Origin of the sequence: Elizabethkingia miricola, assembly GCF_001675285.1 — a bacterium.
Lineage (GTDB): Bacteria > Bacteroidota > Bacteroidia > Flavobacteriales > Weeksellaceae > Elizabethkingia > Elizabethkingia miricola.
Genome location: NZ_LSGQ01000003.1, coordinates 576,716 through 672,264, shown reverse-complemented (window position 1 = coordinate 672,264; position 95,549 = coordinate 576,716). Strand labels below are relative to the sequence as shown.

Below are 95,549 nucleotides of genomic sequence, written 5' to 3'. Positions count from 1 at the left end.
CTTGCTAATTAACATAGAATGTCAAGGTTTGACAATATTATTTTATTGCCTTATGCGATTGGTAAAATAAAAAATGATCGGAATAAATATCCGATCATTTTTATTCATTTTAGTACAGGTATAAGTTACTGAGCAACTCTTATCCCGCTCGCCAGTAAACGGATTTCCGTTACAGGTGTTGTTATTTTGTCAATCTCGCTTTGAGGCTTTTTAGCATCTTCTGCATAGTGTCTTAATTCTTCTACAGAAGTCTGTTTCAGCTGTGCTTTCCCGTCCAGTAAAATTGTTTTTCCTTTTATAGCAGTAGGCAGAAAGAAGGCATAATCTTTCATCTTAACAAATACCTTTGTTTTATCCGGATTATCTAAAGTAACCCAGCATCCTTTTTTAGGGCAAACATCGGTAACAGTTGCTTTTACTGTAATATCCTGCACTTCTTTTCTTTCATTCAGTATTTTGTTCAGTTCTGCCATACTTACAGCTCCAGCTTCCTTGGTTTTGGAAACTCCGGCACCATATTCCTCTCCTTTATTGGCGTTTCCTACAGGAGGTTGTGCAAATAGTGCTATACTCACGAAAAGTAAGCTTAAAAAAAGTAGTTTTTTCATAATATTAATCTTGTTGTTTGTTTTATTTCGGGAGCTCTGGTGCTCTCATTTTATATTTGTAACTGTTCAGAGTTTTCAGAAAAGCAACTACATCAAATACCTCTTCATCTGTCATGTTAAGCTTTTCTACCATTCCCGACTTATGCGGAAACTTTGGGTCATTCACCTGATCACCTCTTGGTGTTTCTCTTCCCATTCCGGCATTGTACATCATCACAATATTGGCTAATTCCGGAAAAAGCCCATTGTGCATATAAGGCTTATTCTCCGACACTTCTCTTAGGGTAGGCGTTTTAAACTTGCCAACATCCTCATTTTTAAGAGTTACCAGATACCTGCCCAGATCTTCATATTTTCTGCCGTAATAGGTAAGCCCTAAATTATGAAATTTCTGGTCAGAAAAATAGGGCGTGTTATGACAGTTAATACAATTAGCCTTTGTCCGGAATAAGTGCAGTCCTTTAACCTCGGCATCTGTCAGTGCATTCCTTTTTCCGGAAACAAATTTATCGAAGCGGGAAGGCGGGCTGATCAATGATCTTTCAAAAGTGGCTATAGCTTTGGCAATTCTATCTTCCGTAATTTCTGTTGTACCGAAGGCTTTCTCAAAATAAGACTTATAACCTTTTATTTTACGGATATTTTTTGTTGCCAGGCTCATGTGCAAATTCATTTCTACAGGATTTTCAATAGGTGCTTTTACCTGTTCTTCTAATGTTGCCGAGCGACCATCCCAGAAGAAAGTCTTTGCAAAGCCTATATTCAGTAATGTAGGAGCATTTCGTGTTCCCTTTTGCCTGTCGTGTCCGAAAGATACCCGATTGCCATCTGCCCATCCCAACTCAGGATTATGACAGGAAGCACAGGCAATCTGACCACTTTTAGACAACCGTGGATCAAAGAATAAAGTTTTCCCCAACTCCATTTTGTCTTCAGAGTAGGGATTATCTGCCGGATATTGCATATCAGCCAAAGGACCTATATCCTGAAAGTCTTCTTCAGCTTCTGCAAATAAATGTGGTTTTGGCCATTTGGATTTATCCCCGCCCGAATAAAGATCACGCAACTCGTCCACCGTATAAGCCGTAGGATCATTTGGGCGGTATCCCAACATTAAACCTACTGCCACAATTGCAATTATTGCTAAGTATCTGTCTTTCATTATTTAATAATAAACATTTAAACCTATAGTCGTTACCGTATTAGGTCTGCCATTATAAGTTGTCACTGTTTCTTTATATGTTTTGTTTGTTAGCCATAACTGGTTAAAACCACCAGTAAACTCATATCTGATTTTATTACTGTCCCATCGGTAAGCAGCATTCAGATTAAGTCCAATTTTAGGTGTAGAATCATAGGCATAATCAGGCTTTACAATTCTCTGTACAAATATATTCTCCGTGGAGCTTTGATAAGGCATATAATTTAACTCTTTCTGCACTGGGATATAAAGACTTTGTCCTACCCCAACAGCCAGTTTATGCCCTGGTATTATCGCAAACTCTTTTTCTATACCTGCATGATATTCAAAGAAAGATAACCTCCTGTCCATAACTACAGAAACATCTCTCACACGGTTTTTACCATAACCTAAATCCAATAACAACTTATAAGCTTCATTCTTGTGGTTGAACCATACAAGACTATTCTTCCAGTTCAGGTTCTGTTGCTCTAACCGGTAAGAAGTATACTGTAAAACATAATTATAATTAGTATCCAATTGATCCTGATAAGCTAATCTTGAGGCCATTTTATAGCCTGAAAAACTTCCGAGATAATTGATATAAAAACTATGCAGATCGGTTTTCAATCCTGAATATTTATTAAATACTTTAATCTTTTTGTCATTAGCATCTACATATTCATATTTTTTATAAAACCTTTCAATAACATTCATATAATCATAGCCTACACTAATATGCATTCTTGAAGTATTAAAAGCATATTCCCCACCCCAGGCATACCCATTTTTTTTATATTCTGAATCTTTGTATTCTGAATCTCTATATGGATTTCCATACCCTTCATTATATCTTATATAAATACTGTCATTGGCCGGGACATTACCATTTCTACTAACAAACATAATATCATTTTTTTTAAAATGATTAATATATCTGCCTTTTGCAAATAAACTGTGCTGCTTCCAATTATAGCCTATTTTAGAAAAAACGCTATACTTAAAATTATCAACCTTTGGTCTGGGGTCAGCATTCTGGCGATAAGATTTCCCAAAATTACCTTCAGCACCCAGCTGGGCAATAACAGATGTTATGGGTCTGTAGGCTATTTGGCCGTTGATCAGATAATTTTGCTTCAACCACTTTGCAGCGCGGGGTGCCCAAAAATAGGAAGGATTATAAATAAAAGAACTATTTGTAGTTCTTTCATCATTCAGTATATAAGGGACCTCATCTTCTGTTGTCCTTTCTGCCTGAAGCCTCCCGGAAAGTACTACATTCCTGCTCAGCTGATAAACGCCCTCAGAGTTAAAAATAAAACTTTGGATTTTATCAGGAGATTGTACTCTTTTGAAATTTTGTTTAGTACCTTCATATTTAAAACTTGTTCGAGAAAAATCCAGTGGCTGAAAGAAACTAATATAAGGATTTTCCACTCTAATTTCCCTCTCTGGTGTACTTATATTAATACTATCCAATTGGGTAGATTGGGAGAACAGGAGCTGACTACCTAATGTTGTCAGCCCTGTAATTCCCGATATGAAGAAATTAAAATTTGATTTATATTTATTGCGCATATCCTCTAGGGTTTGCCTGAACTGTTACAAAATCGTTTGCTGAATTATTGGTATCCTGTAATACAACACGACCATTTATCGTTTCTTTAGTTTTTCTCATCAATGACATGCCTGTATAATCCGCAAGCCCTAATCCCCCCTGATTAATAAAATTTCTGGTGGCATCAATATCTGTTGGCAAATCTTTAGGTGCTAGTTGTTCTTTATCAGTGATATCTAATCCATCAATAATTAACCCTTTTGGAATCTGTAAAAACAGAGATCCTTTAGGCGTTTTGGGATTAGCAAATTTCTGCCATGAGTTAATTTGCTCAGGAGAAGCTCTGAAAATAGCCAATGCAGGTCTATGAGTTAAATTTAATATCCAATCCGTAACCGGGTTTGCCCAGAAAGCAATATCCATATCCGGAACCATAACATTCTGAATATCCCATTGGTAAGGATTTTTCCCTTGTCCTTTTGCATAATCTCCCAGGTATACTTCAAAATCTGCTTTACTTAGATCCACTGTTAATTCAGGATTCTGTATTGAAACGGATTTACCGTCATTTCCATCAAAAGGTGCTTTATGATTTATAGCAGTTTGTGCTATGACAATACTTTTCCCCGGTAAAATCGGATATTGAATTCCATTTCCCGGAACTCTGATAACGGATCCCGCATAAACAAAATTAGTATTGGCTGCCGCTCCGCCTCCTGCTGTCTGGCTCCAGTCATATTGTCCATTCGCTAATGTGTAACTAGCTCCTTTATTATTTACATTTCCTTCTATTAATGCTATGTATAGACCATCTGCATAAATAGTTTCATTTGAATTATTATGAATTTCTACAAACTGATCTCTGAATAAAGCTCCCAGCTTACTATCAGATCCTGCATAATAATATTGTTTAATAACAAGATCTCCGATATTTCCACTAGATATTTGCATAATGGTTGAGGAAATGTTGGCATTCACTTTTACCTTTTCCTGTGATCCTCCAAAATGTACAGTTTCATAATTAGTAGACTCTCCAAACATCTTTTCATAATCTGTCTTGGGCATTTTCAGTTCAGAAGTAATATTATAATCACCCGGCATTACAGCATCCAGCTTTAATTCTCCATTATCATCTGTTACACCTGTAATCTTTGCACCAGTAGCTGTATTTTCTAAATTCACTGTTACTTTAGCTGCGCCCTTATTAGCCATATTAGGAAATTTCGACTGATCGTACTTTACACTCACCGTAAATGAAACTGGCCTGATTCCCTGATCACTGCCAAAGTCATCGTCTTTTCTACAGCCTACTACCACTAATAATGATAGTAATAATAAAGTTATAATTCTTTTCATAGTATCGATTTATTTATATTATTATATTATTTAAAATCTGTATGAGATGTTTGCTCCAAAAGAAGTGGTGGTAAAGTTTGAATACACATACCCATCCTCGTTATATGGCTTTAGATTAAATACATTACTTACATAAACAGATAGCCGGAAACCACTTAAAAAGTCTTTAGTTACTCTTAAATGAACATTATGCAAAGTTTTATTTTTTAAACCTGAAAGCTTTTCTTCTGTTCTTTTTCTGAATAAATTCTGATACAATTGATCTTTACGATTTGCATCAGGAATCATTACCCTATTCAGATTATAGTCTATGTATCCCACTGGATAAATGTCATTTTCACTTGTAAAACTTTTATCAATTAGAAAATGATCTGTTCTTAATCCCACAATTAATCCAGACGCTGGCAAATGATAATCGAAACTAAAACTTGCTCTTGCTACCGTGTTTTTAGCTTTAGTATCATTGTACAAGCCATATTGAAAATTATTATCTATAATTTTAGGCTTTTCAATGGTTAATATGGACGCATCTTTAATACTTTCTGTTTCTGTATAAGATGCATTAAAACCTATGACAAGGTTTAGTGATTCAATTCTTTTAAAACTGGTCATTAATTCCAATCCTTTATCTGTGGACTCATAACCATTTACAATCCTGTTTTGCAGATAATTAAACTTTTCTGTTCCTGTTATTTCAAAAGTCGGAATTTCAGTACCTGTAATATTTACATTTACTTTAGCTTTGTCCATTACTCTGGGAATGGCCATTGTTGTAAATCCATCAAGTAACTTATTATAATATCCGGTTATATTGATGGTTGCAAATGAAAACCGGTAATCTAATCCTATTTCTGTTTTCCAACTTCGGGACGGACTCAGATCTGAATTATCTCCGGGAGTAACTACCGTCTGCATAATAGCGGTACTATAATACCCGGGTAACCGATAATCGCCCAATAACATATCAAAATACCTGGGTCCTGTATAGAGCTGATTGAGCGAAGGAGCTTTTGAGGTAAGTCCTACCCCTCCTCTTATGGTAAACTTACCCATCTGATAATATGTATTAACCCTTGGAGAGAATGTTGATGCCGAATTTTGTATGTCATAACGCAGTCCCACATTAGCCCTTAATACATGCTTATTTGCAAACCTCTTGGTTATGTTATCCTGCATATAAAATGCATATTGAGTTGTTGCCAAAACATTATCACGGTAGTTATAATCCCTCATTCCGCTACCGCTATCTCCTACAGAGCTCATTGTAGCAAATTGTCCCGCAGTTCCATACCTTCCTTTTCCAAAATTATCCCCATATCTGTAATTGATTCCCAGAGAGTATGAATGTGACCATTTTGATTTGGATATATAATTCCCCTCTGTACTTATATTAGCGTAAATATTAAAAGGTTTTCCATCTGCATAGGCTGTATTTTCATAACTAGGAGGTGTATAAGATGCATAATACACATCATTTTCTGTAGATGTACCATATGGACGTGCACCTTGATTAAGCCAGTATTTCCGTTCTGTAAACTGTGAAGCATAACTCACTCCAATGTCAGCGCTAATACTTCTAAACCATGATCTTTTACTGGCCCCGCCAAAGCTATATCTTATATTATTGCTTAATGAAAAACTTTTATTATTAACATTAATTACCATTCCATCCAAGTCATCCGGATCTTTCTTTCCATTACTTGTATTCTGAGAAAAACTAAATGATAACTTGTTCCGGAACCTACTCTTATTATAAGACCATAATGCATTTGTAGTAATCCTGTCATAGCCCACCAAACTAGTTCTCGGGTCTGAGATTGAATTCATATAATCAAAAGATAGACTAAGCGCATGTTCTTTACTTAAACGAAAACCTTTCGTTAAACCCAACTGATATGTCCCCTCACGAAGAGAAGCATCCAATCTTAGTGGAGATTCTTTTGCAATAGTGTTTACCTTAATTAATCCTGAAGTAAGGTCACCATATTTAGCATCAGGGATTCCCTGTATCACCTCTACGCTTTCGATATTTTCTGTAGGAATCTCACGAAGATCGACCCCATAATTGGCCTGGGCGGGAGTCAAGGTTCCGGATCTGTTTGATGTATTAAAACTCAGCCCAAAAGGGGAACTATTTGCCGAATCATAACTCTGCATATTTTCATTATTAGACAAAGCCACGTCATTTACCATTAACTGTACCCCAAAAGCCTTATTCCCATAACCATCCCCACCCGGAATCTGGCTGCTTCCTGTTATAGAAGCACCACTGGCTGTACGAAATACAATATTTTTAAACTGAGTATTATCAAATGGCTGTACATACTGTCCTGGCAATTGTTGTAGTACATCTCCCAAAGAAAAAGATTGAAGATTCTGAAGGGCCTCCTGCTTGATTTCAATTTCAGAGAATTGTTTCTTTTTAGCAGTTAACTGAACTTCTTCTATACGGATTTCTGACCTTTGTTTTTTGTTTTCATCTTTAATAAAAGTGATATTCAGACGTTCTTTCTCTTTTAATACAAATCTCTCAGTAGGTCTGCCAATGGCTTTGAACTCAACTACACATTTTCCTTCGAAAAATGTTTCTTTATCGTTCATATTCATGATACAGCCTGTAGGGGTTATAGTTGCTATGTCTATAATCTTGGCCTGACCACGATATTCAACTTTTGCTTTTTGAGCATACAAAGAACTGGCAGCCACCAAAAGCATGGAAGCGCTTAGTAAAGATTTATTCACATCATACAGATTAAGCGACAAAGTTATTTATATTTTTTCTAAATAAAAATAAAATTGTCTCATTTGCAGACTATACAAGCTATGATTTAAAAGAAAAATAATCTAATAACCCTAGGATAAAACGATGAATAGTCGGGCTTTAAAGCGATTTACAGAAATTTAGAAAAATATTTATTTAATGATAAATATCATCAGTATATTTAACTTCAAAATAACAACATGAGATACTTATATTGCTTTTTTATCCTGTTTTGCTTCAATTCAAAATCTTTTGCACAAAAACAAAATGCTGTGAAATCGGAGACAAAAGAAATTGAAAGTGGAAGAATTACGAAACAATTTACAAATGGTAAGCTTACTAGCTTTACAGTGAATATGGCGGCTGTAAATTATGGAAATACACTTTTCTTCACAAAAGAAGATAATATCATTAACATAAAAGACGGACAGAAACCCGATGCATTGATCAGAATTTATCTAAAAAACAAAAGATATACAACTGATCTCCAGTATCAAAATAAAGAACTGATGTATATTGAGTCAATTGATTTAGACCTCAATAATCTACCGCCAAACAGCATTATCTCTTCTCAATACAAAGATGGAAAAGCAGAAAGCATTATCAGCAGAGCCAATCCCGAAGATACCCGTGGGTTGGATAAAGTGTTAAAGTTATTCTGGAGAATGGATAAAAAAACAAATCTTACAGATATTGATTCTATCTTCAATGCTCTTGCAGATGACTTTTCACAAGAAGATGCATTACTGAAAATATATTATGGTCGCTATGCTGAGAAATTTGAACCTTTACCTGTTGCTTATCTAAATACAGACAATACAGGAAAAATTAAAAAGGGAATTGTGTGGACAGAGACCAGTGGTCAGAATGGCAAGTATAACATATACAGTAATGGGAAAGTTATTAAATCTGCTAATCAGAATCTGACAGACTTCCAGAAAACTATTATGGATTATATGGAGAAAATGTAATTGTTCAAAATACTAGCATTATTGTGAAAAAACTGATTCTCATTAATTTTCTCATTCTTATTTTAGTAGGTGCAGCGTTTCTCGCATCAGAATATTTCATGACCTATCCAACAAAATTTAATATTGGAAAGTTTTTTCAACAGATTAGTTTCACACCAGGTATCCTGTTTATCATTGCTTCTGCTGTTTTTTCTTTGCCTTTTAGCTTTCTTCGTATGAAAAGGCTAAACTTCAGGGAAAAATATTTAAGAATATTCCCTGTGATGAATTTACTTTTAATAGTATTAATTATAAAAGCTTCATATCCCATCTATACAGAAACAAAAACAAGAATTGAGGGGATGCAGCAACAATATATTATTAAAGCAAAAAATGACATAAGAAATAACCTGATTATTTATGAATATGCGGGCGGAATTACAGATACATATAATGAAAAACTAGCTCAGCAAACAGATAGTATTACTAAAAAATACGGAATTGTATATCAGAATACAGGCTGTATAATAGGCAATGAAAGCATCGAAGCCCGAAAGAAATATACTGAGATTACAGAAGCCTATTTAATCCAAAGAAATGGAAAAGACTGGGAAACAAAAATGGATGCTGAGATAAATTCTTTAAAAAAGAAAAACTAAGCGCTCAATTCAAAGATTCAGACTCCCTGTAATTACTGACCGCTTTCTGCAGCTTTTGCTCAATGCGCTTCTTTAATCTCAGTGGCTGGTATAGTACCAGACTTTCTCCAAAGCCTAACAACAGACGTTCTAGTTCATAATTTAGCTGAACTTTGATCCCAAAGATAGTTCCATCATCTTTCTCTTCCACAATCTGCTGACTGTGATGCAGAGGTTTTGTTTTTACATAAGGAGCATTGCTTTTATCCACAAAGAAAACAACATTTCGGGGATGCATACTCTCCGAAACAGTAACTCCTACAACATCTTTAAAATATTCATCACCATTCAAGTTTTTATCAATATAGGCAGATTGTTCATCTGTCTCAATATTTTCCATTCTGTCCAGTGCCAGATTATACATACTTCCCTTATATAGACATATCAGGAACCAGCGGTTGTTAAATTCTTTTAGCAGCTGCGGATGAACAGTATAGGTACTAAAATCTCTGGCGGTGAAGCTTTTATAGAGAATCTTCAGTACCTTTTTATTCAATACAGCCTGATATAATATATCAATATGTTCAAGACCTTTTAATTGTTCATTTTTATCAAGATGAATAATTGACTTCTGCTGAACTGCATTTACCGAATCTTCAAGCTTCTGCAATACACCATTCATTTCCCGGAACATCGAGAAGTCCTTGAACTGCTTCAGAATCTGTATTGCATTGTTCATGGCCTTCAGATCACTTTCATTAACAGAAATATGATGAATGCTGTATTCCGGATCACTATAACGGTAATACTTACGTTCGTATACTTCTATCGGAGCTTCATAACCAAACTTCTCACTGCGCATGTTCTGCAAATCCAGTTGTATCGTTCGTTTACTTACATACGACTCCTTTCCCTCATATTCAAACAGGGCTTCTGAACATTCATCTATTAAATCTTCCAGTGTATACTTCCTGTATTTATTTTTCAGACACTTATCCAGCGTTTTATAGCGGATCAATGCATTTTTATTAGAAGACATCTTTCAAAGTTGGAATTTAGAAGTTAAGGACCAATTATCATACAGATTATAACACAAAGACACGATTAGATATAGCATTTCAACCGCAATCAAGGCACAAAGAAAAATCAAAGATTTTTTCTATTGATACTTCTATATTTATCTTGAGATAAAATCCTTGTGCCCTGGAAGCAGTATATTATCACTTATCTTTTGTGCTTTTGTGATGTTTAACATTACTAAGTTATTTCTTCTTCAGCGCCTCCCCTTCAAAAGCAATACCGTCCCATCCAAACTCTATAAAGTTTCTGATGTTCTGGTGGTCTGTACCCTCCGGATTTTTCAATACATCTTCTCTATAGAATGCACCGAAAAGATTTAATGTATCTTCTTTAGACAGATTATTCACTTTCGCAAAGCTGAATACCTTACAAGAGCCATTATTCTGACCTGCTTCGTTTACTGTATTACCATTTTTGAATTCAGTTGGGGTAAAATCATAGTTGCCGTCGATATAAGCAATAACATCGTTAAATACTATAGTTTCAGGAGACTTATCTAATTGTTCTAATATCATGTTCCTATTTTTTTTTCAAAAATATAAAAATATTTTATCTACGCAAAAACATTGCGCACTTATACAATTACTTTGCATTATCAAATTAAGAAAACGATGAAAATTACAGGAAACGAATTAATCAGCTTAGGATTCAGACCAGGAAAATGGTTTGCAGAAGCATTAGAATATATCAACGAAAATAATCTGAATGAAGAACAGATGACAGCTTATCTGGAGCAGTTCAGACTACCGGAGCCAATTCCTTTATATGAAGAACCAAAAGACTTCACCATTAACATCAGAGCTGAACACGAAAGTGAACAGGATAATGTGGAAAAAGTAATCCAAACCATGAAGGTATTGATGAAAACGCCAACATTAGTTGGTGGCGCCATAATGCCCGATGCCTGCCCTACCGGACCGGAAGGTCTGATTCCTGTAGGCGGTGTAGTGGTAGCCAAAAATGCTATTCATCCGGGATTTCATAGTGCAGATATCTGCTGTTCTGTAATGTTGACAGACTTCGGAAAAGCTGATCCTAAAGAAGTACTTGATACAGCGCATTCCGTAACGCATTTCGGATACGGCGGAAGAGCAAGAGGTGAGCAAATGCCAATGTCAGCAGAATTAATAGAAGCTTTCAGAGGAAATGCATTTCTGAATGATGAAAGATTAATAAGCTTAGCTCGCGACCATATGGGAACTCAGGGTGATGGTAATCACTTCCTTTTCGTAGGTATTTCTAAAAATACCGGAAATACAATGCTGGTAACACATCATGGATCACGAGCTCCGGGTGCAGCATTGTATGATAAAGGAATGAAAGTGGCCAATCGTTTCAGACAGGATATTTCTCCCGAAACCCTGAAAGAAAATGCGTGGATACCTTTTGATACAGAAGAAGGACAGGCCTACTGGGAAGCTTTACAACTGATAAGACAATGGACAAAAGAAAATCATACTTCTCTTCACGACGCGGTATTGGCAAAAATGAATACAGAAAAGGAAAACAGATATTGGAACGAACATAATTTCGTATTCAGAGACGGAGATTTATTCTTCCACGCTAAAGGAGCAACTCCGCTGGACGACAAATTTATGCCGGATATTACAGGTCCCAGACTCATCCCTCTGAATATGGCAGAGCCTGTACTGATTGTTCAGGGAACAACCAACGACAGAAATTTAGGATTTGCTCCTCACGGCGCAGGAAGAAACTTCAGCAGAAGCCAGCATAAAAGAACGCTGGCACATAAAACCAATGAAGAAGTTTTCGCTGAGGAAACAAAAGGGCTGGATGTACGATTCTTTAGCAACGAAATCGATATCTCTGAGCTTCCGAGTGCTTATAAAAATGCACAGAATGTAAGAGCTCAGATTGAAGAATACGGCCTTTGCGAAGTACTGGATGAAGTAATGCCTTATGGTTGTATTATGGCCGGGGACGTTATGAAAAATGCCCCATGGAAAAAAAAGAAGAAATTGAAGAACTCGTAGAAAATCTCTATAACAAAGAAAGATTCAGGTCTCAGAAATATGCAAAACACCTGAGACCCTTCTTAAAAAGGATCGGGAATAAAAGATGGCTAAAAATCCGATTAAGAGAGATTAAAAATCAATTAAGAGATGAAAACTAAAATAATAGAAAAGTTAAGGGAAACCGAAGCAAAATATAATATAGAAATATTACTTGCTGTAGAATCCGGAAGCAGAGCCTGGGACTTTGCATCTCCTGACAGTGATTATGATATACGTTTTATCTACAGGCATTCCAAAGATTGGTATCTGACACCGTGGGATAAGGATGAAACAATAACTTTTATGACAGAAGATGATTTGGATGGTTCTGGTTGGGATTTACATAAAACCTTTCATCTGCTACTCAAATCTAATGCAGCATTACTCAGTTGGTTTTATTCACCAATTGTGTATATAGAAAACAAAAGCTTTACAAAGCTGTTCGAACCACTGGTTGATCAATGTTTCTCTCCAATAGCCGTTTCTTTTCATTATCTGAGTATGAGTAAAAAATACCTGGAATCCTGCAGGAATGGTGAAGTAAAACTGAAAAGTTATTTCTATTGCCTAAGGACAGCATTATCCGGAAAATGGATAACAGAGAAGAAAACTGTTCCACCGGTATTGTTCGGTGATCTGTTAGTTTTGGCAGATTCCGCAATAAGAACCAAAATAGAAAACCTGATCGCATTAAAAGCAACGAAAGGTGAAAGCTATTTTCATCCAAATGACTGGGAGCTTTTCGAATTTATGGAACGCCAGATTTCAGAAAACGAAGAGAAAGCTAAAAGCTTGTCCGGTAGTAAAGCCGACAAAGCACAAATGGAGAAAGTTTTTAGAGAAATAATATCATAATTTTTTAATGATGATGCAAAAAAAATAAATCTACGCAAAAATATTGCGCACTTCAGTTTTTACTTTGCATCATCAAATTGAGACTGTAGCTCAGAGGATAGAGCAACGTAAAACACTTTACCAGATTTTAATCTGCATTGCAGGTGTGATGATAAAGTTACTTCGCATTCGACGCCGTAGGTCGCTGGTTCGAATCCAGTCAGTCTCTCAATAACTGAAGTGGTGTGAGATATAAGGTTACTTCGTTCAGGAAAAAAACACCTTTATTAGTTTTAACCACTTCTTTAACTAAAAAAACAAAATAGTGATGTCAAAGTTAAATTCAAAAAAAACAGGATTTGCTTCCGGTATTATAGCCGGAAAGCAAACGAATACCGCAGGGAAATATTCCGATTATGAATTGTTGAGAAGAGTAACACTTGCCAATCTTCTTTTTGAATCTGACTATTACCAGCCGGCAGATGAAATTATGATGCAGATAGAAAATTTGTGTTATAAAGTAACAGGGCAACAGATTATTGACCTGGCACTGGAATGCCGTTTTGAACAGAAACTGAGACATACACCACTATGGCTGTTAATTCTTGCAAATGACATTCATAATGCAAATGTAAAAGATGCTATTGCCAAAGTAACCAACAGACCTGATATGACTATTGATCTACTTCAGATGCTTAAAGCCAGAAACGGATCTTATAAAATGTCTAAATCTGTAAAAAAAGGTCTCGCAAAAGCTTTTGACCAGTATGATGAATACCAGATTGCTAAATACCGAAAAAGCAATATGGAAGTATCTTTGGTAGATGTGGTGAACCTTGTACATCCAAAGCCAACTCCGGAAAACGAAAAGGCATTAAAAGCTTTGGTAGAAGATACATTGAAGCCTGCCAATACATGGGAAGTAGCTTTGTCTCAAGGTGCCGATAAGAAGGAAACTTTTGAGAGAATGCTGACTGAAAAAAGTTTGGGTTCACTGGCTATATTAAGAAATCTTAGAAATATGACTGAGGCAGGACTTTCCAGAAAAACAATCCGGGAGGCAATTGCTCAGGTAAAAAGTAACTGGCTGACACCTTTAAACTTTCTGGCTGCACAAAGAAATGCGCCGGAATATACAGCTTACATCAACGATGCTATGGAAAATTGTTTCTCTCAGGAGAAAATAACAGGGACTACCATTTTAGCTATCGATGTATCCGGAAGTATGGGACAGGTAACCTCATCCAATTCCAAATTTTCCAGAATGGATTTGGCTTTTGCTATGGCAGCAGTCGGTTCTTATATCTTTGAAGATCTTATTTTAGTATTTACAGCTGGTAGCGATTCTTCCCGAAAAGGAAAACATATGATATGGGATAGCGCTAAAGGCCTGGGGATATTCAAATATTATAAAAAAATATATTCTGAATTAGGTGGTGGTGGTATTTTCACTTATCAGCTATGCGAATGGCTGAAGGAAAAAGGTTATGCCAAGGATGCAGACCGACTGGTTGTGATATCAGATAGCCAGGATATCGATGCACAATACGGATCTAAAAGAAAACCAGATACTGCACCATATAAGACTTCTTATATTATTGATATCTCTACCCATACCCACGGAATAAAAACCGAAAACTGGACAGCAGAAATCAACGGATGGAGCGATCGTGTTTTCCGTTATATTAAGGCTTTGGAAAGTAACTAATCTGAATTAAAAATAATAAAATGACTATAGAAGAACTAAAAGCAAATAAACTTATCTTATTTGAAGTAGTCTCCGGAAGCCGTGCTTTCGGACTGGCTACAGAAAATTCGGATACCGATATACGGGGTGTTTACTATCTGCCAAAAGATTCCTTTCTAGGTCTCGATTATATTCCGCAGGTATCTAACGAAACCAATGACATTACCTATTATGAAATAGGCAGGTTTATGGAGCTTTTGCAAAAAAACAATCCAAATATTCTGGAAATTCTGGCCAGTCCGGATGATTGCATTTTGTATAAACATCCGTTGATGGATTTACTAGCCCCAAAAGATTTTCTATCCAAGCAATGTAAAGATACTTTTGCCGGCTATGCCATATCCCAGATTAAAAAGGCTAAAGGACTGAATAAGAAAATACTGAATCCTGTAGAAAAAGAGAGAAAATCCGTTCTCGACTTTTGCTATATTCTTCGGGATCACCTTTCTGTTCCTTTAAAAAAATGGCTAACGGAACAGAAAAAAACACAGGATAAATGCGGTTTGGTTAATATAGACAATACCCGTGGAATGTTTGCGCTTTTCTATGATGAAACCGGTACAATGGGATATAAAGGAATTATACAGAATGAAGAGGCCAATCAGGTTTCGGTATCATCTATACCTAAAGAAGCTAAATGTATCACTTATATTTTCTGTAATCTGGATGCTTATTCTGTTTATTGCAAAGATTACCGCGAATACTGGAAATGGGTTTCCGAACGCAACGAAGGCCGCTATAATGTAAACCAGAAACACGGTCAAAATTATGACAGTAAAAATATGATGCATACAATCCGATTGCTGCAATCCTGCGAACAAATATTCAGAACAGGCTCTTTACGGGTACGTGTGGATAACCGCGGTGAATTATTGGATATTAAATCCGGTAACCAGGCATACGAAACAGTAATACAAAAAGCAGAAGATTTGATACGGACTATTGAACATTATTATACTACCTCTACCCTTCCGGACTATCCGGACATACAAAGAACACAATCTTTATTGGTAGAAATACGGAAGAACCTTTACAACTAATCTATTCTCTTTTAAATTTTCACACCTCATAAGTTTTAAAAACTTATGAGGTCTTTTTTATATAGGAAAGACTATTTAACAGAACTATTTCTTTTTAGATGCTTTTGCAATGCTGTTATAATCCAGACATATATTAATCCAATAATTAAAATCGCCTGCTTTGCGAAAGCCTTCAGGTTCAACATAGCAATAACCACTAAGCTGCTTACCTCTCATTATCATCGGAAGAAAGCCTGTCTTTTCTGCAACCTCATCTTCAATATCCGGATGATAACGACACATAAGGTTATCACCACTTATATTAATGCACATTTTACCATTAACCAAAAAAGACAATCCACTAAACATTTTCTTTTCTTCAATTTCTATATCAGGAACTTTAGCTAACCGCTCCCTAACCTTATTTGCCAATTCGATGTTATAAGCCATTGATTGTTAATTTATTTTACACCTCAAAGGTTTTAAAAACCTTTGAGGTGTTTTTTATATATGATATTTTTTAATCAGAATATTATACAAATGCACTAAAGCCCGTAATCGACCTGCCGACAATGAGTGAGTTAATTTCCTTTGTCCCTTCATAAGAATAAATCGCTTCAGCATCTGCAACAAAGCGGGCAACATCATATTCCAGCAGAATACCATTTCCTCCCATTACTTCACGGGCACGCGAAACAACATCACGGGTTCTCATTGTACAGAATACTTTTGCCAGAGATGCATGTTCATCCTTCAATATTCCTTCATCCTGCATTTCAGACAGCCTGAATACCAGTGTCTGCATTGCAGTAAGGTTCGACAGCATTTCTACAAGATGTCCCTGAATCATCTGGAAAGAAGCAATAGGTTTTCCAAATTGCCTACGTTTCCTGGTATAATCCAGTGCACTTTCATAAGCTCCCCTTGCACAGCCTGTTGCCATCCAGGCTACCCCGGCCCTTGTCATTCGCAATACTTTTGCTGTATCTTTAAATGAATTGGCATTTTGCAAACGGTTTTCTTCTGTTACCAGACAGTCTTTTAATGTAATATGCCCGTTTTGCACTATTCTGAGTGCCATTTTACCTTTAATCTTTTCCACAGAAAAGCCCGGATTATCTTTTTCCACAATAAAACCTTTTACCTCACCATCGTCCAGATCCCTTGCCCAGATAATAATCAGGTCAGCAAATGTGGCATTACCAATCCATTTTTTCTCACCATTCAGCACCCAGCCTTCCGCTGTCTTTTTGCAGGTAGCTGTTAATCCGCCTGCAGCCCCGGAACCTACTTCCGGTTCCGTAAGCCCGAAAGCACCGATTTTATCAAACTTTTGCATTTGCGGAAGCCATTTCTGCTTTTGTTCCCCAGAGCCGCATATGTATATGGAACCCATTGCCAGACCCGATTGTACGCCAAAGAAAGTTGCTATAGAAGCATCTATCCTTGCCATTTCCATAGCAATAACACCTTCCATCAGGAATGGCATTCCCGGACAGCCATAGCCTTCATAGGTGACACCGCATATATTCAGTTCTTTAAATTTCGGAATCAGTTCAAAAGGAAACTCGTCGTGCAGCCAGTAATTATTTACCAGAGGCTTTACTTCTTTTTCCATAAAAGCCCGTACTTTCAACTGAACTTCTCTTTGCTCTGGTGTCAATGTATGGTAGATATCATAAAAATCCCCGTCTATAGGTGGAAGCTCTTTTTTAGATTTGTCCTGATCCATCATCTTCATCAGTCCCTTTAACTGCTTATCATCCAGCTTCGAGAAGTTATCCATAAGTTTCGGAATATCTACTCTTTGTGAGATCTTACTCAGCTTTTCAAAGTCAACAGATTTAAACAATGTTATAGCCTGCCGGATATTGGCGAAAATATTTGACATAAGAATACGTTTAGTGATTTTACTGATAAAAGTTACAAAAAAATACCGGAACACTCTTTGAAACAATACATTAAGTAAAACAAATCAGTTCTTTCCATCTCAGAATGGCGCCTACAAACCTGTAACAATAACCAGATATCGTAAAAATAAAATTTTATTTAAATTAATTATTGTTTTACGATAATTAATTATACATTTGTATTATTAAACTAAATTAACGTGACATGAACCAGAACAAAATTATTTCAAAAATACTCTACTATATATGTTGTATCCTGTCTGCTGGCCATCTGGTAACAGCTGTATATTCAATACTCTGTCTTATAAGCGGTTTCGCCATTACTCCTTATAAGCAGAATCTTTATCTGCATATAAATTATCCGTTTACAGAAACTCCTTTTCTGAATATTGAGAACAATTACCCTTACATTATATTTTCTTTTATGACCGTCCTTATCGGTTATGGCATATTTTTCTGGCTATCGGCAAAGGTTTTCAGAGTATTTATTCAATCAAAGCTTTTTACGAAAGAGAATATCTTGGAACTTAGAAGATTTTATATTTATAATATCTTCTTTCCGTTGCCTGTTGCTATATTAGCCAGCTTCTTTGTAGAGGTAGAAAGTATAGTCTGGGGATTAGTATTTATCCACTTTATGTTAGGAATATTCTGCCTGTTCCTCGCGAATATCTTTTCGCAAGGGTTACATTTGCAAAACGAACAAGACTTATTTATATAAAATGCCAATTGTAGTAAACTTAGATGTGATGCTTGCCAAGCGTAAAATGCAGAGTAAAGAATTGGCAGAAAAACTGGGAATTACTCCTGTAAACCTATCTATTCTGAAAACAGGCAAGGCCAAAGGCGTTCGTTTCGATACGCTGGAAGCTATCTGTAAGATTCTGGAGTGCCAGCCTGGTGATATTCTGGAATACAGAGAAGAATAACACATTGTAACATACCACTTTAATAAAGCAACGGAAACGTTGCCAGCTATTCTATTATCTAAACTCAACTATATGAACACACTATCTATTAACCACTTCAGCCTGACTTATAAAAATGGTTTTCAGGCAATTAAAGACATTTCATTGGAAATAGGAAACGGTATGTTTGGGCTTTTGGGACCCAACGGTGCCGGAAAATCCTCGTTGATGAAAACCATTGTAGGCTTACAAAAACCAACTTCCGGGAATATTGTTTTCAACGGGGTCAATGTATCTGAAGATCCGGATTACATCAAACAAAACCTCGGTTTCCTGCCTCAGGATTTTGGTGTTTATCCTAAAGTATCGGCTTATGATCTTTTGGAGCACATAGCCTTGTTGAAAGGCATTAACAATCGTACGGAACGCAAAGAACAAATTCTGAATCTGCTGGAAAAAGTTAATCTTTCTGATTTCAGAAAAAAAGAAGTGCATACCTTCTCCGGTGGTATGCGGCAGAGATTTGGCATAGCGCAGGCTTTGTTAGGAAATCCAAAAATTATTATTGTAGATGAACCTACAGCCGGGCTTGATCCTGAGGAACGTAATCGCTTCAACTCTTTACTGAATGACATTAGTAAAGATGTTATTGTGATTCTTTCTACACATTTGGTAGAAGATGTCCGCAATCTATGCTCCGAAATGGCAATTATGAATAAAGGACAGCTTCTGAGAAAAGGAAAACCTAACGAGCTGATTGCTGAGCTTAGAAATAAAATATGGTCCAGGTCCATTGATAAATCTGAGCTGGAAAATTACCGGAATATGTACCATATTATCAGTCAGCAACTGATTGAAAGAGAATTGTACATTACTACTTATTCCCCGGAGCAACCTCAGGATTTTCTTTCAATAAATCCTTTACTGGAACACGTTTACTTCCAAACACTTACTCAAAAACCTTAGTTATGAACACCATATTTTTATTTGAGATCCAACGCCGTAGGAAGCATTGGTTCAGTTATGCTATTGCCATTACCCTTATGGGAATTGGAATATTTTGTGGCAATAATTTTAATATGTCGGTTGGTGATGGTATTTATCTCAACTCTCCTTATACGATTGGATTTATAACCGGGATGCTAAGTCTGGCTGTTATATTTATCGCTATTATTTATGCTATTCAGCAACTATTCAAAGATCAGGATTCTAAATTTTATATTGTACTTTTCTCATTTCCATTATCCCGAAGAAAATACCTAAACGGACATTTTGCTTCTTATTTTTTGTACACTTTCCTGAGTTTTGTCTTTATTGTTTTAGGTTTCATAATTGGGCAAAATCTGAGATCCGGTAGCGAAATACAGACTAACTTCAATGCATGGTACTATATTTACCCGCTTCTGAACTTCGGTTTTCTTAACTGTTTTCTGGTATGCAGCTTTCTGTTCTTTATATCATTTACTACTCGCAAAAAGCTATTGGTAGTCGTCGGCGGTTTGCTATTGTATGTTTTTTATATGGTAGTCCTCGTGTTTTCCAATTCACCTTTTATGGCTGGCAGCCTGCCACAGTCTGCCGAAGCCCAACACTTATCAGCTATTGCAGATCCTTTTGGTCTGTCTTCCTATTTTTTAGAAGCAAAGGATTTGAATATTCAGCAAAAGAACACTCAGGTTATACCATTTTCAGGAATATTACTTCTAAACAGGAGCCTTTACTTTACAATATCTCTAGCTTTACTTATTCTTACCCACAGCTTGTTTTCTTTCTCAGGTGCTGCAACGAAAAAATTAAAAAAAGGAACTCTCATATCTTCCGAATCCTCAGCTGTTGATCTTGTAGAATATAAAACCGTAAATCTGAATTTCGGGAATATAGCAGGAATAGTTCCTGCTCTGTCTTTTGCCAGAATAGATCTTATATATTTGTTTAAAAGCATTGCAATTCCGGCGATTTCTATTTTATTACTCTTCTTTACCGGAATGGAGATGTATGCTGAGATTGAGAAAGGAATACGGCTTCCACAGAAATTTGCAAGTTCCGGATTAATGGCTGTTACAATTTCAGAGAACTTTCATTTACTGGGGTTACTTATCATTACTTATTTCATCAATGATTTGTACTGGCGAAGTCAGGTCTCCGGCTTTGCTCTGATCGAAAAAAGCACTTTTTTTTACAAAAATAAACTTACAGGTCATTTTCTTTCTTCCTGTATTTTGCTATCCTTTTTCACCGGAATACTAATTGCCGAAGGCCTTATATTCCAATGGACATATCATTATTTCCATATTGACTGGTATGCCTATTGGGGTGCAATACTCTTCAATACTTTTCCGCTAATATTATTTTCAGGACTAATATTACTGATCAATGACAATATCAGGAACAGATTTCTGGCCTTAGGTCTTTCTGTATTGGCTGTTTTTCTGTTTACAGGTCCTTTGTCTAAAAAACTTATTTCATATCCTGTACTCAGAATATTTTCAGACTACGTTGGAGTCTACAGCGATTTCAATGGATACGGACCTTATGCTTTATCTTTTGCAGAAAGATTAATATTCGGACTGGCACTTGTATTTTTATTATGGAAGTTAAATGAATTTGTTAAAGCCAAAAAATGGAATCTGAAAGGTTCTGTTCTGATGATAATCTTACTAATAGCAGGAATATTCAGTGCCAATCTTTTTATGAAAGGCTATACTCCCAAAGATGAAGAAAAAGCTTTGGCTGATGCTGCCGGTTATGAATTAAAGTTCCGGAAATATGAAAGTTTCCCTCAGCCTGCTATTAAAGATATTAAGACAGACATTCAACTTTATCCGGCTGCCAATTCCTATCAGATTCAGGGACACTATTCTTTGGTAAATCAGACAGGTAAAACGATTGATCGGGTTCTAATTAATTTTAGTCCTGATTTAAAGATTGAATCTGCTATTTTCACTACAACTACAGAGCGCAAAAATATAGACAGTGATATAACAGAAATTGTACTAAAAAAAACTTTAGAACCTAATGAAAATGCAAGTCTGGATTTCAAATTATCCTACCATTGGTATACTGTAAATGGTCATCAATCCTTTAATGCCATTATAGAAAACGGCTCTTTCATGCGGATTAGCCGTTATTATCCACTTATCGGCTATCAGAAAGACAGAGAAACAGAAGATGAGCATATCCGAAAAGAATATAAACTTGGAAAATTGGATAAATTAAAGAAAGCTGAAGCTCCGGAAGTATTCAGAGACGATTTTATTAATCTGGATATGACCGTTTCTACAGATAAAAATCAGACGGCTGTAGGTACGGGAGATCTTGTAAAGCACTGGACCAAAGACAACAGAAATTATTTCCGCTATACAGTAAAGTCTATTCCTTTCCGGTTTGCTGTCTCATCAGCAGAATACGACCAGAAAAGCCTTATTTACAAAGGAATTAAAATGAATATACTATATCTGAGAAAGCATGCCGAAAATGTAGACCACCTCATCCGCAATGCAAAACTTACGCTGGATTACTGTATTCAAAATTTTGGGCAGTATCCTTTCGGGAGCATCACTTTTGCTGAAATCTCCTCATTTACCAAAGGTTTTGCTGCTACAGCATATCCTTCTGCAGTATTCATGCCCGAAGATATGGTATTTCATGCGAACATACATGCAGACAAAAAGCAGGATGTTATTAATGAACTTGCCGGACACGAGCTTTCACATCTCTGGTGGGGCAACAGCCTTATTAATCCCGACGAACGCGAAGGCTCTGTTATGCTTACAGAAACGCTTGCTATGTATACGGAAATGATGTTGTATAAAAAAATGCACGGAGAAGCAAAAATGAAGGAAAGACTAAAGATACATCAACAAATCTATGATAATGAAAAGGGACTGTCTGAAAACCAACCCCTGTATAAGGTTACAGCAGAGAATGCACATATTTCTTATTCCAAGGGGGCTGTAGTCATGGTAAAACTAAGTGAACTTATTGGTGAGAATAAAGTCAATATGGCTTTAAAAAATTTCCTTGAAAACAACCGATATCCAAAAAAGCCAAGAAGTATAGATTTATTGAACGAATTCTACAAGGTAAGCCCCGATAAAAGGAAAGAGATTGATAAGCTTTTTAAAGAGATTTGATTATGCATACAAAAAACCGTGTCGGAGTCTTAATTCCGACACGGCTCATTAAATTGTAATGGTTTCCTACAAGAGATTTGTTTTATAAATAGGAATTTCTTTGTTCAATAACGGGAATGTTCCTTCATATCTAAATGGCGGGATTCCAAATCCATAAAACATATCTGCCTGAATTTTTCCTTTCAGCTCAAAAGGCATACTTCTGTTTGGTACTAACTCTAATTTTAAAGATGGTACAGCAGCCACTCTCCCTCTGATACCTGAATTGGCAATTGAGGCTGTTAAAAACTGTAATCCTACAGCTCCTTTTACTTCTACTCCTACTTCTGCAGCCAGCTCACCATCAACTTTTGTAATTTTTGGACCAGTAATAGTTTGTAAATTAACATTCAGATCTGGTTTCACACCTACTAAAAAGTTAGCCTTCCCGGTAAGAGAAAAGAGCTGCAATTGTACTCTTCCTGTAGCACTTGCCCCTACATAAGGTCCTGCAGCAATAGTAGGACTTATAATAAGTCCGGTAGGTCCTAATACTATTGGCACAATAGGAATATTGATATAATCCGTTACGCTTAGTGTGTAACCCAGTTTTCCCTGAATATTTGCCAATGCCTGAAGGCTGATATCGTCCATAATAAAGTCAACATAGTAACTGGACAAATGCCCCAAGGAAAAGGAAATATTATACTTTATCTTTGGCGTAAATCCTCCTTTTACATTAATATCCGCAGCTGCCGTAACAGGTCCTACCTGTTGTGCAGGTAAAGGAATAGTCTTATCAAAACTAAAATACTTGAAGTTAATCGTGTTACTAATTGCACTCTTCTCAATATTGGCACTCTTCTGAATATTAATTGCTTTAGCCTCCATATTACTGATCTTAGCACTTGCTGCCTGCGAGATCAGTCCTTCTACAGGTACATAATTGGCTTGTTGACCATTTACCTGCAACGAAGCCTGTTGCGAAGGATCATATACTCCGCTGATATTTCCGCTGTAAATAACTTCTTCAAGCTTTGCGCTGGTTGTTCTAAACACTGTTTGACTACCCATTCCGGATACAGAAACTACTTTTGCCAGAATATTTTTGATTTTATCGTTTTCTATCTTAGTCGCTACAATAACAGTTCCTTCTTTTATACTATCCGTCTGATTCGTAGTATAATTAAAACTTATCTGCTGGTCATTCTCTGTAATAGCCTGTACAGATTCGTCATTCAGGACGATTACATTTTTTTGTAAAACAAGATCACCATAAGTTTTATAACCACTGTTATTTGCAGAACTTTCCGGAAGTTTATTGCCGGTTGTATCATCTCGTGAGCATGAGCTTAGAACGAATGATAAGAACAAAGAAAAAAATACAATTGTGTATAATTTTCTTACACTTGGGGGTTGAAATCTTTTTTTCATTGGTAAAAATTTAATGTGTTTGGGATTTAGCGAATACAGTCTTTTTTGGAAGACTGCTTTAATTCTCTACAATTTATGAAAAAAAGAAAGCTTCAATGTTAACCCCAAATTAAATTCTACCTGATTAATAGACAATTACAAAATTGCTAACAGGCACATCTCCCTGATAAAAGTCAACTCCTGAAAAAGCAGGTCTTTTATTTTTTAGTATGCTTTACACAAAGGTTTTAACTTGAAGTTTAAATTCCGGGGTTCCTTAATTAGATGTATCATTGCATTTTTCTCAATTAACTAAATATCTTAATTATTCATTTTACCATTAAGAGTTTAGGGAAATTAAGGAACACTATAATGCTCCCAATGCATTATATTTATTCTGACAAGGCTCTGAATATATTATCATACATTTTTCTTAATTAACTAAATATCTTAATGATTCAATTTTACCATTAAGGGTTTAAGGGAATTAAGGAACTCCATAATATACTCAATTCTTTACATTTATTCCGGCAAGGCTGAATATATTATCATACATTTTTCTTAATTAACTAAATATCTTAATGGTTTATTTTACCATTTAGAATTTAAGGAAATTAAGGAGCACTATAATGCTCCCAATACATTATATTTATTCTGACAAAGCCCTGAATAAAATATATTCAAGGCTTCATCTTCAAAACAAATAAGATTTATTTCTGGATAATCTTACGGATTACAGGATCAAGATTACTTGGCAGGTCTGCATTTTTAATCTCGAATTTCTTTACACCCATTGCATTTAACCAATCTGCCCAATACTGGTGGATAACATCTTCTTCGTATGGGCTGTTTTTTGCAGGATTAATACCTACTACCAACACTTCAAGATTCTGAAGTCCTTCAGTAGCAGGGATAAAACCTAACTTATTTTTAGCAATCAATTCTTTATAATTTGAAGTCGTTAGCTTTTTACTTCGTATAAATTCAGGGGTAAGAAAAGAGCTTTTATTACCCTCAGTAAACTTGCTATCTTTATGATACATATAGCCATCCGTAATAATAACCAGAATATTGCGGTGCTTATCTTTTATACAGTAATCCTTTACTTTATTTTTAAAAAACCGCCAGATATCTGCGCCTGTATATTGTTTCCCACGAATAGCCGATTGATAAATTTGAGGTGGAATCTCTGTAAAAACCTTATCTACTCCCGTTATTTGATCTTTTGTAGAATTCTTGTCGAATTTCACTCTAAGTTGCTGACTAAGCTTGTTCATTTGTGGATTCTGAGGTTCAGGATCAAAGAAAACCTGCATCTGGTCATTCAACTGAAGTATCTTCTTATGTTTGATATGATCGACAAAGGCTTGCTCTACACTTTTTATATAATATAAATCCCGCTGATAGTAAGGCATGGAAGCATTCGGGTACTTCACCGGATCTATTCTGTCCGATAAGTCCAACAAAAAACTAATATTAAGATTTTTATCTGCCACATTAGTTATGTTTTCAGTACTTGCCGTAGAATTATTTTCCTTTTGAGGAACCTTTTCTTCACCACAATTTTGTAATAGAGAGGTTATAAGTATTAAAAATATAAATTTAATTTTCATAGCAGATATTTTTATAATACGGGTAGATATACAGAGTTTTGAGTTTCATGCTTAGCACCAACGTTTTCCATGTGATCATCATAAGTTTTAAGACATTCATCTACCAATTCCTGCTTTTCATGATTAGGAAGGAAAAGCTTCTCATAAATAAAAGTGGTCCAGCCTTGTGTATATTCAGATGCATAAAGCACATATTCTTTAGTCGGAATAATCACGGCATCTATTATTCTTTGCAGTTCTGCAATCCTCCCTTGTGCATTTACAATACGTTCCCGAATATCGTGTTGCTCTTTTACAAGCGTTTCTTTTTGCTGATCTAGTTCTGCAATTCTTTCCTGATGAATCCGGATATCCTGCTCACGTTTTTCCTGTTCATGCTTAATCTTATCTTTTTCTTTATGTTCTTTCATAATAAAATCAAACACCAACCCCCAAATGATATAAACAACAAAACCAGCAAATATAATCCCCCAGAACTGGATTTTTGTAAATGCTATAGACAAGTCGAATGGTGGAGAATCAAAAGTTTTATTCAGGTTATAGATTTTCTCTTCTATCTGGTAGGCTAAGATTACATCAAATACAAAAGTCGTAAGAAACAAAACACCTACTTTAAAATAGTTGAGTTTTGTTTTATTCTCCCCATACATATGAATTAAATAACCTAATCCTAAAAACACAAACGGAATTAGCGTAACAAAAGCCCCCTCCAATGTACCATCTTTCCATGCCACTTCAAAAGCTTTGGGGTCGAGCATATTCATGATAAGATTACTCTCCGGATCAAATGTTTTGAAAAATGCTGAATAAGAAGTAGAAATATAAAATGTAAACAGGTACAGACTAATTGGAATAAGGATAATAAAACCTATCCAAAATTTTGTAGAGGCACCTTTTGTAGCCTTTATGTGGTATTTTTCAGGATTGCGAGCCAGATCATTAATTTCAAACTTTATACCCTCCACTACATCTTTTATTTTCTTTATTTGCTCTTCAACTCTGGAAGTTTGTTCTTCTTTATTCTCCTGACTGACATGTAATGCTTTTATCTCAGTTTCTTTATTTTTTTGTTCATTGTAATAAGGCTCTTTTATTGCCCTTTGCTTTTCCACCTTTTCTTTTTCTTCATTCTGAAACTTGGCATAAATAGCATTGAGAGAAATAGACAGTGCTCTGGGACTGCCTATATTTCGTCCGCCTTCTCTGTGTCCGGCTTCATGATAGGTTCTTTTTCTTACTTCTTCTTTATCTTCAGCAGATTCTTCCGGATTTATATCTTTGTTATGATTACCATTAATTAATCCGGACGGCTTTAACCGGAACAGGTTTTTGATTTGAGTTGTCATGATGCTTTAATTTTGAAGTTCATACAATATATCGCTCTTTGTTTTTCCGCTTTTTACGGCTTCTAAAAGATAATTGGCAATTGCAGATACATTTTCTTCTACAAAGCCAAAAAGCTTTATATACTTTTCCAATGCCGATCTTTCGTTATCGTCTATATGGTCATCCGCCCAAATCATGAGTACAAGATCATATAGATACTCTATTTTATCTTCCAATGTTTGGGGAAGCGCATTTTTGGTATCTACAGGACTTAGCAGAATTTCGTCCAGATTCTTAGCTATAACGCCTCTCTCTTCAGCAAAACGATATAGCATTTTCAATTCAAGCTTACTAAAATTATCATCGCATATGGCCATCTGATAAAGCCTGAGAAAATGCGCTTTTAGATTTTCGGAGATCTGAATATTCATTTTTATTTCTTTTGTTTTAAAGGTTGTGGGTTCATTATTCTGTCACGCATATGCGTAACAGGTTCTTTATGTAACGGAAGTGTATCTTTTTTTTCTTCCGGTTTCTTTTTGATAAAATTCAGACACAGAAAAAGAATTCCTGTAATAATATCCAGCGGCAGCCATAATGACTTTTTATGCAGATATATCGGAAACACGGGATTAAAAAGAATGAGAATAAATCCGAACACCGCTATCCAGTAGTAGATTTTATTTCTAAACAGGTGATATAATGCTATACCGGCTCCAATAAAAATTACAATGCGCAAAAAGGTATAATAATCAATGGGCAGCCGCAATACCGCTATAAAGCAACATAGTGCACAGAAGAGAAAGAAATACTTCATTTACTTCACATTTTTGGAATGAACAAAACCTTCTGTACCACTTTTGTATACCCGGATTTTATACCATTTCTCTTCTTTGTTCAGAAAAATAAGCTTTGAGTTTGGCTGCAAAGTTTCCAGAACTTTAAACCGATCTCCGGGGGCTTTACGTACCTCAACTTTCCTGTTTATTGTATACAGAAAATTGTCTTCGGCCAGTGTCATTTTGCTGTCGTAATAATATACCGGGCTTTTAGTACCATTCAGATTGTTTTTCGAATAGCCTGACTTTAGATTACGACTACTTCCTGAAGATTTCTTTTTTGAATAACCCCCGAAAGAGTAAATTTTTCTCTTAGAGGAACCACTACTGCATACACCACAAGTACCACCTGAAGTACAATGGGCACAACCCGAACAATTAGAGCATGCTGTACAATTTGCAGATCCTGTACAGCCTCTGTTATGACTATCGGCATGCAATGAATCCGGGCTATAAGAGGCAATTAATAATCCTGCACCTGTAAACAGAGAGAGTAGCATTTTGATCATACTGTATAATTTTCAATTGTCTGATGTAATGAATCACGATGTTTGTAAATATCTTCCAATGATTCCAAGAGCATTCTTTCTCCGGCATCTTTACCATTGTGGAAAAGTTCTATTTGTTTCCTGGATGCTCCAAAATGAAAACGACAAACCGGTTTTCGGTTGTTATCATCCAGTAAAACACCAAAATAAGACTGGGTATCTCTGTGGGCAATTCTTTCTGCCGGGAGCTTTTCTCTCAAAATAGCCTTTACAATTTGAAAGGCTTCCAGCTCTTCTTCCGTTGTTACAATTTTAGAGGTTTCACTATGCTCATCTACAGCTACCGGTTTCGGAGTATTGGTATCCAGTGTTTCGTTGATTACCAGTGCAGATTTTAACCGGGAGCTTATCGATTCAGTAATAGAAATACTCAACGCTCTTTTCGTATACTCCTTGAAAGACTGCATTCGGTTTGCGGTAAGGGGACGTTCAAAGAATTTATTGACCAATAGACGAACCAGCTCGTCAGACGGATTTTCTATTTCTTTTTCGAATTCCTTTCGGATAGCTCTTATATACTTTAACGCTTCGGCAGAATCCAGAATAGATTCTAAATTATAGCTCTGCTTATTAAAGCTTTCTAATACCTTTATAGCACTGTCTTTCAAGTCTTCCAGATTGATCGTCAGAAATGGTTTATCGTCCATAATATTTGGTTTTTCCAAATCTGTGTAAAAGTTATACACAATACCGTTGGTCAAAACACCAAATCTTGCTTTGGAAACATGATAATATCTGTGAAGCTGTGAATTATGAGCATCTGCATTTTCCTTCCAGTTTTTACATTCTATAATTAGAATAGGTTCCTGATTGTTTTTAATCAGGTAATCTACCTTCTCACCTTTCTTGGTTCCGATATCCGCAATATATTCCGGGATTACTTCTGTAGGATTGAATATATCGTAACCCAGCATCTGGATAAAAGGCATAACAAAAGCATTTTTAGTAGCTTCTTCCGTTTGTACCTGTTCTTTCAGTCCCTGAATTCTCTGGCTTAGTTGTTCAAGTTTTAATTTGAGTTCCATCATTATTGGCATTAAATTGTTTCGTCTACAACTTCAGCATCCGGTGCATTATGCTTTACCGATGCTATTCCGGTTTCCATTGAGGACTTTGAAGCATAATACTGGCTTTTCCCAATAATCTCACCATTGCCTGCTTTCAAGACAAAATAATCTTTATCATTTTTAGCCACTCTTCTGTCGTATTTCGAGTCGTCCTGAGAATTATTCTTCACAGAAGTTATCCCCTTCTGACAGGATGCTTTCTGATTATAACCTTCGCTGGTTAAAATAATCTCGCCATTTCCTGCTTTCAGATTGAACTGATATTCACCGTTTACTCTTTTGGTAATTACAAATTTTCCCATAGTGTTATTTTTAATTGATTTAACACTCCAAAAGTAGATCGTCGGCATAAGCATTCCTTACGGAAACCCGTAAAATAAAAAACCTCTCAAATTAACTTTGAAAGGTTTATAACAAATAAGCCTTGGCAAGGCTATTCTAATTTCGTTTTGATCAAAATGACGGGTTACAAATCTGTGACATCAGCTTTCTAACTTCCCACTTCTAATTTCTAACTTCTGACTTCTGGCTCATATCAATCCCATATCTTTGAAAATAGCAACCACTTGTTCAGTGGTATTGACATTCAAGGATTCTTTCAGACCATTTAACCTTTTTTCTACACTGCTTAAACTGGAAGGCCTGACTCCGCTATCTTTAAGATGGTCCGATATCGCTTGTTGGCGCATTCCCTGACAAAGTAAGTCTACTAATGTAATATCATAGGAAGTAAACTCGTAAGAATTTTTATCTTTTATAGACTTTTTCAGATTCAGCGAGATGTGTTTCTCGTTATTATAAACCGCTTTTATAGCTTTTTTCAATTCTTTTGTATCTTCTCTGCCCTTGGAGACATAACCGTTGATTTCATATTTACGGAAAAGATCATCTATTATATTCGGCTTTTTCTCTATTGAGAAAACAATAATTTTTATATCCGGCTGTATCTTTTTTACAGCCTCAATAAGCTCGGAACCACTTTTAAGATTCTGTTCCCGATGATCCTCATCAAAAGACAAATCAGTAATTAACAGCTCGAAAGGCTGTTTTTCATGTATGCCTATATGCACTCTCTGCAGCGCATCATCACAGTAATAAACATATTTAGATTCTTCTATTTTAAGATCTTCCAATGCTTTCTCTACAGAAATATTAGAACTTTCATAATCTTCAGCAACAAGGATTTTTTTAAACATCTTGAATTGGTATTTTTATTGAACAGAAAATTTTAACTCGGCTTTAAAGCCTTCTCCACTTACTGCGTCAAAATTAATAGTCCCGCCAATAGATTCCATACGGTTTCCCGTATTTTTAATTCCGTTTTTAGGAGAGAGTTTGTCACATCCTACACCATTATCTGTATAACGGACCGTAATTTCTTCATTTATGCGGTTCATTCTAATTACAACACGTGTCGCTTTGCTATGCTTCTTCATATTGGTCATAAGCTCCTGTAATACATAAAATACTTCAGCCTGAGTGTTTTTATTCAGTTTATCCCAATGTATTTCCTCATTTCCAATAATAACCAGCTGCAAGTCATCGGAAGAATAAGATTTCAGCATTTCTGTCAGCTTTTCTCCAAACGGAAGGTCATTATTTTTTTCATGATCATAAGAAATATCCCGTGATTTCTCATACACAATTTCCAAGTCGTCCAGCATGGTATCTTTATCAATATGTTCCTGATTTTCGAGCTTTGTCATTACCCTATGAATTCCGTTGGCAACAACATCATGAACTTTTTTAGAATACCTAAGTTCTGTTTTTTTTACCTCCAGCTCTTTTTCCTGTTGCAAAATTTTCTTTCTTCTTCTGTACCAAACTCCACCGCCTATTAATACAAGCCCAAAAATTCCTAAACCTGCATATTGTTTCAGTATCTGATTTTGTTTCTTCACATTATCCGCCTGAGCTTTCTGGAAATTGGCTTTATTCTTTTCGGTTTCATAACGGATTAAGGCAAACTGATTTTTTGCCTTACTTCTGGCAGCCTGTAAACTGTCATTCAGTTTCTGATAAGTCAAAAAGTACTGTTTTGATTTCTCCGGATTTTCAAGGATAATTAATTTCTGGAGAGCCTCGATTTGATCATCCGGGCTTTTCAGTGTTTTAGCAACACCATACATTTTTGTTGCGTAGATTTGTGCTGAGTCAGATTTCTTTTGGATATAATAATCAGCTAAATATGCATAACTTGCATTTTGTCCCCATAAATCTTGTTCCTGTAACCGAATATTAAGCGCTTTTTTTAATTCTGAAACAGGATTATAGTTAGAATTTTGAAGCCATTTTATCTTTGCATAATTAGAAAGTACTCTAGCATACTCAATTCCAATATAATTTGTTTTTTTTAATATCTTATTATATGCATTTATTGCTTCTATATATTTCCCCTGTTCTCTATAAGTATTTCCTTTATTATTCAGGTATATAAATACATCATCTGATCCAAAGGAAAATTTTATGGCAGAATCGTAAAACCCTAGAGCATTTTCATAACTTTTCAAATTATATGAAGCAATCCCTAAATTATTGTAATTAGCACTTATATAACTATAATTTCCTTTATTATTTTCATCAAAATATTTTATAGCCTCTAAAGAAGTTTCCTGTGCACCAAAATAATCCCCCTGATCGGTTAAAATAATCCCCATGTTCATCAGACATTTCCCAACACCTAAATTGTCATTATTCTTCAGATAGATTTCTTTTGCTTTATTAAAATTCTGAAAAGCGTTCACAGGGTTTTTCTGATCTAAATACAACCATGCTTTTTCATAATAAGGATTATCTGCCTTTTTTTCAGTTTCATTGATATTACTTTCTTTAGTTTTTGTACATGAAACCATTAAAACAAATAACAAAAAATAGAGTATTCTCAAGGTTATTATATTTTCAGCCTAAGTTAAAAAAATAAAGTGTAAAATATTCTTTATTTAATTTATCCCTCAATAAACCCACTAATTCTAATTCTTATAAAAAGATTAAATAATGAATACTCAATCAAGATATCCTTATACAGTAAAAAAGACGACATTTCTGCCGCCTCTCTAGTTCTCTTAGTTATTATTTCTTGGGGGTTTGCCCATTTTCTCCGCCCGTATCTCCACCAGCATCACCACCTGAATCTGTTTGATCTCCATCTGCTCCATAAGCAGAAATAGTAGTTGGATGGTTTACTGGTGCTGGTATATTATTATTTGGAAATGCTAATCCTAGTAGCATTAAAATTAAATTAATCATAATTTCAAAAATTTAAAAATTTGCATAAGTGTTCTTCCCTGCGAAACAGATCACAGGCGGTGTTACACGTTGTTTAAAAAAGAAGCGCTTCTTAAATTTTTGGGAAGTGGGCTTTCAAAAACGGAGGGGCAAATTCTGCTTCCCAACCCAGAGATTTACACTCCGTTTTATCCAGCCATTTTAAAAATCAGTTTTGTACTTTGGTTTTTATAAGTCTTGTTTTCTCACTGATTTCTATGGCAAAGTAAAAGCAAAGCACAAGGCAAGGGTTAGAAAGTTTTTGGAAAGTTTTTGGAAAGTTTTTCAGCCATTTTGTACGGAAAACCGTATTTTTTTTAGCAACGGACATTCTATTTTGCAAGTAAATTTTAGAAGTATGGCGAAATTTTTAGCCCAAAAAAAAAAATTGCTTGAAGATGTCTACGAAAAGGCTTCTAGTGAAACAACAGAAATCTCATTTAGTGGCATTACTAAGTATCTTGAAAGAACATTTAAAGATGATTATAAAATTCAACTGAGTTATAAAGCTTTTGAAAACTATTATAAGGCAATAGTAAAAGAAGAAAATGGAGATTATAATATAAAGACCAATATATTAGATGATCTGAGTAAATATCTCGGGTATGATACTTTTAAAGAGTATTGTTCAGAATGGAAAACCATTGAATATTCAATAAATCATACAATCTCTAAAATAGTTATTAACATTGTAAATAAGCCTCTTTTAAACCTCCCTGATTTCTTCCACAAGAAAAGTAATATGGGTATTATAGGAATTATCCTTTTACTTGGAACCTTTATGGGTGGTATTGGTTTTATTCGACAGAAGAATAACCAACTTAGGAATGAATCTATAACTGATAGTATTATCAGACTTATAGGAAGGATTGAGCCTGAAAAAAAATGCATGTATTGGGATGATAATGCATACACTTCAATTGCTTGTGACAACAAAACTCTTTACAGAAATATAATACCTATTGATTCTCTGGATTTAAACAACTTCAAAAAAATTACAAGACCCGATACTTTAACTTCGGAAAATGCGCTGGGCAAAATCTGGTATTCCAAACGTTGGAACAAGGTTGACTTTTTTACCACTACTAATAGAAAAGGAATTAATCCTAAAAACGGTGCGACATTGCGACCTGTTACTGAAATGATTATTGAAAAATATGCCCATAGTAAATAGGGATAATAGTAATGAGTAATGAGTAATGAGTAATGAGTAATGAGTAATGAGTAATGAGTAATGAGTAATGACTGACAACCGAAAACTAATAACTAACAACTAATGGTTAATAACCAACAACTTGCTAAATTAACAGAACTTAAAATTCTATGCCTGTAAAAGGAAAAGAATTGTTGTATATTTGAAAGAGGTTAGATTTTTGCATAGCTTTTACTTCATTCAAAATCACAATACCATAATGCAGCATAACGATTACAATGAGTCCGGTTATATTCATTTTGAAAACTTTTTTGCAGAAACCAAACTGCAAGAGACAGAGCGTATTCTGAAAAAATTCCATAAAAGCTGGCTGGCAGTCAATGCCGAAGGTTACAAGAATGGTTCTATCAACAGCCACAGTATAACATCCGGTGAGTTTATTAACGAACAGGAACGCCTTGCACTTTTTCGTTTTATCACACAGGAAAAAATTAAAAATATTCTTAACTCCATTTTTCCGGGAAAAGCTGTATTTCTGAACACCCAGCTATTTTTTGACCCGTTCAATCCGTTGCAGCAAAATTACTGGCACCGTGATATTCAGTATACCGGATTAAATATTGATGATCAAAAAGAAGCTATCCGGAACCAAAATGTTGTACACTTCAGAATTCCTTTCAAACCTGAACTGGGTATCGAGTTAGTTCCTGGAACTCATAAAAACTGGGATCTTCCGGAAGAATCGGAAACCAGATTATCTTTAAACGGACGCAAGCCCGGTGACAGTCTGGAAAGAGGAAAAGTAATAAGTCTGGATCGTGGGGATCTCCTGGTATTTTCTGCAAATATGATCCACAGGGGCCTGTATGGACGAAACCGTTTTTCTTTCGATATTATTTTCTGTGATGACACACCTGATTTCAAAGAATTTATCGATCCTAAAAATCAGCCTACTCCACAGGAATTAGAAGTACTGGACCGTCAGTTATTTCTGAATAATCCCTGAATCGTTTTTAATAATATTGTAAAACCGTAGTATGACGCTTTATAAATGTTAATCGCTCAAAAACGGTACTGCTTATTTCCGGTTAATTATAATAAGCTCTAAAAAAGTAACATTAACGATAATATTTTAAAATTATGAATCAACTAAAAAACGATTCACCAAATACTAATGATATTAAGGCAGTTTTCTTCGATATTGACGGAACATTGCTAAGCTTTAAAACACACAAAGTTCCCGCTTCCACAGAAGAAGCGATTCGGATTTTAAAAGAAAAAGGTATACATGTCTTTGTTTCTACAGGACGCTCTTATAATGATATCGGGCATATCAGATACCTGGATTTCGATGGGTTCATTACGTACAACGGTGGTTATTGTATTACCAAAGAAGGTGAAGTATTGTTCAAAAAATGTATTAATCCCAATGATGTAAAAGCATTACTGGATTATGCAGATAACAATCCTTTAAGCTTTTCTCTGATGTCAGAACATGGAAATTTCATTCATGATGTAACACCGGAAATCGCCGGGATGTATGCACACCTCAACCTTCCGGTTCCTCCTTTGGTAGATATGTCTAATACGGATACTGAGAATGTGCTTCAGGGTAATATTTTTATTTCTTCTGAAGAAGAAGCTGCATTTATGGCTCAGGTAATGCCTGATTCTATCGCTTCAAGATGGTCTCCGCTTTTTGCAGATGTTAACCCGAGTGGCCAAAGTAAGCAGGTAGGTATTGAAGTATTCTGTAAACATTACGGGATAGATGTTTCCCAAACTATGGCATTTGGGGATGGCGGCAATGATATTACTATGCTGAAATATGTCGCTTTGGGGATTGCTATGGGAAATGCTAATCCTGAAGTAAAAGAGATTGCAGATTATGTAACAGATGATATAGATAATGATGGTATTCTGAAAGCATTGAAGCATTTCGGAATTATAGATTAGGAAGAAAACGTCTTTCAGACCCGTTTTTGGGAGAACAAATAAACAGAACTAACCGGGAGAAAAATGATAATCCGTTTCTTTCCCGGTTATTTTTTTGACCAATTGTACTTTTGGCAGGATAAAATGTACAGAAAGCTGGATGAATTTTGTAAAAAAAATATCCTTCTCAAAAGCCCGCTAATTCTTTATTTCTTTGTATGTTAGCTCCATCTAAACAACACAAAAAATGACTCCGGAAGTAAAGATTACGAACACCGAAATTTTATCCGATAACTGGTATGTATTAAGAAAAGTTACTTTTGAATATACCAAAGAAGACGGCAGCACCCAAACCCAAAGCAGGGAAGCCTACGACAGAGGAAATGGTGCCACCATCCTTCTGTATAATAAAGATACCAGAACTGTTATTCTGACCAGACAGTTCCGGCTGCCAACCTACCTCAACGGAAATAAAACAGGAATGCTGATCGAAGCATGTGCAGGACTCTTGGATCAGGACAATCCTGAAGACTGCATCCGCAGAGAAACAGAAGAAGAAACAGGCTACAAAGTAAAAGAAGTACGCAAAGTTTTTGAAGCCTATATGTCGCCGGGATCGGTTACAGAAATTCTGTATTTCTTTATTGCCGAATATTCTAAAGATATGAAAGTTGCCGAAGGTGGCGGACTGGAGGAAGAGGAAGAAAACATTGAGGTACTGGAAACCGAAATCGATAAGGCAATGGATATGATAGCAACAGGAGAAATAAAAGATGCTAAAACCATTATACTCCTTCAGTACATTAAGCTCCACCAGATTTTATAATTTAACTACTTCCATTGCTTATGCTTAGCCTTGTATCGTTTATTGGTGACACTACATCTACCGATGAAGTTTCTGTGGAAAATGTACTAGCCTATGAAAACAGATTGTACAAGGCTATGAAAGAAAGTGACATTTATATGCTTGACTTACTGCTTCATGATGATCTGTTATTTATTATTCCCACCGGAGAAGTTATCACCAAAGAACAGGACTTAAAAAATTATAAAGACCGTATAATAGAAATTGAAGAGCTAATTCCGGAAACAGAAAGCCTGAATATTATAGAAGATACAGCAGTTATTACACTGACCATAGCATTAAAAGGAAAATTCAGAGGAGATAGTTTTGAAACCCGATACCGCTATATCCGTTTTTGGAAAAACATTGAAAATGAACTAAAAGTAATTGGCGGAAGCTGTATTCCTTCCATAGCATTAACGGAATAAAATAACATTCAATTAAAATACCGATTGGTATATTTTTCGTAACTTTAATACGTTTCAAAAATAATAACATGAATGTTAAAAAAGTAGCAATAGTCGGCTATAACAGAACTCCTTTTGTAAGGTACAATACCGTCTTTGCCAATACAACCAATCAGGATCTTCTTCTTTCGGCTCTTCAGGGACTTATTAACAAATATAACCTTCAGGGAAAATTATTAGGAGAAGTTGCCGGAGGTGCAGTTATTAAGCACATCTCCGAAAGTAATCTGATCCGGGAAACTGTAATGAAAACCAATCTGGATCCGGCAACCCCGGGTTGTGATCTTCAACAGGCATGTGATACCGGAATTGAGGCCGCTATTTATATTGCTAACAAAATAGCTCTCGGGCAAATAGACTGTGGTATTGCCTGTGGTGTAGAGGTAATGAGTAATATCCCGTTTGAAAGCAGTCTTCGGTTAAGAAAAGCTTTACTGAATGCTAATAAAGAGAAAAGTACTTTTGGTAAAATAAAACAATTACTCAGACCCTCACTAAAAGACTGGTTTCCTATCCCATACAAAGGCCAGGAACCTGAAACCGGTCTGGTCATGGGTGAACATACTGAGTTAACAGCTAAATATTACCACATCTCCAGAGAGGAACAGGATGCTTTATCTTTAAAGAGCCACCAAAAACTGGCCAAAGCCTACGATGAAGGGTTTTATGAAGATATGATTACTCCTTATCTGAATGTAAAAGAAGATAACAACCTTCGAAGAGATACCAGTCTGGAAAAACTCGCATCCCTAAAACCAGCTTTTGATAAAAAGAACGGGACGCTAACTGCTGGTAATTCAACTCCTTTTACAGACGGAGCATCTACGATATTACTGGCCAGTGAAGAATGGGCTGAAGCAAATGGTCTTCCGATTCTGGCTTATATCACCTATGCTGAACTTGCCGGAATTGAATATGTGCAGAACAGGCAAAATTTGCTTCTGGCACCTGTTTTTGCAGCTGACAGGATGCTGAAAAAAGCAAATATGAAGCTGGAGGACTTTGATTATTATGAAATTCATGAAGCTTTTGCCGCACAAATTCTGGCAACACTGAAAATCTGGGAAACAAAAGAATTGGCTTTGCAATTTGGTCTGCAGGATGCTCTGGGAAAAGTTGATCCCGAAAAATTAAATGTAAAAGGAGGTAGCCTCGCAGCTGCTCATCCGTTTGCCGCTACCGGCGGACGAATTATTGCTACACTGGCTAAGCTCCTGAATGAGAAGGGCAATGGAAAAGGATTTATTTCTATTTGTGCAGCCCGCGGACAGGGAGTCACCATGATTATAGAAAAATAAATTTTGGAATAAAAAGATGAGAAAAGGGAGACTGATAGCAGCCTCCCTTTTTACAATTTAATCTACTTTAACTTATTACTATTATTTTTTGTCTTTTTATACTTATTACCTTCCTTTTGCCTTGTCACCTCGCAAAGTCATCACCGTACTCAGAACCGTTGCTACCTGTTTACCCATTTCATTTTCAATGGTACACTGATAAACTGTAATTGTTCTGCCCCTTTGAATGGGTTTTGCATAAGCAACCAGCGTATCATTCCATACAGGTCTGAAAAAATTAATTTTCAGCTCAATACTGGTAAAACTCTCTCCCTCTTCTATTACAGTGGAATGCGCTGTTCCTATAGCTGCATCTGCCAACTCACACAACATCCCACCATGTACAGTGCCTTGTTGATTCGCATGAATTTTCACATCAGTTTTTAAAGAAACATGAGCTTCTCCATGATCAATTCCGGTAAGCTTAAATTTTAATGTTTCCGAAATCGCTGTCGGGTATTGCAAAAACGTAACGTATCCTTCAATAGATTCATGATTCACAACTTTTCTGAGATAATCCAGCACAGGTACTTTTTCCATATATTTTGTTATAATCTGGTGTGAAACAAATCTACTCTATAATAAGCATGAAGACTTTGAAAAGGTATTTTAAATATATATAACTTCAATAGCTAAAATGCATTAGTCCAGAGTTTTTCAGATATTAATTGCCGGCTGACCATATGCTAGCATATAGGCTTCTTTTAGCACTTCTGTATAAGTTGGATGGGCATACGAAATACTGAACATATCCTTTGCAGTTACTTCATATTCCAGCGCCACTACCGCCTGAGCAATACTGTCTGCAGCCCTTGGGCCAATGATGTGTACGCCAAGAATTTCACCGTATTTAGGATCTACCAATACCTTTGCAAAACCTTCCATATCCATAGAAGCACGAGCTCTTGCGCTGGCTGAGAAAGGAAACTTTCCGGACTGATAATCTATATTATTCTTTTTCAGCTCTTCTTCTGTAGCACCTACTGAGGCTACCTCAGGCCATGTATAAACAACAGAAGGAATACGTCCGTAGTGAATATGAGGTTTCTGCCCATCAATCGTTTCTGCAACAAAAACACCTTCTTCTTCGGCTTTATGCGCCAACATTGCACCACCGATTACATCTCCGATAGCATATATCCCGGGAACCGAAGTCTGCAATTTTTCGTCTGTTATAATAAATCCCCGTTCATCCAGCTTCACTCCGGTATTTTCAAGCCCCAGATTTTCAGTATATGGTCTCCGTCCCACAGCTACTAATATATAGTCTGCTGCCAAAGAGTTTTCAATTCCATTTTTGTCTCTGAAGTATACTTTTGTATGATCACCAAGGTTCTCAGCTTTATAAACTGCCTGCTGCAGGCGAATATCCATCCCGTCTTTCTTCAGTATTTTTTGCAGTGTTTTCCCCAGCTCATGGTCCATTGCAGAAATCAGATGATCTGCATATTCCAGAATACTCACCTCAGTTCCTAATCTGTTAAAGACGGAAGCCATTTCTACACCAATTACTCCACCTCCAATAATAACCATACTTTTTGGAAGTTCCTTCAGAGAAAGTGCTTCCGTAGAAGTTATAATCCTTTCTTTGTCTATATTAATTCCGGGTAAAGCCGATGGCTTAGAACCTGTGGCAATAATAAAATTTTTAGAAGTCACTTTTTGCACAGTTCCTTCATTTCGGATTTCAATTGTCGAGTTATCCACAAAAGAAGCTGCGCCTGTTATACGGGTAATATTATTTTTCTTCATCAGAAATTCCAATCCTTCCGTATTCTTTTGAACAACATCGGCTTTTCTCCGGAACATTTGCCCGAAGTCCAATCCAATTGTATCCAGTTTAATTCCGTGTTGGCTGAACTTTTTCAGTGCATCTGAATAATGATGGGTACTGTCCAGCAAAGCTTTTGTAGGAATACATCCTACATTGGTACAGGTACCACCCAAAGTATTATATTTCTCTACCAGTAATGTACGGTATCCCAACTGAGCGCTTCTTATAGCTGCCACATATCCTCCGGGGCCTGAACCTATAACGGTAACATCATAATTTTCCATATCCAATTTATTTTAATGCTTTCTTACATTTTCTCTATTACTATTGCACTTGCTCCCCCACCGCCATTGCAAATAGCCGCTACACCATATTTTCCGTTTTCCTGTTGCAATACATGTGTAAGAGTTGTGAGAATCCTTGCTCCGGAAGCTCCTATCGGATGACCGATAGCAACAGCTCCGCCATAAACATTGATCTTATCCGGAGAAATTCCTAAAAGTTCCTGCATTGAAAGGACAACCGAAGCATAAGCTTCATTAATTTCATAGTAATCGATATCTTCTAATTGCAATCCTGCTTTTTTCAGTGCCTTAGGAATTGCTATTGCCGGTGCAGTGGTAAACCATTCCGGAGCTTGTGCAGCATCTGCATAACCAATAATTTTAGCTAAAGGTTTCAGGTTATATTTTGCAACAGCATCTTCCGAAGCCAGCAAAAGAACCGATGCACCATCATTCAGATTACTGGAATTTGCAGCTGTCAGCAGCCCGTCTTTTTCGAATACAGATGGCAGGCTGGCCATTTTTTCAGGAATTACTTTATATATATCTTCATCTTCTACAAAAAAGCTCTCCTCCTTTTTATGTCGGACAGGTACTGATACAATCTCATTTCTGAATTTTCCTTTTTGCGTAGCTTCCTGTGCGCGTTTATACGAGTTTAACGCATAATCATCCAGTTGCTCTCTTGTAAAACCAAAGTGTCTGATCCCGATCTCCGCAGCATTTCCCATATGAAAATCGTGGTAGACGTCCCACAAACCGTCCTTGATCATTCCATCTGTAAGCGTTGCATGGCCGAGTTTGTTTCCGTTCCGCATATAAACATAATGCGGTGTGTTACTCATACTCTCCATTCCGCCTGCCAGTACCACATCATCAATACCCAATTGAATTTGTTGGGCTCCGAAAATAACAGCTTTCATTCCCGCAGCGCAAACTTTATTAACAGTGGTAGCATCTTTATCATCCGGGACGCCAGCAAATCGGGCAGCCTGGCGAGCTGGTGACTGTCCGACACCTGCATTCAGAACATTTCCTAAATACACACTGTCTACAGCAGATTCAGGTATTTGTACTTCATTATAAATGGCTTTAATAACTAAAGCTCCAAGCTGAGTAGCAGTGTAAGAAGCCAGGCTACCAAGAAGCCCACCGACAGGTGTACGTTTAGCTGCTACAATAAAAACATTTTCCATATCAAATTCCATAATATACCAATCGGTATATTTTTAATTAAAAAAATTAAACTTTTATTTCTTCATCAATAATTTTCAGAATACGGTCCAATGCAATATTTAATTGTGTTGTACTTCCAAGTGTTCTGGATAGTAGCACTCCTCCCTCAATCAGCATCATAATCGTATAGGCATATTGGTCAGAATTGGTTTCCGCTTTGAAAGCGCCTTCTGCTTTCCCTTCTTCAATAACGTGGACAATTCTTTTATGCCAGATCATAAAATATTTCTTCACAACTTCCTGAAGGAATAACAAATGATCATCGGCTTCCGTAGCAGCATTCAGCATTGGACATCCACCAATACTGTATATCTGATTCCAATTGTCTCTATAAAAATTAACAAAAGCACGCAGACGCATATAGGCATTATCAGCAGTACTCATTGCCTCCTCAAATCCTTTATATAAAAGAGCTGCATTGTATTTAAATGCTTCAGTTACTACCTCATCTTTGCTATCAAAATTCCCGTAAATACTACCTTTAGACAATCCGGTCACCTCCGTGATATCCGACAGCGAAGTAGCCGCATATCCCTTTGTATTAAACATCGGAGCTGTTTTCTCAATAATAAATAGTTTCGTTTTCTCAGCTTTGTTCATTTTCATTCAGAATTGTAAGACAAATATACAAACAAAATATACCAATTGGTATATTTTTAAAAAGAATTATTTTTATGCCCATCCATAGCGATTGTTTACTTATTGTAAATCAGAGAATAAAATTAAATTCTTGCCATAGGACAATATAAGTTGAATCTGATATTGAATAATTTTATTATCTCAAAAAAATATCTGTTATGCGTAAGTTAATTTTCATTGTACACACCTCTCTGGATGGCTATATTGCCAATACAGACGGAAGTTTTGATGGTTTAAATCCCGGGAGTAACAACCTGGATTATGTCTGCAGTATTGCTGAAAATGCTGATACAATTCTCGCAGGGCGGACTACTTTTCAGCTACTGAATACTTATTGGCCGGATGCATTTAAAAGACCTGAGGCCAGCCTTTCCGAAGTGCGTTATTCAACATGGTACAATTCCACCCGGAAAGTTATTGCCTCAACAACAATAGATGCACCGGATAAAAGCACAGCAATCATACATAAGGATATACCGGAATACATAAAGAAATTAAAACAGAAAAGAGGCAAATCCATTGTCATATTTGGAAGTCCGGCACTGTTCCAATCCATATTAGCATTTGATCTCATAGACGAATATCACATTATCCTGTATCCCGTAATTTTAGGAGATGGTATCCCTTTGTTTAAAGGGAATTGCAACAAGCAGGAATTCTTTTTCTCAGGGATAACTCCTCTGGACAATGGTGAAGTTGCTCTAAAATGTCTTACCGGCAGGCGTTAGTTTTTTTGTTCCTGGAAGAAAACTTTTTAAGCTGGTACTTTTACCGGATTCCGTACATTTGATTTATAAGATTACATGCATGGAAGATTCAACTAGAAAAAATCACTGGGAAACCGTTTATGAAACTAAAAATCCGGATCAGGTAAGCTGGACACAAGAGGTTCCAAAAACATCACTGGATTTTATACATTCATTTGGATCAGACAAAACCGCATCCATAATTGATATTGGAGGCGGTGATAGTAATTTAGTAGACTTCCTCCTTCTCGAGGGTTATGAAAACATCTCCGTACTGGATATTTCAGCAAAAGCATTGGAAAGAGCAAAAAAACGCCTCGGAAAAGATGCTGAAAAGATAAAATGGATTGTAAGTGATATCACCAGTTTTGCCCCTGAAACCCGTTATGACATCTGGCATGACAGGGCTACTTTTCATTTTCTGACAACACCGGAACAGATTGCAAAATACATTGACATTGCTGAACGTTATGTTACCAGATACATGATTATCGGAACTTTTTCTGTAAACGGACCAACCAAATGCAGTGGACTCGAGATTATGCAATATGATGAACAATCTTTGTCTCTAAAACTGGAAAATAAATTTGATAAACTAAGCTGTATGACTGAAGACCACACAACTCCTTTCAATACATCTCAGAACTTTATATTCTGCAGTTTTAAAAAGCGGACTGATTAATTATTTTTTTATCCGGCTGCCACATCATCCAAATGTTTTATGTACAAAGAGGGCGAAACAGAAACTTCCTTTTTGAATACGGTTGCAAATTTATTTGGAGAAGAAAAACCTGCTTCGTCTGCTAGCGTTGCTACTTTATATTTTCTGTATTGCGGCATTTTTTCCAGCTTAAATACAATATATTTTATCCTCAGTTCATTGATGTAATTGTTAAAGTCTTTTTTCTTATAGGTATTGATGATATAAGAAATATACCGGGTATTGGCTCCACAATACGTTGCCAGATAAGAAAGCGAAATATTTTTCTTTGTGAAGAGTGTAGAGTTTTCAAACTCTCGCAAACGTAACAATAATTTCTGTTCTGTAGCATGCGTCATTATTATCCCTGTTTCGCTATCGTCTGTTTCATTGTCCTCCAGCTTTGCAATATTCAATACAGCAACAGAATTTTTATGAATTTCTTTCAGCTTATTCTTTTCAGGAATTTTCTTTTTCAGAATTCGGTTAAGTTTGGTAAATGTCGTTTTAAAATTCTCCCGGTACTGGGTAAAGTAGATTATATTAATCATTAGCACCAAACATATCACTATAATGATCCAGTTTTTAACATGATTTTTCTGTTGAAGGATATTATTCTTTTTATCCATCTTCTGATAGAAATCATTGATAAATAAGCTGGATCTGTTTGTCAGAAGATCTGTTACCGAATCTCGTTTCTCCTGTATTATTGCAAGTCCTTCCACGTCCTGAACAATAGTATAATACCTGTGGAAAGTATCATACACTTCATTCTTTAGCTGAAGACAGTTTGATTCATTGGCTATCCCCGAAGCCAATTCCACATACTTTTTAGTCTGCTTTAAGTTATCTTTACTCAGATACACTTTTGCCAGGCCATTGTATATAAATCCTTTAACACAATAATCAGGCATGCTCTTCGCTATATACACAGCTTTCCGGTAATGCCGGAGTGAGGCATCCATATTATTAAGATGGTAATAATTCAGTCCTAAAATCTGTTCATTACTGGCCTCCGAGAAATCATCATGATATTCCGATACGTTAAAGAACTGCTGTGATTTCAGTACACTCTCTATTGACTTTCTGTAATCTTTTTTTTCTATTTCATAATAGGCAATTTCCTGCCACATCAAGCCATTTATGGAACCTGAAACTTTTTTATTCTGAATTATCTTAGTGGTATTAAAAGCTTTATCCATGTATTTTTTAGAATGACTATAAAGCTTTAGAATGCGATATTGGGTAGCCAGAAAAATATAAACCTGAGCCTTCCATTCAATCAGATTCGTCTGATCTATAGTTTCTTCTGCCTTTATAGCATATTCTATGCATTTACCGATATCCCCGGACCGATGGTAAAGGAGTGCAGAAAGCATAAGACTTTTCGTCTTTAACAATGGTGTTTCTGCTTTTACATACAAAGAATCTGCTGCCTTCAATGCTTTCAGGAAGTCATTCTGTGATGTCATCAGAATTGTTTTATCGTATACTATAGTATTGCCATTTTTATTTTGGGCGTATGATAAAACTGCTAAAAAATAGAAAACTGCTAAAACAACCTTCCTCATATTTAGTCAATTAGCATTTAAAATTTAATTTCAGACAAATAAGAATTTATTATTAAGAAAACAATAACCCTTATTACCTTACGGACAGCATTCCATATAGATGAGAAAAATTGAAAATATATTATTACTAAATCGAAGATTATAGAAATATTAATACGCAAGACATTTTCAGTCTGTATAAGAATATAATAGTATAACCGATAACCTCTGCCTACTATAGCCCCACAACAATAAATCTAGGAATTATAATATTCAAAAAAATAATTCATTTATATTTAAAAATACAAAACATTAAAAAATCAAGAATAAAAATAGAATTATTTTCATCCGATCATTCTAAAAAATAAAGTTTGTAAAAGAATAGATGTCTACCTTCAGTAATCGAATAACAATAGTTTTCGGATACTGATTATTTTCCAGCGATATTCATACCAACAATTGCAAAAACGGGACAACCTGATAAAATTCTGGTTGCCCGCTAAAACTGTCACCCAGTTTATAAACAAATGATGATGAAATTATTAATTGATATATTAATTGTGTTTTCAGTATTCTACACTATACATTAGGTACAGACAAGCGTCTTACACAACGTATAGAGCGTCCTTCGGTTTTTGCAGCATTTTTTATTTCAGAATTACTCCAGCCAACCAAAAATGCAAGTCTGAAATATCTGATATAATAGAAATTTGCATTAGAGGTATTTGTTGCCGTACTCGTTCCGTAATAAGCAGAACCTGCACCCAGCAGACCTGCTACCAGTCCTACAGGAGAGTCATTAATAGAAGAGCCAAGAAATCCAGGTGTTGTGCGGTAGCCATACAAAGGGATAAAAAGATTCTGAGATTTTTCAGGATAAGAAGTATTAACATTATTTCCAGCATCCAGATTCCAAACAGCACTATAAACAGCACCTACCAGCAGACCATAGTTTTCATTTTTCTGATCAGGATCTCCTAGCGAACTGTATTCATCACCTGTCGGCATCCGCCATGTATTTTCAGGATAGATTTTGGAACACGGATCTACGTTATCCGCAGAAGAACCTGTAGGAGTTGCTGACATCCAGTTCCAATAGTCTAAATCTTTATTTGGATCGGAATATTCATTGTTTACCTTCAATCTGTATTGATCGGACTGAGATGTATTGTATGTAAGGTTTGTTCTTGCCCACAATAAACCTTTCACTTTTACTCCGGATTCTATTAACTGAGCATTAATGTTGTATCTGCTTGATAAAACTGGTGTAAATGCGGCGTTGCTATAAGGCACAATACTATTGGTAAAGCTTCTGACTGTATTATCATCCATTGTAATATCCAATCTTCCCAGTCTTAGCCTAAGATTATTAGCTGGCACATAGGTACTGCTTACCGTATAGAAGGTTGCTGTTTTCGTTGCACCTGCAGCACCTCCTGCTCCAGCCTTATTTATCATATTAGCTGCTGTAACCACTGGTACATCCTGTAAGTTAGAATACTCAGCAGTAAACAGATTAAGATCTCCTGTTTTAATAATCCCGGCAAAATTATTTCCGGTCCCTGTTCCTACCTCCAGAGTGGACGTATTGTTTATACTACCAAACATTCCTCTGGTATCTAAGTTTACATCTATACGGGAAGTATAATGTTTGAATACTATACTCAGATTATTTTGCCCGTATTGTGTACTTACAACCCCCTGGTTGTATAATATATCTTTATTAGCAAGTGTACTTCCGGATACCATTCCCGTTGATGTATTTACCGTAGGAGATATCGTAGAGTTAGTAGAAATAATATACCATTTGTACTGTTTACCTCCATCTACCTGAATACTTGGAGCTGTTCCGGCTGTCCCGTCTACATCTTTTACAAGAGCATTGCTTACCGCATCATAAATTAATAAACGGTATTTAATGCCGTTTTGCATTGGTATATTGGCTGCGAGTACGCGTGCACCGGAAGAAAAGGATGATGCTGTGGCTGCTAATACAGAATTCCCAGAAGCTGATTGTCCTTCAGCTCTTGTAATAACATCAAAGCCCCCTACAGATGTTATTTCATTTTTAGCCAAAGCTGCCATCGGAGAAAGGCCTCCTGCTCTATTATTTACGGAAGCAGTTGCAATATTGGCAACACTAGCCTCTTCTGCAATCCCTTCAATATTAAAAATTAAAACTGTTCCCTCTGCAGGTTTAGATATAGGATTTGTGGGACTTTCGTCTCTGGAGGAACAAGAGATAAAAAGAGTTGTTATGATACTTAATACTGTTAGTCTGTTTATCTTGTTCAGGGTATAAATATTTTTCATATTATTCGGTGTTAGATTGTGGATTGTAATAATTAATGACTTCATCACTACAAGAGTATTTTCTGTAAAGTGCTTTTAAAGATCAAAATTCTTATCACCTACATTCCCGTTATCATTCCAGTCATCGATCTGAGGTGTATCAGACGATGCAGCATCTCCCGGGTTTAATCTTGCAGAGCTTGCTGCAATTCCGGCCTCCATTTCAACATAAATTACTTTCAATTCAGGATAGATATAGCAAGCTCTCTCACCGATTGTAGTTGTTTCATTTTTTAAAGTGTTTTTTCTCATTCAGATTTGGTTTGATTCATTAAATTTTATTGTCTGTTTGTAAAAGCAATGAGGTGTTTAAAATATATTTTAAGCACTCTGCCTGCATTACAAAACTAGAATGACCAATTCCTTTAGAGAAGCTTTAGTATTACCATAATGCGCAAAACGATAGCATTACAAAAGCATTCAAAACATTGATAAACAATAAATTATACATATTGAATTGAAGATACAGAAAGCATGATATGGCAAACTGTGTAAAATATCATAATTCGGAAAACGAAAAGTTTTTTAGCCATACGATTAAAGATATGAGGCAGAAATTATTCAGAAATAGTAGTAAACTTTATTAATAACATGCTTTTGAAAAAACTGAAATTATTATATCTGTATATAAACTGAAAAACTGGTACCTGAAGCTGGTAAAATTCTTCATAGTGACGGCTGCAAGAGATTTTTTTTTCGACTTATACAAAAGTGGATCATTTATACTTTTTTAGAAAAAATCACACAAACAGGAATAATAAAAATGTATTTCGCTGATATTCTGAAAATAAATAAATAGTTTTGTAGTACTAAGTTTTCCGAATGGAAAGGGATTTCATTTCATTTTTAACGCTAAAAGACGCTCTCGAGATATTAAAACTTCAGGTTATCAACAAAGATATCCTTACTTATGACCTGACCAAACAGGACTACCACCTTGAAGAAAATTCGTTATACAGATCCGATTCCTTTTGTGTGATATTGGTAAAATCCGGTGTTGTCAGCTATATTTCGAATGGTGAATATCTTACACTTTATGCCGGGGATATACTATTTTCCCCGATATTGGAAACTTTCTCTATTGAATATCTGTCCGATGATTATGTCGCTTCATATATCCTGTTTACAGAAAAACCCATTACCCAGGCCGGTTTCAATTATCACAATCTGTTAAAAGAGCTCAGACAGGGAGATTCGTTAATTATCAACGGACAACCCGAATTATTTGCACGGATGAAGTTTCATATTGGAGAAATAAGCCGACTGAACAGCAATACACTTCAGGAATATTTCATGGAAGATATCATTTCTCATCATTTCTCAATAATTCTGTTCGAATTGTCTAATTACATAAAGAAAGACGGATATTCCAGAAATCTACTGTCCAGAGATGAAGAAATTACAACAAAGTTTTTCACGCTGGTAAAAGAAAAATACAGATTCGAACATAGTGTACAGTTTTATGCAGAACAGTTATTTATCACAAGAAAATATCTAAGCAAAGTCATAAAAAAAACAATGGACAAAACGCCTAAGGACATTATCAATCAAACAATTATTATAGAGTCCAAGCTTTTGTTAAAAAGAACCAATGCCAATATAAGTGAGGTAGCAGCTCTGGTAGGCTTTAGTGATCAGGCTATGTTTAGTAAGTTTTTCAAAAAACAGTCTGGAAAGTCTCCTTCAGAATATAAAATAGATGATAAAACATTTTAACTGACAACCAGATTATAACCAACACCAAAACAAGACTAACACCACACAAACAAATCATTCCGGATAAATTCCAATAAGGCTAAAGCTGTCAATAAGCCTTTCCTCTACATTAATTTTCTGTCATATTCCGCTTACTGACATAAGGCTGTCACAGTCTGTACCTAATTTAGCAACTTAATAAAAACTTCTTATTTATGAAAACATCCTATTTTCCCTCACTTTTCCACACTTCTTATTTCATTTGTACAAAAAGACCAATAATGGTACTTTTTTGACAGAGTTTAAAACAAATCTAAATAACAAATTTCACCAAACCACTATAAAAACAATTAATTAGAATAATTGATAATATTAATGAGGCACAAAGTTAGGCGTCATTTTGACAAATTTAGTCGATTTTTGCACCTTTTTTTAAGCCTTTTTTAAGTCGAATTTTGCACACGTAAAAAAAACATTATGTATAAGAATTTTATTTTAAAGTCGTCCTTCATCGTTTCTGTGGCTCTTATTCTGAGCAGCTGCAGCAAAGGCGGCGATAACCAAGCATACAACCAACAACCTCCGGAACTCCCAATAGGTGTTATTTCTCAGCAAGATGTAACTATTCCCCGTGAATATGCTGCATCGATAGAAGGAGTTTCTACAGTAGAAATCCGCCCGCAGGTATCGGGTTACCTTAGCCGGATTTTTGTAGATGAGGGTGATTATGTAAGAGCTGGACAGGCTCTATTCAAAATTGAAGACCGAATTTTCCAGGAGCAGTTGAGAAGCGCGCAGGCTACACTTATTTCAGCTAATGCAACTCTTGCAAATGCTAATATAGAGCTGAACCGTAAAAGAGAGCTTGCCAAAAACAACATGGTATCTCCTATTCAGGTGAAAGAAGCTGAAACAGCCTATAATTCAGCCAGAGGTAGTGTAAGCCAGGCACAGGCAGCAATAGAGTCTGCGAAGATTAATCTTAACTTCTCTACAATTAAAGCACCTGTAAGCGGATATATCGGACGTTTCAAATACCGTATCGGAAGTTTGTTATCGCCTACGAATGCTGATCCTATCACGATTTTGTCGGATATTCACCAGATCTATGCTTATTTCAGTTTAAGTGAAAATGATTTTGTAAACTTCCAGAATCAGTACACAGGAAATTCTATTGAAGAAAAATTAAAAAATACGCCTCCGGTGAATCTTATTATGAGCAACGGCGGGCAGTATGAAACTTCAGGTAGAATCAATGCTGTAGAAGGCCAGTTCAACAAAATGACAGGGGCTATTACACTACGTGCTGTATTCGACAATTCAAAAGCAATCCTTAGAAGTGGAAATACAGGAAAAGTACTGTTGGAACAGAAATATGACAATGCTACATTGCTTCCTGTAGGTTCTACAATGATGATTCAGGATAAAGTATATGTTTTCTCTTTAGACAAACAAAACAAAGCTATTCAGATTCCTGTAGAAGTAGCTGGTAAAGCCGGAACCAACTACATTGTAACCAGCGGACTTAAGGCCGGAGATCGTTACATCGTTACCGGATTCGAGAGACTACAGCCTGGAACACCTGTTGTTCCGCAAAAAGAGCAAAAGAAAGAACAGAAAAAAGCTCAGTAAATCGTTTTTTTAAAAGTAAGTTATGCTTAAAAATATTATAAAAAGACCCGTACTAGCCACAGTTATATCCATACTGATGGTAATACTGGGGATAGTGGGAATGCTAAACCTTCCCATTACAAAATTTCCGGAGATCGCACCGCCAACCGTAATGGTTACAGCGGTATATCCGGGAGCTAATGCCGAAACCATTGCACGTTCGGTAGCACCACCAATAGAAAATGCCATCAATGGTGTGGAAAATATGGACTATATTACTTCCACAGCCAGTAACGATGGTACCCTTTCCATTACCGTAATCTTTAAACTGGGAACCAATCCCGATCAGGCAGCTGTAAATGTACAGAATCGTGTGGCTCAGGTAACCAATCAGCTACCCGTAGAGGTTGTACGTGCCGGTATTACCACGATCAAACGTCAGAACAGTATGATTTCCATGCTTGCATTAACAAGTAAGGATGGTAAAATAGATGAACTATTTCTGGAAAACTATGCCAAGATCAATATTATTCCGGAACTAAAAAGAGTAAAAGGAGTTGGTGATGCAATGGTATGGGGTAACAAAGACTACTCTATGCGTGTATGGCTAGATCCTGAAAAATTAAACTCATACGGACTTGCACCTATAGATATTTCCAATGCTATCCAATCTCAGAATATTGAAGCTGCTCCAGGAAAATTCGGGGAAAACAGCAACGAGGCTATGGAGTATGTTATGCGCTATAAAGGTAAATATACAGAGCCTGAACAATATGAAAATATTATTATTAAAGCTCAGAATGACGGCTCCATACTTAGATTAAAGGATGTTGCCAAAGTAGAGTTTGGTGCTTATAGTTATGGTAGTTCATCTAAATTCGATAGAAAATCAGGGCCTATGATGGCTGTATTCCAGATGGCAGGTTCCAATGCCAACGAGGTACAGATCGCCATTAACGAAAAAATGAAACAGCTGGAGAAATCTTTCCCTCCGGGAGTGGAATACCGTATCCCATATGCAACAAAAGAATCTCTGGACCAATCTATCAGTCAGGTAATATCTACGCTTATCGAGGCTTTCATCCTTGTATTTATTGTGGTATATATTTTCCTTCAGGATTTCCGTTCAACTCTGATTCCTGCAATTGCAGTTCCTGTATCTATTATTGGTACGTTCTTCTTTATGAATCTCTTTGGATTCTCTATTAACATTCTTACCCTGTTTGCCCTTGTACTGGCAATTGGTATTGTTGTGGATGATGCCATTGTTGTTGTAGAGGCCGTCCATGCCAAAATGGAGCACCGAAAACTGAATGCACGTGCTGCGACCATGTCTGCAATGCATGAGATTTCCGGAGCAATTGTATCGATTACTTTAGTAATGTCTGCAGTATTCGTTCCGGTAGCCTTTATGAAAGGTTCTACAGGTTTGTTCTATCAGCAGTTTGCTTTAACGCTTGCTATTGCAATTATTATTTCTGCAATCAATGCATTAACGTTAAGCCCTGCGCTTACTGCTTTATTTTTAAAGCCACATGAAGGCGATCACCATGAGAAAAAGAACTTTAAAGACCGTTTCTTTGCAGGATTCAATGCTGCATTCAACGCTATAACCAACCGTTACGGAAAATCTATTCTATTCCTTATTAAGAAAAGATGGATTGCCTTTGCTATTATGGCAGTATTCGGAGGGCTATTCGTATGGATGTCTATGACGACTCCAAAAGGCTTTATTCCGGATGAGGACCAGAACTTCCTGGCAATTACAGTAAACCTTCCTCCGGGAGCTTCAAAAACCAGAACTATTGAGGTTATAAAAACTGCAGAACATTATTTATCAGGACACCCTGCTGTAGAAAATGTAATGACGGTAGACGGGTTCAACATGTTTAGCTCCACCTCATCGGCTTCTGCGGGTGCTATATGGATTAAACTGAAACACCTTAAAGATCGTGGTGATGTAAAGAAAATAGATGATATTATCGGACAATTCCAGGCAAAACTTGCAGAAGACAAGCGTGCTAATTTCCTTGTACTGAACATGCCTACTGTAGACGGCTTTGGTAATACGAGTGGTATGGAACTTGTGCTTCAGGATCGTACCAATGGTGAACTTCAGAAACTGGGACAGGTTTCCTATGAAATGATGGGTGCCCTGATGCAAAGACCGGAAATTGCCGTAGCCTTCACTACTTTCGACGTATCGTTCCCTCAGTTCGAACTATTGGTAGACGAAGCTAAAGCGGCACAGCTTGGTGTAAGCCTTGCGGACGTTATGGGTGTTATGCAGGGATATTACGGTAGTATTCAGTCATCCGACTTCAACAGATTTGGAAAATATTACAGAGTACAGATACAATCTGCATTCGATGCCAGAAAAGATCAACGATCACTGGACGGTGTTTTTGTAAAAAATAATACAGGCGGAATGGTACCAATTAATACATTGGTAACCCTGAAACCTACAACAGGTGCTGAAATTGTAGACCGTTTCAATCTTTTCAACGCGTCCAACCTGACGGTAATGGCTAAGCCGGGATACAGTACAGGACAGGCTATGAAAGCTGTTGAAGAAGTAAGTGAAAAGCTACTTCCACAAGGATATACCTACGATTACAAAGGAATGAGTCGTGAGGAAGCTCAGTCGGGATCTCAATCTACATTAATCTTTGGTTTATGTATTGTGTTTGTCTACTTCCTGTTATCTGCACAGTATGACAGTTACATCCTCCCGCTATCCGTATTATTAGCAATTCCGGTTGGTTTATCCGGAGTATTTATTGGGATTACATTTGCCGATATCTCCAACAATATCTATGTACAGATTGCCATGGTTATGCTAATTGGACTTCTTGCGAAAAATGGTATTCTAATCGTGGAATTTGCCATACAGAGAAGAAGGGTTGGAAAAAGCCTTGTTGCGGCAGCTGTAGAAGGTGCGAAAGCCAGATTAAGACCAATCTTAATGACATCTATCGCTTTCATCGCCGGACTTACACCATTACTTTTTGTAGTAGGCCCTTCAGCATTAGGTAACCACTCTATCGGATACGCTGCAATCTTCGGGATGTTATTCGGAACTGTATTAGGAGTATTTATTACGCCTGTTCTGTTTGTTATTTTCCAATACCTGCATGAGCGTGTCAGCGGTAAGCAAATTTCGGAAGCGGACTGGGAGTATAATTAAAATTTAGAAAAAATGAATTCAAAAAGAATCATCCATATAACAGCAGGGATAGCCTTGATATCCGGATTAGTGACTTCCTGTAAAGTTCAGAAGTATGAACAGCCTAAACTTACGGTACCGGAAAGCTATGGTAGTCAGCAGGCCAAGATTGAGGATTTTCAGAATATTGCAAAAATCAGCTACAGGGATTTCTATAAGGACCCTGTACTGGTTGCACTGATCGATAAAGCCCTGGCTGGAAACAATGACTTGCAGGTTGCGCTAAAACAAATAGAACTGGCATCCTTAGGATTCCAGCAGTCTAAATGGGGAAATATTCCTAAGGTAAGCCTGAATATTGCAAATGCCAGCATTAACAGACCTTCGGACAACAGTATCAATGGTATTAGTGCAAGTCAGTTTTTAGGTAAAAGATATACCGAAGATTATACAACTGCTGTATCTCTTTCCTGGGAAGCGGATATCTGGGGAAAAATTAAAAATACCAAAGAGGAAGCTCTAGCCAGCTATTTGCAAACACAGGAAGCGGCAAAAGCTGTAAAAACAAGATTGGTTGCAGAAGTAGCACAAGGTTATTATAACCTTCTGATGCTGGACAAGCAGCTGGAGATTACAAAATCTAATCTGGCATTAAGTGATAAAACTTTAACACTGATCAAAAAGCAATTTGAAGTTGGTATTGGAACCGCACTTGCTGTTCAGCAGCAAGAAACCAATCAGGATCAGATCAGAAAAAACATTCCAGTAATCGAGAGTGCAATAAGCACTCAGGAGCACGCACTGAATATTCTGACAGGTTCATTTCCTTCCAGAGTGGAGCGTAATATCAGTCTGGATTCTACAGAAGCGCCAGCTGGTTTATCCACGGGGATTCCTTCAGAATTGTTGAGTTACCGTCCGGATATTAAAACACAGGAACTTAATTTCAGACGAAGTATTGCTTCTATTAATATTGCAAAAGCCAATATGTATCCTGTACTTAATATTACAGCACAGGGTGGTCTTAATGCTTTTAAGGCAAGTGACTGGTTTAGCATTCCCGGATCTTTGTTCGGGATGGCTGCTGGATCATTAATGCAGCCATTATTACAGGGGAAGCAACTAAAAACCCAGTATGAGCAGTCAAAAATTTCTTCCCAACAGGCAGAATTACAATTCAAGCAAAGTGTGATTCAGGCTGTGGGCGAGGTATCAGACGTTTTAGTTCAAACTGATAAATTAAAAGAGCAACGTTCTATCGCGGAAGCATTGGTAAAAAGATCGAATGAAACGGTAAAAAATGCGGAAACCTTATTTAAATATAGTGAAGCATCTTACCTTGAAATGTTAGTAGCACAAACCAATAAGCTTCAGGCCGAGCTGGATCTGGCCAATATAAAAACCCAGCAACTTAATGCTACCACCTCCCTATATCGTGCTCTGGGAGGCGGATGGCAATAATAAACAATAGCTTATATTTTCTGTTTTTATTTCTAATGACCACTCTGGACTTGTTCCAGGGTGGTTTTTGTTTTTATAAACTGCTTGTTCCTCCCCCTTGTTAATTCCGTATATTTGGACTTCAATTTTAAGAAGATGAAAAAGCTGGCAATCATAGGCTACGGCTGGCTGGGCAAACGACTGGCTGATTATTTTTCTGATAACTATACAATATATACTGTCAACAGAAGGGACAATTCTGAAAGTAATTATATTCACTTCACCATTGACTTTGATTCGAACGAAGAATATCAAACCAATTCGGATATTAATAACTCAGATGTCATTATTATATCTCTTCCTTTTTCACAACGAACAGAACTGGAAATATTAATCCGCCGTTTCAATAATATAGAGAAGTATATTGGCATGTATAAAGGTTCTGTCTTTTTAACCAGCTCAACCGGAATTTATCCACAGGAGCAAAAGCTTATTGATGAAACAACTTATCCAGATTCCGAACTTAGTTCTAACATGATATATGTTGAGAATATGATTAAAAAAAGTTTTCCACAAGTGAATATTCTGCGTCTGGGAGGATTAATGGGAGATAACAGACAGCTTAAAAATTATAAAATATCAAATCCGGAACAGGCTGTTAACCATATTCATTATTATGATGTCTGCAGGATTATTGAAACTATAATTAATAATCACATATCCTCTGAAACATTTAATATTGTAGCACCTCAGCATCCTACAAAAGCAGAAGTAATAAGTATTCAGAACAAGCAGGTAAACAAACATATATCCGAAACAACACAACAGCGGATTATCAGTTCTGAGAAAAGTGAAAAGCTGCTGAACTTCATCTATGAAAAGCCAGATCCAAGATTATTTTAAAATGCATACAATGAATGAAGAACTCTGCAAACTGGAAAATACACTATTAAAAAACATTGATTTTAAAATATCAGCTATAACTCAGGATGCCGAATGTGAAGAATATTTTGGTTATAACTTTCGGCTGCAGCAATTGAATATAAAATACAGAAAGGCAAAAGTAACTCCCAAAAAGAACGGGCTGTTTGTAACTTTATGGAAAAGAAATATTAAGGGACAGACAGAACCATTTAATCATAACGATCCTTTCAATTTCTATATTATCGCAGCAGAACACAGTGAGAAATCCGGTTATTTTATTTTCTCCAAATTATTGCTGACTGAAAAGCAAATTCTGACATCTGATTCCAGAGAAGGGAAACGAGGATTTAGAATATATCCTGCATGGGATATTTCACTAAACAAACAGGCGGAAAAAACTCAGCAATGGCAATCAGAATACTTTATTGATATGGCTTTACCTGAAGATCTGATCACAGAAAAGCTGACCGCAATCTTCAGATCTTCATAACCGGAATTTTCATCATTTCTGGCTTTGGCATAAATTTGGGTAACTTTATGAGGTTAGAGCCTATTTAAATTTTAATTCAATAAAATATAAGGCTTCGACAGGCTCAGCCTGACACCTCTAAAAGGTAGATATTCCGAATAAGCAATGTCACTCTGAGCCTGTCGAAGAGTAATAACTATAAAATTCGAACAGGCTTTATTAAACAAACAATCATTTATAACCCTAAAATATCTACTATGAATCGTATTGCAAGTATTATCGGTATCGGAGCTTTGTTATTGGCAAGCAGCTGTAACTCTCCAAAACAGACTATGACAGACACAACGTCTTCGACGGAAAAAACATCTTCTGACCAGAAAAATGTTAAAATTGAATTCACAGGAACAGATACATTTAACATTAAAAATGCAAAGCTTAAAATAAGTTTATATGGAATTTCTGCTAATCTTGCAGATGCTCCGGCTACACTGATTACCGAAAAAGAAATTGAGCAAAAAACAGTTCCATTCACGATAGACCTTCCGGTTCCTGCTAATGCATCAAGTCTTATTAAGCCTGCTGTAAAAGAAGGAGAACCTGTAAAATATTATGTAACAATAAACTGGGATTCCGATGGTAACGGAAAAGAAGAAAAAGGTGATATCGTTATCGACTATGATAAGAAATTCCCTAACATCACCATTGATGAGACTACACAACAAGTATATCTGAAAGTATCCAAGTAAGAAACTTATCCACATAAAAAGGCGCCTGAGAATTCGGGCGTTTTTTTTATTTATATGTTAGAGTAATCCTAAATTAGTATTGTCTATATCCTGGCATAAGGGTAATTTTATATTAGGTAAACCAAATAAGTATTATGGATCAACAACCAGACAATACAGCTATAAGAACTGCACTATGGAGAGCATTTCATACACAGGCAGATGCTGAGCCTCATATTCTTGAAGATACTGTAGGACTTCAGCTTATTGCTCCTGAACAGGGATGGCAGGAGCGACCTGATATAAAATATACACAGCGACTCCGTGCTTCTGTTGTAGCACGGAGTCGTTATATTGAAGATATAATCACAACTGAAATCCCAAAAGGAACGGATCAATATGTTATTTTAGGTTCCGGTCTTGATACATTCGCTCAGCGAAATCCGAATATCACCTCTAAAATTCAGATTTTCGAAATAGATCAACCAGACACTCTTGCATGGAAACAAAAGAGACTCTCTGAAACAGGATTTCATATTCCGGAAAATTTACATTTTGTTCCGGTAAACTTTGAGAAATCATCATGGTGGGAACAGCTACTGAAAGCCGGCTTTAATATTCACAAGCCAGCTGTTATTGCCTGTACCGGGGTTACATTATACCTCACTAGGTCTGCCATTAAAGAAACCTTGCAACACATGGTGAGCCTTGCAGCAGGATCTGTCGTTACCATCAGCTTCTATTTACCTGTTGAATTACTGGAAAAGGAAGATCAGCCTATGCAGGAAATGGCCAATAAAGGAGCTCAGCAAGCGGGCACTCCTTTTATCAGCTTTTTTTCTCCGGAAGAAGTAATAGCAATAGCAAAAGAATCCGGCCTTAAAAATACCGATCTGGTCTCCACAGAGGATATAAAAGATCTGTATTTTAAGAACCGAACCGATGGATTATCTCCGGCAAGTGGTGAAGTTTTTTTATTAGCCAGAATATAAAATTAAATAAAATGAGTATCAGAGATATCAATAATACGGAGCATTATAACTGGGGAGGAATTTGTGACGGATGGCATCTATTAAAAACCGACTCATTAAGTATTATTCAGGAAAAAATGCCACCGAATACAGAGGAAACATTCCATTACCATACTAAAGCACAACAGTTTTTTTATATTTTAAAAGGAACGGCTACTTTCGAAACTGAAAAGGGAATTTTTACTGTCCATGAAAGACAAGGTTTTCATATTGAACCGGAATTAAAACATCATATTCTGAACAAATCACCTGAAGACTTAGAATTTCTGGTAATTTCCGAGCCTAGGTCTCACGGAGACCGGGTTAATTTATAAAACATTTCGATGAAGCAGCTTTTACAAAAAGTGAATTAAAATTTGTTGTGGATAAATAAATATCTCTAAATTTGCATTATACAAAAAGAGGAAATGGTGTTCTTCCTTACCCAACCGCTTCTGAGGAGCTGATGACGCCTGATTAAATTAAATGTTAAACATTTTATCAGGTACATTATGTCAATAAAAAAACAAAAATCAGCCAGCAAAAAATTCAGCCTGTCTATACAGGTATTTTTCAGACGCTACCCTTCCACCCTTTATATTTTAAGATGGCTGCTCATTACCCTTTTTATAGGTACTTTAATAGGATCAGCATCAGCATTCTTTTTACAGACACTGGACTGGGCTACTAATTTCAGAGAAAATCATTTATGGTTAATCGCCTTGCTGCCAATAGGCGGTTTCCTTATAGGATTGCTTTATTACTATTTAGGAAAGGATATAGAAGCCGGAAACAATCTGCTAATAGACACTATCCACGACCCTAAACAGATCATCCCATTTCGGATGACGCCTTTTGTATATATCGGAACCATGGCTACTCATTTTTTTGGAGGTTCTGCCGGACGTGAAGGTACAGCACTGCAAATGGCTGGTGCTATTGCCGATCAGTTTAGCAAACCCTTCAGACTAAATACCAGTGAACGTGCAATTTTAATTATTGCAGCAATAGCTGCCGGATTCGGTTCAGTCTTCGGAACTCCTTTAGCAGGCGCATTATTCGGACTGGAAGTCTTTTTGATTGGCAGAATAAGATATAATGCAATTTTTCCAGCATTTGCAGCTTCCATTATAGCCGACCTTGTAACTAAAATGTGGCAGACACATCATACCCATTATCATATTAGTTTTATTCCGGAGATCTCCTTCCTGAATATTCTCTATGCTATCATGGCAGGAATATTCTTTGGATTATGTGCTTCCGCTTTTAGCAAGATTATACACTGGGCCGGAAGGATATTCAAATCTAAAATATCTTATCCTCCATTAAGACCTTTTGTTGGAGGTATTATTGTTGCCTCAGCAGTTTGGGCTATAGGCACTACCAAATATATAGGATTAGGAATCCCGACTATTGTCGCTTCTTTTGATCAGCAATTGCCTGCCTATGATTTTGCACTGAAAATGATCTTCACCATCGTTACTTTATCTGCAGGATTTAAAGGCGGAGAAGTAACACCATTGTTCTTTATTGGCGCTACATTAGGAAATGCTTTAAGCTATTTTATTCCGCTTCCACCAGGACTTTTGGCCGGAATGGGATTTGTAGCGGTATTTGCAGGAGCAACCAACACTCCTATCGCCTGTATGATTATGGCTATTGAACTCTTTGGAAGTGAATGCGGTGTTTATGTTGCTATCGCCTGTGTTGTTGCTTATTTATTATCCGGAAACAACAGTATCTATGGTAAGCAAATGATAGGTGATGCCAAACATCCCAGATTCATGAACCTTCAGGGAAAAAGACTAAATGATCTTTAAAGTACGAAGTTAGAAATTGGAAATTAGAGGTTAGATATGAGATGTAAGGTATAAGATTTATATATTAAAGTCCTATATTCCCAAGTACTACTCACTATTCATCACTCATAATTAATTCCGCAAGTTTCGGGTTTTATTGCAGTATATTAGTGCCAATCTTTGTATCAGAATTATAAATAAAATGTCATGCAAAGATTCAAAGATAAATTTGCTCTGATTACAGGAGGAACCAACGGTATGGGCTATGCTACCGCACAACAATTTATAGAAGAAGGCGGATTCGCTATAGTTACGGGCAGAAGTAATGCTTCGGTACATAAAGCCGTAAGCCGGCTAGGCGAAAGAGCATTCGGAATAGTATCCAATGCCGGAGATATGCAGGATGTTTTCCAGCTGCAGAAAAAAGTAAAGCAATTTACTAACAATATCGATTTACTTTTTGTAAATGCCGGTTATGGGCAGTTTGCCTCTGTGGAACAGGCCAACGAAGCACATTTTGATGAGCTTTTCAATATGCTTGTAAAAGGAACTTTCTTTACAGTTCAGCAGATTCTCCCTTTGATGAAATCCGGTAGTTCTATAGTTCTTAATACTTCTTTTGTCACCGAAACCGGAACACCTTATTTCTCTGTTTATTCTGCTGCCAAAGCAGCTGTACAATCATTTATAAAAACCTTTGCCGCCGAATTTACAGAAAAAGGCATCCGTGTAAACGGTATCAGCCCCGGACATATTAAAACCAATATTTTTAATAATACAGGGCTGAATCAGGAGCAAATTGATGAAGCTATAGAGAATCTTATTCCTACAATTCCGTTCAGAAGGCAGGGTGAACCTTCCGAAATAGCCAATGCTGTACTTTTTCTGGCTTCGCAGGAAGCCTCTTATATCCATGGAGCAGAATTAGCGGTTGATGCAGGAATTTCGGTCATCAGCTCCTAAATAATCCACTATATTTGGAGAATCAATACAACCAAATAATGAAATATTGCTTCTCCTTACTTTTATTTAGCCTATCACTTTCCTTATATTCCGGACAAGGTTTTCAGCTCCCGAAAAATTGTATAGCAGTAAAAACAGTATATGGTGATCTTGATAAAGACGGAAGGGATGAGAAAGTAATTGTATGTAACCTCAACCAGACAAAAGATCTCAAAAAGAATTATAAAAGGGTTCTTTATATTCTGAGACAAGACAGCAACAACCAATATCAGTTGTTCAAAAAGAATACAAATATTTTATGGGACAGTAAAGAATGTGGATTTTGTTTTGAAGAAAGCTCAGTTCCTTTAATCGGTATCAGTGTTAAGAACAACACACTTATTATTGAACATGAAATTCATAACAATTCCAGGAGAACTGAAAGCTATAAACAAATATTCAGATACCAGAATAACGACTGGTATCTGATTGGTTCTAAATACAGATACTGGGACACCTGTGACTTCGATTACACCTATGATATTAATTTCTCCACTCAGAAAATTAATATTGCAAAAGATACAGGTAGTTGTGATGACATTGAGGATTCTAAAAAGGAATCAAGTTCATTCGAAACCTATACTTATAAGTTTCCTAAAGTAACAATGGATACTTATAAGGCTACTGAGATTAAATTTAAACCAAAGGTTTATTTTTATTACTAACCCAGTACAGAATAATTAAGCTCGGAAGATTCTATAATTAGCTTTCAGATTTCAGACTTTCCTCATAAAGCTTCGCCTGACTCCATTTAGCATGTTTGGACGGAACAATTTTATAACCTTTTTTATAGGCATATACTTTGGTAAATTTCGCCCCAAAGAAAATAAGCATACAGGTATAATTGATCCACATCATAATCAGAATAACTGTTCCAGCAGTCCCGAATGCTGAAGTGGGTTTTACTTTTCCGAAATAAAGGCTTAATAAAAACTTACCCAGAGTAAAGAGTATAGTTGTAAGCAAAGCACCTTTCCACACCGGTTTCCAGCTTACCTGCACATCCGGAAGAACCTTAAACATCAGAGCAAACAGAAGCATCACCAGTCCGAAACCGATAGCAAAATTCACCAGCTCTACAAGCATATAGGTTTCGAAACCAAAATATTGGGTAATCCAGTTGTTGAATAAGCTGATTAATGAAGATAAAATCATGGTAATCATAAGCAAGAATCCAAGAATAAGAATCATTCCCAGCGAGTTTGCCCTATCCAAAAGAAATTTCAGTAAAGCTTTTTTGGGTGCTGACTGTATATCCCAAAGTGTATTCAGTGAATGCTGCAACTGGAAAAATAAGGTTGTAGAACCAAATACCAAAGCACCTACACCGACAACTTTCATAAAAACATTTTGCTTATCTATAAGTGCACCTGCTATAAGACTTTCTACACTTTTAGCTACATCTGTACCCATGAATCCACTGATCTGTTCGCTTATCTCTCCACGAATAGCCTCTTCACCAAAGAAGTTTCCGGCAATCCAGATAATAATGATTAAGAGACCGGGAATGGAAAATATTGCATAATAAGCCAGACTTGCAGAATCTTTCATCGCAGAAGAGTCATTCCACTCCGTAAAGGTATCTCTCAGAACTTCCCAGAAAAATTTAATATGTTTAAACATCTTAGAACGGGTATCCTATTGCTATATTAAATACAAGATTATCTTTCCGCCATTGGCTGTCTCCGAAATTAATCCTGTCCAAAGTCCATCTCTTTCCTTTTTCATAATAAGGAACTCTCAGTGGCATCGCCAGATCCAGCCTTAGTACCAGAATAGAAAAATCCAGTCTCAGACCAACACCTGCACCTACTGCTATTTCGCTTAAAAAATCTTTTGAAAACTTCCCACCCGGTAAATCCGGATTGCTATTCACCAACCATACATTTCCGGCATCCACAAATGCTGCAACGTTAATGAATTTATAAAGGTTTGCACGGTATTCAGCATTCATTTCCAGTTTAATATCTCCGGATTGATCGAAGAAAAATTGACCATTAGGATTATTTCTTCTCGGGTCAAAACTTCCCGGCCCCAGAGCTCTGGCTCTAAAGGCTCGGATACTGTTACTTCCCCCTACAAAAAACTGACGGGAGAAAGGAACCGTTGCTGAGTTTCCATATGGATAAGCTATCCCGGCTATTACTCTGGATGCAAACATACTTTTCTCTCCGAATTTGTGATAGAATCTGAAATCGTTTTCTACTTTAATATACTGACTGAAAGGTATTCCAAAAATTTTCTTTTCTTTCCCTGCCTTGGCATCTGCTCCCGTAAACAAGCCTGTAAGAGTACCTGCCAGATCCACCATACCACGATAATAGATCGTATTAGTCTTTGGCTGCATGGTATTGGTATAGGTATAAGTATAAGTCGGCCCAAAAACCAATTGTCTTTCAATAGCCCTTTTCAATTCAGGATTTGCTATTGTTAATGAGTCATAAGTGGCCGTAACATTCGTTGGTGAAACATAAGTTGCATCAAAAACCTTTAGCTCATGTTCTTTTCTGGCATTTTCTTTCCAGCTATAGCCGAAAGATGCATTGAAATTGTTCAGTGTGTAATACTGTCTTCTGTTCTGAAACTCATACCCCAAACTGATATTAGTTCTCGGAACAAACTCGCTGGAAGAATTAAAACGGAAAGGCGCTACAATACGCGGAATAGAAAGTTGAGTATTGACACCGGCACGGAACATGTTTTTAGCACCGTCACCTCCTCCCATTTGCAGATCAAAAGCTCCATAAACAGCTGCTTTAAATTGTTCTGCACCACGGAAAATATTTCTGTGTGTCCAGTTCAGATTCAGTTCACTACCACCATAATTTGCGGAATTAGTACGCCCCAGGGCTTCTAAACGCAAAGACTGCATTTGCCTTGGTGTCAGCAGATAATAGGCATCAAACTTATTTTTCAACGAATCCGAAACAACAAATTCATTTTTCACAAATTTGAATATTCCCAAATTGATTAAACGGTTTAAGGACAGATTATGATTGGTACGGTTATAAAGATCACCTTTTTCAAAATACAAAGCTCTGTCAAAAACCTTAGGCTTAAATTTATGCTGAGGATCTATCACATACATATTCTTGTAAGCATAAGGTGCCAGAGAATCTTCACTCATCGGAATCTTATACATACCCTTTCTTACATCCTGCAGATTGTAATTAGGAAAAACGACAACCTTATCTATTGAAAACTGCTCTTTCGACAATTTCGGAGTATCATCCTTTAGTTTTACATTCAACTCAACCTGATGGTTTTTGCTAACTGTGGTGTCGGCCTGAACAATGATATTATCCGGATGAAAATAATAGAAACCTTTTTCTTTCAAACGGTTATCGATACGTTCTCTTTCTGCCTTTATAATATCCAGGTCAAATGGATTTCCCGATTTTAGCAGTGTACGTTTTGTATTGTTCTGAATCTCCTTGTTAATCAGGCTGGAATCTTTCTGAAATTTCACCTGACTAATCAGGTATCTTTCTCCCGGCTTTACAGTGTAAATTACCTGTGCTTTTTTGCTTTTAACAATAACACTGTCTGTGGCTTTTGCATTGAAATAGCCTTTATTCTCTGAATAGTTTTCAATGATATCTTTATTGAATTCTCTGTCGACATCCCCCAGTAACACAGGCTTCTGTCCTAGTTTATATTTCATCCAGTAACGGAATCCTTTATCCGTTTTGGGCTCTTTTGTAATGTTATAGAAAAATAGTTTAGGACGCATCCCTAATATGGAAGGATTGGGCTTAGGCGTAAGATTACTTTCAAGTGCTGTCAACAGCTCTTTTTTATCATTCTTTGAAATCGTCTTGCTTTCGATCTTAACACTACCTCCCGTATAAAGATTTTGTCCTTCTCTGAGATAACCTGTACCACTGCACGAAAACAGAGATATAGCTATTCCTGAGACAAGCCAGTATTTATAATAGATATGGAATTTATTTTTCTTCATTATTTAAATTCTACGACTTGGTTTTTCTTATCTCTTACTTTTCTGTTTTTCTCTTTCTTAGATTTCTGGAAAATTTCACGGAACTTATCATAATCCAATGTGATAATAAATCCAACTCCGGTTTCCACAATCTGCCCCTGTAAAGCTACCTGATAATCGTTTTTGCGGTAAGCACGCAGCATATATCTTCCATCTCTGGACAGGCTGTAATCTACTGTTACATCCCCCGCAATATTCGTCATATTCTCATTCTGGCGGGCTTGTCCTTCCAGTCCGAAATTACTTCCTACAGTCACTTTCAAACGGTCATTCAGCAACTTCTTACTGATATCCACATTCAGGTCGGTTCTTGTATTTTTATTTCCGGTAGAATAATCATCTGTAGATTCCAGACCGAAATTTAAATCAACTCCTTTAATCAGATCCGAAGCCAGATTATTCAGCTGCTGAGAAAGAATTTTACTTACACTTTGTCTCGCCATAGTTTCTGCCGAAAGTCCTGCACTACTTTGGAACGGATTCTCACCAATAAACCGGTTCAGTAATAATAACGCAAAAACCTGCTTATTCATTTCCGGTTCCTGTTGTCTTAGCTGTGCCAGTTTCGCATCTACCAACTGCTTTACATTTGTTGCTACCGAATTGTTATTTTCATCAGTTGTAATATCAAAAGACAATACCGGTTTCAGAAGTTCCCCTTTCATCTTTAATAACGCATTAAATGGCATTCTTTGTTTAAAGAGATTGGTTTCTCCCTGATTAACCTGCTGCTCTACAAGATCAATTGGAGCTGTTTCCGTTTTATAGACAGCTGTAATATCCATAATAGCTGCCGTTGGTTCTCCGGTCCAGGTTATAGTACTCCCTTTCTGAATATCGAATTTACGTTTCAGCATACTTACAGAAAGTTCATAAGCTCCTTTTTCTACTTCATATACTCCTACCAAAGTTGTTTTCCCGGAAGGATCTATACCGCCTGTCAGCTGTGCTTCACCCTGAAGTTTAACAAAATCTCCGTTAGCCTTATCAATAACAATGGACATTTTCGCTTCCTTATTCACTTCGATATTCACACTTACATCCATTCCCTTAATCCGGCTTTGGGCATTCAGAGAATCTGTTTTTATTGTTTTATTCAGTACTACCTGATCCTGATCTACGAATTCCACAATCCCGTCTCTTTCCTGTAACGCAGGTGACGACTGTGGCAATACAAATGTAAAATCTGTATTCTCGGCAACTGTCAGCCTCCCTTCCACTTTAGGCAAATCAAGATTTCCACGGATACGCAATCCTGCATCAATTGCCAGAATTCCGTACATCATGGCATCATTGGTTTTTTCAGAATTTACAACCTTAAAGTCTTTGGCATTCACATTCAGGTTGAATGCAAAATCTCTGTAATTCTGGGTCAGCACCTGTCCGTTTACTGTCAGAGCATTTCCGTCTTTATCTTTAACCTTGAAACGGTTGAATTCTATACCTCTGTTAGTAAAGTCGATCTCATCATCAATATTTCTGAAATCACTTCCTGTTTTTGCAATTTCGAGTCCTACTTTATTGAATTTTACTTTTCCTAAAATATTGGGTTTATCAGTACTTCCTGCCAGCTTAAGATTTCCGGACAGATAGCCTTCAGTATGATGAATAGCATTCATAGAGAATCCCTGAACGGTTTTCATCTGCAGCTGATTAATTGCCATATTCATATCGAAAGTACCTGCTGAAATATTATAATCACCCAGTATTTTCACGTCGTTATCATTTCCGGAAAGTGCAACATCGGCATTCAGAATATTAGCTGAATTGTTTTTTACTTTCACGGCAACATTTCCTACAGGGCTTCCATAAACCATAAGATCCGAAATATTCAGGTCTGATGTAAAGGTCATTTTCTTTGTAAGATCACGCAGTTGTGCTGTACCGTTAATCGTTCCTTTAGCCAGAAGTGAATCTTTTTTTATAGCCTCTGTTATCGTTTCTATTTTAAAATCTTTTAATGAAACATTTAATGGGCTGGCTGGCGAATTATTTTCTGATTGTAATAAAATCTCACTTCCTGCATTGGAAAGTCTGAAGTTATCGGCCAGAATACCTTTACTGCTTATCTGGATCCTGTTATTTTCAGCTACCGTCCAATCATCATAGTTTAGTTTTAATCCGTTTGGATTAAGTGAAACTTCGGTAATATCGTTTAACGATTTTGCTGTTCCGGCAATCAGGAATTGTGTAGCATCTTTCGCATCCTTAGTCGTAATATTGTAATTGATTGTATTGTTTGCTACATCCCCGACAACACTTATTTTATTCAGCGCCAGACTGGAACTCTTCAGTGAAGCAACACCCAGATTATATTGCAGTGCCTGATTTTCATTGGTAATTTTCAAAGTTCCTCCCTGAATGCTATTTTCCCCGTATTGGAGTTGCGGAATTCTTCCGTCCACCTCTATTTTCTGGGAATCTGCATCATAATTACCATTCAGTGTTATGGTTTCGAAATCCTTCAGATCAGGAACAAACTTACGGATCAGATTATCATTTTTAATTTTTGCATTGAAGGCAAAGTGCTGTCCGGGCTGAATCTTCTGAGCTTTACCAGGTTTCTGAAACTGATAATACTGATTAATCGTCTGCTGAAGTGCTCCAAAGATTTGTGTCAGTTTATATTTTCCGGTAAGCGTTATATCCGCAATTTGCGAATTCAGATTCAATTCGTTTGAATCCTTTGTGGATATAGCCTTAAAATTAACTTCCTGTATAGGAAAAACTTCTTTAGTATCTGAAATGGCAAAATTCTGAAGGTTGAGTGAGCCGTTTAATTCATCCGGGTTAAGGTTACTAAAATCACCATCCAGTTTTCCGGCAACAATCATAGGCTTCTCATAGAATCCCAGTTTATTCAGATCCAGTTTGGTAATCGCTCCATTTACTTTTACTGTAGGATTTTTTTCGTTATAAACTCCTGAAGCTGCAAGATTCATATTAGCATTCGGATCTTTAGAATTTAAAGCTAAACTATATGCACCGTGATTTATTTTTCCCGTAAGGTCCATCTCACGATAATTATAAGCTTTATATACTGCTGAGTTTACATAGCCTCTTATATCTGCTTTTGCGCTTTTAGGATCGAAACCTTCCCCCTTAGCTGCAATTTTTGCAGTGATCGCTCCTACTTCTTTATTCTGAATAATCTTACCAATTTGAAGATTATGGAGATTTGCATTCACGTCGTATAACTCATGATTCTTACGACGCATATCCACTTGTGCAATAATCTCTGCATTACCAAAAGCAGAAGTAAGATTCAAATTTGTATTTACATTCTTCGTTGTTCCCTTCGCTATACCTTTTACACTGAAAAATGAAGGCAATGAGATATTCGACGGAATTGTATTCTTTGGAACCAGATTATAAATTGTCTTATCAGAAGAGGAAAGCTCTCCAATTTTCAGATCATAATAGAGCTTATCCGGATTCATGGCATTCTTTACCCGGCCGGAAGCTGCAACTTTTAGCTGATCAATACCTGAAAGCTTAAAACTCTGAATCACCAGATCGTTGACACTTCCTTTTGCATTGGCATTTACCAACAGTACCGCATTAGGATATTTATTGAACGGAACAGTATTTCTGAGCGTAGGAACAAGATTCAGTATATCTGAAAAACCAACTTTGGAGTCACGGATACTTGCGGATACTTTTATAGCTCCCGGATTGGCAGTTAATTGTTCGACGGAGTCATAACCTATGACAACCTCATCCCGCAAAACAGTTTTGGATGTCTGCAGGTAAAGATTCTTAAGGTAAGCTTCTTTTGATCCATATGTAAAATTAGTTGTCAGCCTCTGAATATCCAGTCCTTTGCTTTCCTTAATCTCAGCAGACTTCACCGTTCCTGCAAACTCATTATTTTCCATTTTGAAGTTACGGACATCTACGTTCATTCTGGAAAAGTTCAGATGATTGTAGTCCATTCCCTGCTTACTTGGAACCACAGCGGTATTGTTATAAACAACTTTTACATCATTAAAATTCAGATTACCCAGCAATACTTTCATTGCTTTTTCTTTCCCGGAACCAGCAGAACTTTCCTGTACTTTTTTAGGATCCTCTTTTTTGGCTGGCAGATAAAGATCTGCACGGATATCTGCACCTGCAAGCAGGACATTATCTATATTATAAGCATTATTTTCCAGGTCCAGCTGATTGACTTTTGTACTCAGTTCTTTGAATAATACTTTTGCAAATGTCTTGGTATTTTCATCACCATAGTCGATGTTAAAATTGGTCAGCTTAATTCCCTGAAGACCAATTTTCATAGGCTGTTGCTTACTCAGTGAATCTACTTTTTTTCCAACCTTTTCAGAAACTTCGGCCACCAGATCCTGTTTCAGTTTAAGCTTTAAACCATCCAGATTAATATCGCCTACAGCATAATTATTCTTCTGTAAATCAAATGTTTTTACCCGGGTATCAAAAGAATTAAAATATAGTTTAATATCATTCTTGGATTGCTGATCTTTGAATGTTACCCCTATATCTTTAAGTTTTATTTTGTTAAGAGAAATAATAAACGGCTTCGAAGAGCTTTCCTCTTTGTCACTCGTTGCAAAAGCATTGATAATGTAATCAAAATTGAATTTACCGTCCCGGTTTCTTACCACATTTGCATTAACTCCTTCCAAATCAATAGAGGTAATATCTGCTGTAGAACTCATCAGCTTCATCATATTCAGTCCCACGTCCAGTTTTCTAACTGCCAGAAGTGTGTCTACATCCTGCCCTTTCAGATAAAGATTCTCTAACTGCAGATTGTTAGGAAAAGCTACGTATACTTTTTCGAGACTTACTTTTGTTTTGATTTTGTTCTCCAGATATACAACAAGTCTGTCTTTAATGAAATTTTGTACAACCGGAAGTCTTAAGCTGAGTATCAATAAACTGAAAAATACCACTATAGAAATAATGGTTATAATCGTTCGTTTTAAAAGTTTCTTTTTATTTATTTTCAGCTTCAAACTTGTTTGTGTTTACACAAATATACTAAACCTAAGCTTTACAGACGAACTAAACAACTTTACATTTTGAATCACAGATTACAAATCCACAATATTATCACTCTCTTCTTAGACCTCATAGGTTTTGAAAACCTGAGAGGTTTCTCCGGTTTCCAAATAACAAAACCCTCATTTCTGAGGGTTTTCATTACTATTTGATATTTGTTAGTTCTTTTTATAAAACAATGCTCTGCTGTATTCATAATTCATACGGGCAATATTCAGAACTGATATACCTTGCGGACATTCCACTTCGCAGGCTTCTGTATTGGAGCAGTGTCCAAAAAGCTCTTCGTCCATTTGTTTTACCATATTCACAACTCTTTCATTTCGTTCTTCTTTTCCTTGTGGCAAAAGCGCCATATGTGAAATTTTTGCTGAAGTAAACAAAGCAGCACTGGCATTCTTACAGGTCGCCACACATGCACCACAACCGATACATGCTGCTGCATCGAAAGCTTCCTCCGCCAGCTGATGGGTAATTGCAATTGTTTTAGCATCGGGAGCCTGTCCGGTATTCACAGACACAAATCCACCAGAAGCAATAATTCGGTCTAATGCAGAACGGTCTACTTTAAGATCCTTTTTTACAGGAAAAGCCGCAGCTCGGAATGGTTCAATCACAATAGTATCACCATCTTCAAAAGATCTGAGATGCAACTGACAGGTCGTTGTATTTTTTAGTGGTCCGTGAGCAATGCCATTAATCATCATTCCGCATTGACCACAAATCCCTTCCCGGCAGTCATGATCAAATTCTACAGGTTCTTTTCCTTCCAGAATAAGCTTTTCGTTCAGCGTATCCAGCATTTCCAGAAACGACATATGAGAATTCAGCTGATCCAGTTTATATTCTTCCAGCTTCCCTTCAGCATTTCTATCTTTCTGTCTCCATATTTTAAGGTATAATTGCATAGCTTTTTAGATTTAAATTATTTGTAACTACGTACTACAGGCTGTATTTCTTCAAAAACAAGAGGCTCTTTAACCAACTCCGGTTCCTGCTCCTCTCCTTTCCAGCCCCATGCAGAAATAAACTGAAAATCAGCATCATTTCTAAGCGCTTCTCCATCCGGGGTCTGATATTCCTCCCGGAAGTGTGCACCGCAAGATTCATTTCGGGTAAGCGCATCATAGCACATCAGCTCTCCGATTTCAAAATAATCAGCAACCCTTCCTACTTTCTCCAGCTCTCCGTTCATCTTATCCCCAACTCCCGGAATAGTAACATTCTGATAAAATTCCTGTTTCAGCTTCCGAATCTCTTCTATCGCATATTTCAGCCCTTCTTCATTCCTTGCTAAGCCACAATAATCATACAAGAGTTTACCCAAAGTTTTGTGGTAATAATCTACAGTCTTATTTCCTTTAACCTCCATAAACTTCTGAATCTGATCTTTTACTTCTTTTTCAGCTTTTTCAAATTCAGGATGATCAGGCGATATTTTCCCGGTATGAATTTCTCCCGAAAGATAATTCGCAATTGTATAAGGAGCTATAAAGTAACCATCTACAGAAGCCTGAAGCAGAGAATTAGCTCCCAAACGATTGGCTCCGTGATCCGCAAAATTAGCTTCACCCAAGGCAAATAGCCCGGGAATTGTAGTCATCAATTCATAGTCTACCCACAATCCTCCCATAGAAAAGTGCGCAGATGGCGAGATCATCATAGGCTCTTTATAAGCATCGTAACCTGTAATTTTCAGATACATATCGAACAGGTTTCCGTACTTCTCTTTAATCTTTGCTTTTCCCTGTTCTTTTATAGCTTTAGAAAAATCCAGATAAACTGCATTTTTCAGTGGTCCGATTCCGAAGCCTGCATCAATTCGCTCTTTTGCAGCCCTAGATGATATATCTCTTGGTGCAAGATTTCCAAATGCAGGATATCTTCTTTCCAGATAGTAATCTCTTTCTTCTTCCGGAATATCATTTGGCTTCCGGGTTTCACCATTTTTTAATGGCACCCAAATCCTTCCGTCATTTCTCAAAGATTCAGACATCAGTGTTAATTTTGACTGATAATCTCCCGATTGCGGTAATGAAGTCGGGTGAATCTGTATCCAGCTTGGAGAAGCCATTAATGCGCCCTTTTTATGCGCCCGCCATATCGCTGAGCCATTACAGCCCATTGCCAAAGTGGAGAGATAATAAATCTTTCCGTAACCTCCGGTTGCCAACACAACGGTATGTGCTGCATGCCGCTCTATTTCTCCGGTATCCAGATTACGTACAATAATCCCGCGTGCTTTTCCGTCAATCACTACCAAATCCAACATTTCGTGACGGGAAAACAATTCTACACTCCCTTTACCTACCTGTCGCATCAATGCCTGATATGCACCCAGTAATAACTGCTGACCGGTTTGTCCTCTGGCATAGAATGTACGGCTTACCTGCACACCGCCGAAAGAACGGTTATTCAGATATCCTCCGTATTCCCGGCCGAACGGAACACCTTGAGCCACGGCCTGATCTATAAGATTAAGGGAACACTCTGCCATACGATAGACATTGGCTTCACGTGCCCTGAAGTCTCCACCTTTCAATGTATCTACAAACATCCGGTATACACTGTCACCGTCGTTTTTATAATTTTTAGCGGCATTTACACCTCCCTGGGCAGCAACAGAGTGTGCCCTACGCGGGCTATCCTGAAAACAGAAAGCTTTTACATTATACCCCAGTTCGCCAAGAGATGCCGCAATCGAACTCCCCGCCAATCCTGTTCCTACGACAATAACATCCAATTTTTTACGATTGGCAGGGTTTACCAGTTTAGCTGTTTTTTTATAGTTTTCCCATTTTTCTTCTAACGGGCCTTTTGGTATTTTAGAATCTAACATCATTTGCTCTTTTATTATTTAATTAATATCAAACACATTCACCTCCTCTTACCACATAGATACAATAGGATATTCTACGAAGGTTACATAGGGAAATAAATTCCCAAAACAGTAGCAAGAAGCTTTGCTTCTTAAATCTATGTATTCCTAAAGAAGAATCTTTTCTAATCATAAAACTCTATGTGGTTTGAATGTTATTATATTTTTATTTAACGGTAAGAAATACATAGACAGGCATTAGCGCAAATCCGACACTAATAATTACCGAATAAGCAATTCCTGCTATTTTAATCCATTTCACGTATTTAGGATGGAATAACCCCAAAGTTCTCACAGCACTGTAAATCCCGTGGATAAGGTGATAACAAAGCGCAATCATAGAAATTACATAGATAACCACATACCACCATTCTTTAAAGACTGTTATTACCAGAATATACAGGTCTTTGTTTCCTTTATCATCCAGCGGAAGACTTCCGAATTTATAGACATACCAGAAATTCTGAAAATGGATCACCAGAAAGATAAGAATCAGCGTACCCAATATCCCCATATTACGGGAATACCATTTACTGGCTCTGCCTCTTCGGTCAGACTGATAAGTACCGCCAGATTTTCTATTTTTTATAGTAATCACCAACCCGTCTATTGCATGTAAAATGATACTGGTATACAGAACCAGTGAAACAATTTTTATAACAATATTTCCGGATAAAAAGTGAGAATAAGCATTGAACTGTAAGTGCGCCTGCTCCTGTGGAAGGAAGAGTTGTAAATTTCCCAAAAAGTGAATCAGCAAAAAGAAACCCAGGAACAGCCCTGTAAGGCACATCAGCATTTTTCTTGAAAGTGTATTCAGCATAATTATAATTAATTGATTAATAATATCCCAGTACTTTCATCCACAGACCTCCTACGACCATATAGATGATGAGTAAAACTATTCCTATTTCCAGACCTCTCAGCCACCATGCTTTTAGTTCAACATAGCCACTACCGAAATATACCGGAGCCGGACCATGTCCGTAATGTGTAAGTACACCGTATATAGATCCCATGAAACCCAGCATCATTGCTAACAGCATTGGTGGGATTCCTAAAGAAACACCTACTCCTAATAAAGCCGCATACATCGCTGCTACGTGAGCTGTGGCACTGGCAAAAATATAGTGGCTAAAGAAATATACCAGTATAATAACCGGGAAGGCTACCTGCCAGCTCAATCCTCCGATTTTCACTTTAATCAAATCACTAAACCAGCCAATAAATCCTAACTCATTAAGAGAACTGGCCATCATTACTAACACTGCAAACCATACAATAGTATCCCATGCACCTTTTTCAGATTTCACATCTTCCCATGTCAGCACAGAAGTTAGTAAAAGTAATGTAAGTCCGATAAAAGCAGTAGTTGTAGCATCTATAGAAAGAGAGCCTCCAAAAATCCACAAGAATAATAAAATAAAGAAAGCCAGTAACATCAACCATTCGTGTTTGGAAACCGCACCCATTTCTTTAAGCTTATCAGCTGCCATTTTCTGAGCACCATCAGTTTTCTTTAATTCAGGCGGATATAATTTGTAAAGCACTAAAGGAACAACAAAGAAAGCCACCAACCCTGGCACAAAACCAGCTACTGCCCATGACATCCATGTTATATCTATTCCCAGATTGGCTGCAAATTTCTGGCACATCGGATTACTCGCTGTACCGGTAAGGAACATTGAAGAAGCAATCAAATTCATGTAATAACTGTTCAGCGTAAGGAAAGATCCTAATTTTCTATGGGTTGCCGGCTGATCCGGCACTGAACCAAAACTAATTGCCATAGACTTCATAATCGGGTAAATAATCCCACCACCTCTGGCTGTATTACTCGGAATAGCCGGTGCCAGACACATATCTGCCAAACCTAATCCGTAAGCAAGTCCAAGAGAACTTTTTCCGAAAACCCGGATAAATAAAAAGGCTATACGGTTTCCTAATCCCGTTTTGATAAATCCTCGGGCAATAAAGAAGGATATCCCGATTAACCAGATCACTTTGTCTCCAAATCCGGTAAGGGCTTTAGTAATCGACTTACCGGCATCTCCGGGAGCCAATACCTGTGTAAGCGCTGTAAAACCTATAGCCATCATACACATCGTTCCCATAGGAGCTGCCTTTAGGATAATTCCTAAAATAGTTGCTGCAAAGATGGCAAACAAGTGCCATGCTTCCGGGGTCACACCATCCGGAACCGGAATAAACCAGATGATTAACGCTATTGCAAAAGTAAATGCAACGTTTTTGATATTAATCTCTTTCATGAGTATATTTTTGTTTATTATTTCTATGTGATTTTATTTTGACTAGAATCGGCTCTGTACCTGAACAATAAACAGATTATTGTTGTATTGATTGGTATTTTCCACCTGTTTTTTATAGCGGTCTATCTGTACTCCCAACTGTATCCTTGCACCATAATTTTTCAGAAATTCCAGCCCGAACATTGGAGTAATAGTTTGCCGAGGGTTAGAATCCCGGCGGAAGTTATTATCCAGATATTCATAACGGCAAGAGAATTCTAAAGCACTTAGATTTTTGTGGTTAATCTCATATCTGAAATTAGGAAGAAAATAAATACCCCGTACCAGATAATCGTCCGGATTGGAAGTCCTTACGTTTTCAGCAAGAGAATTGTATAATATATGATTGGTTGCCTGTTTAGCTTCCAGCTGCATATCCAGACTCCAGCGGGAATCAAACTGAATATCTCCGGTAACATCTACTCCGACTGCATATACTTTTTTACTGAAGACCTCACCTACACCACCATTTAATCCAATATTGAAATTGTATTTAGGAGCCAACCCGAAAACCAAACGTGTTGAATACTGTTTGCCATTATCATTGTCATTGATCTGATTCTTCCCGTTTCCGTTAACTACGGATACCGCATACTGGAAAGGTATTTTACCAAGTTGCATCTGCCCGCCGACAGAGGCCCCAATTTGGAAACTTGTCCATCCCAGTTTTCCAAACTCTGTATACTGATTGGACCAGTCCAATGATTTGATAATATCTACAGGATAAGTTTCTTCTATACCAAACCATGGACGGAACTGTCCGACGGTAATGGCTATTTTAGGATTGAAGGTGTACTTGATGTATGCATTCTCCAATACACGACCCTTAGGATCATTTTTGAAATCAGCAAGGTTAGCAAGCGCAACAACCTCAGTACGTTTACTGATCTGCGCTTTCATTTGCACCCGCATATACTTGATCATAAAATTGTTGCTGGTACCACTGTGGTCACTATGATGCAGACCATTTACATCTACATCCTTTGTCATTCCCACCAGATAGCGTGCCTGAAAAAGGCCTTTGAATTGAAATTGAGGATACTTTACTTCAGCAGCCTCTTGCTTTTTAGCAGTTAATGAGTCCTTTGCAGGAACCTTTACTGAATCTTTGGTTTGTGCATTACTGAAAAATGCTCCCAATAATAAGGGAATAAAAATAAATTTTCGATACTTCCTATTACTCATATAGCAATTTTTGAGATTAGCAGGCTAATCATTTGTTATTTCTGTTGTTTAAAGTTCCGATTTTCCTTCTCCTTTTTCAAGTATATCGACCTGTTATATTTCAGGTCGACATATGATTTATTACATAGCTAAAAACTTTTATTATGTATATTATTTTAATAAATTAACTAAAATTAATAATTATTTGATAACAATATAATTAAATTGATTCTAAATTAGAAGTTAAAGGTATAAAATTACTCTTAGCCCTTGCGGTACAGTAATCTACCCCCGTCCTGCTTTTCTGTATTTCTACATTTTTTCACCATTATTCCGAATTTAGACATTTAACTTTTCACAACAATCAAAAGCTTTTATTTGTCATTAAATCAATATTTAATAGAATAAACTTTAGTTTTATTTAAAAAAATAGTTATTTTAGTATCAGTAAACTAAATCACAATAAATTATGAGATCTAAACTATTAACCGGTACCTTCTTGGGTATTGCACTGTTTGCTTTCCAATCGTGCAGAGAAAACAACATGACAGCAGAAGATTCTGTTTCACCACAGGCTAAAGCTTCGGGAGCTGTTGCAGGTTCTACATTCAGTGTACCTGTTGCAGGAAATTCATTCTTAACAGTAAAACCTTCCGGAGCCAACGAAGTGATTACTTCTACAAAGCTGGGTAACTGGACAAATTCCAATTCTGTTATCAGTACATATTTCAGAGTGAGTAATGCCGGAACCCTAAGCATTGGATTAAAAGCATCTGTTCCGTCCGGAACCAGTGTTGTAAAAGTCACTGTAGGAAATGTTTCTAAAAACGTTACTTTAACCGGATCTGCTAACACCAGTTACACTGCGGGAGATTTCAATATTTCTACTCCGGGTTATGTAAAAGTCGATTTACAGGGCGTATCTAAAACAGGTGGTTATTTCGCCGATGTAACAGACATTACATTTAGTGGTAACGCAGCCTCAGGAACCAATATTTTCAGCAACGACACCTCTTATTATTACTGGGCACGCAGAGGACCTTCATGTCACTTAGGCTATACAGTTCCTACCAGCAGCAATGTAAGCTATTATTATAATGAAGTTACGGTTCCGGTTGGAGAAGATAAAATCGGCTCTTACTTTATGGCTAACGGTTTTGGCGAAGGTTATTTTGGTATTCAGGTTAATTCTGCTACGGAAAGAAGAGTTTTATTCTCAGTATGGAGTCCTTTCCCTACAGATGATCCGAACAATATTCCGCCGGATCATAAAATAGTATTAAACAGAGCCGGAAGCGGTGTTACCATTGGTGAGTTTGGTAATGAAGGCTCAGGAGGACAGAGTTATTATAAATACAACTGGACCGCCGGACAAACCTATAAATTCTTACTGAAAGGAGAACCGGATGGTACTGGTAAAACAGATTATACAGCATGGTTTCTTTCACCAGATACCACGACATGGAAGCTTATCGCCAGCTGGAAGAGACCTCAAACCAGCACTTACCTGAAAGGTTTCTATAGTTTTGTGGAGAACTTTAATCCTGAAAACGGGTATATGGGAAGAAAAGCTGAGTTTAAAAACCAATGGGTAAGAACATCAGCAGGAAACTGGCAGGCTGTTTCTGCAGCTAAGTTTACTGTAGATGCTACTTATAATGCACAACAAAGAATTGATGCTATGGGCGGAACAAACGGAAACAGTTTCTTCCTGCAAAATGGAGGATTCTTTAGTACTATCGTAGCACCAGGCACTCAGTTTTCAGTAACCGCCCCTACACAAGCGCCTGATATAGATTTTTCTACATTACCTTAAAACAATATTCATAAATTAATATCCTAAGCCTGTTATTACTCTCAGGAAGTAATAACAGGCTTTTTTCATGAGCCTCATCATTCCTTTAAAAAGTACTGTTTATGCCGAATATCACCTATAAAATCTTCCGTCATAATCGTAAAAAACGTAAATTAGTAGTTTTTGAAAACTAATTATTTAAACTGGTCATTTCTGACTGCCCACCGGATTTTCACAATATGGAAACAAGAATGTACGAGAACCTGCAGGAAACACTTTCATTCTATGGCATCAATTGTCATAAGCCTTATTATATATCTTCAGGAAATCCTATTTTTCAGTTTCCAAAAACACCTTTTCGTATAGATTTCTATGCCTTTTGCATCTGTACAGAAGGCTATACCGATGTGGAAATAGACAATCAGAAATACAACATAACCCAAAATAGTTTTCTGGTTTCAGCACCATCAACAGTTATCAAGTTTTTGCAAACCAGCAAAGACTTCAGAATGAAACTTTTGTTTTTTGACAAAAATTTTCTGCTAAAGAATATTATAGATCCTTTTTTCATTGAGAAGCTGGGACTGTTCCGGAATTTATCTTTCAGTATTATCAGCCCTGACCAGGATCAGGCATTTAAGCTACTCAGACTCCTGGAATACCTGCAGGACAAAACCAGTATAACCGGACGTTTCTCTGAAGACATTGTACGCACAATAATATTTAATTTGTTATTAGAAACTGCAGAAATAATTAATTCTGAGAAAGAAAACATTCCGGAAGAGGCTTTTTCCGAAGGGAACAATTTGTTTCTGAAATTTACACAGTTAGTACAAAGTAATGTAATCCGTCATAAAGATATTCAGTATTACGCAGATCATTTATTTATATCCGGAAAACACCTCATTAAATTAGTAAAAAAAGCTTCCGGAAAAACGCCCCATGAAATCATCAATGAAAGCTTGTTAAAAGAAGCTTTTATATTATTGAATGATTCAGAACTTACATTTACTGAAATAGCCTATCAGCTCAACTTTAGTTCCGTATCGGCTTTCGGAAGATTTTTCAAACGTTATTCTTTATTATCACCTACTGAATACAGAAAACAGCAAAATTTGTAAAGAAGGAAATTGAGTACAACTTTGGCGAACTTTGGCTTGCAGTAAAAGCCCGATATGGCAGTAACTTCGTTACAAGAATTACAAACAACTGCAATATGAACCCAATAACTTCAAAATTCGACAAAGTACTTAATGCTTCTTCTGAATACGGACATGTAAACCATGAACCGGATTCCAGTAAAGAGCAGCAACGAAACACCCCGCAAAAATCAATGCCATTTTCTGATCAGATTGGAAATTATCAGAGAAACAAAGGGATTCCTGCACAATCATATAATGATAGTAAGATTTACATTATAGGCAGTGGAATTGCAGGTATGTCGGCAGCTTATTATTTTATACGCGATGGACATGTTCCTGCAAAAAACATCACCTTTTTAGAACAATTGCATATCGATGGCGGCTCATTAGATGGCGCCGGAAATCCGACAGATGGTTATATTATCCGTGGTGGTCGTGAAATGGACATGACATACGAAAATCTTTGGGATATATTTCAGGATATCCCGGCTTTAGAAATGCCGGCTCCTTACAGTGTACTGGACGAATACAGATTAATTAATGATAACGACTCCAATTATTCAAAAGCCCGGTTAATCAACAATAAAGGTGAGATAAAAGACTTTAGTAAGTTCGGTCTAAATAAAATGGACCAGTTAGCTATTATCAGATTACTTCTGAAAAATAAAGAAGAACTGGACGATTTAACTATTGAGGATTACTTCAGCGAATCCTTCCTGAAAAGTAATTTCTGGACTTTTTGGAGAACGATGTTTGCCTTTGAAAACTGGCATAGCTTATTGGAACTGAAACTTTACATGCACCGTTTTCTTCACGCTATAGATGGACTGAATGATTTATCTTCACTGGTATTCCCTAAATACAACCAGTACGATACTTTCGTAACTCCTCTGCGTAAATTCCTTCAGGAAAAAGGTGTTAATATCCATCTGAACACTCTGGTAAAAGATCTGGATATCCACATCAATACCGAAGGAAAGGTGGTAGAAGGAATTATCACCGAACAGGATGGCAAAGAAGTAAAAATCCCTGTTGGTAAGAATGACTATGTTATTGTAACCACAGGTTCTATGACGGAAGATACCTTCTACGGAAATAATAAAACTGCTCCTATTATTGGTATAGACAACAGCACAAGCGGACAAAGTGCCGGATGGAAACTATGGAAAAACCTGGCTGCAAAATCAGAAATTTTCGGGAAACCAGAGAAATTCTGCAGCAATATCGAGAAGTCTGCATGGGAATCTGCAACGCTTACCTGTAAACCTTCAGCCCTTATCGACAAGCTGAAAGAGTACTCTGTTAACGATCCGTATTCCGGAAAAACTGTTACCGGTGGTATTATTACCATTACAGATTCCAACTGGCTGATGAGCTTTACCTGCAACAGACAGCCACACTTCCCGGAACAGCCGGATGATATACTTGTACTTTGGGTATATGCCTTATTCATGGACAAAGAAGGAAACTATATCAAAAAGCCTATGCCGGAATGTACCGGAGATGAAATTCTTGCAGAGTTATGCTACCATTTAGGTATTGAAGATCAGCTGGAAAATGTACAGGAAAATACAATTGTAAGAACTGCATTCATGCCCTATATAACCTCTATGTTTATGCCAAGAGCTAAAGGTGATCGTCCTAGAGTAGTGCCTGAAGGCTGTAAAAATCTGGGACTGGTAGGTCAGTTTGTAGAAACCAATAATGATGTGGTATTTACAATGGAAAGTTCTGTGAGAACAGCCAGAATTGCTGTCTACAAATTACTAAACCTCAACAAACAGGTTCCTGATATCAATCCGTTACAGTATGATATCCGACACCTGCTGAAAGCAGCAAAAACACTGAACGATGACAAACCATTTGTAGGTGAAGGCTTGTTGAGAAAAGTCCTTAAAGGAACTTACTTTGAACATGTATTACCTGCCGGTGCAGCTGAGGAAGAAGAACAGGAATCCTTTATCGCTGAACATGTAAATAAGTTCAGAGAATGGGTAAAAGGAATAAGAGGATAATCTATAATTTCGGGAGCGGCAATCTGTTGATTGCTGCTTCCGGTTATCTACACTAAATAACAAATTATAAAAACACGTACAATGAACTTTAAAAACATAACAGCGGCAGGAAGCGGCGTATTAGGTTACCAGATCGCATTCCAAACAGCATTTCACGGATTCAATGTAACAGTATATGACATTAATGATGAAGTACTGGAAAAAGCAAAAGCCAAATTCAGTATTCTGAGTGAAGCTTATAAAACCGATCTGGGAGCAACACCGGAGCAACTTGATGCTGCGTTCAAAAACCTGCAGTATACAGCAGATCTGGCAGAGGCAGTAAAAGATGCTGACTTATTGATTGAAGCTGTACCGGAAAGTCCGAAAATAAAAATTGACTTCTATGAAAAGCTAAGAAGTGTAGCACCAGAAAAAACGATTTTTGCTACTAATTCTTCTACAATGTTACCGAGTCAGTTTGCAGAAAGCACTGGCCGGCCGGAGAAATTTCTGGCACTGCATTTTGCCAACGAAATCTGGAAGCACAATACTGCCGAGATTATGGGACATCCGGGTACAGATAAAAATGTTTTCAATGATGTTGTTGCTTTCTCAAAAGCCATAGGCATGGTTGCGCTTCCGTTACAAAAGGAACAGCCCGGATACATTGTAAACTCTTTACTTGTTCCTTTACTAAGCGCTGCCACCAACCTGTTGGTAAATGAAGTAGCTGATGCGGAAACAATAGATAAAACATGGATGGTAGCTACCGGAGCTCCGACAGGTCCTTTTGGGATTCTGGATATTGTAGGGATTACTACAGCTTACAACATCAACAAAATGGCAGCAGATGCTACAAATGATCCGTTGAAAATAAAAACAGTGGAATATCTGAAAACAAACTTTATTGATAAGAACAAACTGGGTGTTTCTACTGGTGAGGGATTTTATACTTATCCCAATCCGGCCTATAAGAAAGATGATTTTTTAAAGTAAATTAGCTACAACTTATTTTTATAACAGTTAATCCCTGATATGGCTATACAAACTTCAGATTATCTCCAGCACAACGGAATAACACAAGGTAAGCTTACAAAATCTTATTATACATTATTTCGACCGGAAAATGAAAATATAAAAGCGACCCTTCTGATTTTGCATGGCATGCAGGAACACAGCGGACGTTATATGGAGTTTGCACAATATCTGGCAGAGCAGGGATTAGCTGTTATTACCTATGACCATTTAGGGCATGGCAGAACAGCTAAAAACATTGAAGAGTTAGGTTTCTTCCAGATCAGTAATCCTGCACAACAGGTGGTAAACGATGCTGAAAACATAGCTGATTATCTGGAAAAACGATATCCGGATGTTCCACATTTTCTGTTAGGACATTCTATGGGATCTTTTATTGCCCGTTGTTTATTACAGCAGGCAGGTTCACGATTTAACGGAGCTATTATTGTAGGAACTGGCGGAAAAGTTCCCGGTGCAAAATTAGGGAAAGCGGTTTCTGCACTTCTTAATAAAATAACGCCCCATTACCGCAGTAGATTTATCAACACTTTTTTCAATAAACAAAATAACCTGCGTTTTAAAAACGAACCTAATGAAAGCGGAACCAATTGGTTGAGTGTCGACAAAAACAATCGACAGACTTTTTTACAGGATGAATTATGCGGTGTTCTTTTCAGTATCAATGGTTTTTATACACTCCTGTCGGTTAATGTAAAAGCAACAGACAGACACTGGGCAAAAACATTACCCCAGACATTCCCAATGTTATTTATTAGTGGCAGCGATGATCCTATTGGTAATTTCGGCAAAGGCATTCAGCAAACCGTTTCAGATTTGGAGCAAGATGGCTTTAAAGATATTACCATGAAACTGTATACAGGAATGCGCCACGAAATCCTTAATGAAACCGATAAACATTCTGTTTACCACGATATTATCAACTGGATTGAAAAACATCTTTAAAAGTTATCCACGGAGTCCTTTTGAAAAAAAGTTTTGAATAAAATTGTCAAAAGCTTTTTTGTAGCTCCTTCCTACCGGAACAGACTGTACACCTAATACAACCTCATCATAACCAAACGCAGTAATATATTCTGTATTAATCATAAAAGATCGGTGAACTCTCAGAAAGCCTTTAGCGGATAAATATATTTCCATTTCTGCCATCGTAGCTTTCGTCATAAATTCCGTTTTATTTTTCAAAAAAACTTTGACATCATTTCCCTGACTTTCCAGATAAACTATATCTGCCAATATTACTTTTCTTTGTAAACCTTCAGATTTCAGAATAATAAATTCAGCAACTTCTTCTTTCTGGTCATTTCTTAGCACCCGTTCAGCAGAGCGAAAAAAGCGTTCAAAAGTTACGGGCTTCAGAATATAATCAACAGCTTCCAATTCAAAGCCTTCTAATGCAAACTCACGGTATGCTGTTGTAAAAATTGTTTTGGGTCTCTGCGATAAGGATTTTAAAAACGCTATTCCATCTAGGTCAGGCATCTGAATATCCAGAAACATAAGATCAACCGTTTGCTCCTGCAATAACCGGTATGCTTCCATAGCATTTCTTGCAGTTCCGACAATACACAGATTTTCGATTTTGGAAATATGATTTTCCAAAAGTTTTATAGCCAAAGGCTCATCATCTACTATAATACAATTAATCATGAAAGGCCGGAGTAATCAGTTCTACAATAAATCTGTTCTGCCTGTGCAAAATACTAAATGTAAAATTATTGTTATAATACAATTTCAGTTGCTCTTTTATATTATCCAGACCTATCCCTCTGTTATTAACTTCCATACTTTCAGGACATGTATTTTCAATTCTCAAAACCGATTCTTCCGGAGTTGCTTTTATATCAATATTAATTTCTGCTCCATCCGTCATCTTACCTGCTCCATGCTTAAAAGCATTTTCCACAAGCGAAAGATAAATCAATGGCGGAATAATATTCGGGCTATTCAGTTGTTTTTCTAAATTCAGTTTAAGTCTTTCATCATATCGCAGCTTCTCTAATTCAATATAATGATTGACTATAGTCAATTCATCGGAAACAGTAACCATCCTCCCCTGGCCTTTGTATAAGATATAATCCAGAATATCCGAAAGGCGGCTAATCGATTCAGATGTTTTCTCCGAATCCAACAATGACAATGAATAAATATTATTCAGGGTATTGAACAAAAAATGGGGATTCAAACGGGATTTTAATGCATGAAGCTCCAGTTCCGTCTTTTCCTTCATCAATTTTTCATGATTTTGTTTTTCATTTCTGTACCTCAGCATAAACATTACAGAGATAAAAATAAAAGCTCCGGTAATTATGGGCAGTGTATAGTGGAAAAGAAGATATTTTAAATCTGTGAAAATACTAACTAGGTTATCCTGTGGATAACTCACAAAAAAAGGTTCAGCAACATATACAATAAACAACCTGTTGATAACAGATATACAATACAACGACAATAACAGATATACTGAAAAAGCAACATACCTTTTGTTATCAAAATACTTCCGGACAAGTATATAATAGATAAAATTTGCGCCTATAATCTGAAAAATCCAATGGCAAAAATCATAGATAATCATTTCCTTTAAATCGGGATTATCGTGTTCACCATAGTTTCTGGCGGTAACAAGCAGAAATAAAGCAATCCAGAAGAATATCTGAAAATATACAGTCTGCCTTCCAGAATTTCCGGATAACGGTTTTATCATGCTCAAAATTAAAAATTCTGTTTCTACAATCAACACTCCGGTGATAAAATCTGATCAATCAGGGGCGAACAACATCAATAAAGTGTCAAACGATTTTTAGAGTTATCCACATTCAGATTAATGTCGTCTGTCTGTACCAACAAAATCCTGTCTGTTATTTTCAAAACTTTGCCGGAAAACAATGAAGACATCATCTGAAAGATTAAACGGATTAGACCATCTGAGAGCATTAGCTATTGTATTAGTACTCATGTATCATTACCGGGCTTTTAGCCATCCGGACTGGATAGATACTATTGGCAGATTTGGCTGGATAGGTGTGGATTTATTTTTTGTACTTAGCGGCTTTCTTATATCTGGTCAGTTATTCAACAACATCAAAGTTTTCCACAATATCCATTTGAAATCATTTTACATTAAACGTTTTTTCAGGATTATTCCGCCTTATGCTTTTACCTTGCTTCTATATTTCTGTATTCCTGTCTTCCGGGAAAGAGAAGCATTATCCCCATTATGGAAATTCATCACCTTTACCCAAAATTACGGACTGGACGTTATTAACAAAGGAACTTTTTCACATGCGTGGTCTTTGTGCATCGAGGAACAATTTTACTTAGTACTGCCTTTTTCACTTTTGCTTTTAATAAAAACCAAAACACTTTCGTGGATAAAATGGCTTGCTCCGTTTCTTATTATCATTTCTATATTCTTTCGTTTTACAGCATGGAATGAATACATTATTCCAAATATCAATTCCGATCGATTCTGGCTGGAGTGGTATATGAAGATCTATTACCCTACCTATACCCGACTGGATAGCCTGGCTATTGGTGTGCTTATCGGTTATTTTTTTCAAAATTCATCCATATTCAGAAATTTCATTCATCTCAACGGAAACAGACTTTTCTTTGGTGGAGTAATTCTTCTATGCCTTTCGCTTTGGCTGTGCAACGATCAGACATCTGTGCAGGCATCTATTTTCGGGTTTACTGCTGTTGCTATAAGCTTTGGTATTGTTGTACTATCAGCAGTTTCGGAATCATCATTTCTGTCCCGCTCTTATTCGTGGATTACTTACCAGCTAGCCAGCTTATCTTATGCAATTTACCTTTCTCACAAAGGTGTTATCCACATTATCCAATTATTTCTTAAGGATATGCAAATTTCTGCTTCAGGAATGCTTATGCTTTTAATCTGTTTAGCTGCCAGCATCCTGACCGGGCTTTTTTACCGTTATGCTATTGAAAAGCCAGCATCACGGATTAAAAATAAAATTCTGAATAAATCATAGCAGGCTCCGTTCTAATTTTGCTAATTTAGATCCCTGTAATATCAATGCACGCAACAAAACAACTTGAAGAATGGATAGATTTGTATGGTCAAAAACTTTTTGACCGTGCCTTTTACCTACTGTCCAGCCGGGAAGATGCAGAAGATATCGTGCAGGAAGTTTATGTGGCCGCTTATTCCGCAATGGATAACTTTCAGGAAAAAAGTTCGCCGATTACATGGCTGATGGGAATTCTGCAGCATAAGGTGACTGACCTTTACAGGAAAAAGTACAAAGGAAATCCACATGTAAGTCTGGATCATTTTTTTGACAACCACGAATTCTGGAAAGATCCGGACGGAATTCTTAAAAACTGGGATACCAACGATGCTTCATTGTTGGATAATGAAGCCTTCAATGCTTATCTGAAAAAATGTCTCGAGGAATTGCCGGACAGATGGCTCACTCTGGTGAAACTCACTTATCTTCAGGAAAAAAAATCAACAGAAATTTGTCAGGAAACCAATATTTCCACGACTAATTATTGGAAAATATTACAACGCAGCCGACTCCAGCTTCGGGAATGTCTACAATTTAACTGGTTCGGAAAAGGAAAATGAGCACTTTAAAGAAAATATTACATGTTCTGATACTGCCTTGCAGTAAAGCTACTTTTTTAATTGAAAAAAGGATGCATTCTCCATTGACATTTTCTGAAAAGACTCAGCTGAATGCCCACCTGATTTTATGCAAGTGGTGTATGGCCTATGAGAAAAAAGCACAGTTCCTGCATCAGGCACTTCAGAATATGATCAGAAAAAAAGAGCCCGAAGTATCAATTTACAACATTGATAATAAACAACTTAAAGAAGAAGTTCTAAAAAAAATAAAAAAATAATTATTTTTTACTGTCAGGATTTTGTTTACCTGCCGACTATAGTTCCAAAAGGAATATAAACAGCAAAAACAAAACTGATATGTTTACTAAAGAACCATCTTTATCAAGCCGTAATTTTTTAATTGGTTATTACATTTCGCTCTATGGAGTCGCCATCGTCCTTTTATGGATAGGGATTTTCAAATTTACACCTACCGAAGCAGCAGCTATTAAGCCATTGGTAGAAAATCATCCGTTAATGGGATGGCTGTATAATATGCTCAGTATCCGGGGGGTATCCAACCTCATCGGTATTGTTGAAATTTTCACCGCATTGGCCATAGTACTTGCGCCTTATGTACATTTTCTAAGAATTGGTGCTTCCATTGGAATACTCATCACTTTTATCACTACCATCAGTTTTCTGTTTACGACTCCGGGGACCTGGAGAATCGTGGACGGAATTCCGGTAACTGACTTTTTTATCCTGAAAGATCTTGTCTCTTTAGGATTCGGACTTATGATTTTACAATTCCCAAAAAACATAACAAAATGAAAAAAATAGCAATAGGTTGCCTGACCCTTATAACAGGACTTATATTTCTGATTAGCTGGAAACAGAACAAACCTTCCACCGAAAAAACAATGATTGTTGATCCGCGAGCGCCTTCTGCTGAAATCTATTTTGCCGGAGGTTGCTTTTGGGGAACCGAACATTTCTTCAAACAGGTAAGAGGTGTAACCGCTACAGAAGTAGGCTATGCAAACGGGAACGTTAAAAATCCTGATTACAAAACCGTTTCTTCTGATGCTACAGGTTTTGCCGAAACTGTTAAAGTTATTTACAATCCGGATATCATTAATCTGGATCTGTTGATAGAATTATACTTTAAAACAATAGATCCTACCAGCATGAACCAACAAGGAAATGATATGGGAACACGCTACAGAACCGGTATCTATTACAGTGGTAAAAACGACTTATCCACAATCCGGTCAGAGGTGGATAAATTGTCAAAAGCCTACAAAAAACCAGTTGTTGTTGAAGTAAAGCCTTTGAAAAATTTTTATAAAGCCGAAGATTATCATCAGGATTATCTTGGAAAAAATCCCGGTGGCTACTGCCATATAGAACCCGGATTGTTTGAAATGGCAAGAAAAGCCAATCCGCCTCACACTTACCAAAAACCGGATGACAAAACACTTCGTAAAAAACTAACTGCACAGCAGTATGAGGTAACCCAGCAAAATGCAACAGAAAGGCCTTTTGAAAACCAATATTATAATGAATTCCGGGAAGGAATATATGTTGACATTACTACCGGAGAACCTTTATTTGTTTCTACTGATAAATATGAATCCGGTTGTGGCTGGCCAAGCTTCTCCCGCCCGATAAGCGAGGCTCTTGTTCAGGAAAAAACAGATAATTCCCACGGAATGCAGCGTACCGAAGTAAGAAGCAAAACCGGAAATGCACACCTGGGCCATGTCTTCAATGACGGTCCACAGGATAAAGGCGGACTGAGATATTGTATCAACAGTGCATCATTAAAATTCATCCCGAAAAATGAAATGGAAAAACAAGGGTATGGAAAATACCTTTCATTAATAAAACCCATAAAAAAATAAGCACAAACAAAAAACAACACGCTATGAAAAAAGTATTTTTTTCTGCTATTCTAATGGCAGGTACAGCGGGAGTATTATCATCCTGCAACGACAGCACCAACGACATGACACCTCAGCCACAACAGGGTACATTCACAGTGGAAAATGTGGTACAGAACAAGGACTTTGTACAGAGCGGAGCCTTTCAGGGAACAGGAAGTGCAACAGTACAATTACCTGTTGTACTACCGGGACAAAGCATCAGCTTTAAATTCAATGCCGGAAAAGGCCAACGACTGATGTTTGCAACGATGTATGGTGCTTCTAAAGACTGGTTCTTTGCACCTGAAAACCCCGGAATAAAACTGTATAACGATAACGGAACTCCTATAACCGGGGATATTTCTGCACAGATCAAGCTTTGGGACAATGGCAGCAAGGATAACACTACCGGAAATCCTGAATCGAATCCTATTGCCATGGTTCCGAATGTTGATGCCTCCAAGCTGATGAAACTAAGTCTGATTTATAATGATGCAGCCTCTGAATTTACACTTAGTATTACCAATACTTCCGGAGGTACTATGAATGAAACGCCTTTTTCTCCCGGTGTATGGGCTGTGTCCAATATATTAGGTGGAAAATTATTAAATGAAATGCCATTCTATAAGGCCGGAGAAAAATCGAATCCTGAAATTACGGCTATTGCGGAAAGTGGAAACAATGCTTCTCTTAACACCAAAACAAAAAACAATACCGGAATTATTACAGGGCTCTCCCCTATACTGGTTGTTGTTTATAAAGGAGATACAAACCCTATATACCAGGTTGGAGCAAAAGATATGGGAATGGGACTAAAAGATATTGCTCAGAAAGGTGATGCTGCAAAATTAAAAGATGCATTAACAAAACCAGGAGTCAGCGTTTATGTATTGGGCAATGCCCCTATAGCACCTGGCGCAAAAGTATCGGCTAATATCACTACAACTCCCGGTGACAAGATTGCATATGTTACCATGTTTGGCTATTCCAACGACTGGTTTTATGCCAATGAAAGCGAAGTTACAGCAAATACAAAAGGTGATTTAACAGCTAAAACAGCATTGTTTGATGACGGAACCGGAGTCGATCAGTATCCGGGTGCGGGAAATAAACAAGCTTTATTTGGTGGAACACCTGCTCCCGAGGATAAAAATATTTCCAAAGTAGGGAACAATTATCCTGTACCACAGGTTTCTTCAGTACTGAAAGTAACTTATCAATAATATATACTAAAAGATAAAAAAATCCGGCTACTTAAAGCAGCCGGATTTTCACTTTTATAATTATGAATTGCTATCTAGAATTTTAGAGTTAAACTCCCCATAATATTCATAAGAGGCTGTGCATTTGCCGTTGTATAACCTTGCCAATAGTGTTCATTCGTAAAGTTATCCACTTTCACTCCAATTCTGAATTTACGTGTATCATAAAAAGCATTAGCATTCAACACAAAATATTTTGGAAGAATAAAATATCCCATAGACTGTGAGTTTACGATTTTATTATCACTTGCATAATTTCCACCAATTCCAAATCCTAAGCCTTTAAACCGACCATCTACAAACTGATAACTTGCATTGAAGTTGGCCAGCCAAGGGGATGATGCTGTAGCAGGTCTGTTCCCTAAGACGTCTTTACCTAGTTGTGTATCAAAACGAGAATCGTTATAACTAAGCCCGGCAATTAATGAAAAGCCTTTAACCAAGTATGCATTAATCTCCGCTTCAAATCCACGGCTTGTTAGTTTTCCCGCCTGGCTTTGCACAGCCTGCCCACTTGAAGTCATTTCATTTGTAGCTATTAATGTATTTTTCACTTTAATATCATAATAACTCAATGTTGCAGAAATTTTCCCATTCAGTAAATTTGCTTTAAATCCTCCCTCAAACTGATTTGCTCTTTCAGGATCGGAAAGTGCAATATCTCCAGCTTTATTCTGAATATAGTATCCATTGCTTTTAAAACTATTTTGATAGTTCCCAAATACTGATAATTTTTCCGGAACAATCTGATATGTTACTCCGAATTTAGGAGACCAGGCTGACTGAGTGTAAGCATCGGCTTGTTTTTGTCCTTGTTGCCCACCTTTATAAACATTACTTTCATAACGTAAAGCTGCAAGGATGTTTAATCCTCTCACAAGAGTAAGAACATTAGAAATATAGCCACTATAAATATTTTGTTTTCCCAGACTTGGATATGTATTATTTGCATTAAAATCATAACCTGGAAGATTCTGATAATACTGATATTTTTCCCGAAGTGTCTGTGCATTCATATTAGAATAGTCAGCTCCACTAAACGGAACCCAATCGAAATTGGTGAAAATAAAATGCTGATCGTCGTTTATTCTCATATAATCAAAACCGGCTACTGTTCTGTTTCGCATACCAGCCACATGAAAATCAAAATTAAAATTCTGTTGGATCTGAAAATACTTTTTCTTACTATCCACAGTAGATTGATCGGCTCTTACAACACCTATTTGTGTATCTGCCGGATTCTGAGAAACTGCCGACTTTGGTGCCATATAAAAATAAGGATTAAAGCCATCAGAATAAGAATAAGATGTACTTACATTGGTAGATGATTTTATATATTCATTCAATTTATAATTAACCTGCCCAAAAAGGTTTCTTGCTTTTCCTGTTGTTGTAAGTCCTTTTCCTATATATGACTGTTTGTAATCATATCCATATTTACTAATTTGATCCATTCTGTCAGCTCCTAACACAGACGATGGAAAATAGAAAAAGAAACCAGTTTCAGGATATGCATTTGTTTCATACATTTCATATTCCAAATTAATTTCCAAATCATCTGTAGGTTTATAGCTTAGTGAAGGAGTAAATGCATAAAATGAATTCTTAGCATCCGGCCTTTGGAAAGATCCTTGATTGGTATAAGCTGTATTTACACGGAATAATAATTTTTTATCTTTTGTAATGGGAGCATTTACATCTGTTTGTACTCTGTAATAATTATAACTTCCCCCGGTTAAAGAAACTGACCCTGCAAATGTTTCAAATGGTTTCTTCGTAACTCGGTTTATTACCCCTCCATAAGAAGTTGCATTACTACCAAACAAAGTAGCTGAAGGTCCTTTCAAAACTTCTATTTTTTCCAAATTTATGGCATCCATAGACGTAGTAACAGGTGCGACCAAACCATTTCTCATGGAGTTTCCTGCTACAAATCCCCGTAGGTTTATAAAAATCCCGCCATCTCCGGCTCTGTTAGTTGCACTCCACATTTTTTGTATTCCGGTTACATTTCTCAATGCTTCATCCGCTGTATAAATTAATTGATTTTCCAAAACAGCTTTATCTATAGAGGAGTAAACCTGTGGATTTTCAATAGTCTTTAACGGCATTTTATTTGCGTAATCACTGTCTTTTTTGATATAGGAATTGATAATTACCTCATCAATTTTCTTTGCATTTACAGTATCCCTTTCTTGTGCATAGGCAAGAACACCAGATAACAGAACTGCATTCAACAACACTTTTTTCATAATAAGCTCAGATTTTTATAATAGTTATTTCTTAAGATTTTTTATAGTAATGTTTCATGATAATAAGGACAGGAATGATCAGGGCGGCACAAGCGAGTATATCCCAAATTCCTTTCCCGATAAGAGCTGATATAAGCCCGTAAAGAGAAAGCACAGCCAATAAAACAGGCATTCCCCAGAGTCTGAATATTTTCTTATTCATGATTTTAGTTTTTAGAAAGATTTTTCCAATGCTTTTTCTCGGATTTTCTGCGGGCAATCCACAAGTAAACACCTGTAATCAGTACAACAATGGTCAGAAAATCGAAAACACCCCAGATTATTTTCAATGTCATCCCCCCATAATTACCAAAATGTAATGGCTGAGAAAGAAATAATGTATTCACATACCAGGGCATTACACGCGAATCTGTGACGTCACCTGATTTTGCATCAATCAGTACCGGCATCAGTAATCTGGAAGTTACTTCCGTGTTGCCTTTCATAAATACGGCATAGTGGTGTTTGCTGGTAAACAGAGTACCTGGATAAGCGACAATACTGACCTTCATATCCGGAACCGTTTTTTCTGCACTCTTTACAGCCGCCTGCAATGAGCTTAGCGTGCCTGTATAAGGTTTCTCATTTTTATAAGGGGCTGTCATTTCTGCTAACTGCCCTTGCTGCCAAAGCCCTACAATTACATCGGACATCGCATTAATTACTCCGGTTATTCCTACGACCAGCATCCAGGCCATTACAACAATTCCCAGCAGGTTATGAGTATCCAGCCATTTCAGCCTCTTGGATTTATCCTTACGCACCATTCCAAAATCAAAATTCTTCATAATAGGTCCGTACAGGACAATACCCGATATAATGGAAATCACAAACAACATTCCCATGAGCCCCAGAAACAATTTGCCGGGAATTCCTGCAAAAAGATCCACATGAAGATGTCGAATCACACTCATAACACCTTCGTCTTTAGGCTGTCCTAAAACTTCGCCGGTATATTCATTCAGGATCAAAAACTTACTTTGTTCAGGTGGTGAATCCGGACTTTTTACTACGTCGAATAATACCTGATTTGGATGATTATTCTGATCCCAAAATGCATAACGTGCATGTTCTCCGGGATATTTAGCTTCAGCAATTTTTGCCAGTTTATCCAGATTTATCTTCTGAGTTCCGGGTGGAATAACAGCATCTTTATGCTCTGATATATATTCATCGATCTCTTCATGGAATATAAGAGGTAGGCCTGTTATACAAAGTAACAGGAGGAATAATGTGCAAATTAAACTGGTCCATTTGTGCCATTTGAACCAGCGCTTTGCCGTTTTAAGCTTCATCAAGATTTTTTTGCAAATTTATTATTTTAAATTATTCTAAATTAATATATATGTTTAAAATCATGTTTTTTATTTAAATAAACCACAAAATACTTTTCACTTAATTGTGATATTATCTGATTATTGTAACATTTCATCAATGGTTACGTCCTATTATAAAATTTAAAATCATAATATTATGACCGAAAAATCTTTAAAAAGAAAGCTCAATTTTCTAACCACGTATGTAATAATAAGTTCACTGGCATTTATCATTTTTATCCTGTCAGGCTTCAGAGATAAAGAGAAAAAGGAAAGTTTCGACGAACTCACTGTAAAAAAGATAAATGTTGTGGGCGAAAAAGGGGATTTACGAATGGTGATTAGCAACGAACACAGACAGCATCCGGGAATTATGAATGGTGAAAAACTACCGGACAGAGAGCGGTCTTCGGGTATAATTTTCTTTAATTCTTCCGGTGATGAATGTGGAGGTTTGGTCTATGACGGAAATGAAAAAGATGCCGGATTGGTTCTTTCTGTGGATAAATTCAGGGATGATCAGATTATGCAGCTGCAGTATATGGAAAACACCCAAAATTACGATCGGAAATATGGATTACAGATCTGGGATTATCCAAAAGAAAAGACTTTCAATGAAAGAATGAGAAGATTTAAAGAACTGGACAAACTAAAGAATAAGGAAGAGCAACAGCAAGCTGTAAAGAAAATGAAAACGGATAGCCTCCTAATGGAAGACCGCCTTTTTATCGGCAAAAATTTCAATAAAGATGTTGGTTTGTTCATAAAAGATCAGAAAGGAAAACCAAGGATAAAAATATATGTTGATAAAAATAATGAGGCCAAAATAGAACTTCTTGGAGAGGACGGAAAGCCTGTTAAGTAATACAATAATCAACTTTGTCAAGCTAAAATTCTGAAAAATATTTACCAAAGCAAATTTCAAATCAAAACCCATGAAATATTAGAATTAATTCTATTAAAATTAGAATATGTTCTAATCCAGATAAATACTATCTCAGAATAGGTATGATTATTAAATTATTATTCCTCTACACACCTAGCAGAAACCATACCTAGTCTTGTTCCAAATTAAAACCCCGCTGAATAATTATTCAGCGGGGTTTTTTATAAAAAATTGAAGATAAAATATAATGCGTCAAGTTTTGACGCCACCCCCAATTACATTTGCTCCATCACTAATAAATAATAGTATGGACAAGATTACACAAACACACATTGGAAAGCTTC

At 36.8% G+C, this 95,549-nt stretch carries 84 protein-coding genes, 1 tRNA gene and 1 riboswitch (1 of these 86 cut by a window edge); of the genes, 45 read left to right on the top strand and 40 right to left on the bottom strand.

The window, feature by feature from the left end; all coding sequences use genetic code 11:
• Window positions 1-125: 125 nt before the first annotated feature.
• The 5 genes from ATE49_RS05965 to ATE49_RS05945 are packed head-to-tail and all read right to left on the bottom strand — an operon-like array spanning window position 126 to window position 7,444.
• Complete coding sequence (locus ATE49_RS05965) at window positions 126-608, bottom strand: DUF4920 domain-containing protein (RefSeq protein WP_065081408.1); 483 nt, start codon at window positions 606-608, stop codon at window positions 126-128.
• Between the two features lie 22 nt (window positions 609-630).
• On the bottom strand, window positions 631-1,770 hold the full coding sequence (locus ATE49_RS05960; RefSeq protein WP_065081407.1) for a cytochrome-c peroxidase: 1,140 nt from the start codon (window positions 1,768-1,770) through the stop codon (window positions 631-633).
• 3 nt (window positions 1,771-1,773) lie between these two features.
• Window positions 1,774-3,366: a DUF6850 family outer membrane beta-barrel protein gene (locus tag ATE49_RS05955; RefSeq protein ID WP_065081406.1), complete on the bottom strand. Its 1,593-nt coding sequence runs from the start codon at window positions 3,364-3,366 to the stop codon at window positions 1,774-1,776.
• A complete protein-coding gene (locus ATE49_RS05950) occupies window positions 3,356-4,702 on the bottom strand; it encodes a DUF4876 domain-containing protein (RefSeq protein ID WP_065081405.1) in 1,347 nt (448 codons plus the stop codon). Before ATE49_RS05950 ends, ATE49_RS05955 begins: the two co-directional genes overlap by 11 nt.
• Before the next feature lie 30 nt (window positions 4,703-4,732).
• Complete coding sequence (locus tag ATE49_RS05945; RefSeq protein ID WP_234107880.1) at window positions 4,733-7,444, bottom strand: TonB-dependent receptor plug domain-containing protein; 2,712 nt, start codon at window positions 7,442-7,444, stop codon at window positions 4,733-4,735.
• A gap of 291 nt (window positions 7,445-7,735) precedes the next feature.
• Here ATE49_RS05945 and ATE49_RS05940 point away from each other — a divergent pair, with 291 nt between their 5' ends.
• Window positions 7,736-8,434, top strand: coding sequence for a hypothetical protein (locus tag ATE49_RS05940; protein ID WP_260255662.1), 699 nt, complete (start codon window positions 7,736-7,738; stop codon window positions 8,432-8,434).
• A gap of 23 nt (window positions 8,435-8,457) precedes the next feature.
• Entirely contained in the window at window positions 8,458-9,072 is a 615-nt protein-coding gene (locus ATE49_RS05935; protein ID WP_065081402.1) for an FEKKY domain-containing protein, read from the top strand.
• A 4-nt stretch (window positions 9,073-9,076) separates the two neighbouring features.
• Here the strand turns inward: ATE49_RS05935 and ATE49_RS05930 are convergent, their stop codons facing one another.
• Together ATE49_RS05930 and ATE49_RS05925 are read right to left on the bottom strand one after the other, a co-directional pair.
• Window positions 9,077-10,090: a helix-turn-helix transcriptional regulator gene (locus ATE49_RS05930; protein WP_065081401.1), complete on the bottom strand. Its 1,014-nt coding sequence runs from the start codon at window positions 10,088-10,090 to the stop codon at window positions 9,077-9,079.
• Window positions 10,091-10,313: 223 nt separating this feature from the next.
• The gene (locus ATE49_RS05925; RefSeq protein ID WP_065081400.1) at window positions 10,314-10,646 is read right to left on the bottom strand and encodes a HopJ type III effector protein; all 333 of its coding nucleotides are present in this window, start codon (window positions 10,644-10,646) and stop codon (window positions 10,314-10,316) included.
• A gap of 96 nt (window positions 10,647-10,742) precedes the next feature.
• Between ATE49_RS05925 and ATE49_RS05920 the strand changes: the two genes are divergently transcribed.
• From ATE49_RS05920 to ATE49_RS05905, 6 genes are all read left to right on the top strand, one after another.
• Complete coding sequence (locus tag ATE49_RS05920) at window positions 10,743-12,125, top strand: RtcB family protein (RefSeq protein ID WP_065081399.1); 1,383 nt, start codon at window positions 10,743-10,745, stop codon at window positions 12,123-12,125.
• Entirely contained in the window at window positions 12,092-12,265 is a 174-nt protein-coding gene (locus ATE49_RS20140) for a hypothetical protein (RefSeq protein ID WP_155759291.1), read from the top strand. The genes ATE49_RS05920 and ATE49_RS20140 overlap by 34 nt, the downstream gene beginning before the upstream one ends.
• Window positions 12,255-13,001, top strand: a complete 747-nt coding sequence (locus ATE49_RS05915; protein WP_065081398.1) for a nucleotidyltransferase domain-containing protein — start codon at window positions 12,255-12,257, stop codon at window positions 12,999-13,001. Before ATE49_RS20140 ends, ATE49_RS05915 begins: the two co-directional genes overlap by 11 nt.
• A gap of 79 nt (window positions 13,002-13,080) precedes the next feature.
• Window positions 13,081-13,209: transfer RNA gene (locus ATE49_RS20135), tRNA-OTHER, on the top strand.
• Between the two features lie 99 nt (window positions 13,210-13,308).
• Entirely contained in the window at window positions 13,309-14,688 is a 1,380-nt protein-coding gene (locus ATE49_RS05910) for a TROVE domain-containing protein (protein ID WP_065081397.1), read from the top strand.
• 20 nt (window positions 14,689-14,708) lie between these two features.
• On the top strand, window positions 14,709-15,767 hold the full coding sequence (locus ATE49_RS05905) for a nucleotidyltransferase domain-containing protein (protein WP_065081396.1): 1,059 nt from the start codon (window positions 14,709-14,711) through the stop codon (window positions 15,765-15,767).
• A gap of 84 nt (window positions 15,768-15,851) precedes the next feature.
• Here the strand turns inward: ATE49_RS05905 and ATE49_RS05900 are convergent, their stop codons facing one another.
• Together ATE49_RS05900 and ATE49_RS05895 are read right to left on the bottom strand one after the other, a co-directional pair.
• Window positions 15,852-16,196 (bottom strand): TfoX/Sxy family protein, encoded by a 345-nt coding sequence (locus ATE49_RS05900; protein WP_065081395.1) that lies wholly within the window; start codon window positions 16,194-16,196, stop codon window positions 15,852-15,854.
• Between the two features lie 82 nt (window positions 16,197-16,278).
• A complete protein-coding gene (locus tag ATE49_RS05895; RefSeq protein WP_065081394.1) occupies window positions 16,279-17,637 on the bottom strand; it encodes an acyl-CoA dehydrogenase family protein in 1,359 nt (452 codons plus the stop codon).
• A gap of 224 nt (window positions 17,638-17,861) precedes the next feature.
• On the opposite strand from ATE49_RS05895, the gene ATE49_RS05890 reads away from it, so the two are divergent.
• From ATE49_RS05890 to ATE49_RS05875, 4 genes are all read left to right on the top strand, one after another.
• Window positions 17,862-18,377, top strand: a complete 516-nt coding sequence (locus tag ATE49_RS05890; RefSeq protein ID WP_065081393.1) for a DUF2975 domain-containing protein — start codon at window positions 17,862-17,864, stop codon at window positions 18,375-18,377.
• Window position 18,378: 1 nt separating this feature from the next.
• Window positions 18,379-18,585 (top strand): helix-turn-helix domain-containing protein, encoded by a 207-nt coding sequence (locus ATE49_RS05885; RefSeq protein ID WP_009087533.1) that lies wholly within the window; start codon window positions 18,379-18,381, stop codon window positions 18,583-18,585.
• A gap of 72 nt (window positions 18,586-18,657) precedes the next feature.
• Window positions 18,658-19,530, top strand: coding sequence for an ABC transporter ATP-binding protein (locus ATE49_RS05880; protein ID WP_065081392.1), 873 nt, complete (start codon window positions 18,658-18,660; stop codon window positions 19,528-19,530).
• A gap of 2 nt (window positions 19,531-19,532) precedes the next feature.
• Window positions 19,533-22,697 carry an ABC transporter permease/M1 family aminopeptidase gene (locus ATE49_RS05875; protein ID WP_065081391.1) on the top strand — a complete coding sequence of 1,055 codons (3,165 nt, stop codon included), beginning with the start codon at window positions 19,533-19,535 and terminating at the stop codon, window positions 22,695-22,697.
• A gap of 66 nt (window positions 22,698-22,763) precedes the next feature.
• On the opposite strand, the gene ATE49_RS05870 is transcribed toward ATE49_RS05875, so the two are convergent.
• From ATE49_RS05870 to ATE49_RS20130, 11 genes are all read right to left on the bottom strand, one after another.
• On the bottom strand, window positions 22,764-24,110 hold the full coding sequence (locus tag ATE49_RS05870) for a hypothetical protein (RefSeq protein WP_065081390.1): 1,347 nt from the start codon (window positions 24,108-24,110) through the stop codon (window positions 22,764-22,766).
• A 689-nt stretch (window positions 24,111-24,799) separates the two neighbouring features.
• Complete coding sequence (locus ATE49_RS05865) at window positions 24,800-25,702, bottom strand: hypothetical protein (protein ID WP_065081389.1); 903 nt, start codon at window positions 25,700-25,702, stop codon at window positions 24,800-24,802.
• Window positions 25,703-25,713: 11 nt separating this feature from the next.
• The gene (locus ATE49_RS05860) at window positions 25,714-27,048 is read right to left on the bottom strand and encodes a hypothetical protein (RefSeq protein ID WP_059155131.1); all 1,335 of its coding nucleotides are present in this window, start codon (window positions 27,046-27,048) and stop codon (window positions 25,714-25,716) included.
• A 6-nt stretch (window positions 27,049-27,054) separates the two neighbouring features.
• The gene (locus tag ATE49_RS05855) at window positions 27,055-27,459 is read right to left on the bottom strand and encodes a hypothetical protein (RefSeq protein ID WP_065081388.1); all 405 of its coding nucleotides are present in this window, start codon (window positions 27,457-27,459) and stop codon (window positions 27,055-27,057) included.
• Window positions 27,460-27,461: 2 nt separating this feature from the next.
• A complete protein-coding gene (locus ATE49_RS05850; RefSeq protein ID WP_065081387.1) occupies window positions 27,462-27,845 on the bottom strand; it encodes a DUF6804 family protein in 384 nt (127 codons plus the stop codon).
• Complete coding sequence (locus tag ATE49_RS05845; protein WP_065081386.1) at window positions 27,846-28,376, bottom strand: SH3 domain-containing protein; 531 nt, start codon at window positions 28,374-28,376, stop codon at window positions 27,846-27,848.
• Complete coding sequence (locus ATE49_RS05840) at window positions 28,373-29,440, bottom strand: type I restriction endonuclease (protein WP_065081436.1); 1,068 nt, start codon at window positions 29,438-29,440, stop codon at window positions 28,373-28,375. The genes ATE49_RS05845 and ATE49_RS05840 overlap by 4 nt, the downstream gene beginning before the upstream one ends.
• An 11-nt stretch (window positions 29,441-29,451) precedes the next feature.
• Complete coding sequence (locus ATE49_RS05835; protein WP_024568263.1) at window positions 29,452-29,784, bottom strand: YegP family protein; 333 nt, start codon at window positions 29,782-29,784, stop codon at window positions 29,452-29,454.
• Window positions 29,785-30,012: 228 nt separating this feature from the next.
• Window positions 30,013-30,678 (bottom strand): DNA-binding response regulator, encoded by a 666-nt coding sequence (locus tag ATE49_RS05830; RefSeq protein ID WP_065081385.1) that lies wholly within the window; start codon window positions 30,676-30,678, stop codon window positions 30,013-30,015.
• A 15-nt stretch (window positions 30,679-30,693) separates the two neighbouring features.
• Window positions 30,694-32,367 (bottom strand): tetratricopeptide repeat-containing sensor histidine kinase, encoded by a 1,674-nt coding sequence (locus tag ATE49_RS05825; protein ID WP_143349694.1) that lies wholly within the window; start codon window positions 32,365-32,367, stop codon window positions 30,694-30,696.
• A 184-nt stretch (window positions 32,368-32,551) separates the two neighbouring features.
• Entirely contained in the window at window positions 32,552-32,710 is a 159-nt protein-coding gene (locus tag ATE49_RS20130; protein WP_155759290.1) for a hypothetical protein, read from the bottom strand.
• A 394-nt stretch (window positions 32,711-33,104) separates the two neighbouring features.
• On the opposite strand from ATE49_RS20130, the gene ATE49_RS05820 reads away from it, so the two are divergent.
• The 6 genes from ATE49_RS05820 (at window position 33,105) to ATE49_RS05795 (ending at window position 38,443) form a co-directional block, all read left to right on the top strand.
• On the top strand, window positions 33,105-33,920 hold the full coding sequence (locus ATE49_RS05820; RefSeq protein WP_065081383.1) for a hypothetical protein: 816 nt from the start codon (window positions 33,105-33,107) through the stop codon (window positions 33,918-33,920).
• 238 nt (window positions 33,921-34,158) lie between these two features.
• Entirely contained in the window at window positions 34,159-34,905 is a 747-nt protein-coding gene (locus ATE49_RS05815; RefSeq protein ID WP_065081382.1) for a phytanoyl-CoA dioxygenase family protein, read from the top strand.
• A 134-nt stretch (window positions 34,906-35,039) separates the two neighbouring features.
• Entirely contained in the window at window positions 35,040-35,855 is an 816-nt protein-coding gene (locus tag ATE49_RS05810) for a Cof-type HAD-IIB family hydrolase (RefSeq protein ID WP_065081381.1), read from the top strand.
• A gap of 226 nt (window positions 35,856-36,081) precedes the next feature.
• Complete coding sequence (nudK, locus tag ATE49_RS05805; protein WP_065081380.1) at window positions 36,082-36,660, top strand: GDP-mannose pyrophosphatase NudK; 579 nt, start codon at window positions 36,082-36,084, stop codon at window positions 36,658-36,660.
• Window positions 36,661-36,680: 20 nt separating this feature from the next.
• Window positions 36,681-37,106, top strand: coding sequence for a nuclear transport factor 2 family protein (locus tag ATE49_RS05800; protein ID WP_065081379.1), 426 nt, complete (start codon window positions 36,681-36,683; stop codon window positions 37,104-37,106).
• Between the two features lie 68 nt (window positions 37,107-37,174).
• A complete protein-coding gene (locus ATE49_RS05795) occupies window positions 37,175-38,443 on the top strand; it encodes an acetyl-CoA C-acetyltransferase (RefSeq protein WP_065081378.1) in 1,269 nt (422 codons plus the stop codon).
• Window positions 38,444-38,548: 105 nt separating this feature from the next.
• On the opposite strand, the gene ATE49_RS05790 is transcribed toward ATE49_RS05795, so the two are convergent.
• The 4 genes from ATE49_RS05790 to ATE49_RS05775 all read right to left on the bottom strand — a co-directional run bounded on the left by ATE49_RS05790 (window position 38,549) and on the right by ATE49_RS05775 (window position 42,376).
• Entirely contained in the window at window positions 38,549-39,022 is a 474-nt protein-coding gene (locus ATE49_RS05790; RefSeq protein ID WP_065081377.1) for a PaaI family thioesterase, read from the bottom strand.
• A 117-nt stretch (window positions 39,023-39,139) separates the two neighbouring features.
• Entirely contained in the window at window positions 39,140-40,540 is a 1,401-nt protein-coding gene (lpdA, locus tag ATE49_RS05785; protein WP_065081376.1) for a dihydrolipoyl dehydrogenase, read from the bottom strand.
• A gap of 23 nt (window positions 40,541-40,563) precedes the next feature.
• Window positions 40,564-41,748, bottom strand: coding sequence for an acetyl-CoA C-acyltransferase (locus ATE49_RS05780; protein WP_065081375.1), 1,185 nt, complete (start codon window positions 41,746-41,748; stop codon window positions 40,564-40,566).
• 34 nt (window positions 41,749-41,782) lie between these two features.
• A complete protein-coding gene (locus tag ATE49_RS05775; protein ID WP_065081435.1) occupies window positions 41,783-42,376 on the bottom strand; it encodes a TetR/AcrR family transcriptional regulator in 594 nt (197 codons plus the stop codon).
• 197 nt (window positions 42,377-42,573) lie between these two features.
• Between ATE49_RS05775 and ATE49_RS05770 the strand changes: the two genes are divergently transcribed.
• Both ATE49_RS05770 and ATE49_RS05765 read left to right on the top strand, forming a co-directional pair.
• A complete protein-coding gene (locus tag ATE49_RS05770; protein WP_059343795.1) occupies window positions 42,574-43,143 on the top strand; it encodes a dihydrofolate reductase family protein in 570 nt (189 codons plus the stop codon).
• A gap of 79 nt (window positions 43,144-43,222) precedes the next feature.
• Window positions 43,223-43,843, top strand: coding sequence for a class I SAM-dependent methyltransferase (locus ATE49_RS05765; protein ID WP_065081374.1), 621 nt, complete (start codon window positions 43,223-43,225; stop codon window positions 43,841-43,843).
• An 8-nt stretch (window positions 43,844-43,851) separates the two neighbouring features.
• On the opposite strand, the gene ATE49_RS05760 is transcribed toward ATE49_RS05765, so the two are convergent.
• The 3 genes from ATE49_RS05760 to ATE49_RS05750 all read right to left on the bottom strand — a co-directional run bounded on the left by ATE49_RS05760 (window position 43,852) and on the right by ATE49_RS05750 (window position 48,015).
• The gene (locus ATE49_RS05760) at window positions 43,852-45,432 is read right to left on the bottom strand and encodes a helix-turn-helix domain-containing protein (RefSeq protein ID WP_065081373.1); all 1,581 of its coding nucleotides are present in this window, start codon (window positions 45,430-45,432) and stop codon (window positions 43,852-43,854) included.
• Between the two features lie 558 nt (window positions 45,433-45,990).
• Window positions 45,991-47,769, bottom strand: coding sequence for a hypothetical protein (locus ATE49_RS05755; protein WP_233174472.1), 1,779 nt, complete (start codon window positions 47,767-47,769; stop codon window positions 45,991-45,993).
• Window positions 47,770-47,799: 30 nt separating this feature from the next.
• Entirely contained in the window at window positions 47,800-48,015 is a 216-nt protein-coding gene (locus ATE49_RS05750; RefSeq protein WP_059155149.1) for a hypothetical protein, read from the bottom strand.
• Window positions 48,016-48,585: 570 nt separating this feature from the next.
• Here ATE49_RS05750 and ATE49_RS05745 point away from each other — a divergent pair.
• The 12 genes from ATE49_RS05745 to ATE49_RS05690 all read left to right on the top strand — a co-directional run bounded on the left by ATE49_RS05745 (window position 48,586) and on the right by ATE49_RS05690 (window position 62,269).
• The gene (locus tag ATE49_RS05745) at window positions 48,586-49,479 is read left to right on the top strand and encodes a helix-turn-helix domain-containing protein (RefSeq protein ID WP_065081372.1); all 894 of its coding nucleotides are present in this window, start codon (window positions 48,586-48,588) and stop codon (window positions 49,477-49,479) included.
• Between the two features lie 456 nt (window positions 49,480-49,935).
• A complete protein-coding gene (locus tag ATE49_RS05740; protein ID WP_059343792.1) occupies window positions 49,936-51,090 on the top strand; it encodes an efflux RND transporter periplasmic adaptor subunit in 1,155 nt (384 codons plus the stop codon).
• A 22-nt stretch (window positions 51,091-51,112) separates the two neighbouring features.
• Window positions 51,113-54,256, top strand: a complete 3,144-nt coding sequence (locus ATE49_RS05735; protein WP_059343791.1) for an efflux RND transporter permease subunit — start codon at window positions 51,113-51,115, stop codon at window positions 54,254-54,256.
• Between the two features lie 12 nt (window positions 54,257-54,268).
• Window positions 54,269-55,696, top strand: coding sequence for a TolC family protein (locus tag ATE49_RS05730; protein WP_065081371.1), 1,428 nt, complete (start codon window positions 54,269-54,271; stop codon window positions 55,694-55,696).
• Between the two features lie 135 nt (window positions 55,697-55,831).
• Window positions 55,832-56,578 (top strand): Rossmann-fold NAD(P)-binding domain-containing protein, encoded by a 747-nt coding sequence (locus ATE49_RS05725; RefSeq protein WP_065081370.1) that lies wholly within the window; start codon window positions 55,832-55,834, stop codon window positions 56,576-56,578.
• Between the two features lie 10 nt (window positions 56,579-56,588).
• Window positions 56,589-57,089, top strand: coding sequence for a MepB family protein (locus ATE49_RS05720; RefSeq protein ID WP_065081433.1), 501 nt, complete (start codon window positions 56,589-56,591; stop codon window positions 57,087-57,089).
• A 236-nt stretch (window positions 57,090-57,325) separates the two neighbouring features.
• Window positions 57,326-57,814: a hypothetical protein gene (locus ATE49_RS05715; protein ID WP_034868146.1), complete on the top strand. Its 489-nt coding sequence runs from the start codon at window positions 57,326-57,328 to the stop codon at window positions 57,812-57,814.
• A gap of 134 nt (window positions 57,815-57,948) precedes the next feature.
• A complete protein-coding gene (locus ATE49_RS05710; RefSeq protein ID WP_176370676.1) occupies window positions 57,949-58,785 on the top strand; it encodes a class I SAM-dependent methyltransferase in 837 nt (278 codons plus the stop codon).
• An 11-nt stretch (window positions 58,786-58,796) separates the two neighbouring features.
• A complete protein-coding gene (locus ATE49_RS05705; RefSeq protein WP_090346996.1) occupies window positions 58,797-59,138 on the top strand; it encodes a cupin domain-containing protein in 342 nt (113 codons plus the stop codon).
• Window positions 59,139-59,218: 80 nt separating this feature from the next.
• A riboswitch (Fluoride riboswitch) is annotated at window positions 59,219-59,286 on the top strand.
• A gap of 29 nt (window positions 59,287-59,315) precedes the next feature.
• Window positions 59,316-60,623 (top strand): voltage-gated chloride channel family protein, encoded by a 1,308-nt coding sequence (locus tag ATE49_RS05700; RefSeq protein ID WP_065081367.1) that lies wholly within the window; start codon window positions 59,316-59,318, stop codon window positions 60,621-60,623.
• Between the two features lie 186 nt (window positions 60,624-60,809).
• Window positions 60,810-61,565 carry an SDR family oxidoreductase gene (locus tag ATE49_RS05695; protein WP_065081366.1) on the top strand — a complete coding sequence of 252 codons (756 nt, stop codon included), beginning with the start codon at window positions 60,810-60,812 and terminating at the stop codon, window positions 61,563-61,565.
• 38 nt (window positions 61,566-61,603) lie between these two features.
• Window positions 61,604-62,269 carry a hypothetical protein gene (locus tag ATE49_RS05690; protein ID WP_065081365.1) on the top strand — a complete coding sequence of 222 codons (666 nt, stop codon included), beginning with the start codon at window positions 61,604-61,606 and terminating at the stop codon, window positions 62,267-62,269.
• A 37-nt stretch (window positions 62,270-62,306) separates the two neighbouring features.
• Here ATE49_RS05690 and ATE49_RS05685 read toward each other — a convergent pair whose 3' ends face one another.
• The 8 genes from ATE49_RS05685 to ATE49_RS05650 all read right to left on the bottom strand — a co-directional run bounded on the left by ATE49_RS05685 (window position 62,307) and on the right by ATE49_RS05650 (window position 77,001).
• Window positions 62,307-63,227, bottom strand: a complete 921-nt coding sequence (locus ATE49_RS05685; protein ID WP_059343782.1) for a YihY/virulence factor BrkB family protein — start codon at window positions 63,225-63,227, stop codon at window positions 62,307-62,309.
• A gap of 1 nt (window position 63,228) precedes the next feature.
• Window positions 63,229-65,565 carry a translocation and assembly module lipoprotein TamL gene (tamL, locus tag ATE49_RS05680; protein WP_065081364.1) on the bottom strand — a complete coding sequence of 779 codons (2,337 nt, stop codon included), beginning with the start codon at window positions 65,563-65,565 and terminating at the stop codon, window positions 63,229-63,231.
• A complete protein-coding gene (locus tag ATE49_RS05675; RefSeq protein ID WP_081278414.1) occupies window positions 65,565-70,583 on the bottom strand; it encodes a translocation/assembly module TamB domain-containing protein in 5,019 nt (1,672 codons plus the stop codon). The genes tamL and ATE49_RS05675 overlap by 1 nt, the downstream gene beginning before the upstream one ends.
• Window positions 70,584-70,787: 204 nt before the next feature.
• Window positions 70,788-71,537, bottom strand: a complete 750-nt coding sequence (locus ATE49_RS05670) for a succinate dehydrogenase/fumarate reductase iron-sulfur subunit (RefSeq protein ID WP_045181535.1) — start codon at window positions 71,535-71,537, stop codon at window positions 70,788-70,790.
• A 17-nt stretch (window positions 71,538-71,554) separates the two neighbouring features.
• Window positions 71,555-73,471, bottom strand: a complete 1,917-nt coding sequence (locus ATE49_RS05665; RefSeq protein ID WP_065081363.1) for a fumarate reductase/succinate dehydrogenase flavoprotein subunit — start codon at window positions 73,469-73,471, stop codon at window positions 71,555-71,557.
• Between the two features lie 202 nt (window positions 73,472-73,673).
• On the bottom strand, window positions 73,674-74,330 hold the full coding sequence (locus ATE49_RS05660; protein ID WP_059343778.1) for a succinate dehydrogenase cytochrome b subunit: 657 nt from the start codon (window positions 74,328-74,330) through the stop codon (window positions 73,674-73,676).
• 16 nt (window positions 74,331-74,346) lie between these two features.
• Complete coding sequence (locus ATE49_RS05655) at window positions 74,347-75,777, bottom strand: anion permease (RefSeq protein ID WP_009087594.1); 1,431 nt, start codon at window positions 75,775-75,777, stop codon at window positions 74,347-74,349.
• 42 nt (window positions 75,778-75,819) lie between these two features.
• Window positions 75,820-77,001, bottom strand: a complete 1,182-nt coding sequence (locus tag ATE49_RS05650; RefSeq protein ID WP_065081362.1) for a porin — start codon at window positions 76,999-77,001, stop codon at window positions 75,820-75,822.
• 448 nt (window positions 77,002-77,449) lie between these two features.
• On the opposite strand from ATE49_RS05650, the gene ATE49_RS05645 reads away from it, so the two are divergent.
• From ATE49_RS05645 to ATE49_RS05625, 5 genes are all read left to right on the top strand, one after another.
• The gene (locus ATE49_RS05645) at window positions 77,450-78,796 is read left to right on the top strand and encodes a DUF3472 domain-containing protein (RefSeq protein WP_065081361.1); all 1,347 of its coding nucleotides are present in this window, start codon (window positions 77,450-77,452) and stop codon (window positions 78,794-78,796) included.
• 218 nt (window positions 78,797-79,014) lie between these two features.
• Window positions 79,015-79,896, top strand: coding sequence for a helix-turn-helix domain-containing protein (locus ATE49_RS05640; protein WP_223200067.1), 882 nt, complete (start codon window positions 79,015-79,017; stop codon window positions 79,894-79,896).
• Window positions 79,897-79,991: 95 nt separating this feature from the next.
• A complete protein-coding gene (locus ATE49_RS05635) occupies window positions 79,992-81,932 on the top strand; it encodes an oleate hydratase (RefSeq protein WP_065081360.1) in 1,941 nt (646 codons plus the stop codon).
• Between the two features lie 81 nt (window positions 81,933-82,013).
• On the top strand, window positions 82,014-82,910 hold the full coding sequence (locus ATE49_RS05630; protein ID WP_065081359.1) for a 3-hydroxyacyl-CoA dehydrogenase: 897 nt from the start codon (window positions 82,014-82,016) through the stop codon (window positions 82,908-82,910).
• 39 nt (window positions 82,911-82,949) lie between these two features.
• A complete protein-coding gene (locus ATE49_RS05625; protein WP_065081358.1) occupies window positions 82,950-83,894 on the top strand; it encodes an alpha/beta fold hydrolase in 945 nt (314 codons plus the stop codon).
• A 3-nt stretch (window positions 83,895-83,897) separates the two neighbouring features.
• Here ATE49_RS05625 and ATE49_RS05620 read toward each other — a convergent pair whose 3' ends face one another.
• On the bottom strand, window positions 83,898-84,599 hold the full coding sequence (locus ATE49_RS05620) for a LytR/AlgR family response regulator transcription factor (RefSeq protein ID WP_065081357.1): 702 nt from the start codon (window positions 84,597-84,599) through the stop codon (window positions 83,898-83,900).
• Entirely contained in the window at window positions 84,592-85,653 is a 1,062-nt protein-coding gene (locus ATE49_RS05615; RefSeq protein WP_065081356.1) for a sensor histidine kinase, read from the bottom strand. Before ATE49_RS05615 ends, ATE49_RS05620 begins: the two co-directional genes overlap by 8 nt.
• A gap of 181 nt (window positions 85,654-85,834) precedes the next feature.
• Here ATE49_RS05615 and ATE49_RS05610 point away from each other — a divergent pair, with 181 nt between their 5' ends.
• The 6 genes from ATE49_RS05610 to ATE49_RS05585 all read left to right on the top strand — a co-directional run bounded on the left by ATE49_RS05610 (window position 85,835) and on the right by ATE49_RS05585 (window position 90,673).
• A complete protein-coding gene (locus ATE49_RS05610; RefSeq protein WP_065081355.1) occupies window positions 85,835-86,944 on the top strand; it encodes an acyltransferase family protein in 1,110 nt (369 codons plus the stop codon).
• A 44-nt stretch (window positions 86,945-86,988) separates the two neighbouring features.
• A complete protein-coding gene (locus tag ATE49_RS05605; RefSeq protein WP_065081354.1) occupies window positions 86,989-87,543 on the top strand; it encodes a sigma-70 family RNA polymerase sigma factor in 555 nt (184 codons plus the stop codon).
• Window positions 87,540-87,821, top strand: coding sequence for a hypothetical protein (locus ATE49_RS05600; protein WP_065081353.1), 282 nt, complete (start codon window positions 87,540-87,542; stop codon window positions 87,819-87,821). The genes ATE49_RS05605 and ATE49_RS05600 overlap by 4 nt, the downstream gene beginning before the upstream one ends.
• A 79-nt stretch (window positions 87,822-87,900) precedes the next feature.
• Window positions 87,901-88,356, top strand: coding sequence for a DUF417 family protein (locus ATE49_RS05595; protein ID WP_065081352.1), 456 nt, complete (start codon window positions 87,901-87,903; stop codon window positions 88,354-88,356).
• Complete coding sequence (gene msrB / locus ATE49_RS05590) at window positions 88,353-89,429, top strand: peptide-methionine (R)-S-oxide reductase MsrB (RefSeq protein WP_065081351.1); 1,077 nt, start codon at window positions 88,353-88,355, stop codon at window positions 89,427-89,429. Before ATE49_RS05595 ends, msrB begins: the two co-directional genes overlap by 4 nt.
• A 23-nt stretch (window positions 89,430-89,452) precedes the next feature.
• Entirely contained in the window at window positions 89,453-90,673 is a 1,221-nt protein-coding gene (locus ATE49_RS05585) for a spondin domain-containing protein (protein WP_065081350.1), read from the top strand.
• 74 nt (window positions 90,674-90,747) lie between these two features.
• Here the strand turns inward: ATE49_RS05585 and ATE49_RS05580 are convergent, their stop codons facing one another.
• The 3 genes from ATE49_RS05580 to ATE49_RS05575 are packed head-to-tail and all read right to left on the bottom strand — an operon-like array spanning window position 90,748 to window position 94,298.
• Window positions 90,748-92,964 carry a TonB-dependent siderophore receptor gene (locus tag ATE49_RS05580; RefSeq protein WP_065081349.1) on the bottom strand — a complete coding sequence of 739 codons (2,217 nt, stop codon included), beginning with the start codon at window positions 92,962-92,964 and terminating at the stop codon, window positions 90,748-90,750.
• A gap of 31 nt (window positions 92,965-92,995) precedes the next feature.
• Complete coding sequence (locus ATE49_RS20320) at window positions 92,996-93,166, bottom strand: hypothetical protein (RefSeq protein WP_035588004.1); 171 nt, start codon at window positions 93,164-93,166, stop codon at window positions 92,996-92,998.
• 4 nt (window positions 93,167-93,170) lie between these two features.
• Entirely contained in the window at window positions 93,171-94,298 is a 1,128-nt protein-coding gene (locus tag ATE49_RS05575; protein WP_065081348.1) for a PepSY-associated TM helix domain-containing protein, read from the bottom strand.
• A 178-nt stretch (window positions 94,299-94,476) separates the two neighbouring features.
• Here ATE49_RS05575 and ATE49_RS05570 point away from each other — a divergent pair, with 178 nt between their 5' ends.
• Both ATE49_RS05570 and ATE49_RS05565 read left to right on the top strand, forming a co-directional pair.
• The gene (locus ATE49_RS05570; RefSeq protein ID WP_065081347.1) at window positions 94,477-95,184 is read left to right on the top strand and encodes a hypothetical protein; all 708 of its coding nucleotides are present in this window, start codon (window positions 94,477-94,479) and stop codon (window positions 95,182-95,184) included.
• Between the two features lie 328 nt (window positions 95,185-95,512).
• Window positions 95,513-95,549 carry the 5' end (the start) of a M15 family metallopeptidase gene (locus ATE49_RS05565; protein ID WP_065081346.1) on the top strand. 464 nt of this gene lie beyond the right edge of the window, so only the first 37 of its 501 coding nucleotides appear in the window; it begins with the start codon at window positions 95,513-95,515; its stop codon lies off the right edge, out of view.

Excerpts from the sequence above, each read along its gene's own strand:
- ATE49_RS05900 (WP_065081395.1), bottom strand. The coding sequence starts at position 16,196 with ATGGCTTATAACATCGAATTGGCAAATAAGGTTAGGGAGCGGTTAGCT.
- ATE49_RS05635 (WP_065081360.1), top strand. The coding sequence starts at position 79,992 with ATGAACCCAATAACTTCAAAATTCGACAAAGTACTTAATGCTTCTTCT.
- ATE49_RS05745 (WP_065081372.1), top strand. The coding sequence starts at position 48,586 with ATGGAAAGGGATTTCATTTCATTTTTAACGCTAAAAGACGCTCTCGAG.
- ATE49_RS05910 (WP_065081397.1), top strand. The coding sequence starts at position 13,309 with ATGTCAAAGTTAAATTCAAAAAAAACAGGATTTGCTTCCGGTATTATA.
- ATE49_RS05925 (WP_065081400.1), bottom strand. The coding sequence starts at position 10,646 with ATGATATTAGAACAATTAGATAAGTCTCCTGAAACTATAGTATTTAAC.
- ATE49_RS05700 (WP_065081367.1), top strand. The coding sequence starts at position 59,316 with ATGTCAATAAAAAAACAAAAATCAGCCAGCAAAAAATTCAGCCTGTCT.
- ATE49_RS05750 (WP_059155149.1), bottom strand. The coding sequence starts at position 48,015 with ATGAGAAAAAACACTTTAAAAAATGAAACAACTACAATCGGTGAGAGA.
- ATE49_RS05720 (WP_065081433.1), top strand. The coding sequence starts at position 56,589 with ATGAATGAAGAACTCTGCAAACTGGAAAATACACTATTAAAAAACATT.
- ATE49_RS05810 (WP_065081381.1), top strand. The coding sequence starts at position 35,040 with ATGAATCAACTAAAAAACGATTCACCAAATACTAATGATATTAAGGCA.
- ATE49_RS05615 (WP_065081356.1), bottom strand. The coding sequence starts at position 85,653 with ATGATAAAACCGTTATCCGGAAATTCTGGAAGGCAGACTGTATATTTT.
- ATE49_RS20320 (WP_035588004.1), bottom strand. The coding sequence starts at position 93,166 with ATGAATAAGAAAATATTCAGACTCTGGGGAATGCCTGTTTTATTGGCT.
- tamL (WP_065081364.1), bottom strand. The coding sequence starts at position 65,565 with ATGAAGAAAAATAAATTCCATATCTATTATAAATACTGGCTTGTCTCA.
- ATE49_RS05880 (WP_065081392.1), top strand. The coding sequence starts at position 18,658 with ATGAACACACTATCTATTAACCACTTCAGCCTGACTTATAAAAATGGT.
- ATE49_RS05690 (WP_065081365.1), top strand. The coding sequence starts at position 61,604 with ATGAAATATTGCTTCTCCTTACTTTTATTTAGCCTATCACTTTCCTTA.
- ATE49_RS05650 (WP_065081362.1), bottom strand. The coding sequence starts at position 77,001 with ATGAGTAATAGGAAGTATCGAAAATTTATTTTTATTCCCTTATTATTG.
- ATE49_RS05800 (WP_065081379.1), top strand. The coding sequence starts at position 36,681 with ATGCTTAGCCTTGTATCGTTTATTGGTGACACTACATCTACCGATGAA.
- ATE49_RS05955 (WP_065081406.1), bottom strand. The coding sequence starts at position 3,366 with ATGCGCAATAAATATAAATCAAATTTTAATTTCTTCATATCGGGAATT.
- ATE49_RS05715 (WP_034868146.1), top strand. The coding sequence starts at position 57,326 with ATGAATCGTATTGCAAGTATTATCGGTATCGGAGCTTTGTTATTGGCA.
- ATE49_RS05730 (WP_065081371.1), top strand. The coding sequence starts at position 54,269 with ATGAATTCAAAAAGAATCATCCATATAACAGCAGGGATAGCCTTGATA.
- ATE49_RS05930 (WP_065081401.1), bottom strand. The coding sequence starts at position 10,090 with ATGTCTTCTAATAAAAATGCATTGATCCGCTATAAAACGCTGGATAAG.
- ATE49_RS05920 (WP_065081399.1), top strand. The coding sequence starts at position 10,743 with ATGAAAATTACAGGAAACGAATTAATCAGCTTAGGATTCAGACCAGGA.
- msrB (WP_065081351.1), top strand. The coding sequence starts at position 88,353 with ATGAAAAAAATAGCAATAGGTTGCCTGACCCTTATAACAGGACTTATA.
- ATE49_RS05580 (WP_065081349.1), bottom strand. The coding sequence starts at position 92,964 with ATGAAAAAAGTGTTGTTGAATGCAGTTCTGTTATCTGGTGTTCTTGCC.
- ATE49_RS05575 (WP_065081348.1), bottom strand. The coding sequence starts at position 94,298 with ATGAAGCTTAAAACGGCAAAGCGCTGGTTCAAATGGCACAAATGGACC.
- ATE49_RS05875 (WP_065081391.1), top strand. The coding sequence starts at position 19,533 with ATGAACACCATATTTTTATTTGAGATCCAACGCCGTAGGAAGCATTGG.
- ATE49_RS05710 (WP_176370676.1), top strand. The coding sequence starts at position 57,949 with ATGGATCAACAACCAGACAATACAGCTATAAGAACTGCACTATGGAGA.
- ATE49_RS05685 (WP_059343782.1), bottom strand. The coding sequence starts at position 63,227 with ATGTTTAAACATATTAAATTTTTCTGGGAAGTTCTGAGAGATACCTTT.
- ATE49_RS05695 (WP_065081366.1), top strand. The coding sequence starts at position 60,810 with ATGCAAAGATTCAAAGATAAATTTGCTCTGATTACAGGAGGAACCAAC.
- ATE49_RS05835 (WP_024568263.1), bottom strand. The coding sequence starts at position 29,784 with ATGGGAAAATTTGTAATTACCAAAAGAGTAAACGGTGAATATCAGTTC.
- ATE49_RS05625 (WP_065081358.1), top strand. The coding sequence starts at position 82,950 with ATGGCTATACAAACTTCAGATTATCTCCAGCACAACGGAATAACACAA.
- lpdA (WP_065081376.1), bottom strand. The coding sequence starts at position 40,540 with ATGGAAAATTATGATGTTACCGTTATAGGTTCAGGCCCCGGAGGATAT.
- ATE49_RS05630 (WP_065081359.1), top strand. The coding sequence starts at position 82,014 with ATGAACTTTAAAAACATAACAGCGGCAGGAAGCGGCGTATTAGGTTAC.
- ATE49_RS05890 (WP_065081393.1), top strand. The coding sequence starts at position 17,862 with ATGAACCAGAACAAAATTATTTCAAAAATACTCTACTATATATGTTGT.
- ATE49_RS05755 (WP_233174472.1), bottom strand. The coding sequence starts at position 47,769 with ATGAAGTCATTAATTATTACAATCCACAATCTAACACCGAATAATATG.
- ATE49_RS05585 (WP_065081350.1), top strand. The coding sequence starts at position 89,453 with ATGAAAAAAGTATTTTTTTCTGCTATTCTAATGGCAGGTACAGCGGGA.
- ATE49_RS05795 (WP_065081378.1), top strand. The coding sequence starts at position 37,175 with ATGAATGTTAAAAAAGTAGCAATAGTCGGCTATAACAGAACTCCTTTT.
- nudK (WP_065081380.1), top strand. The coding sequence starts at position 36,082 with ATGACTCCGGAAGTAAAGATTACGAACACCGAAATTTTATCCGATAAC.
- ATE49_RS05740 (WP_059343792.1), top strand. The coding sequence starts at position 49,936 with ATGTATAAGAATTTTATTTTAAAGTCGTCCTTCATCGTTTCTGTGGCT.
- ATE49_RS05620 (WP_065081357.1), bottom strand. The coding sequence starts at position 84,599 with ATGATTAATTGTATTATAGTAGATGATGAGCCTTTGGCTATAAAACTT.
- ATE49_RS05855 (WP_065081388.1), bottom strand. The coding sequence starts at position 27,459 with ATGAATATTCAGATCTCCGAAAATCTAAAAGCGCATTTTCTCAGGCTT.
- ATE49_RS05760 (WP_065081373.1), bottom strand. The coding sequence starts at position 45,432 with ATGAGGAAGGTTGTTTTAGCAGTTTTCTATTTTTTAGCAGTTTTATCA.
- ATE49_RS05640 (WP_223200067.1), top strand. The coding sequence starts at position 79,015 with ATGGAAACAAGAATGTACGAGAACCTGCAGGAAACACTTTCATTCTAT.
- ATE49_RS05610 (WP_065081355.1), top strand. The coding sequence starts at position 85,835 with ATGAAGACATCATCTGAAAGATTAAACGGATTAGACCATCTGAGAGCA.
- ATE49_RS05770 (WP_059343795.1), top strand. The coding sequence starts at position 42,574 with ATGCGTAAGTTAATTTTCATTGTACACACCTCTCTGGATGGCTATATT.
- ATE49_RS05865 (WP_065081389.1), bottom strand. The coding sequence starts at position 25,702 with ATGAAAATTAAATTTATATTTTTAATACTTATAACCTCTCTATTACAA.
- ATE49_RS05725 (WP_065081370.1), top strand. The coding sequence starts at position 55,832 with ATGAAAAAGCTGGCAATCATAGGCTACGGCTGGCTGGGCAAACGACTG.
- ATE49_RS05845 (WP_065081386.1), bottom strand. The coding sequence starts at position 28,376 with ATGATCAAAATGCTACTCTCTCTGTTTACAGGTGCAGGATTATTAATT.
- ATE49_RS05655 (WP_009087594.1), bottom strand. The coding sequence starts at position 75,777 with ATGAAAGAGATTAATATCAAAAACGTTGCATTTACTTTTGCAATAGCG.
- ATE49_RS20130 (WP_155759290.1), bottom strand. The coding sequence starts at position 32,710 with ATGCTACTAGGATTAGCATTTCCAAATAATAATATACCAGCACCAGTA.
- ATE49_RS05850 (WP_065081387.1), bottom strand. The coding sequence starts at position 27,845 with ATGAAGTATTTCTTTCTCTTCTGTGCACTATGTTGCTTTATAGCGGTA.
- ATE49_RS05595 (WP_065081352.1), top strand. The coding sequence starts at position 87,901 with ATGTTTACTAAAGAACCATCTTTATCAAGCCGTAATTTTTTAATTGGT.
- ATE49_RS05915 (WP_065081398.1), top strand. The coding sequence starts at position 12,255 with ATGAAAACTAAAATAATAGAAAAGTTAAGGGAAACCGAAGCAAAATAT.
- ATE49_RS05645 (WP_065081361.1), top strand. The coding sequence starts at position 77,450 with ATGAGATCTAAACTATTAACCGGTACCTTCTTGGGTATTGCACTGTTT.
- ATE49_RS05665 (WP_065081363.1), bottom strand. The coding sequence starts at position 73,471 with ATGATGTTAGATTCTAAAATACCAAAAGGCCCGTTAGAAGAAAAATGG.
- ATE49_RS05765 (WP_065081374.1), top strand. The coding sequence starts at position 43,223 with ATGGAAGATTCAACTAGAAAAAATCACTGGGAAACCGTTTATGAAACT.
- ATE49_RS05780 (WP_065081375.1), bottom strand. The coding sequence starts at position 41,748 with ATGGAATTTGATATGGAAAATGTTTTTATTGTAGCAGCTAAACGTACA.
- ATE49_RS05860 (WP_059155131.1), bottom strand. The coding sequence starts at position 27,048 with ATGACAACTCAAATCAAAAACCTGTTCCGGTTAAAGCCGTCCGGATTA.
- ATE49_RS05965 (WP_065081408.1), bottom strand. The coding sequence starts at position 608 with ATGAAAAAACTACTTTTTTTAAGCTTACTTTTCGTGAGTATAGCACTA.
- ATE49_RS05600 (WP_065081353.1), top strand. The coding sequence starts at position 87,540 with ATGAGCACTTTAAAGAAAATATTACATGTTCTGATACTGCCTTGCAGT.
- ATE49_RS05660 (WP_059343778.1), bottom strand. The coding sequence starts at position 74,330 with ATGCTGAATACACTTTCAAGAAAAATGCTGATGTGCCTTACAGGGCTG.
- ATE49_RS05815 (WP_065081382.1), top strand. The coding sequence starts at position 34,159 with ATGCAGCATAACGATTACAATGAGTCCGGTTATATTCATTTTGAAAAC.
- ATE49_RS05950 (WP_065081405.1), bottom strand. The coding sequence starts at position 4,702 with ATGAAAAGAATTATAACTTTATTATTACTATCATTATTAGTGGTAGTA.
- ATE49_RS05775 (WP_065081435.1), bottom strand. The coding sequence starts at position 42,376 with ATGAACAAAGCTGAGAAAACGAAACTATTTATTATTGAGAAAACAGCT.
- ATE49_RS05705 (WP_090346996.1), top strand. The coding sequence starts at position 58,797 with ATGAGTATCAGAGATATCAATAATACGGAGCATTATAACTGGGGAGGA.
- ATE49_RS20140 (WP_155759291.1), top strand. The coding sequence starts at position 12,092 with ATGGAAAAAAAAGAAGAAATTGAAGAACTCGTAGAAAATCTCTATAAC.
- ATE49_RS05670 (WP_045181535.1), bottom strand. The coding sequence starts at position 71,537 with ATGCAATTATACCTTAAAATATGGAGACAGAAAGATAGAAATGCTGAA.
- ATE49_RS05905 (WP_065081396.1), top strand. The coding sequence starts at position 14,709 with ATGACTATAGAAGAACTAAAAGCAAATAAACTTATCTTATTTGAAGTA.
- ATE49_RS05570 (WP_065081347.1), top strand. The coding sequence starts at position 94,477 with ATGACCGAAAAATCTTTAAAAAGAAAGCTCAATTTTCTAACCACGTAT.
- ATE49_RS05960 (WP_065081407.1), bottom strand. The coding sequence starts at position 1,770 with ATGAAAGACAGATACTTAGCAATAATTGCAATTGTGGCAGTAGGTTTA.
- ATE49_RS05870 (WP_065081390.1), bottom strand. The coding sequence starts at position 24,110 with ATGAAAAAAAGATTTCAACCCCCAAGTGTAAGAAAATTATACACAATT.
- ATE49_RS05820 (WP_065081383.1), top strand. The coding sequence starts at position 33,105 with ATGGCGAAATTTTTAGCCCAAAAAAAAAAATTGCTTGAAGATGTCTAC.
- ATE49_RS05895 (WP_065081394.1), bottom strand. The coding sequence starts at position 17,637 with ATGTCAAATATTTTCGCCAATATCCGGCAGGCTATAACATTGTTTAAA.
- ATE49_RS05605 (WP_065081354.1), top strand. The coding sequence starts at position 86,989 with ATGCACGCAACAAAACAACTTGAAGAATGGATAGATTTGTATGGTCAA.
- ATE49_RS05840 (WP_065081436.1), bottom strand. The coding sequence starts at position 29,440 with ATGGAACTCAAATTAAAACTTGAACAACTAAGCCAGAGAATTCAGGGA.
- ATE49_RS05830 (WP_065081385.1), bottom strand. The coding sequence starts at position 30,678 with ATGTTTAAAAAAATCCTTGTTGCTGAAGATTATGAAAGTTCTAATATT.
- ATE49_RS05735 (WP_059343791.1), top strand. The coding sequence starts at position 51,113 with ATGCTTAAAAATATTATAAAAAGACCCGTACTAGCCACAGTTATATCC.
- ATE49_RS05885 (WP_009087533.1), top strand. The coding sequence starts at position 18,379 with ATGCCAATTGTAGTAAACTTAGATGTGATGCTTGCCAAGCGTAAAATG.
- ATE49_RS05790 (WP_065081377.1), bottom strand. The coding sequence starts at position 39,022 with ATGGAAAAAGTACCTGTGCTGGATTATCTCAGAAAAGTTGTGAATCAT.